This window comes from Nocardiopsis quinghaiensis, from assembly GCF_008638365.1.
In the GTDB taxonomy this organism is placed as follows: Bacteria; Actinomycetota; Actinomycetes; order Streptosporangiales; family Streptosporangiaceae; genus Nocardiopsis; species Nocardiopsis quinghaiensis.
The window spans coordinates 1-115,343 of record NZ_VWVU01000016.1 but is presented as its reverse complement, the minus strand read 5'-3'; the positions used below and the strand labels follow the sequence as shown (position 1 = coordinate 115,343).

The 115,343-nt window shown below is 72.2% G+C and carries 95 protein-coding genes, 1 pseudogene and 1 riboswitch (1 of these 97 running past the window's edge); of the genes and pseudogenes, 28 read left to right on the top strand and 68 right to left on the bottom strand.

The features are described 5' to 3' along the window. Positions 1–832, bottom strand: partial view of a helix-turn-helix transcriptional regulator gene (locus tag FYX01_RS18710; RefSeq protein ID WP_150243148.1) — the start only. It extends 1,223 nt beyond the left edge of the window; only the first 832 of its 2,055 coding nucleotides appear in the window; the start codon lies at positions 830–832; the stop codon falls past the left edge of the window. 96 nt (positions 833–928) lie between these two features. On the opposite strand from FYX01_RS18710, the gene FYX01_RS18705 reads away from it, so the two are divergent. Then, a complete protein-coding gene (locus tag FYX01_RS18705; protein ID WP_150243146.1) occupies positions 929–2,017 on the top strand; it encodes a DUF3866 family protein in 1,089 nt (362 codons plus the stop codon). A gap of 61 nt (positions 2,018–2,078) precedes the next feature. Here the strand turns inward: FYX01_RS18705 and FYX01_RS18700 are convergent, their stop codons facing one another. From FYX01_RS18700 to FYX01_RS18675, 6 genes are all read right to left on the bottom strand, one after another. After that, positions 2,079–3,185, bottom strand: coding sequence for a methionyl-tRNA formyltransferase (locus tag FYX01_RS18700; RefSeq protein WP_150243143.1), 1,107 nt, complete (start codon positions 3,183–3,185; stop codon positions 2,079–2,081). Positions 3,186–3,421: 236 nt separating this feature from the next. Beyond that, complete coding sequence (locus FYX01_RS18695; RefSeq protein ID WP_150243141.1) at positions 3,422–4,543, bottom strand: FKBP-type peptidyl-prolyl cis-trans isomerase; 1,122 nt, start codon at positions 4,541–4,543, stop codon at positions 3,422–3,424. A 208-nt stretch (positions 4,544–4,751) separates the two neighbouring features. Next, positions 4,752–6,110, bottom strand: a complete 1,359-nt coding sequence (gene pafA, locus FYX01_RS18690; protein ID WP_150243139.1) for a Pup--protein ligase — start codon at positions 6,108–6,110, stop codon at positions 4,752–4,754. A gap of 112 nt (positions 6,111–6,222) precedes the next feature. Then, on the bottom strand, positions 6,223–6,999 hold the full coding sequence (prcA, locus tag FYX01_RS18685; RefSeq protein ID WP_150243136.1) for a proteasome subunit alpha: 777 nt from the start codon (positions 6,997–6,999) through the stop codon (positions 6,223–6,225). A 53-nt stretch (positions 7,000–7,052) separates the two neighbouring features. Continuing rightward, a complete protein-coding gene (prcB, locus tag FYX01_RS18680; RefSeq protein ID WP_150243134.1) occupies positions 7,053–7,895 on the bottom strand; it encodes a proteasome subunit beta in 843 nt (280 codons plus the stop codon). Between the two features lie 167 nt (positions 7,896–8,062). After that, complete coding sequence (locus tag FYX01_RS18675; RefSeq protein ID WP_150243132.1) at positions 8,063–8,266, bottom strand: ubiquitin-like protein Pup; 204 nt, start codon at positions 8,264–8,266, stop codon at positions 8,063–8,065. Between the two features lie 1,031 nt (positions 8,267–9,297). On the opposite strand from FYX01_RS18675, the gene FYX01_RS18670 reads away from it, so the two are divergent. After that, positions 9,298–10,452 carry a S1 family peptidase gene (locus tag FYX01_RS18670; protein ID WP_150243130.1) on the top strand — a complete coding sequence of 385 codons (1,155 nt, stop codon included), beginning with the start codon at positions 9,298–9,300 and terminating at the stop codon, positions 10,450–10,452. A 153-nt stretch (positions 10,453–10,605) separates the two neighbouring features. Here the strand turns inward: FYX01_RS18670 and dop are convergent, their stop codons facing one another. The 5 genes from dop to FYX01_RS18645 form a co-directional block, all read right to left on the bottom strand. Next, on the bottom strand, positions 10,606–12,123 hold the full coding sequence (dop, locus tag FYX01_RS18665) for a depupylase/deamidase Dop (protein WP_150243128.1): 1,518 nt from the start codon (positions 12,121–12,123) through the stop codon (positions 10,606–10,608). Positions 12,124–12,340: 217 nt separating this feature from the next. Then, the gene (locus tag FYX01_RS18660; protein ID WP_150243126.1) at positions 12,341–13,648 is read right to left on the bottom strand and encodes a hypothetical protein; all 1,308 of its coding nucleotides are present in this window, start codon (positions 13,646–13,648) and stop codon (positions 12,341–12,343) included. Beyond that, positions 13,638–15,650 (bottom strand): hypothetical protein, encoded by a 2,013-nt coding sequence (locus FYX01_RS18655; protein ID WP_150243124.1) that lies wholly within the window; start codon positions 15,648–15,650, stop codon positions 13,638–13,640. Before FYX01_RS18655 ends, FYX01_RS18660 begins: the two co-directional genes overlap by 11 nt. 287 nt (positions 15,651–15,937) lie before the next feature. Next, the gene (gene arc / locus FYX01_RS18650) at positions 15,938–17,707 is read right to left on the bottom strand and encodes a proteasome ATPase (RefSeq protein ID WP_150243122.1); all 1,770 of its coding nucleotides are present in this window, start codon (positions 17,705–17,707) and stop codon (positions 15,938–15,940) included. Positions 17,708–18,036: 329 nt separating this feature from the next. Then, positions 18,037–19,071 carry a tRNA (adenine-N1)-methyltransferase gene (locus tag FYX01_RS18645; protein WP_150243214.1) on the bottom strand — a complete coding sequence of 345 codons (1,035 nt, stop codon included), beginning with the start codon at positions 19,069–19,071 and terminating at the stop codon, positions 18,037–18,039. A 236-nt stretch (positions 19,072–19,307) separates the two neighbouring features. Here FYX01_RS18645 and ppgK point away from each other — a divergent pair, with 236 nt between their 5' ends. Next, positions 19,308–20,072 carry a polyphosphate--glucose phosphotransferase gene (gene ppgK / locus FYX01_RS18640; RefSeq protein ID WP_150243120.1) on the top strand — a complete coding sequence of 255 codons (765 nt, stop codon included), beginning with the start codon at positions 19,308–19,310 and terminating at the stop codon, positions 20,070–20,072. Positions 20,073–20,111: 39 nt separating this feature from the next. Here ppgK and FYX01_RS18635 read toward each other — a convergent pair whose 3' ends face one another. Further along, positions 20,112–20,522 carry a DUF2000 domain-containing protein gene (locus tag FYX01_RS18635; RefSeq protein ID WP_150243118.1) on the bottom strand — a complete coding sequence of 137 codons (411 nt, stop codon included), beginning with the start codon at positions 20,520–20,522 and terminating at the stop codon, positions 20,112–20,114. Positions 20,523–20,596: 74 nt separating this feature from the next. Here FYX01_RS18635 and FYX01_RS18630 point away from each other — a divergent pair, with 74 nt between their 5' ends. Further along, complete coding sequence (locus FYX01_RS18630; protein WP_223830534.1) at positions 20,597–21,421, top strand: AraC family transcriptional regulator; 825 nt, start codon at positions 20,597–20,599, stop codon at positions 21,419–21,421. A 174-nt stretch (positions 21,422–21,595) separates the two neighbouring features. Here the strand turns inward: FYX01_RS18630 and FYX01_RS18625 are convergent, their stop codons facing one another. Beyond that, a complete protein-coding gene (locus FYX01_RS18625; protein ID WP_150243116.1) occupies positions 21,596–21,964 on the bottom strand; it encodes a hypothetical protein in 369 nt (122 codons plus the stop codon). Between the two features lie 202 nt (positions 21,965–22,166). On the opposite strand from FYX01_RS18625, the gene FYX01_RS18620 reads away from it, so the two are divergent. Next, complete coding sequence (locus FYX01_RS18620) at positions 22,167–23,450, top strand: helix-turn-helix domain-containing protein (RefSeq protein WP_150243211.1); 1,284 nt, start codon at positions 22,167–22,169, stop codon at positions 23,448–23,450. 32 nt (positions 23,451–23,482) lie between these two features. Further along, complete coding sequence (locus FYX01_RS18615) at positions 23,483–23,956, top strand: DNA-processing protein DprA (protein ID WP_150243114.1); 474 nt, start codon at positions 23,483–23,485, stop codon at positions 23,954–23,956. A 55-nt stretch (positions 23,957–24,011) separates the two neighbouring features. Here the strand turns inward: FYX01_RS18615 and FYX01_RS18610 are convergent, their stop codons facing one another. Further along, positions 24,012–25,076 (bottom strand): site-2 protease family protein, encoded by a 1,065-nt coding sequence (locus FYX01_RS18610; protein ID WP_150243209.1) that lies wholly within the window; start codon positions 25,074–25,076, stop codon positions 24,012–24,014. Positions 25,077–25,345: 269 nt separating this feature from the next. On the opposite strand from FYX01_RS18610, the gene FYX01_RS18605 reads away from it, so the two are divergent. From FYX01_RS18605 to FYX01_RS18590, 4 genes are all read left to right on the top strand, one after another. Further along, the gene (locus FYX01_RS18605) at positions 25,346–26,191 is read left to right on the top strand and encodes a RecB family exonuclease (protein ID WP_150243112.1); all 846 of its coding nucleotides are present in this window, start codon (positions 25,346–25,348) and stop codon (positions 26,189–26,191) included. Positions 26,192–26,223: 32 nt separating this feature from the next. Then, positions 26,224–26,928, top strand: coding sequence for a response regulator (locus FYX01_RS18600; RefSeq protein WP_150243110.1), 705 nt, complete (start codon positions 26,224–26,226; stop codon positions 26,926–26,928). Between the two features lie 272 nt (positions 26,929–27,200). Continuing rightward, a complete protein-coding gene (locus FYX01_RS18595) occupies positions 27,201–28,649 on the top strand; it encodes a threonine/serine exporter family protein (protein ID WP_223830533.1) in 1,449 nt (482 codons plus the stop codon). 181 nt (positions 28,650–28,830) lie between these two features. After that, complete coding sequence (locus FYX01_RS18590) at positions 28,831–29,019, top strand: DUF5999 family protein (RefSeq protein WP_077689836.1); 189 nt, start codon at positions 28,831–28,833, stop codon at positions 29,017–29,019. An 84-nt stretch (positions 29,020–29,103) separates the two neighbouring features. On the opposite strand, the gene FYX01_RS18585 is transcribed toward FYX01_RS18590, so the two are convergent. The 10 genes from FYX01_RS18585 to FYX01_RS18540 form a co-directional block, all read right to left on the bottom strand. Further along, positions 29,104–30,375 carry a tetratricopeptide repeat protein gene (locus FYX01_RS18585; RefSeq protein WP_150243108.1) on the bottom strand — a complete coding sequence of 424 codons (1,272 nt, stop codon included), beginning with the start codon at positions 30,373–30,375 and terminating at the stop codon, positions 29,104–29,106. A gap of 282 nt (positions 30,376–30,657) precedes the next feature. After that, a complete protein-coding gene (gene gcvP, locus FYX01_RS18580; RefSeq protein WP_150243106.1) occupies positions 30,658–33,552 on the bottom strand; it encodes an aminomethyl-transferring glycine dehydrogenase in 2,895 nt (964 codons plus the stop codon). Between the two features lie 98 nt (positions 33,553–33,650). Beyond that, positions 33,651–33,741: riboswitch (glycine riboswitch) on the bottom strand. 206 nt (positions 33,742–33,947) lie between these two features. Further along, entirely contained in the window at positions 33,948–34,436 is a 489-nt protein-coding gene (locus FYX01_RS18575; protein ID WP_150243206.1) for a MerR family transcriptional regulator, read from the bottom strand. A gap of 473 nt (positions 34,437–34,909) precedes the next feature. Further along, positions 34,910–35,383, bottom strand: coding sequence for a bifunctional nuclease family protein (locus tag FYX01_RS18570; RefSeq protein WP_150243104.1), 474 nt, complete (start codon positions 35,381–35,383; stop codon positions 34,910–34,912). Between the two features lie 173 nt (positions 35,384–35,556). After that, positions 35,557–36,099, bottom strand: coding sequence for an FHA domain-containing protein (locus FYX01_RS18565; protein WP_150243102.1), 543 nt, complete (start codon positions 36,097–36,099; stop codon positions 35,557–35,559). Between the two features lie 626 nt (positions 36,100–36,725). Then, entirely contained in the window at positions 36,726–39,227 is a 2,502-nt protein-coding gene (locus tag FYX01_RS18560) for a mannose-1-phosphate guanyltransferase (RefSeq protein ID WP_150243204.1), read from the bottom strand. Positions 39,228–39,428: 201 nt separating this feature from the next. Further along, positions 39,429–40,184: a cardiolipin synthase ClsA gene (locus FYX01_RS18555; RefSeq protein ID WP_150243202.1), complete on the bottom strand. Its 756-nt coding sequence runs from the start codon at positions 40,182–40,184 to the stop codon at positions 39,429–39,431. Between the two features lie 319 nt (positions 40,185–40,503). After that, entirely contained in the window at positions 40,504–41,433 is a 930-nt protein-coding gene (locus FYX01_RS18550) for an ArsA family ATPase (RefSeq protein WP_150243100.1), read from the bottom strand. Beyond that, positions 41,430–41,741 carry a cory-CC-star protein gene (locus tag FYX01_RS18545; RefSeq protein WP_190394384.1) on the bottom strand — a complete coding sequence of 104 codons (312 nt, stop codon included), beginning with the start codon at positions 41,739–41,741 and terminating at the stop codon, positions 41,430–41,432. The genes FYX01_RS18550 and FYX01_RS18545 overlap by 4 nt, the downstream gene beginning before the upstream one ends. Positions 41,742–41,754: 13 nt before the next feature. Continuing rightward, positions 41,755–43,548, bottom strand: a complete 1,794-nt coding sequence (locus FYX01_RS18540; protein ID WP_150243098.1) for a carbon starvation CstA family protein — start codon at positions 43,546–43,548, stop codon at positions 41,755–41,757. 147 nt (positions 43,549–43,695) lie between these two features. On the opposite strand from FYX01_RS18540, the gene FYX01_RS18535 reads away from it, so the two are divergent. After that, entirely contained in the window at positions 43,696–44,487 is a 792-nt protein-coding gene (locus tag FYX01_RS18535) for a hypothetical protein (protein WP_223830532.1), read from the top strand. A gap of 86 nt (positions 44,488–44,573) precedes the next feature. Here FYX01_RS18535 and FYX01_RS18530 read toward each other — a convergent pair whose 3' ends face one another. The 5 genes from FYX01_RS18530 to FYX01_RS18510 all read right to left on the bottom strand — a co-directional run bounded on the left by FYX01_RS18530 (position 44,574) and on the right by FYX01_RS18510 (position 51,088). Further along, positions 44,574–45,974, bottom strand: a complete 1,401-nt coding sequence (locus FYX01_RS18530; RefSeq protein ID WP_150243095.1) for a flavin monoamine oxidase family protein — start codon at positions 45,972–45,974, stop codon at positions 44,574–44,576. A 451-nt stretch (positions 45,975–46,425) separates the two neighbouring features. After that, positions 46,426–47,265, bottom strand: a complete 840-nt coding sequence (locus FYX01_RS18525) for a PRC and DUF2382 domain-containing protein (protein ID WP_150243093.1) — start codon at positions 47,263–47,265, stop codon at positions 46,426–46,428. Positions 47,266–47,601: 336 nt separating this feature from the next. After that, positions 47,602–49,260, bottom strand: coding sequence for an RICIN domain-containing protein (locus FYX01_RS18520; RefSeq protein WP_150243091.1), 1,659 nt, complete (start codon positions 49,258–49,260; stop codon positions 47,602–47,604). Between the two features lie 353 nt (positions 49,261–49,613). Continuing rightward, complete coding sequence (locus tag FYX01_RS18515; protein ID WP_150243089.1) at positions 49,614–50,333, bottom strand: DUF4386 domain-containing protein; 720 nt, start codon at positions 50,331–50,333, stop codon at positions 49,614–49,616. Then, a complete protein-coding gene (locus tag FYX01_RS18510) occupies positions 50,330–51,088 on the bottom strand; it encodes an NAD(P)-dependent oxidoreductase (protein WP_150243088.1) in 759 nt (252 codons plus the stop codon). Before FYX01_RS18510 ends, FYX01_RS18515 begins: the two co-directional genes overlap by 4 nt. A gap of 157 nt (positions 51,089–51,245) precedes the next feature. Here FYX01_RS18510 and FYX01_RS18505 point away from each other — a divergent pair, with 157 nt between their 5' ends. Beyond that, positions 51,246–51,938 (top strand): TetR/AcrR family transcriptional regulator, encoded by a 693-nt coding sequence (locus tag FYX01_RS18505; RefSeq protein WP_190394383.1) that lies wholly within the window; start codon positions 51,246–51,248, stop codon positions 51,936–51,938. Positions 51,939–51,942: 4 nt separating this feature from the next. On the opposite strand, the gene FYX01_RS27075 is transcribed toward FYX01_RS18505, so the two are convergent. The 20 genes from FYX01_RS27075 to FYX01_RS18410 all read right to left on the bottom strand — a co-directional run bounded on the left by FYX01_RS27075 (position 51,943) and on the right by FYX01_RS18410 (position 74,220). Further along, positions 51,943–52,074 carry an SRPBCC family protein gene (locus FYX01_RS27075; protein ID WP_263363768.1) on the bottom strand — a complete coding sequence of 44 codons (132 nt, stop codon included), beginning with the start codon at positions 52,072–52,074 and terminating at the stop codon, positions 51,943–51,945. A gap of 102 nt (positions 52,075–52,176) precedes the next feature. Continuing rightward, positions 52,177–53,001 carry a class I SAM-dependent methyltransferase gene (locus FYX01_RS18495; RefSeq protein ID WP_150243086.1) on the bottom strand — a complete coding sequence of 275 codons (825 nt, stop codon included), beginning with the start codon at positions 52,999–53,001 and terminating at the stop codon, positions 52,177–52,179. Between the two features lie 29 nt (positions 53,002–53,030). Then, the gene (locus FYX01_RS18490; protein WP_150243084.1) at positions 53,031–54,656 is read right to left on the bottom strand and encodes a class I adenylate-forming enzyme family protein; all 1,626 of its coding nucleotides are present in this window, start codon (positions 54,654–54,656) and stop codon (positions 53,031–53,033) included. Beyond that, positions 54,653–56,455 carry a CoA transferase gene (locus FYX01_RS18485; RefSeq protein ID WP_223830531.1) on the bottom strand — a complete coding sequence of 601 codons (1,803 nt, stop codon included), beginning with the start codon at positions 56,453–56,455 and terminating at the stop codon, positions 54,653–54,655. The genes FYX01_RS18490 and FYX01_RS18485 overlap by 4 nt, the downstream gene beginning before the upstream one ends. Beyond that, on the bottom strand, positions 56,446–58,071 hold the full coding sequence (locus FYX01_RS18480) for a class I adenylate-forming enzyme family protein (RefSeq protein WP_150243082.1): 1,626 nt from the start codon (positions 58,069–58,071) through the stop codon (positions 56,446–56,448). The genes FYX01_RS18485 and FYX01_RS18480 overlap by 10 nt, the downstream gene beginning before the upstream one ends. After that, positions 58,068–59,432 carry a protoporphyrinogen/coproporphyrinogen oxidase gene (locus FYX01_RS18475; RefSeq protein WP_150243080.1) on the bottom strand — a complete coding sequence of 455 codons (1,365 nt, stop codon included), beginning with the start codon at positions 59,430–59,432 and terminating at the stop codon, positions 58,068–58,070. The genes FYX01_RS18480 and FYX01_RS18475 overlap by 4 nt, the downstream gene beginning before the upstream one ends. After that, the gene (locus FYX01_RS18470; RefSeq protein ID WP_150243078.1) at positions 59,429–60,442 is read right to left on the bottom strand and encodes a UbiA family prenyltransferase; all 1,014 of its coding nucleotides are present in this window, start codon (positions 60,440–60,442) and stop codon (positions 59,429–59,431) included. The genes FYX01_RS18475 and FYX01_RS18470 overlap by 4 nt, the downstream gene beginning before the upstream one ends. After that, entirely contained in the window at positions 60,439–61,593 is a 1,155-nt protein-coding gene (locus FYX01_RS18465; RefSeq protein WP_150243076.1) for a DegT/DnrJ/EryC1/StrS family aminotransferase, read from the bottom strand. Before FYX01_RS18465 ends, FYX01_RS18470 begins: the two co-directional genes overlap by 4 nt. Continuing rightward, a complete protein-coding gene (locus FYX01_RS18460; protein WP_150243074.1) occupies positions 61,590–62,795 on the bottom strand; it encodes a DegT/DnrJ/EryC1/StrS family aminotransferase in 1,206 nt (401 codons plus the stop codon). The genes FYX01_RS18465 and FYX01_RS18460 overlap by 4 nt, the downstream gene beginning before the upstream one ends. A 212-nt stretch (positions 62,796–63,007) precedes the next feature. Beyond that, positions 63,008–63,535 (bottom strand): EF-hand domain-containing protein, encoded by a 528-nt coding sequence (locus FYX01_RS18455; RefSeq protein WP_150243072.1) that lies wholly within the window; start codon positions 63,533–63,535, stop codon positions 63,008–63,010. 182 nt (positions 63,536–63,717) lie between these two features. Next, the gene (locus tag FYX01_RS18450; RefSeq protein WP_150243070.1) at positions 63,718–64,188 is read right to left on the bottom strand and encodes a DUF6917 domain-containing protein; all 471 of its coding nucleotides are present in this window, start codon (positions 64,186–64,188) and stop codon (positions 63,718–63,720) included. Next, on the bottom strand, positions 64,185–65,207 hold the full coding sequence (locus tag FYX01_RS27070; protein ID WP_150243068.1) for a Gfo/Idh/MocA family protein: 1,023 nt from the start codon (positions 65,205–65,207) through the stop codon (positions 64,185–64,187). The genes FYX01_RS18450 and FYX01_RS27070 overlap by 4 nt, the downstream gene beginning before the upstream one ends. Further along, on the bottom strand, positions 65,204–66,343 hold the full coding sequence (locus FYX01_RS18440) for an Ldh family oxidoreductase (RefSeq protein WP_150243065.1): 1,140 nt from the start codon (positions 66,341–66,343) through the stop codon (positions 65,204–65,206). Before FYX01_RS18440 ends, FYX01_RS27070 begins: the two co-directional genes overlap by 4 nt. Next, positions 66,340–67,623 (bottom strand): M20/M25/M40 family metallo-hydrolase, encoded by a 1,284-nt coding sequence (locus FYX01_RS18435; RefSeq protein WP_150243064.1) that lies wholly within the window; start codon positions 67,621–67,623, stop codon positions 66,340–66,342. Before FYX01_RS18435 ends, FYX01_RS18440 begins: the two co-directional genes overlap by 4 nt. Further along, complete coding sequence (locus FYX01_RS18430; protein WP_150243062.1) at positions 67,620–68,525, bottom strand: sugar phosphate isomerase/epimerase family protein; 906 nt, start codon at positions 68,523–68,525, stop codon at positions 67,620–67,622. Before FYX01_RS18430 ends, FYX01_RS18435 begins: the two co-directional genes overlap by 4 nt. Next, entirely contained in the window at positions 68,509–69,522 is a 1,014-nt protein-coding gene (locus tag FYX01_RS18425; RefSeq protein WP_150243060.1) for a Gfo/Idh/MocA family oxidoreductase, read from the bottom strand. The genes FYX01_RS18430 and FYX01_RS18425 overlap by 17 nt, the downstream gene beginning before the upstream one ends. A gap of 244 nt (positions 69,523–69,766) precedes the next feature. Further along, positions 69,767–70,084, bottom strand: coding sequence for a hypothetical protein (locus tag FYX01_RS18420; protein WP_150243058.1), 318 nt, complete (start codon positions 70,082–70,084; stop codon positions 69,767–69,769). A gap of 505 nt (positions 70,085–70,589) precedes the next feature. Beyond that, positions 70,590–71,387, bottom strand: a complete 798-nt coding sequence (gene thyX / locus FYX01_RS18415) for an FAD-dependent thymidylate synthase (RefSeq protein ID WP_150243056.1) — start codon at positions 71,385–71,387, stop codon at positions 70,590–70,592. 268 nt (positions 71,388–71,655) lie between these two features. Next, positions 71,656–71,796 (bottom strand): GPGG-motif small membrane protein, encoded by a 141-nt coding sequence (locus FYX01_RS26260; protein WP_170293681.1) that lies wholly within the window; start codon positions 71,794–71,796, stop codon positions 71,656–71,658. 186 nt (positions 71,797–71,982) lie between these two features. Continuing rightward, the gene (locus FYX01_RS18410; protein ID WP_150243054.1) at positions 71,983–74,220 is read right to left on the bottom strand and encodes an anthranilate synthase component I; all 2,238 of its coding nucleotides are present in this window, start codon (positions 74,218–74,220) and stop codon (positions 71,983–71,985) included. A 410-nt stretch (positions 74,221–74,630) separates the two neighbouring features. Between FYX01_RS18410 and FYX01_RS18405 the strand changes: the two genes are divergently transcribed. Then, positions 74,631–76,937, top strand: a complete 2,307-nt coding sequence (locus FYX01_RS18405) for a HelD family protein (protein ID WP_150243052.1) — start codon at positions 74,631–74,633, stop codon at positions 76,935–76,937. Positions 76,938–77,001: 64 nt separating this feature from the next. Here FYX01_RS18405 and FYX01_RS18400 read toward each other — a convergent pair whose 3' ends face one another. From FYX01_RS18400 to FYX01_RS18375, 7 genes are all read right to left on the bottom strand, one after another. After that, positions 77,002–79,317: a hypothetical protein gene (locus tag FYX01_RS18400; RefSeq protein WP_150243050.1), complete on the bottom strand. Its 2,316-nt coding sequence runs from the start codon at positions 79,315–79,317 to the stop codon at positions 77,002–77,004. A 190-nt stretch (positions 79,318–79,507) separates the two neighbouring features. Further along, the gene (locus FYX01_RS26255) at positions 79,508–79,672 is read right to left on the bottom strand and encodes a hypothetical protein (RefSeq protein ID WP_190394382.1); all 165 of its coding nucleotides are present in this window, start codon (positions 79,670–79,672) and stop codon (positions 79,508–79,510) included. A 339-nt stretch (positions 79,673–80,011) separates the two neighbouring features. After that, positions 80,012–80,989 (bottom strand): aldo/keto reductase, encoded by a 978-nt coding sequence (locus tag FYX01_RS18395; RefSeq protein WP_150243047.1) that lies wholly within the window; start codon positions 80,987–80,989, stop codon positions 80,012–80,014. Next, the gene (locus tag FYX01_RS18390; protein ID WP_150243043.1) at positions 80,989–81,390 is read right to left on the bottom strand and encodes a MerR family transcriptional regulator; all 402 of its coding nucleotides are present in this window, start codon (positions 81,388–81,390) and stop codon (positions 80,989–80,991) included. Before FYX01_RS18390 ends, FYX01_RS18395 begins: the two co-directional genes overlap by 1 nt. 58 nt (positions 81,391–81,448) lie before the next feature. After that, entirely contained in the window at positions 81,449–82,126 is a 678-nt protein-coding gene (locus tag FYX01_RS18385; protein ID WP_150243041.1) for a TetR/AcrR family transcriptional regulator, read from the bottom strand. 41 nt (positions 82,127–82,167) lie between these two features. Further along, complete coding sequence (locus tag FYX01_RS18380) at positions 82,168–82,956, bottom strand: hypothetical protein (protein WP_150243039.1); 789 nt, start codon at positions 82,954–82,956, stop codon at positions 82,168–82,170. 177 nt (positions 82,957–83,133) lie between these two features. Then, positions 83,134–83,844: a hypothetical protein gene (locus FYX01_RS18375; protein ID WP_223830529.1), complete on the bottom strand. Its 711-nt coding sequence runs from the start codon at positions 83,842–83,844 to the stop codon at positions 83,134–83,136. 418 nt (positions 83,845–84,262) lie between these two features. On the opposite strand from FYX01_RS18375, the gene FYX01_RS18370 reads away from it, so the two are divergent. Next, positions 84,263–86,092: a SpoIIE family protein phosphatase gene (locus FYX01_RS18370; protein ID WP_150243037.1), complete on the top strand. Its 1,830-nt coding sequence runs from the start codon at positions 84,263–84,265 to the stop codon at positions 86,090–86,092. A gap of 48 nt (positions 86,093–86,140) precedes the next feature. Here FYX01_RS18370 and FYX01_RS18365 read toward each other — a convergent pair whose 3' ends face one another. Further along, entirely contained in the window at positions 86,141–87,370 is a 1,230-nt protein-coding gene (locus tag FYX01_RS18365) for an acyl-CoA dehydrogenase family protein (RefSeq protein ID WP_150243036.1), read from the bottom strand. A 152-nt stretch (positions 87,371–87,522) separates the two neighbouring features. Further along, on the bottom strand, positions 87,523–88,962 hold the full coding sequence (locus FYX01_RS18360; RefSeq protein WP_150243034.1) for an XRE family transcriptional regulator: 1,440 nt from the start codon (positions 88,960–88,962) through the stop codon (positions 87,523–87,525). 219 nt (positions 88,963–89,181) lie between these two features. Here FYX01_RS18360 and aceA point away from each other — a divergent pair, with 219 nt between their 5' ends. The 4 genes from aceA (at position 89,182) to FYX01_RS18340 (ending at position 92,287) form a co-directional block, all read left to right on the top strand. Further along, positions 89,182–90,480: an isocitrate lyase gene (aceA, locus tag FYX01_RS18355; protein ID WP_150243032.1), complete on the top strand. Its 1,299-nt coding sequence runs from the start codon at positions 89,182–89,184 to the stop codon at positions 90,478–90,480. Positions 90,481–90,765: 285 nt separating this feature from the next. Then, entirely contained in the window at positions 90,766–90,954 is a 189-nt protein-coding gene (locus tag FYX01_RS18350) for a DNA primase (RefSeq protein ID WP_150243030.1), read from the top strand. Between the two features lie 178 nt (positions 90,955–91,132). Then, positions 91,133–91,345 (top strand): hypothetical protein, encoded by a 213-nt coding sequence (locus tag FYX01_RS18345; RefSeq protein WP_223830528.1) that lies wholly within the window; start codon positions 91,133–91,135, stop codon positions 91,343–91,345. A gap of 120 nt (positions 91,346–91,465) precedes the next feature. Continuing rightward, entirely contained in the window at positions 91,466–92,287 is an 822-nt protein-coding gene (locus tag FYX01_RS18340) for a CPBP family intramembrane glutamic endopeptidase (RefSeq protein ID WP_150243028.1), read from the top strand. Here the strand turns inward: FYX01_RS18340 and FYX01_RS18335 are convergent. Continuing rightward, positions 92,256–93,536, bottom strand: coding sequence for an MFS transporter (locus FYX01_RS18335; RefSeq protein ID WP_190394381.1), 1,281 nt, complete (start codon positions 93,534–93,536; stop codon positions 92,256–92,258). The genes FYX01_RS18340 and FYX01_RS18335 overlap by 32 nt on opposite strands. 168 nt (positions 93,537–93,704) lie before the next feature. Between FYX01_RS18335 and FYX01_RS18330 the strand changes: the two genes are divergently transcribed. Then, a complete protein-coding gene (locus tag FYX01_RS18330; RefSeq protein ID WP_150243026.1) occupies positions 93,705–94,406 on the top strand; it encodes a FadR/GntR family transcriptional regulator in 702 nt (233 codons plus the stop codon). 47 nt (positions 94,407–94,453) lie between these two features. Here FYX01_RS18330 and FYX01_RS18325 read toward each other — a convergent pair whose 3' ends face one another. Together FYX01_RS18325 and FYX01_RS18320 are read right to left on the bottom strand one after the other, a co-directional pair. After that, complete coding sequence (locus FYX01_RS18325) at positions 94,454–95,215, bottom strand: RraA family protein (RefSeq protein ID WP_150243024.1); 762 nt, start codon at positions 95,213–95,215, stop codon at positions 94,454–94,456. Positions 95,216–95,468: 253 nt separating this feature from the next. Then, positions 95,469–96,374, bottom strand: a complete 906-nt coding sequence (locus tag FYX01_RS18320; protein ID WP_150243022.1) for an Lrp/AsnC family transcriptional regulator — start codon at positions 96,372–96,374, stop codon at positions 95,469–95,471. Between the two features lie 488 nt (positions 96,375–96,862). On the opposite strand from FYX01_RS18320, the gene FYX01_RS18315 reads away from it, so the two are divergent. The 3 genes from FYX01_RS18315 to FYX01_RS18305 all read left to right on the top strand — a co-directional run bounded on the left by FYX01_RS18315 (position 96,863) and on the right by FYX01_RS18305 (position 100,284). Continuing rightward, positions 96,863–98,407, top strand: coding sequence for an LCP family protein (locus FYX01_RS18315; protein ID WP_150243020.1), 1,545 nt, complete (start codon positions 96,863–96,865; stop codon positions 98,405–98,407). A gap of 127 nt (positions 98,408–98,534) precedes the next feature. Beyond that, complete coding sequence (locus FYX01_RS18310; RefSeq protein WP_150243018.1) at positions 98,535–99,299, top strand: cell wall anchor protein; 765 nt, start codon at positions 98,535–98,537, stop codon at positions 99,297–99,299. A 196-nt stretch (positions 99,300–99,495) separates the two neighbouring features. Further along, on the top strand, positions 99,496–100,284 hold the full coding sequence (locus FYX01_RS18305; RefSeq protein WP_150243016.1) for a VldE C-terminal domain-containing protein: 789 nt from the start codon (positions 99,496–99,498) through the stop codon (positions 100,282–100,284). A gap of 149 nt (positions 100,285–100,433) precedes the next feature. Here the strand turns inward: FYX01_RS18305 and FYX01_RS18300 are convergent, their stop codons facing one another. Continuing rightward, complete coding sequence (locus FYX01_RS18300) at positions 100,434–100,643, bottom strand: dodecin (protein WP_150243014.1); 210 nt, start codon at positions 100,641–100,643, stop codon at positions 100,434–100,436. Between the two features lie 560 nt (positions 100,644–101,203). Here FYX01_RS18300 and FYX01_RS18295 point away from each other — a divergent pair. Next, positions 101,204–101,416 carry a hypothetical protein gene (locus FYX01_RS18295; protein WP_150243012.1) on the top strand — a complete coding sequence of 71 codons (213 nt, stop codon included), beginning with the start codon at positions 101,204–101,206 and terminating at the stop codon, positions 101,414–101,416. A gap of 243 nt (positions 101,417–101,659) precedes the next feature. Here FYX01_RS18295 and mobA read toward each other — a convergent pair whose 3' ends face one another. From mobA to moaA, 4 genes and pseudogenes are all read right to left on the bottom strand, one after another. Further along, positions 101,660–102,334: a molybdenum cofactor guanylyltransferase gene (gene mobA / locus FYX01_RS18290; RefSeq protein WP_150243010.1), complete on the bottom strand. Its 675-nt coding sequence runs from the start codon at positions 102,332–102,334 to the stop codon at positions 101,660–101,662. Positions 102,335–102,351: 17 nt separating this feature from the next. Next, positions 102,352–102,789, bottom strand: coding sequence for a hypothetical protein (locus FYX01_RS18285; protein WP_150243008.1), 438 nt, complete (start codon positions 102,787–102,789; stop codon positions 102,352–102,354). Positions 102,790–102,834: 45 nt separating this feature from the next. Continuing rightward, positions 102,835–103,391, bottom strand: a pseudogene (locus tag FYX01_RS18280) (RtcB family protein). A 305-nt stretch (positions 103,392–103,696) separates the two neighbouring features. Next, complete coding sequence (gene moaA / locus FYX01_RS18275) at positions 103,697–104,704, bottom strand: GTP 3',8-cyclase MoaA (protein ID WP_150243186.1); 1,008 nt, start codon at positions 104,702–104,704, stop codon at positions 103,697–103,699. 371 nt (positions 104,705–105,075) lie between these two features. On the opposite strand from moaA, the gene FYX01_RS18270 reads away from it, so the two are divergent. Then, a complete protein-coding gene (locus tag FYX01_RS18270; RefSeq protein ID WP_150243006.1) occupies positions 105,076–105,912 on the top strand; it encodes an alpha/beta hydrolase in 837 nt (278 codons plus the stop codon). 72 nt (positions 105,913–105,984) lie between these two features. On the opposite strand, the gene yczR is transcribed toward FYX01_RS18270, so the two are convergent. Next, positions 105,985–107,439 (bottom strand): MocR-like transcription factor YczR, encoded by a 1,455-nt coding sequence (yczR, locus tag FYX01_RS18265; protein WP_150243004.1) that lies wholly within the window; start codon positions 107,437–107,439, stop codon positions 105,985–105,987. Between the two features lie 210 nt (positions 107,440–107,649). On the opposite strand from yczR, the gene yczE reads away from it, so the two are divergent. The 4 genes from yczE (at position 107,650) to FYX01_RS18245 (ending at position 115,167) form a co-directional block, all read left to right on the top strand. Continuing rightward, on the top strand, positions 107,650–108,342 hold the full coding sequence (yczE, locus tag FYX01_RS18260) for a membrane protein YczE (RefSeq protein WP_150243001.1): 693 nt from the start codon (positions 107,650–107,652) through the stop codon (positions 108,340–108,342). 550 nt (positions 108,343–108,892) lie between these two features. Beyond that, entirely contained in the window at positions 108,893–110,698 is a 1,806-nt protein-coding gene (locus tag FYX01_RS18255) for a glycoside hydrolase family 15 protein (protein ID WP_223830537.1), read from the top strand. Positions 110,699–111,131: 433 nt separating this feature from the next. Continuing rightward, positions 111,132–111,803, top strand: coding sequence for a uracil-DNA glycosylase (locus FYX01_RS18250; RefSeq protein WP_150243000.1), 672 nt, complete (start codon positions 111,132–111,134; stop codon positions 111,801–111,803). A gap of 127 nt (positions 111,804–111,930) precedes the next feature. Beyond that, positions 111,931–115,167, top strand: coding sequence for an NACHT domain-containing protein (locus tag FYX01_RS18245; RefSeq protein WP_150242998.1), 3,237 nt, complete (start codon positions 111,931–111,933; stop codon positions 115,165–115,167). Positions 115,168–115,343: the final 176 nt, after the last annotated feature.

Genomic DNA, 115,343 nt, shown 5'->3' with positions numbered 1-115,343 from the left:
TGTCCCAGCCGACGCCGGAGCCGTCGCGCTCGCCGGGGACCACGCGCAGGGCGCTGCGGCGCAGGGCGTGCGCGGAGTCGGTGCGCACCCGCAGGACGGCGGTGCGCTCGGGCTCGGCCCTCTGCCCCGCGACCACCGAGCGCAGGTCGACGCCCTCGGGGATGACGATGTCGGGACCGTCGCGCAGGACGGTCACCTCACCGCGGACACGGCCCAGGCGAAAGACCCGCCGGGCGCCACGCAGGCGGTCGTGGCCGACCACGTACCAGTGGCCGCGCAGGTTGACGATGCCCCAGGGCTCGATCTCACGGGTCTCGGTCTCGGTCTGACCGGGTTTGCGGTAGCCGAAGGAGATGGGGCGCCGGTCGCGGACGGCCTGCCAGACGGGACCGAAGGAGGGCTCGTCGGTGCGCATGGCCGGGGTGAGGCCGGGGGCGGCCTCACTGTCGACGGGGACCCCCGCGGAACGGAGCTTGAACAGGGCGTTGGCGGCGGCCTCGCCGAGGGAGGCGTGCCGCCACGCGCGGGCGGCCAGGCCCAGGACGAGGGCCTCGTCGGGCAGGAGTTCGATCTCGGGTAGCTCGTAGTCGGAGCGGGAGATGCGGTAGCCCTCCTCGCCGCTGATGGCGTCGCCGGTGCCGACCTGGACGGGGATACCGCTGTCGCGCAGTTCGCGCTTGTCACGCTCGAACATGCGCTTGAACGCCGACTCGGTCTCCGCCTCGGCGTAACCGTGCACCGTCTGCCTGATCTCCTGCGCGGTCAGGTGACGGCGCGTGGACAACAGACAGATGACCAGGTTCAGCTGTCGTTCCGTCTTCCTGCGCGACATCGCCCGCACCCTTCTCGACCGTGGTGGATGTACCGGGCGGAGCGCGATGGCGCGTCGTCCCGCGGCCGGTTCAGCAACGACGGTACCGTGCCAGGCATGATCCGGTGGCGTCGCGGCGAAGTCCGTCAGATCCTCCCCTCGTGGCCGGGGGTCGTCCTGTGCGTGGTGGCGGTGGAGTCCGCCGACGACGGGGCCGGCGGGACGGCGACGTGCCGCGCGCTGGCCTACACCGACCTGGTGGGCTCCCCCGAGGTGGGCGACACCGTACTGCTCAACACCGGAGCCCTGGACCTGGGACTGGGCACGGGGGGATACGCGCTGGTCGTGGCCGTGCCGGACCGGCTGCCCGCGGACCGGGAGGAGCCCGGACACCTGGTCAAGGCCCGGTACACGCCGCTGCAGGCGACCGTCCTGGGCGCCGACGAGCAGGAGTCCCCGTACCACGGGGTGCTGCGCTCGGCCGAGGGCGTGGACGGCATGCCGGTGGTGGTGGCCGACCTTCACTCGGCGCTGCCCGCCGTGGTGGCGGGGGTGCGCGCGGGGCGGCCCGGGGCGCGGATCGTCAACGTGATGCTCGACGGCGGCGCGCTGCCCGCGGCGTTCTCGCGGCTGGTGGACACTCTGCGCGGGGAGGGACTGCTGGCGGGGTGCGTGACCACGGGCCAGTCCTTCGGCGGTGACCTCGAGGCGGTGACCGTGCACTCGGGGCTGCTGGCGGCCCGGCACGTGATGGGCGCGGACGTGGCGGTGGTGTGCCAGGGGCCGGGGAACCTGGGCACCGGGACCCCGTGGGGCTTCTCGGGGGTCTCGTGCGGCGAGGCGGTGAACGCGGCGGCGGTGCTGGGCGGACGCCCGGTGGCGTCGCTGCGGGTGAGCGAGGCCGACGCGCGCGAACGGCACCGCGGGGTGTCGCACCACAGTCTGACGGCCTACGGGCGGGTGGCGCTGGCCCGGGCGCAGGTGGTGGTGCCGCTGCTGCCGGGGGTGCTCGGTGAGCGTGTGCGCGCCCAGGCCGGCGCGCTGGGCGACCGGCACGAGCTGGTGGACGTGGGCGTCGACGGACTGGAGGAGGCGGTGCGTGCGCTGCCGGTGAAGGTGTCGACGATGGGCCGGGGGCTGGAGGAGGACCGCGCGGCCTTCCTGAGCGCCGCGGCCGCGGGCCGCCACGCGGCCGGTCTGCTCTGACGTCCTCCCCGTCCCCACCGGAGTGGGACGCGGGGCGCCGGGCGGGGCCGCGGATCCTGTGTCAGCGCTGGTCCGCCGGTCTGGGGTCGCCCGTCATGGCACCGGACGCGGGACCCGGATCGGCCGCCTCCGTGGGCTCCGAGGCGCTTCTGGCCGCGGGCACCGCGTGGCCGGTCGGCTCCTGCTGCGTCTGACCGGGGACGGGCGACCGGCGGGTGGCCGCCAGCATGTGCGGGGAGGGCGCGTCGAAGAAGGTGCCCGGCCGGAACATGGCCAGCGACGTCGGCTCCGCCCGCACCCCCTCGTCCACCCTCAGCACCTCGGGCACGAACACCGTCCCGTCCCCGCAGGTGATCCCCCACTCGCGCCCGTTTCCGGTCGCCACCACCTGGCCGGGCGCCCCTCCGGAGGACCGGTCGGCCAACCGTCCCGCGCACAGTGTGATCCGTGCTCCGCCGAACACCACGAACGCCCCCGGGTAGGGGTCGGCGAGCGCGCGCACCATCCGGTCCACGTCGCCTCCGGAGGCGGTGAGGTCGATCTGGCCGTCGCTGGGGCGTCGGCGCGGCCACACCGACGTGTGGCCGGTCTGCGGACGTCGGGGCGCGCTGCCCTCCAGGAGACCGTCCAGGTGCCGTACGAGCAGCTCCGACTTCAGTCGGCCGACACGCTCGTACAGGCCGGTGGCGGTGGCGTCGGGCTCCACGTCGAACCAGGCCTGGTCGACGATGTCGCCGCCCGTCTCGCCTTCCAGGTGGAAGAGGGTGACGGCGCTGGAGCGCATGCCCCGCAGGATGGTCCACGGGATGGGCGCCCTGCCGCGCCCGACGGGCAGCGGGGAGGGGTGCAGGCCGACCCCGCCCAGCGGCAGGGAGGACGGGACGTGGTCGGGGACCGGCTGGGACCAGCTCGCGACGACCAGCAGGTCGATGCCGTGGTCCGAGAGGGCTTCGCCCACCTCGTCGGAGCCGAGGTCGGCCGCACGCAGGTGCGGCAGCCCGTGCCGGCGCGTGACGGTCTCGTAGTCGAGGTAGCCGGAAAGGTGCGCGAGTTCGGCCGGGTAGGACACCACCAGACTCGGCGGACGCCCCTGTGCGCAGAGCTCCTCCAGCGCCGGAGCACCGAGGCTCAGTCCGGACACGTAGCAGTAGCGCCGCCGGTCTGACATCAGCTCCTCCTCACCCGTCCGCCGGTGTCTCGACTCTACGCACCGCCCGAAGAGGGGCCACGGAAGGCGTAAAGGTGTGTCTGCGGCCGAAGGACGTCCGTTGAGGGTGGCGGAGGGCGACGGGCGGGAGTGTCTGCGGCCGAAGGACGTCCGTTGAGGGTGGCGGAGGGCGCGCGAGCCCCCGCGGGTTCGTCATCCCGCAGGGGCTCGCGCGCGTTCAGGGGCGTGGGAGCGGGCTACTCCCCGTCGCCGCCGTCCTCCTCGGACGCGTCGGCCTGCTCCTCGGCGGAGCCCTCGCCCTCGGCGCTCTCTGAGCCCTCGCCCTCGGCGCCCTCGGCGGGCGGCGGGTTGTCGTAGGCGCCCAGGACGTCGATGACGAAGACCAGTGTCCCGGCGGGGGCGCCCATGGCCTCCTCCTCGGTCTCGCCGTAGGCCATGGAACCGGGTACGACCAGCAGCAGGCGGCTGCCGACCGGCTGGCCGACCATGCCCTCGTCCCAGCCCTCGATGACCGCGCCCGCGCCGATCGTGGTGTCGAACGGGTCACCGCCGCGGCTCCACGTGGAGTCGAACACCTCGTGGTCGCCGTCCTCGTCGGCCTCCCAGCGCACACCGGTGTACTGGACGATGACCTGCTGGCCCTCCTCCACCTCGTCGCCGTTGCCCTCGATGAGCGGGACGACCTCCAACTCCTCGGGCGGGTCGGTGTCGGGGACATCGATGGTGGGCTCGCTGTGGCCCTCCTGCGTCACCTCGGGCAGACCGTCACCGCCGTTGGTGGTCTGCTCCCCGGACACGACCGAACCCTTGTTGTAGCGGTTCATCAGGTCGATGACCAGGACACTTGCGCCCTCCGGAGCGGGCTGGCCGGATGCCTCGGCCTGCTGCCTCTCCTCCTCGGTCAGCGGCGGGAAGACGTACACCGCCCGGCTGCCGACGGGCTGGTTGACCAGCACGTCGCCGATCTGCTCGGGCATCTGCTCCATGCGGATCAGGTCGGGAGCGCCGGTCTCGTAGCTGGACTGGCCCTCCACGGCCTCGCCCTCACCGGGGCCGGTCCACTGGTACTGGGCGACGTTGGCGATCAGGAGGTCGTCGACGCGCACCAGTTCGCCCTCGCCCGAACCCTCGCTGACGATGCCTGAGAGCTCCTCCTCCGGCGGCTCCGCATCGGGGAAGGTGATTTCCGGTTCCTCACCGACCGGACCGGTGACGGTGGGGATCCGCGAGTCGAGCTGTTCCTCTCCCATACGCAAGAAGGCGGGAGTACGCCACTCCTCGGGGATGTTTGCGCAGCTGGAGACCGCCAAGGTGATGGCGGTCAGCGGCACCGCGAGGGCGGCAGCACGTCGGTGCATGGGTCACAACCTCTGATTTCCGGCTCAGGACAGGCTCACACTACCGAAAAGAAGGGCCGTAACCACCCCCAGGAACGTCACGAACACCGTAACCCCGTCACAGGCGGCTTTTTCGACCACACGGTGAGTCCCCGGGCGTGCTCCGCGGACGCACGTCCCGCCGCACGGCGGACGGCGCCCGCGGAGCACGCTCCGGCCTCCGGGAGGCTCACATCCCGGCGATGAGCTTCTCCACCCTCTCGTCCACCGACTTGAAGGGGTCCTTGCACAGCACGGTGCGCTGCGCCTGGTCGTTGAGCTTCAGGTGCACCCAGTCCACCGTGAAGTCGCGGCGCTGCTCCTGGGCGCGGCGGATGAACTCGCCACGCAGGCGGGCCCGCGTGGTCTGTGGTGGCACCGACTTGGCCTCGAAGATCTTCAGGTCGCCGACCACCCGGTCCATCTGGCCGCGGTTCTGCATCAGGTAGAACAGCCCGCGGTCGCGGTGGATGTCGTGGTAGGTCAGGTCGAGCTGGGCCACCCTCGGCGAGGACAGGGACAGGTCGTGCTTGTCCCGGTAACGCTCCAGCAGCAGGTACTTGGCGACCCAGTCGATCTCCCGGGAGACGGTTTCCAGGTTCTGGGTCTCGACCGCCTCCAGAGTGCGCTGCCACAGGTCCAGGACACGCTTACCGGTGGCGTCGGTACCGTGCCGGTCGACGTAGCTCTGCACCTTGTCCAGGTACTCGCGCTGAATCTCCAGCGCGCTGGCCTCGCGGCCGTTGGCCAGGCGTACCTTGCGGCGGCCGGTCATGTCGTGGCTGACCTCGCGGATGGCCCTGATGGGGTTCTCCAGCGTGTAGTCGCGCATGACCACACCGGCCTCGATCATCCGCAGCACCAGGTCGGTGGAGCCCAGCTTGAGCAGGGAGGTGGTCTCGCTCATGTTGGAGTCGCCGACGATGACGTGCAGGCGGCGGAAGCGCTCGGCGTCGGCGTGCGGTTCGTCGCGGGTGTTGATGATGGGGCGCGAACGCGTGGTGGCCGAGGAGACGCCCTCCCAGATGTGCTCGGCTCGCTGGCTGACACAGAACAGGGCACCGCGGGGGGTCTGCAGGACCTTTCCGGCGCCGCAGACGATCTGCCGGGTGACCAGGAAGGGGATGAGCACGTCGGCCAGGCGGCCGAACTCGCCGTGCCGTCCGACGAGGTAGTTCTCGTGGCAGCCGTAGGAGTTGCCCGCCGAGTCGGTGTTGTTCTTGAACAGGTAGATGTCCCCGGCGATGCCCTCCTCGTGCAGGCGCTGCTCGGCGTCGACCTGCAGCCCCTCCAGGATGCGCTCACCGGCCTTGTCGTGGGCCACCAGGTCCACGAGGTTGTCGCACTCGGGGGTGGCGTACTCGGGGTGGCTGCCCACGTCCAGGTACAGACGGGCACCGTTGCGCAGGAACACGTTGCTGCTGCGCCCCCAGGAGACCACCCTGCGGAAGAGATAGCGGGCGACCTCGTCGGGGGACAGGCGGCGCTGCCCCCGGAAGGTACACGTGACCCCGTACTCGTTCTCCAGCCCGAAGATCCGTCGTTCCACGCGGCCTCACCAACTTCCCGTCACCGGGTGCGGACGACGGGGCCTCGCCGTCCGCACCCGCCCGTCCGGTGCGGCGCCTCGGGTGCGCCGCACCGGGATCATCGTTTCCAGGTCACTCGTCGGCCTCGTCCGCGGTGGCCGTGCCGGAGGCCTCACCTTCGGAGGCCTCACCTCCGGAGGCGGTGCGTCCGTTGGCCTTGCCCTCCTCGATGAGTCTGGTCAGGCGTCGCCCGTGGATACGGCGGAACTTGCGGTGCTGCCTGGCCCGCTCCAGGATGGCGACCTCCAGGTTGGAGGCCTCCAGTTCACGCTCCTCGCCGTTCTCCCGGGCCAGTGCGTGGGTGGCCGCGTTGAGGGCGGCGCTGAGGGAGGCCTCGGCGGCGAAGCGGTCCTTGAGCACGTTCGACACGTGCTCGGAGGAGCCGCCCACGGCCACGAAGCCCTGCTCGTCCACGATGGAGCCGTCGAAGGTGATGCGGTAGATCTCGTCCTCGTCGGAGGTGTCGCCGACCTCGGCGACGACGATCTCCACCTCCCAGGGTTTGAGGCTCTCGCTGAAGACGGTGCCCAGGGTCTGGGCGTAGATGTTGGCGAGCTGGCGCCCGCTGACGTCACGGCGGTCGTACTGGTACCCGCGCACGTCGGCGAAGCGCACACCCATCAGGCGTAGGTTCTCGAACTCGGGATAGCGCCCCACGGCGGCGAAGCCGATGCGGTCGTAGAGCTCGCTGATCTTGTGCAGGGTGCGGGACATGTTGTCCGCCACCATGAGGATCCCGCCCTCGTACTGCAGGACGACGGCGCTGCGGCCGCGCGCGATGCCCTTGCGCGCGTAGTCCGCCTTGTCCTTCATCTGCTGTTCGGGGGCGACGTAGAACGGCATCGACACCGCGGATCGTTTCCTTACCTAGTCGGGGATGTCTGGTGTGGGGACGAGGCCGCTCAGTCCAACGAGACCGTGGGACCGTCGGGGTTGACCGCGCGCCCCTCGACCACCTCGGTCGCCAGGCGCGCGACCTCTTCGGTGGACAGGCGGCGGTGGCCGTCCTCGGTGATGACGTCGACAAGGGGGAAGATCTGGCGGTGCAGGTCGGGGCCTCCGGTGGCCGAATCGTCGTCGGCGGCGTCGTAGAGGGACTCCAGGGCGACCTTGGTGGCGCCGGTCTGGTCGAGGTCCTCACGGTAGAGCTTCTTGATCGAGCCCTTGGCGAAGACCGACCCGGACCCGATGGAGTGGTAGCGGTGCTCCTCGTAGCGGCCGCCGACGGCGTCGTAGCTGAACACCCGGCCCAACTCGGTGTTCTCGTCGTAGCCGACCAGGAGCGGGACGACGACGAAGCCCTGCATGGCCATGCCCAGGTTGCCGCGGACCATCTGGGAGAGTTTGTTCGCCTTACCTTCCAGGGAGAGCGAGCGCCCCTCCATCTTCTCGTAGTGTTCCAGCTCCACCTGGTAGAGGCGGGCCAGTTCGATGCCGATCCCGGCCGAGCCGGCGATGGCGACCGCGGAGAACTCGTCGGTGCGGAACACCTTCTCCATGTCGCGGTTGGCGATGACGTTGCCCTGTGTGGCCCGGCGGTCGCCGGCCACCAGCACGCCCCCGGGGAAGGTCAGGGCGACGATGGTCGTGGCGTCGGGAGTAAGGTGCTCGGTCCCGCCGCCCGGGGGCAGCTTGTGTCCGGGCAGCATCTCGGGGCTGACCGAACTGAGAAACTCGGTGAAGGACGAGGTCCCCGCACTCATGAAAGCGGCAGGCAACCGTCCGCCCTCGAACCCTTCGAACACGCGACTCCCTCCACTCGCGTCCCACCCCTGTGTTGGGGGCGGGTGGGACGCCTCTGTTCTTGTTGACGGTGGCCGGACCGTGTTCCGGCCGTTGGGACTGACCCTAGTCCTGCGTGCGGCGGGGCCGGCCGCGCTGGAATGCGCTGTCAGCGAACCGCCGCCGGGGGCTACTGGCCGCCCTTCTGGACGAACTGCCGGACGAAGTCCTCGGCGTTGTTCTCAAGCACGTCGTCGATCTCGTCGAGGATGTCGTCGACGTCCTCGTCCAGCTGTTCCTTGTCCTCCTGGACGTCGGTCGAGGCCTCGGTCTCCTCGACCTCCTCGTCGCGGCGCGAGGTGTGCTTCTGACCCCCGGTGTCCTTCGTCGCCATGGCTTCCTACCTCCCCTTCCGAATCCCCGTTCGGGGCTCTTGCCCTTATCTTGGCCCAACACCGGGCGCCTCAACCCCCTTCCCGAGGCCCGATACCCGCTAGTTACCTTGGATCGGCCCGTGTGCCCGCGCACGTGCTCGTACGTGTGTCGGTCGCGCCTCGGGCGTGTCACCGGAGCCGTGCGGAAGGAACCGCGGCGATGACCGTTCCGCCGCTCCCGCCCCGACCGCCCACCCCCGACCGCCCACTCGGCGAGGCACCGGCCCGCCCCCTTCGGAACCGGCCCCGCGCCCTCCGTTCCGTCACGGACGGCACCCGGTGTCGGCGACCGTGTCCGGTCTTATCGGTCCGGTCGTATTGCGCCCCTTGCGTTACCCACGGGCTCGCGGACGGAAAACAACACCGGTCAAAAGCACCGAGGCCGGACAGGTCATCACCACAGGTCACACGGTGCAATAGGACCTGCTGTCCCCCGGCCCTTCCACTCCTTGTGCGCATTGACCGCGCCCGCACGCCGACATCGACGGCGGTGAGGCTTGCCGCATGGGCGGTGGACGCCGGTGCGACCGGATCCGGCCAGGCGCTCGCCCTCACGTACGCATCCCGAACCGGTCATCCTCCTTTCCCCACGGGACCTGTGACCTCTGGAGTTACGCCCATGTAACCGGGCGATCACCGATGGCACCCGGTACCGGTGTCCGCATCCGGCCACAGAACACCCCTTGCGCACAGGGCGCCGTTTCAATCGGTGAGCATCCGAATGCAAGGATCACAAGGTCGCACGAGCGGCGACTACGCGTAGCCATCACCAAACAAGGGGTCATAGGATCATCCCTTGCCCTCTTGAATGGATCTACACCAAGAGGGTCTTTTCACCACCAAAGTGTGCACTTATGGTTAGGGATCGTTTACCGGATGTCTCGGTGAACTTCGGGAGTCGAACCAACTTCGACCCTCGAAAGGGGCTTTCCGTACCTACAGGAATGGAAGTCCCGATTCCCCTGTCAATCCCCTGGAGAGTTAGGGAACCATGCGACCCTCCCCCGTTATCTCCGCCGTCGGCACAGGAGCACTGGCCTTCGGCTTGGCACTGGCCATGGCTCCGGGAGCCCTCGCGGCGACCGGACCCGTCCCCCAGGCCCCCGTGGCCGACGACAGCGCCTCCAGCATGGCGGCTGCACTCGAGCGAGACCTCGACCTGTCCCCGTTCGAGGCCGAGTCTCTCCTCGAGGCGCAGGAAACCGCCATCGACACCGACGCCGAGGCCACCGAGGCCGCGGGAGACGCCTACGGCGGCTCCCTGTTCGACACCGACACCCAGGAGCTCACCGTCCTGGTGACCGACGACTCGGCCGTCGAGGCGGTCGAGGCCACCGGCGCCGAGGCCACCGTGGTCTCCCACGGCGCCGAGGGCCTGACCGAGGTCGTCGAGGACCTCAACGAGGCCAAGGCCCAGGAGGGCGTCCTCGGCTGGTACCCGGACGTGGCCAGTGACACCGTCGTGGTCGAGGTGCTGAAGGGCTCCGACGCCGACGTCGACGCCCTGCTCGCCGACGCCGGTGTGGACGCCTCCGCCATCCAGGTGGAGGAAGCCAGCGAGACCCCGCAGACCTACGCCGACATCGTCGGCGGCCTGGCCTACTACATGGGCGGCCGCTGCTCCGTCGGCTTCCCGGCGACCAACAGCTCCGGCCAGCCCGGTTTCGTCACCGCCGGCCACTGCGGCACCGTCGGTACCGGCGTCACCATCGGCAACGGCACCGGCACCTTCGAGCGGTCGATCTTCCCCGGCAACGACGCCGCCTTCGTCCGCGGTACCTCCAACTTCACCCTGCACAACCTGGTCTCCCGCTACAACTCCGGCGGCTACCAGTCGGTGACCGGCACCAGCCAGGCCCCGGTCGGCTCCGCGGTGTGCCGCTCCGGCTCCACCACCGGCTGGCACTGTGGCACCATCCAGGCCCGCAACCAGACCGTCTCCTACCCGCAGGGCACCGTCCGCTCGCTCACCCGCACCAACGTGTGCGCCGAGCCCGGTGACTCCGGCGGCTCGTTCATCTCCGGTTCGCAGGCGCAGGGCGTCACCTCCGGTGGCTCCGGCAACTGCCGCAGCGGCGGCACGACCTACTACCAGGAGGTCATGCCGATGGTGAACTCCTGGGGCGTCAACATCCGCACCAGCTGACCCCGTCCCCTGATCCGTCCCCCGTCCGCGCGCAGGCGCGGGCGGGGGACGCCCATGTGCGAGGCGCGTGGCGGTGGAAGGAGCACCAGGAGGCGGACCCGGCCCCGCGCGCCGCCGGTGCCTGCGGCGCGCGGGAGCCGGGTACGCCCGGGGTCAGCGCCCGCCGGTGAGTACCGAGACCAGGTCGACGGCCGTGTCGGAGGCGTCCAGCAGGTCCCCCACGTGCTCCCTGGTCCCCCGGAACGGATCCAGGGTGGGCACCCGCTGCAGGGAGTCGTAGCCCGGCAGGTCGAAGATCACCGAGTCCCAGGAGGCCGCGGCCACCTCGTCGGCGTACTTGGCCAGGCAGCGTCCCCGGAAGTAGGCCCGGGTGTCCTCCGGCGGCTCGGTGACCGCGCGTGTCACATCCGGGTCCTCCAGCAGGCGCCGCATCCGCCCGCGCGCCGCCAGACGGTTGTAGATCCCCTTGTCGGCCCGCACGTCCGAGTACTGCAGGTCCACCAGCTGCAGACGCGGGTGCGACCACTCCAGGTCGTCGCGGGAGCGGTAGCTCTCCAGCATCTTGAGCTTGGCGACCCAGTCCAGCTCGGTGGCCAGACTCATCGGATCGCTGCCCAACCGGTCGAGCACCGACTCCCAGCGGTCCAGGACGTCGGCGGTGTCGGCGTCCACGTCGGTACCGAAGCGGTCCTCCACGTACTTGCGGGCCTGGTCCAGGTACTCGCGCTGCAGCTCCAGCGCGGTCATCCGCCGCCCGTCGCGCAGCCGCACCCGGTGCGTGAGGCCCGGGTCGTGTGAGACCGCCCGCAGGTCGGCCACCGGGGTCTCCAGGGACAGGTCCACGCTCAGGAAGCCGTCCTCGATCATCGACAGCACCAGCGCGGTCGTCCCCAGCTTGAGATAGGTGGAGATCTCACTCATGTTGGCGTCACCGACGATGACGTGCAGCCGCCGGTAGCGGTCGGGGTCGGCGTGCGGCTCGTCCCGTGTGTTGATGATGGGACGCTTCAGGGTGGTCTCCAGCCCCACCTCGACCTCGAAGAAGTCGGCGCGCTGGGAGATCTGGAACCCGGCTCCCTGCCCGTCGGAGCCGATACCGACCTTGCCCGAACCCGTCACCACCTGCCGGGAGACGAAGAACGGGATCAGGTGCCGGACGATGTCGCCGAAGGGCGTCGACCGGTTCATCAGGTAGTTCTCGTGGCAGCCGTAGGAGGCGCCCTTGTTGTCGGTGTTGTTCTTGTACAGCTGGATGGGTTCGATCCCCGGCGTGGCGGCCGCCCGGGCCGCGGCATCGGCCATCACCCGTTCCCCCGCCTTGTCCCACAGCACCGCGTCACGCGGGTTGGTGACCTCCGGCGCCGAGTACTCGGGGTGGGCGTGGTCCACGTACAGCCGGGCGCCGTTGGTGAGGATGACGTTGGCCAGGCCCAGATCCTCGTCGGTGAGCTGGGTGGGGTCGGCCACCTCACGCGCCAGGTCGAAGCCGCGCGCGTCGCGCAGCGGGTTCTCCTCCTCGAAGTCCCAACGGGCACGCCGTGCCCGAGCCGCCGAAGCGGCCAGATAGGCGTTGACCACCTGGGTGGAGGTGACCATCGCGTTGGCCCCGGGGTTGCCTGGCACGGAGATCCCGTACTCGGTCTCGATACCCATAATCCGCCGCACACTCATGGTGAGAGGTTATCCACCGGGGCCCGGTCTTGAACGCCTACTCGCCAATTGTGGCTCAAGTGCCGTGTTCCCGGGCGTTTCGCAACAGGCGGCACACCACTGTCATCGCAGGTCAGAACGCCATCGCACGATTCCGGGCCCGCCGGCGGGCCCGGAATCTTCCCGTCGGACCGACCGGTGGATCCTCGCGCCCCGGGGCCGGCGCCGGGCCCCGCCGCTACCGCGGACCGACCTCGTGGTCGCCGCGCAGGATCCGGTCGACCAGGTCTTCCCGGAGCGTCCCGTAGCCGGTGGCCGCCCACACGCTCTCGGCCGCGGGCACCTCGTAGTAGGGGACCTCGCGACCGCGGTGGTGCGCGGGCAGGACGACGGGACGCCGCCGGTCGCGGACGGCCCCGGCGCACGGTGCGCACAGCGGTACCGTGACGTCACCGCGCCCGCCGAACTCGCGCCACCGCGTCATCCTGGTACCGGTCCCGTGGAGCGGGTTCGCGTAGCAGTGCGAGCGCACGGGTGTGGAGCGCCGACGACCGGCGGGGCGGATGGCCCGGTCCACGTGGTCCTCCGCCGCGTCCAACAGCACCAGCACCCCGACGATGTCGACCAGCGCCCCCTCCGCGGGGAGCACGTCGTAGACCTGACGTGCCGCCGCGTGCGCGTCGAGGGCCTGGTGGAGCGCCTCGACCGCGCCGGGGTCGTCGGCGACCGGCACGGCACCGCTCACCCGTTCGCCGACCTCCACCAGTTCCCTCCCGGCCTTGGCGGCCAGCTCGTCCCTGCGGGCCTGGTTCGCGTTGTCGAAGGCGGCGTGCTGGGGCAGCGACGGGAGCCTGCGGGGCCTGCGCCAGCGGAACAGGGCCACGCCCAGCCCGAGCAGGGCGAGTCCGGCCAGGATCCAGGGCAGCACCGTGAACAGCACGTACGTGCCCGGCCCGAGCGAGTGGTACCAGTCGAGCGCCCCCGGGTCCCGCTGCTCGTCGGCGGCGGTGTAGGCCCCCTCGGGATCGTCGGACAGCGCGACGTCCACCGCCCTCTCCACACGCTCCGCGACCGGGGCGTCGTCACCCATCCCCATGGAGACCGCCTGGGAGGCGTAGAAGGCGCGGCTCACCTGGGTCGTGCTCCCCGTGGAGAAGTCGTGCCCGGACAGCCTCTCCCCGTCCAGGACCAGGTAGTGCCCCTCGCCGCCGATCCTGTCGTGCACGGCCGCCGCCATGAGGTCCGCCTGGCCGTTCCAGTCCCCGCCCTCGATCAGCGGGACGGCCAGCACACGCAGCGGCACGCCGGAGTCGGTGATCCGCCGTCCCGTCTCCTGGGCGAGCTCCTCGGGGAAGGCACTCGCGTAGGAGGGGTCGACGTGCACCGGCGACTCCTCGAGTCCGGCGACGACCCGTTCCGTCGCGCTCATCTCCTCCTGGACCGGGTCGGCCCGGCCCACCGCCGGCGCGGCGGGCACGAGGGCGACGGCCAGAAGCGCCACCACCACGGCCGGCCAGGAGCGGACGGATCGGTGCTCAGCGAACACGGGACTCCCCCATCAGGTCTTCGGCGTCGAGTCGGCCCTTGTCCCCGTATCCGGTCACGACCCACCGCCGGGCCAGTTCCAGGTGCGGCCGGCGTCCGCCCGAGGGAACGGCGACCCTGAGCGTGCGGCGCTCACGCTTCCGCTCCGACAGCAGGGCGCAGGAGGCGCACACGGGCTGCCCGTGACGGGGGCCGTGCAGGGCCGACGGGCCGTGCAGGGGATTCACCATACAGACCGGGGCATCGGCCCCGGCCGCGGTGCCGGGATCGGAGCCGAGCCGGCGCACCGCACGGTCCGCCAACACCACGACCCCGACCAGGTCGAGTTCGTCCGGTTCCCCGCCCAGGACGGCCATGGCCGCGTCGGTCTCACGCAGGGTCCTGTCCAGGCCGGCGTGATCGGCCGGAGCCTTCTGGACCGCCTTGGCCGCGCGGCGGACCGCCCGGTCCGCACGTGGCCGCAGGAAGCGTCCGGGCACGGTGTTCATACGCGTCACGGCGCCGGACGCGGACCACACCAGCGCGAGGGCCACCAGAGCGGAGAGGGGGCCGACCGCGAACAGCGCCTTGCCGAAGTCCCCGGAGACGAACCCGGACAGCCGCGAGGGACCGGGGGCCGGTTCGGCGCTGTCATCGATCCCGCTCGGCACCGGCGGCTCCTTCCCCGGAGCGGCCGACACCTTCTCCAGTTCGTCCAGCAGCTCGTCCAGCGCCTGTGCGGCCGTGTACTCGAACCGGGTCCCGGTCACGTCCGTCAGGGGGTCCCACCCGGCCTCCTCGGGGAAGGCCGCTCCGAACAGGGCCGCCTTCACCTCGGGGTCGGTTCCGGCCGAGTCGTCCACGACGACGAAGACGCCGTCCTCGTCCATGACGTGGTGGAGCGCGTGCGCGAGGACCTCCGGGTCGCCGCCGGACTCGTCGTACCGGCTCATGGGAAGCACCACGGTGTAGACCGGCGGCTCGGCACCGGCCACGCGTTCGGCGATCCCGGACAGCGCCTCCGCGCTCTCCCCCGCCAGGGGGTCCACGTACAGGGGCCCGTCCCGCAGCTCCGCGGCGACCCGGTCGACCCGGACCGTGGAGGCGACGTAGGGGGCGACGGAGGGCGGGGACGGCCCCACCTGCCGTTCCTCCTCGGGCAGGGTCGCGGTGTTGAAGTGGATCAGGGACGCGGCCACGGTGGCGGCCCCCGCGACGAGGACCAGGGTCCCGCCCACCATCAGGGCCCGGTCCCCGGGCGGCCTTCCGGTGAGTCCCACCGCGGTGGCCCGACCGCGCCTCCTGGAGCGGACCACCGTGAGGACCAGCCACACCGTCACCGTCAGACCGGCGGCGGCCGCGGTGGCCTCGCCCAGTACGGCCGGGCCGCTGGTGGTGTTCAACCCCAGCTCGTCGAGGCGGTGCTTCACCCACCAGCCGACCGGAACGGCCGCGTACCACCGCGGCGCGGCCCGCCCGGCGAGGTCGGGGGCGGTCAGCGTGTCCACGAAGGTGTCGGCCATCGTGTCCAGCGGCGTGTGGTAGGTGAACGCGTTCTCCCAGGAGAGCGCCCTGTCCGCCTCGTCCACGGGCAGGTCCACCTGACGGGCCATCGCCTGCACCCGGGACTCCCCCGGCTTCAGGAGGACGTACAGGCCGGGTTCACCCACACGGTCCTGCAGGGCGGAGAGGAAGGGACGGCCCCAGGACGCGTACTCCGGGACGGCACTGGCCACGACGTAGTACGGGACGTCCAGCCGGCCGAACGAGTCGCTCAGGCTCCGCTCCAGCTCCGCCACGTCGTAGTCGCCCGCGAGCGAGTCGTGAACGACGACCGCCTCACCCTCGGGCCGCTGCTCCAGGAGGCCGGCGAAGTGCTCGGCGTCGCTCACCCCGCCTCCGGGAGAGTCCTCGGGACCGGCGTGGACGGGGGAGGCGGAGAGCACCACGAGAGCGGCCGACAGCGCGACCGCAAAGGACGACAGCACACGGCGAACAGCGGTCACGGGGGACGGAGGACGCATTCCCACAACCTACTTCAGCCCTTCTCCCGGCTGACCTGCGGGTGTGCCGTCGACGCGGGCGGAGGTCGGGGTGGTCCTCGGCACCGCCGTCCACGGCCTCGCGGTGGCCATGGCGGTGAGCTCGGAGCCAGGCGGTTTCCCCGGCCCGCTCCTGAACCCCTCCCGCTGGGACACCACCGTCGTGGCCACTCCCGCAGAAGGGGTCCGGGCCAGGGGCGGAAGCGTTGGCTGCCGGAACGGGAGGGGGCCGACCGGCGGTGCCGGTCGGCCCCCTCGCGGGTGCGTCGTTACAGGTACTGGCCGGTGTTGGGCACCGTGTCGATGCTCCGCCCGGAGTCCGTACCCTTCTTGCCCGTGACCAGGGTCCGGATGTAGACGATGCGCTCGCCCTTCTTACCGGAGATCCGCGCCCAGTCGTCGGGGTTGGTGGTGTTGGGCAGGTCCTCGTTCTCGCTGAACTCGTCCACGCAGGCCTGCAGCAGGTGCGAGACCCGGAGGCCCTTGGACTGGTGGTCGATGAAGTCCTTGATGGCCATCTTCTTGGCCCGGTCGACGATGTTCTCGATCATCGCGCCGGAGTTGAAGTCCTTGAAGTACAGGACCTCCTTGTCACCGTTGGCGTAGGTGACCTCCAGGAAGCGGTTCTCCTCCCCCTCGGTGTACATCCGCTCCACGACCCGCTGGATCATGGCGTCCACCGTGGCCTTGGCGGAGCCGCCGTGCTCGGCGAGGTCCTCGTCGTGCAGCGGCAGGTCGGGGGTGATGTACTTGCCGAAGATGTCGCGTGCCGCCTCGGCGTCGGGCCGCTCGATCTTGATCTTGACGTCCAGGCGGCCGGGCCGCAGGATCGCCGGGTCGATCATGTCCTCGCGGTTGGAGGCACCGATGACGATGACGTTCTCCAGGCCCTCGACACCGTCGATCTCGCTGAGGAGCTGGGGCACGATCGTGTTCTCCACGTCGGAGGACACACCCGAGCCGCGGGTACGGAAGATCGAGTCCATCTCGTCGAAGAAGACGATGACCGGGGTGCCCTCGGAAGCCTTCTCCCGCGCACGCTGGAAGACCAGGCGGATGTGACGCTCGGTCTCACCCACGTACTTGTTGAGCAGCTCCGGGCCCTTGATGTTGAGGAAGAAGCTCTTGCCGACGTCCCGGCCGGTGCGCTCGGACACCTGCTTGGCCAGTGAGTTGGCGACCGCCTTGGCGATGAGCGTCTTACCGCAGCCGGGAGGACCGTAGAGCAGCACGCCCTTGGGCGGGCGCAGCTGGTGCTCGTAGAACAACTCCTTGTGGAGGTAGGGCAGTTCGACCGCGTCGCGGATCATCTCGATCTGCCCGGTCAGGCCACCGATGTCGGTGTAGGCGATGTCGGGGACCTCTTCGAGGATGAGCTCCTCGACCTCGGACTTGGGGATGCGCTCGTACACGTATCCCGAGCGCGGCTCCAGCAGCAGCGAGTCCCCGGCGCGGATCGGTTCGTCGCGCAGCGGCTCGGCCAGCCGCACGATCCGCTCCTCGTCGTGGTGGGAGATCACCAGGGCGCGCTCGCCGTCCTCAAGGATCTCCTTGAGCATGACGACCTCGCCGACGGTCTCGAAGGACTCCACCTCGACGACGTTGAAGGCCTCGTTGAGCATGACCTCCTGGCCGGGCCGCAAGCGGTCCAGCTCCACCGAGGGACTGACGTTGACCCGCATCTTGCGGCCGTTGGCAAAGATCTCGACGGTCTCGTCCTCGCGCGATCCGAGGTAGACGCCGAAGCCGGAGGGCGGCTGGGCCAGCCGGTCGACCTCCTCCTTGAGCGCCACGATCTGTTCGCGCGCCTCCTTCAAAGTGGAGACGAGCCGTTCGTTCTGACCGTTGGCGGCGGCGAGGTTGGCTTGCGCCTCCCGTAGCCGTTCCTCCAACAGGCGTACATGCCGGGGCGAATCAGCGAGCTTACGCCGGACCACGCTGAGTTCCTTTTCCATGTAGGAGACCTGGGCCGTGAGTTCTGCGACTTCACGGTCCTGGTCGCTCTGACGCTCGTCGTCGCGCTCGGCCACGTCCGCCACCTCCCTATGAGGAACTACATCGGAGCCTACCTACCCCCGCCCGATTCCTAACCTCCCAGGAAGGACGAGTGTCGTAGGCCTCATTCCGGAGTCTTGCGTCATCACAGGTCAGAGTGCTAACGGATGACCCGACGTAATGAGAAAGTAACCTCTGCGTCCGACCCGGGGCAAGCGCCCAGCGGCTGCCGACGTTCTTTTCGGCGCACGTCAGCGGGCTTTTCCGGGTACGCCGGAGCCCGCCCGGGCAGGATCCGCAGGACCGCACGGAGGGTTTCCACGGCGGTGTGCGGTGTGCACGGACGGGCTCAGGAGAAGGGTGGGACGGCCGCCTACTCGTTGTCGGCGGGAGCGGAACCCCCGGGCGCCTCGGGCGCCTCGGGCGCCCCGGGTGTCTCGGGCGCCTCGGGCGCCTTCGCGTCGGTGACCGCGTCCCCGACCTCCCCCGCCGGTATCTGCTCCGACGGCCCGGCGGCCGTACCGCTTCGCTCCCTGTCCCGCGCGGCGGTGAAGTCCTTGCCGTAGGCGCCCTTGGCCGGACGGCGGCGGCGGTCGGGGGCCTCGACACCGTCGGCCAGACGGCGCGCGACCACCAGGAACCCGGTGTGCCCGATCATGCGGTGGTCCGGGCGCACCGCCAGGCCCTCCACGTGCCAGGTGCGCAGCATGGTCTCCCACGAGCGCGGCTCGTAGAAGCGGGTGTCCTCACGCATTTCCTCCACCACGCGCGAGAGCTGGGTGGTGGTGGCGACGTAGCAGCACACCAGACCGCCGGGGATGAGGGCGCGGGCGACCGCGTCCAGGCACTCCCAGGGGGCGAGCATGTCCAGGAAGACGCGGTCGACGTCGGTCTCGTCCAGCTCCTCGACCAGGTCGCCGACCGTGAGCCTCCAGGCCGGGTGCGGGCCGCCGTGGAAGCGCTCCACGTTCTTGCGGGCGATCTCGGCGAAGTCGGCACGGCGCTCGTAGGAGTGCACCATGCCCTGCTCACCGACCGCGCGCAGCAGCCAGTTGGACATGGCGCCGGAGCCCGCCCCGGCCTCCACCACGCGCGCGCCCGGGAAGATGTCGGCCTCCACGAGCACCTGGGCGGCGTCCTTGGGATAGACGATGGTCGCGCCGCGCTTCATCGACAGGGTGTAGTCGATCAACAGGGGGCGCAGCGCCACGTAGGCCGTCCCGGTGTTGGAGCGGACCACGCTGCCATCGGGCTGTCCGATGAGGTCGTCGTGTTCGACCTTGCCCTTGTGCGAGTGGAAGGCGCCGCCTTCGCGCAGTGTGGTCGTGTGCATGCGACCCTTGGGGTCGGTCAACTGCACGGTGTCGCCGTCGGTGAAGGGGCCGCGGCGGCCATGGATACCGGTCAACGTCGCTCTCGTCTTCCACATCGCTGTTGGTTGGCAGGGCAGTCGCCCAGGCTATCGGCCCCCCGGTACCCCGGCGAACGGGCGGACGCGGCACGACGGTGGGACGGCCACGGGCCGGACGCGTCGGTCACGGCCGCGAGGGTCACGTGCGAAGATCCGCGCGTCCGGGCAGTATCAGCCTGCGGGGCCGTGACGACGCCCATCCACCACACGAGGACCACGGGAGACGACGACCCATGTCACAGCTGACCACGGGGCTGGGAATCGATATCGGCGGCAGCGGGATCAAGGGGGCGCCGGTCGACCTGGCCACCGGCGAGTTCCTCAAGGAGCGCAAGAAGGTCCTCACACCCGAGCGCTCCGCCCCCACGGCGGTGGCCGAGATCGTGCACGAGATCTCCGAGCACTTCCCCGAGACGGCGGGGGCGCCCGTGGGCATCACCTTCCCCGGCGTGGTGCAGCAGGGCGTGGTGCGTACCTCCGCCAACCTGGACAAGGACTGGATCGGCGTCGACGCGCGGGCGCTGTTCCGCGAGGCCACCGGCCATCCGGTCCGCGTCCTCAACGACGCCGACGCCGCGGCCGTGGCGGAGACCCGGCACGGGGCCGCCGCGGGGGTGTCGGGGGTGGTGCTCATGACGACCCTGGGCACGGGGATCGGCTCCGCCCTGGTGGTGGACGGGCTCCTGGTACCCAACACCGAGTTCGGGCACCTGGAGATCGACGGCCACGACGCGGAGACGCGGGCCTCGTCCGCGACCAAGGACGAGGAGGGGCTGTCCTACCGCGAGTGGGCGACCGAGCGGCTGCACCGCTACTACCGGGTGGTGGAGGACCTGCTGTGGCCGGACCTGATCGTGGTCGGCGGCGGGGTGAGCCGCGACGCGGACAAGTTCCTCCCCCTCCTGGACATCCGGACCCCCGTCGTGGCCGCGTCGCTGCGCAACACCGCGGGGATCGTCGGCGCCGCCCTGGCCGCCGCCGAGACGGAGACCGTCTGAGGGACCGCGTACGGTCCGGACGGCGCCGACCGGCCGGGGTCAGGGATGCAGGCGCAGTCCCCTGAACACCTTGTCGACGTCCCCCCTGGGGCCGTGCACGGCCACACCCACCAGGTTCAGGTCCTCCGCGGCCACGGCGAGCACGGCGGCGCGGTTGTCGTCGTCGTTGCCGGTCTTGAACAGCTCCTCTGTGTAGAGCGCGGCGGGCAGGTTCCTGGAGCGGGCGCGGTCGAGCGTGCGGGCCAGGGTCCGCGACTCGGCGGCGTGGACGAGGACGGGTTCGCGGAACATCGGCGGATAGGTGTTGCCGGACGCGTCCTCGTAGGGCTTGCCCATGGCCTCGGGTCGGGAGTGGGCGACGCCGCTGCTGAGGAAGGCGATGACGTTGAGCTTCTGCCACGCGGCCAGGTCCTCGCGCACGGCCACGGCGATCTTGGTGTCGAAACGCATGTGCCGATGGTGGCGGAGCCGGGACCCGCGGTCTTGAACGCTGGTGCGCGCCGGCGGTGCCGGACAATGGGGGCGTGACACAGGACTGGGCCAGGTACTGGAGGTCGCCCGAGCGGCCGCTGGAGGCGATGCACGCGCACTTCGAGCGGCACGCCTACCACCGGCACAGCCACGACGCCTACTCGTTCGGGGTGACGGAGTCGGGGGTACAGGCGTTCAACTGCCGGGGCGGCGCGCACGCGAGCGTGTCCGGAATGGTGCTGGCCTTCAACCCGGAGGACCCGCACGACGGGCACGCCGGTGGCGAACTGGGATTCACCTACCGGATCGTGCACATCGGACCGGAGCTGGTGCGGGAGGTGCTCGCGGACGCCGCCGAGGGGCGGGCCGGGCTGCCGCTGTTCGCCGATCCGGTGGTGCGCGACCCGGCGCTGGCCGGGGCGCTGCGCGGGCTGCACACGGCGCTGTCGCGAGAGGGCTCCGGGCTGGCCGTGGACGAGGCGCTGCGCGGTGCGGTGATGTCGACGGTGTGCCGCGGGGCGACGGGACGTCCGGCGGTGGCGGAGATCTCGGACCCGGACGCGGAGCGCGTGGCGGCGCGGGTGGAGGCCGTGCTGCGTGAGAGGTTTCCTGAGGACGTGGGAGCCGGGGAGTTGGCGTCGGCGGCCGGGCGGAGCCGTTTCGCGGTGTACCGGGCCTTTCGCATGGTGCGGGGGATGGCGCCCAGCGACTACCAGCGGCAGTTGCGGCTGCGGCGGTCCCGTGAGCTGATCGCGGCCGGGGCGTCGCTGGCGGAGGCCTCCGCACGGGCGGGGTTCGCCGACCAGAGCCATCTGACCCGGTGGTTCGGCCGGTACTACGGGATCACCCCGGGGGAGTTCCGCGCGGCGGGCGGTTAGGGCGCGGGTCCCCGGGAGGAGGGAGCGCCGGAAGGCGCCGGGTGGAAGGCGGACGAGGCCGGGCGGCCCCGCACAGAGGGAGACTGGGTTTCGGGGAGGACCCGGGACCCGCCCGCCTTCCGGGCGTGGACGACACTCACGCCCGCGTGAGCGCGGGCCGAGGGCCCGCGCGTGTCAGGTGGCGCCGCCGCCGGACACGGACAGGGCTCCCGCGATCCGCCGTGCGGCGTCCGAGGTCCGGGCGACCGGCGAGAGGGGGACCCCCGCCAGCGACGGAGGCACCCCGTCCTGGAGCGGCCAGCGCATCCACCACCACAGGCCGCCCCGGTGGGGCCGCAGCAGAGCGCGCTGGGGCCGGGCGCTGGGACCGGCGTCGACGGCGCCGAACGCACCGTCCTCCCGGACCTCCACCCCCCGCGAGCGCAGTTCGGCGGCCAGACCGCGCAGAGCGAGACCGGCCAGCTCCCCACGGTCCGCCGCCCCGGCTGGACCGGGGCCACCTCTCAGGTTCGGGTTTCCCGCGGACGGGATCTCAACGGTCACGGGGCGTCCCCTCCCAGGCTCTTCCGGGACCAACGACTCTTGCACTCTGCCGTACCGGGGAGGGGGACGGGCGGGTCTATGCGGATGCCGCATGGCTCGTTCTTTTTCCCACATAGCCACCGAGGACGCCCCGAATCCCTAACCTAAACTCATGCCCCAACCAGACGGCGTTCTCCCACCGGACCTGTGGACGCGGCCTCGCATGGCGAGCGCCCTGGCCACCTGTGACATGGCCTCGGTCATCGAGGGCGTGCGCACCGAGCGCGGATGGTCCCAGGGCGACCTCGCCCGCGCGATCGACTACTCCCAGAGCTGGGTCTCCCGCGTGGTCAACGGCCAACAGTCACTGACCGTCAGCCAGGTGCACGACCTCGCCCGGCGGCTGGGGATCCCGCTGCACCTGCTGCGTTTCGGCGGCGGCCCGCCGCCCCAGGCCGGTCCCGCGGAGAAGGGGGTGGACACCACGAGACGCCGTGACTTCGGACGTGTGGTCGCCGCGAGCGCCCTGCTCACCGCCACCGCCGCCTCCTCGGCCGCCGCGCCGCCGGGAGCCCCGGCCGCGGGCCACCGCTCCGTCAACGAGACGACCGCCCCCGCCCTGCGTTCCATCACCGGGGGCCAGCGCCGCATGGACGCCGGATCCCCCGCCCGCCACCTGTTGCCCGGCGCGGTGGCGCACGTGCATCTGTCCGAGCACATGCTCGCGCAGGCGCACGGGACACCGTTCCACGCGGAGCTGAGTGCCGCCGCCAGCGAGGCCTCGGGGTTCGCCGCCTGGCTGCACGCCGACCGGGGTGACACGGGCTCGGCCCGCACGCACTACCGCACGGCGGTGGTCCGCGCACGCCAGGCGGGCGTACGCCTGCTCGACGTGTACATGCTGGGCTCCCTGGCGGCCTTCGAGACCGACACCGCACAGGACCCCCACCTGGGCCTGGGGCTGGCCCAGGAGGCCGGACGCGTCCTCGGCCCCTCGGCCCACCCCACCGCACGCGCCTGGCTCGCCTGCGTGGAGGCGCTCGCGCACGCCGGGACCGGCGACGGCCCGGCCGCCGTGCGCGCCATCGACCGGGCGGAGAGGGAGGCGGCCCGATCGGCCAACACCGACCCGCCCTGGCCGTGGGTGTTCGCCTTCGACGAGGCCAAGGTCGCCGGTTACCGGGCTCTGGTGGATGTGCGTCTGAGCCGTCCGCACGAGGCCCGCCAGGCCTTCGCCGAGGCGTTCACCCCGAGGGCGGCCAACGCCAAGCAGTCCGCCGTGCTGCAGGTGGAACTGGCCTCGGCGCACGCCGAGGCGGGAGATGTGGACGAGGCGTTCCGCCTGGCCCGGGAGGCGCTGACCACGGGGATGCGGTTCGAGTCGGAGCGGGTCATCGGACGGGTGCGGGCCTTCCGGCGCCGGTACCAGGGATCGCGGCCGCGCTGCGCGGCCGACCTGGACGAGCAGCTCCTGTCACTGGTGACCGGCGTCACCACTTCCGGGTAGAAAAGCCGCGAAGCGACCAAAAGGGAGGTTTCGTGATCCGCATCGGAGTCACCGGCCACCGGGCCCTGGCCCCGGAGGTGGGCAGCACCGTCGCCTCACTGGTCTCCGCGCGCCTGAAGCCGTACGGCTGCGAGATGGTGGGCCTGTCCTGCCTGGCCGACGGCGCCGACGCCGTCTTCGCCGAGGCGGTCCTGGCCGCCGGGGCGCCGCTGGAGGCGGTCGTCCCCGCCGCCGGTTACCGGGAGGCGCTCCCGGAGGAGCACCACCCCGTCTACGACCGCCTGTTGGCCCAGGCCGTCCTCGTCCACGAGTTACCGCACACCGAATCCACACCCGAGGCGCACATGGAGGCCGGAAGGCTGGTCGTGCGGCGCTGCGACCAACTCGTGGCCGTCTGGGACGGCCGACCCGCACGGGGCCCCGGCGGCACCGCCGACGTGGTGGCCTACGCGCGTTCGCTCTCCCGCCCGGTGTCGGTGCTGTGGCCCGAGGGCGCCCGCCGCTGAGGCCCGCCGGCACAACCCCCGCGAGTCCGCGCTGCCCGGCCCCGCGGCAGCGGCCTCAGTCCCGGCCCGACACCGCCGCGTTCACGTCCGTGGCCCGCAGCACCCCGCGCACTCCGCCGTCCTCCGCCACCACCAGGTACTCGGGCAGTGGGCGACTGGTGAGCGCGTTCAGCAGCTCCTCGCCCTCAAGCTCCACCGGCACCAGTGAGTGCTCGGAGACCGCCCGGGCCACACTGGACACCGGGACCCACGCCCGGCGCTCCCCAGCGATCGCCCCGGCCGCCGCCGGATGCACGATCGAGGTCGCCGTGCCGTCGGGGTCGGTCACCACGATCTCCACACCCCCCGCCTCCCGGGCCCGACGCTCGGCCTCGGCGAGCGGAGTGTCGGCCGGCACCGTCACCGCCTTCCGGGCCAGGTCACGGGCCCGCAGACGGGGGATCTGCTCACGCACCCGGGCTGCGCGCAGCGCGCTCGTGGCGCCCGTCCACATGAAGCCGCCCAGGACCAGGCCCCACACCACGGTCCACGGGCTGGGCCCTCCGCCCGCCGACCAGGCCAGCACGAACGGCAGTGCCACGACCACCAGGGCCAGCACCCGGCCGCCCCAGGCCGCGGCCACGCTTCCCAGCAGGGGTTTGCCGGTCATCTTCCACACCCCGGCGCGCAGCAGCCGACCGCCGTCCAGGGGAAGCCCGGGCAGCAGGTTGAACACACCCACCAGCAGGTTGGCGATCCACAGCTGGAACAGCAGCTCACCGACCACGCTGAACGGGTCGGCGAACAGGTACAGGCCGAAGCCGCACGCCGCCAGGAGCAGGGAGAACAGGGGGCCGGCGAAGGCGATCCAGAACTCGCGGCCCGGTGTGGGCGCCTCGCGTTCGATCTCGGAGACCCCGCCCAGCACGTACAGCACGATGCGCCGGACCGGCAGACCGTACATGCGCGCGACCACCGAGTGGGCGAGCTCGTGCACCAGGACCGAGACGTAGAGCAGGACGGCGAAGACGAACGCCAGCAGGTAGGCGGCGGGGCCCAGCGCCAGACGGTCCTGGACGACCCCGCCGTAGACCAGGGTGATCAGTACCGCCACGATCAGCCACGAGGGCGTCACGTACACGGGGATGCCGAAGGGGCGGCCGATCAACAACCCCGGCTTCGCGGAACGGTTGCGGGCTCGGGACGCTGATGGATCACTACCGGTCGTCACGCTCCCAGCCTACGGCCCGTCCGCCCGTCCCGCGGATCCCCCGCGGACCGGGGAGGGCCGTCGCGTGCGCGGCGCTCGCCCGGGAGCCCGTTCACCCCCACACCCCTCACTCCGGTCGGGCCGTCCGGAGTCCTTCCTCGGGGTTCCTTCTTGTCACGGCCCTCTCGTACGCTCACCACATGACCACCGCGTTCCTTCCGTCCGCCCTCTCCCCCTCACGGGCCTCCGACTTCCTGCAGTGCCCCCTGCTGTTCCGCTTCCGCACCATCGACCGGCTCCCCGAGGCGCCCAGCGCCGCGGCCCTGCGCGGGACCCTCGTCCACGCCTGCCTGGAGCGCCTGTACGAGCTGCCCGCCGAGTCACGCACCCCGCGCAACGCCCTGGGCCTCGTCGACCCCCAGTGGAGGAAGCTGCGCGAGAGGAAGCCCGAGCTGGATGAGCTCTTCGCCGACGAGGCCGAGCGCGACACCTGGCTGGAGTCGGCCCGCGCCCTGGTCCAGCGCTACTTCGACCTGGAGAACCCCACCGCCCTGGAGCCCCGCGACCGCGAGATGCGCATGGACGTGTCCCTGCCCACCGGGCTCAAGCTGCGCGGCTACGTCGACCGCCTCGACGTCACCCCCTCCGGCCGGATCCGGATCGTGGACTACAAGACCGGCAAGTCGCCCCATCCCCGCTTCGAGGACAAGGCCCGGTTCCAGATCTTCTTCTACGCGGTGATGATCTGGCGCGACCTCGGCGTCGTTCCCACCCGCCTCCAGCTCGTCTACCTCGGCGGCGACGGCGCCGTGCGCTGGTACGACCCCACCGAGGACGAACTGCGGGCCGCCGAGGCGGAGATCTCCGACATCTGGGCGCGGATCGAGGCGGCCGGACGCGCCGGGGTCTGGGAGCCCAGGAAGAGCAAGCTCTGCGGCTGGTGCGAGCACCAGGCGCTGTGCCCGGAGTTCGGCGGCACCCCGCCGCCCCTGCCCGTCCGCTCCCCCGCCCCGACCCCGGCCCCGGCCCCGGCCCCCGAAGCCTGAGCCCGCCTCCGGGATGAGGCACAATCACCCCTGTGCCCGTCTCAGTACTGTTGGTCGACGACCAGCCCCTCGTCCGCGCCGGTTTCCGCATGATCCTGGAGTCCGCCCCGCACCTGTCGGTGGTGGGTGAGGCCTCCGACGGCCGCGAGGCGGTCCGCGCGGTCCGGGGCCTGCTGCCCGACGTCGTCCTCATGGACGTGCGCATGGCCGGGATGGACGGCATCGAGGCCACCCGGCAGATCGTGTCGTGGGCGCGGTCCCTGGACCACCGGGTACGGGTCCTGGCCCTGACCACCTTCGACCTGGACGAGTACGCGGTCGAGGTGCTGCGCGCGGGCGCCGCCGGGTTCCTGCTCAAGGACGCGCCGCCCTCCGAGCTCATATCGGCCGTCGAGGTGGTCGCGGACGGTTCGGCGGTCGTCTCCCCACCGGTGCTGCGCCGCCTGCTGGACCGCTTCGTCCCGCTCCTGTCCGCCGCCTCACCCGGCGCCGAGGGCGACGAGGACCCGTTGACCGCCCGCGAGCACGAGGTCCTGCGACTGCTCGCGCGCGGGTGGTCCAACGCCGAGATCGCCGCCCACCTGGTCCTGGGCGAGACCACCGTCAAGTCGCACGTGGGCGGCATCCTGGCCAAACTGGGACTGCGCGACAGGGTCCAGGCGGCGGTGTACGCCTACGAACACGGACTGGTCCGTCCGGGACAGCTCGACGAGGACGCCGGGCCGCCCTCCCGATGAGCCACGGGACCGAAGCCCGGGCACCGCACGGGGGCGCCGCGGCCCTCCTCCGCCCCCGGGCAGGGCCTTCCGGGGCCCCGCGTCCGCCCCCACGGCCCCGGCGCGTCGCTGTCGAAGGGCCACACGGCTTGACAGGATGTCCCGGTGATCGAACTCACCGGCCACCGCATCCGTCCCGGGCGAACCAGGCCCCCTCGGGCCGCGTCCCTTCAAGGGTTTGATCAACGCGCCGACCACCGTGGTGTACAGGCGGGGAGGAGACGGAGACAGGGATGCCAAGCAAGCGGGAGCGGCCCGTACCCCCGAGCGAGGACCGCCTGCTCAGCCGGATGCGGGACTGGCGGGCGGCGCACGAACGCGAGCTGACCCCGGAGGGCCTCGACGAGGACGAGGACGTCGACCTCCCGGACGCGCGCGCCATCGACCTGGTGTTGCGCGCCGGCGAGCTGATGCTGGCCAGCGGCGAGGGCACCGAGGCCGTCAGCGAGGCCATGCTGAGCCTCTCGATCGCCTTCGACCTGCCCCGCTCGGAGGTCTCGGTCACCTTCACCACGATCACCCTGTCCATCCACCCCGGCGGCGATCACCACCCGATCACCGGCGAGCGGGTGGTGCGCCGCCGCGCCCTGGACTACTTCCGGGTCAACGAGCTGCACGCCCTGGTACAGGAGTCCGCACTGGGACTGCTGGAGCTGGAGGACGCCGCCGCCCGCCTGAAGCAGATCCGGCGCGCCCGCATGCCCTACCCGAACTGGTTCATCGCGATCGGGTTCGGCCTCATCGCCTCCAGCGCGGGCCTCATGATGGGCGGCGGCTTCATCGTGGCGACCGTGGCGTTCATGGCCACCGTGCTGGGCGACCGCACCGCGGTGTTCCTGGCCAAGCGCGGTGTCGCGGAGTTCTACCAGATGACGGCGGCCGCGATCGTCGCGGCGACCATCGGCGTGGCCCTGCTGTGGGTGAGCAGCACGCTGGACCTGGGACTGCAGGCGGGGGCGATCATCACCGGGAACATCATGGCCCTGCTGCCCGGCCGCCCACTGGTCGCCAGCCTCCAGGACGGGATCAGCGGCACCTACGTGTCCGCGGCGGCCCGTCTGCTGGAGACCTTCTTCATCCTGGGCGCGATCGTCTCGGGTGTGGGCGCGGTCGCCTACACCGCGGCGCGCCTGGGCGTGAGCATCGACCTGGACAGCCTGCCCTCGGCGGGCACCTCCCTGGAGCCGCCGGTCCTGATCGGCGCGGCGGGGATCGCGATGGCGTTCGCGGTCTCGCTCGCGGTGCCGCCCCGGATGCTGCCGACCATCGGCGTGCTCGGCGTGATGATCTGGACGATCTACGCGGGCCTGCGCTCCCTGCTGGACGTGCCACCCGTGGTGGGCACGGTCGTGGGCGCGGTCGCGGTGGGCGTGGTGGGCCACTGGCTGGCGCGGCGCACGCGCAGGCCGGTGCTGCCGTACCTGGTGCCCTCCATCGCCCCGCTGCTGCCGGGAAGCATCCTGTACCGGGGGCTGATCCAGATCACCCAGGGCACCGGAACGGTGGAGACCAACGCCGTGGTGGGCCTGCTCAGCCTGGCGGAGGCGGTCATGGTGGGCCTGGCGCTGGGCGCGGGGGTCAACCTGGGCGGCGAACTGGTGCGGGCCTTCCAGCGCGGCGGCCTGGCGGGCGCCGGGATGCGCAGCCGTCCTGCGGCACGCCGTACTCGCGGCGGGTACTGAGTTCCTTCCGGCCGGAACCGGACGGGAGAGGACCCCCGCTGACCTGGGTGTGTCTCCCCCGGTGGGAGTGAAGGGCGGCGACAGGGCCGTCCGTTCGCCCCGAACCGCAGCAAGCATGTGATGTGAGCCACTACCCTTGGCGTCAGCTCAACGACGAGCGTCTTCGCGAAAGGCCAGTGCCATGTGCAGCCATGAACCTCCCTGCCCGTCCTTCGAGGACACCGACCGTGAGGCGGCCCGGGTCCTCTCCAGTCACCCGGAACAGGGCTGGAGCCTGCTCTGCAACGGTGTCGTCCTCTTCGACGACACCGGTGAGCTGCTCCCCGACGGGGTGTCCGTCGCCCCGCACCGGCCCCGCGTCGCCGCCTGACCGCGCGGGCGGACCACGCCCGGCACCGCGGCCGCGAGACCGCGGCCCCGCCCGGAAGGCCCCCGGCCCCGGGCGGTGGTCCGGTCATCCCCCGTCTTCGGGCCAGCCCTCGGGCAGCACGTCCCGGCCGCCCATCGCCTCGCTCAGCCGGCGCCGGAAGTCGGCGTGCACACCGGGGCCCCACACCAGTTCGCTCGGGGTGCGCAGGGCCTGCTCCATGGCGGTCCGCAGCGTGGCCGGGTGGGCCTCCCCCTCCACCACCGGCACCGCCAGCAGGGCGTGCATCCGGGTGATGACCGCGAACAGCTCTCCCGCCAGGGCGGGTGCGCTCGTCGTCGCCACGGCCTCCTCCAGGTAGGTCTCCCACCACGGGGGCCGGGCCTCACCGTCCCCGTCCTCCGTCGGCGTGGCGAAGCCCCTGCGCAGCCGCTGGCGCACCTCCTCGGCGGTGTCCGCGTTCCGGTCGCCCAGGCCCAGCCGCCAGGCCCTCTCGGCCGCGGCGGGGTCCCCCCGCAGGGCGAGCAGCCCCGCGAGGAGCTCCACCGCGGCGGCCGAGGTACCCGGCTCGGGCACGGGAGCGTTCCGGGCGCCGTCCGTCTGCCCCGCGCGCTCTCCCGAGTCGACGACCGCGCCGACGTCGACGATGGCGTGTTCGAGACGGGCCGCGGCGCGCAGCAGGCGCAGGTCGGGGGCGTCCACGACCGACAGGCCGCGTTCGACGGCCGCCGCGGCGGCGCCGGGCAGTCCCCGTTCCAGTAGGCGCCCGGACAGGTCGCGGGAGGCGTCGACGATCGTGGCGGCGTGCAGTCGGCTGATCGCCTCGGGGTCGGGCGGCAGGGTCAGCGCCGCCTCCCAGTGCTCCTCGGCACCATCGGTGTCATCGCGCTCCTCGGCGGCGCGGGCCAGACCGTAGTGGGCCACGGCGGTGTGGGCCGGGCCGCCGAGGTCGAGCAGGCGGCGCCAGACGCGTTCGGCCTCGGCGGCCTCGCCGTCCTGCTCCAGGGAGAGCGCGAGGTGGTGGGCGGCTCGCGGGGCGTACCGCGAGTCCCCCGTGGCCAGCGCGCGGCGGGCCGCCTCGCGGGCGGCGGGCAGGTCGCCGCGCTGGTCCTCGACCACGGCCAGGCCGAGCAGGGCGCGTGCCTGCACGTGCGGGTGGGGGTTGGCCGCCACGGCCTGCTGGTAGAGCTTGGCGGCGCGTGCGAGGTGACCGTTCTCGGCGAGGTCCTGGGCCTGGTCGCACAGGCCGGAGGCGTCCCGCCCGGGGGGCGCGGCGGACTCCTCCGTGTCCCGGGGGTCGGTGGCCGAAGGCGGATCGGCGGGGCCAGAGCGCGCGGGAGGTCCGGACGTCGTGGTCATGAAATCCGCTTTCCATGGGGGCGTCGGGGCGTGTGGTGGGAACGCGAGCCGTGTTGCGGCAACTCTAACGCGGGTCGCGCCTGGGGGCGGCGGCCCGCGCCTGGGTGTTGGCCGGGTGGCTTTCCCTCTCTTCCTGCCCCTCTTCACCCTTCCTCAACACGAGCACTGCCTTTACGACGTAGATTCTGCATCGGGCGCCATGGAGAGTCCTCCTCCGCCACCGGAAGGGACAAGAAAGGGGCGCCGGTCCGAAGGCCGACGCCCCTCACACCTTCGGCCGCCCTACATCTGGAAGGCCTCCGGCGGCGGGCAGGAGCAGACCAGGTTGCGGTCGCCGTAGGCCTGGTCGATCCGGCCGACCGGCGGCCAGTACTTGTCCGTGCGCAGCGACGCCAGCGGGTACGCCGCCTCGGCACGGGTGTAGCCGTGCCCCCACTCGTCGGCGGTCACCGCCTCGGCCGTGTGCGGTGCGTTGCGCAGCGGGTTGTCCTCGGCGCCCCACTCACCCGAGGCCACCTTGTCGATCTCGCCGCGGATGGCGATCATCGCCTCCACGAACCGGTCCAGCTCGGCCAGGTTCTCGCTCTCGGTCGGCTCCACCATCAGAGTGCCGTTGACCGGGAACGACATCGTCGGCGCGTGGAAGCCGTAGTCCATGAGCCGCTTGGCGACGTCCTCGTTGCTGACACCGCTGGCCTTCTGCAGCGGTCGGATGTCGAGGACGCACTCGTGGGCCACCAGGCCGTCCGCACCGGTGTAGAGGACGGGGAAGTACGGCTCCAGCCGCTTGGCCAGGTAGTTGGCGGACAGCACCGCGATCTCGGTGGCCGAGCGCAGGCCCTCCTCCCCCATCATCCGCATGTAGGCCCAGGAGATGGGCAGGATGCCCGCCGATCCGAACGGGGCCGCGGAGACCGGACCCACTCCCGTGTGCGGCCCCGCTTCGGGCTGGCTCGGGTGGTTGGGCAGGAAACCGGCCAGGTGGGAGCGGACCGCGACCGGGCCCACGCCCGGACCGCCGCCGCCGTGCGGGATGCAGAAGGTCTTGTGCAGGTTCAGGTGGCTGACGTCGGCGCCGAACTCGCCCGGCTTGGCCCAGCCCAGCAGCGCGTTCAGGTTGGCGCCGTCCACGTACACCTGGCCGCCCGCCTCGTGGACCAGGCGGCACACCTCGGTGATGGTGCTCTCGTACACGCCGTGCGTGGACGGATAGGTGACCATGATGGCCGCCAGGTCGTCCGCGTGCTCCGCGGTCTTGGCGCGCAGGTCGTCCATGTCGACGTTGCCGTTGTCGTCGCAGGCCACGACGGCCACGCGCATACCGGCCATGACCGCGCTGGCGGCGTTGGTGCCGTGCGCGGAGCTGGGGATCAGGCACACGTCGCGGTGGGCCTCACCCCGCGAGCGGTGGTGGCCGCGGATGGCCAGCAGGCCGGAGAGCTCGCCCTGGGAGCCGGCGTTGGGCTGCAGGGACACCGCGTCGTAGCCGGTGACCTCGGCCAGCCAGGCCTCCAGGTCGTGGATCAGGGCCACGCTCCCGGCGGCCTGGTCCAGCGGCGCCAGCGGGTGCAGGCCCGCGAACTCCGGCCAGGTGACCGGTTCCATCTCGGTGGTGGAGTTGAGCTTCATGGTGCACGAGCCCAGCGGGATCATCGTGCGGTCCAGTGCCAGGTCGCGGTCGGACAGGCGGCGCATGTAGCGCAGCAGCGAGGTCTCGCTGCGGTGGGTGTTGAACACCGGGTGGGTCAGGTAGTCGACCTCACGCGCCAGCTCGGCGGGCAGGCGGTCGGCGGCCTCGTCCACGCCCGTGCGCCCCCGGGAGGGGCCGCGCTCGGACTCGCCGAAGGCGGCCAGGACCTTCTCCAGGTCGGCCTCGGTGGTGGTCTCGTCCACGCTCACGCCGACCGTGTCCTGGTCGACGGCCAGCAGGTTGTACCCGGATTCCAGGGCGGACCGCATGACGCGGTCCGCACCCGGCACGCGCACGCGCAGGGTGTCGAAGTAGGCGGAGTGCACGACCTCGAAGCCGCGCTCGGTGAGGGCGTCGGCCAGGGCGGCGGTGCGGGCGTGCACCTGGCGGGCGATCGCGCGCAGGCCGTCGGGACCGTGGTAGACGGCGTACATCCCCGCCATGATGGCGAGCAGGACCTGCGCGGTACAGATGTTGCTGGTGGCCTTCTCGCGGCGGATGTGCTGCTCGCGGGTCTGCAGGGCCAGGCGGTAGGCGGGCTTGCCCGCGTTGTCCACCGAGACGCCGACCAGGCGGCCGGGCAACTGGCGACGCAGCTTCTCGCTGACGGCCATGTACCCGGCGTGCGGACCGCCGAAGCCGAGCGGGACGCCGAAGCGCTGGGTGGAGCCGACCGCGATGTCGGCGCCCAGGCCGCCGGGGCCGCGCAGCAGGGTCAGGGCGAGGATGTCGGCGGCCACCACCGCGAGGGCGCCGCGCTCGTGCGCCCGGGCGATGACGGGGCCGGGGTCGCGGACCGCGCCGCTGGAGGCGGGGTACTGCACCAGGACGCCGAAGGCCTCGTCCTCGGGCAGGCCCTGGGACAGGTCGGCGACCACGACCTCGATGCCCAGGGGTTCGGCGCGGGTACGCAGCACCTGCAGGGTCTGGGGGAAGACGTCGGAGTCGACGACGAAGACGTCGGCCTTGCTCCGCGAGGCGCGGCGGGCCAGGGTCATGGCCTCGGCGGCGGCGGTGGCCTCGTCCAGCAGCGAGGCGCTGGAGACGGGCAGGCCGGTCAGGTCCGAGACCATGGTCTGGAAGTTGAGCAGGGCTTCCAGGCGCCCCTGGGAGATCTCGGGCTGGTAGGGCGTGTAGGCCGTGTACCAGGCGGGGTTCTCCATGATGTTGCGCAGGATGACCGGCGGGGTGAAGGTGCCGTAGTAGCCCTGACCGATCAGCGAGGTGCGCGTGTCGTTGCGCGAGGCCAGGTCCCGCAGCTCGGCCAGGGTCTCGGCCTCGCCGATCGCCTCGGGCAGGTTCAGCGGCGCGCTCTTCCCGGGGCCGGTCAGGATGGACTCGGGCACGGCGTCGGCCATGAGTTCGGCGGTGGAGCCGTAGCCGACGGTCTTGAGCATCTCCTGGGTCTCGGCCGGGGTGGGGCCGATGTGGCGGTCGGCGAACACCCGGGCGGGTGTGCCGGGGGTGTGTACGGGCTGGTCTGGCACGGAGACCTCCTGGTGACAAGGCCGAGTCTGGTCGGCGGTGTTCCTCACGGTCTCCCCCTCTGTCACCGGGCACAGCGGTGCCCAGGCTTCAGAGCGGCCTACTCCACGCGATCCATGGTGCCTGAGAGGTTACTGGGGAGTATTGCCCCGTCGGCGCCCCGTTGGCGGGGTCTCTCTCGCGCGGCATCGACAGCCGAATGACAGTCTGTACATGTGTACAAGCAGGGTGGATGTCGGTTTTCATCCCTGTTGTGACTACGACGGTACTCGATGGCCGTGCCGAGCACCGCCTCCGGTCAGGTGTTGCGCCGCGTCGGCGGCGTCGGCCTGTGGGATCCCACGAACGGCCGTCGGGCTCCGCCCACGGGCTCGCGGTGCGCCCGGGAACGGGGCTCTCAGCCGGTACGGCGCTCCCGGCGGCGCCTGGCCAGCTCGTCCACGGGCTGGGGCGCCGCGGCGGGCAGGTCGGCCCGCTCCTCGGAGGGGAGCACGCCCAGCGCCTCCTCCAGCTCGTGCCAGACGTTGGCCAGGGCCAGGCCGAACATGCCCTGTCCGCGCTGCATGAGGTCGACGACCTCCTCGGGCGAGGTGCACTCGTAGACGCTGACGCCGTCGCTCATGAGGGTGATGCGGGCCAGGTCCGGGGCGGGACGGCCGCGCAGGTGGTCGACCGCGGTGCGGATCTGCTGCAGCGATATCCCGGTGTCCAGGAGCCGTTTGGCCACTTTGAGCAGCAGGATGTCCGGGAGGCTGTACAGGGGGGCGTTGTGGGCTCCGGTGCGCACGCTCGGCTCCACCAGGCCGGTCCTGGCCCAGTAGTCGAGCTGGCGGTAGCTGATCCCGGCAGCGGTACACGCCGCGGGGCCCCGATACCCGACGTCCATAGGCAGCGCCACCACGTCCTCTTCGCACAGTAGGCCCTGCTGCCCCGCCAGCCGCAGCGCGAACCGCCTGTCATGGGGATCCCGCTCGCCGCCCGCTACCGCCACGCCGACCTCCGGCTTCTCGTCCCACGGCGGTCTCGACAGGGGATGTCCACTCAGGGAACGGGTGCGCCGTGGGTTCCACTGGACTGACGGTAGGACGGCCGACCGGCAGCGTCAACGACACCACGCGGCGCGTCGCCAAGTGCGCGCGGGCCGGCGGCGTGGAGTCGTCCGGCGGCGCCCTGTACGCCGGTCGGGGTTTCGGCTCGGACCACCACGGCCATTTCCCTGCTCCAATCTATCACCGACACCCGGAACAAAGCCGCAGGTCACAGCATGTCCTTTTCGGCCGCACCGGTGCCGCGCACACGCGCGAACCCGCGCGCGTGCGCGGGTCCCCGGGTCCCATGGGCGGAGCACGCCTCCGGCGTCTACTCCGTACGCCTGCCGAAGTCCTCGGGCGAGATGTTGTCCAGGAACTCCCGGAACGCCTCGACCTGGTCCTCCTGCTCGTCCGGGATCGGCATCCCGGCCTCGGCGATCACGTCCTCGTGCGCGTAGATGGGCGTGCCCGTCCGCAGTGCCAGGGCGATCGAGTCGGAGGGCCGCGCGCTCACCTCCACTCCGTTGCTGAAGACCAGTTCGGCATAGAAGATGCCGTCGTCGAGGCCGGTGATGTTCACCGTCTCGAGTCCGGTGTCCAGGGCGTCGAGCACGTCCCGAAGCAGGTCGTGGGTGAGCGGCCGGGCCGGGGCCACGCCCTGCTGGGCCAGTGCGATCGCGGTCGCCTCCACCCCGCCGATCCAGATCGGCAGGTAGCGGTCCCCCTCGGATTCCTTGAGCAGGACAATCGGCTGGTTCGAGGGCATCTCAACCCGGACGCCGACGACCTCCATGTGCTTCACAGCGTCTCCGTCCCACGAGTCGTCATGCCGGATGGGCGCTCGTCCCTGCTCCTCCTGTGGATCAGGACCCGAGGGCGAAATCGGCACCCTTCGTTACAAAGCTGTCCTGTGGCGGGGGGCCGCAAACCTCATCGGCCCGCCCGCCGCACCCGAGCCCGCGCCCGATGTGCCCGTCAGCGTCGCGGTTTGGTCAGCAGGACCATCCGGAACTTACCGATCTGAATCTCGTCTCCGCCGCCGAGCTGGGCCTCGTCGACCGGCTCGCGGTTGACGTAGGTGCCGTTGAGGCTGCCCACGTCGCGGACACCGAACCCGTCGCCGCGGCGGAAGAACTCCACGTGGCGGCGGGAGACGGTGACGTCGTCAAGGAAGATGTCGCTGTTGGGGTGGCGGCCGGCGGTGGTCACGTCACTGTCCAGCAGGAAGCGGCTCCCGGCGTTGGGGCCGCGCCTGACTACGAGCAGCGCCGTGCCCGGCGGCAGGGCGTCGGGGTTCGTTGGGTCGTCGCCGCCCAGTTCGTCACCGGCCTCCTCGTCCTCCAGTGCCTGTATACCGGAGATGGAGATGGTCGACGTGACGTCTCCGCCGGAGTCCCCGCCAGCGCCGGGCCGGGAGTCCTGCTGTTCGGCCTTGCGGAGGGGAGTCCCACAGTGGGAGCAGAAACGGGCATCATCCGCAACGGCGTGACCGCACTGCGTGCAGTAAACGCTCGACATAGGTCGGCTCGGCCTCCTACCGCACGGGGCGGTGCTTGATTCGGCTGGTCGATGGCACGTACCGGGCACCGTACGGGCACCTGGCCCGCACACCGTCCGGAACGCGGCGAGACGTCCGCTGTCGCGCCAGCGGTGCGCCTCACACGGTCGGTCGCTAGGTCTCATCCCCCATGTTGTACTCCTTGTCACCCCCGGTGAAGGGTGTCCGCCGTTGCCGGGATACCCGGCCCCGTGGGCGACGCGGCGCTCCGGGGAACACTCGACTTTAAACCATATCCCTGTCCAGGAAGGTTCTCGCTCCTCCTCGGCCTGCCGTGGGCGCTCCGCCGCGACCGCGCCGGACGGCGGTGGGTCCGCTGTCCGGAGCACCGCCTCACGCCGATGGCCGACCCCCGTCGGAGAAGGACACCTGCCCTGGTGCTGATGCCCCGTCGGCGGGTTTGGTTCTGCGCGGATCACCGCGGATTCGCGTCGGCTTCGCCGGACCGCCACGACCTGCCCGTACTCCAGCTTAGCCAGCGGAGCCGCTCCGGGTGGGGTTCGCGGAAAAGCACGCCGCACCGGTGGAGCGGCGCCCGCCGCGTGGGCGAGGGCGAGGGACCGCCCGCGCCCACGCGGCCCGGCTCTCAGCCCTCGGCGCGCTCCACGACGGCCGACCACTCGTCCAGAAGACGGTGCGCGGTGTCGGGGTTGGGACCTTCGGCCCAAAGATGGGTCACGGCCTCCGCGGTGTCGGGGAGGACCAGGGCCCAGCTGCCGTCGGACTCGATCACCCGGACGCCGTCGGTGGTGTCGAGTTCGCGGCCGCCAGCCGCCTCCACGACGGACCGCATCACGCTCCCCTTGATCGCCCACGGGGTGGGCACGGAACGGCGCAGCAGGTGCGCCTGAGGGATCGTACGGTCGATCTGGCTGAGCGAGCGGCGGGTGCGGGCCACCAGCGACAGCAACCGCACGAAGGCGGCGATGGCGTCACTGGTGGGGCTGAACCGCGGCACGACGAAACCGCCGCGGCCGTCGCCCGCGAAGATGATGTCGTCCTCGGCCTGGACCGCCTTGGTCAGCTCGTCGGTGGCCGTGGCCGTCCAGTGCACCTTGACCCCGTGCGAGGCGGCCACCGTCTCGGCGACCCGCGTGGTGGTCACCGGCAGTGCCACCGTCCCACCGCCGTACTCGGCGCAGACCAGCTCCAGGACGACCAGCAGGGCGCGTCCGTTCTCGACCAGCTCACCGTTCTCGTCCACGATGGACAGCCGCTCGGCCACCGGGTCGAACCGCACCCCGAAGTCGGCGCCGGAATTGGCGACCAGCTCACCCAGCCGCGCCAGGTCACGGTTCTGCTTGGCGACGCTGTCGGTGGGCGAGGACTCGTCCAGCCGGTTGTTGACCGTGAGGACGTCCACCCCGATCCGGCCCAGCAGGGAGGGCAGGATCAGCGAGCCGCTGCCGCCGGCGCAGTCCACCACGACCTTGAGCTCGGCCTCGGCGACACCGGAGGTGTCCACCCTGCGCAGTAGTTCGTGGGAGTAGCTCTCCACGTTGCGGGACGGGAAGGTCAGCTCGCCGATCTCGCCGGGGAAGGCCCGGCGGTACTCGGCGCGGGAGAAGACCCTGTCGAGCTTGCGCTGGGCGGCGGGCGACAGGTCGGCGCCCTCACCGTCCAGGAACAGGATGTCCACCGACTCCGGGTCGCCCGGGGTGGTGCGCACGGTGATGCCGCCGCTGACACCGCTCTGGGAGGTGTGGAAGCGGGCCACCGGCAGCGGCACTACCTCCAGGTCGCGCACCTCTATGGCGGCGGCGGTGAGCGCGCTGATGACGGCGCGCTTGAGCGTGCGGGCCGCGCGCGAGACGTCACGCGAGGTGGTGACGATCGCGCCCTTCTTGAGGGTGGTGGCGTAGGCGTTGGCCAGGCGCACCGCCAGCTCCGGCGTGATCTCGACGTTGATCAGGCCCGAGACGCCCCGGGGACCGAACAACGAGCGCTGCCCGCGCGACTCCCAGATGACGTTGGTGCTGACCACCGCCCCGGCCTCGATGGTCTTGAAGGGGTAGACCTTGACGTCGTTGTGGACGTAGGCCTCGGACTCGATGACGCAGTCCTCGCCCACGACCGCGCCCTCCTCGATCCGGGCCGCGGCCATGACGTCGGTGTTCTTGCCGATGACGGCGCCGCGCAGGTTGGCGCCGCGGCCGATGAACACGTTGTCGTGCAGGACGGTGCGGTGGGCGAAGGCCTCCGAGCGCACCACGGCGTTGCTGCCGACCACGGTGAACTCGCGCAGCTCGGCGCCCGCCTCGACCTTGGCGTAGTCACCGACGTAGAGCGGACCCTTGAGCACGGCGGCGGGATCGACCTCGGCGCCCTCGCCGATCCACACACCCGGGGAGACCTCGAAGCCGTCGATGTCCACGTCGACCTTGCCCGAGAGCACGTCGGCCTGGGCGCTGAGGTAGCTCCCGTGGGTGCCCACGTCCTCCCAGTAGCCGTCGGCGATGTAGCCGTAGAGGGGCTCGCCCTCCTCCAGGAGCTCGGGGAAGACGTCGCCGGACCAGTCGACGACCTCGCCCTCGGCGACCCGCTCCAGCACCTCCGGCTCCATGATGTAGATGCCGGTGTTGACGGTGTCGGAGAAGACCTGGCCCCAGGTGGGTTTCTCCAGGAAGCGCTGAACGCGCCCCTGCTCGTCGACGATGATGATGCCGAACTCCAGCGGGTTCTGCACCCGCTTGAGACCGATGGTGACCTTGGCCCCGCGCTCGCGGTGGAAGCGGACCATGTCGGTCAGGTCGATGTCGGTGAGCGCGTCGCCGGAGATGACGATGAAGGGCTCGCCGCGCAGGTGCTCCTCGGCGTTCTTGACACTGCCCGCGGTACCGAGCGGAACCTCCTCGGCGACGTAGTGGAGCTTCATCCCCAGTTCCTCGCCGTCACCGAAGTAGTTGCGGATGAGGGTGGCCAGGAACTGGACGGTGACCACGGTCTCGGTGAAGCCGTGCTTGCGCAGCAGGCGCAGGACGTGCTCCATGATGGGTTTGTTGACCACCGGGAGGAGCGGTTTGGGCTGGTTGGCCGTCATGGGACGCAGACGGGTGCCCTCGCCGCCCGCCATCACGACGGCCTTCATGGGGGGCGTGGTGCCCTCCGGGACGGTGTCTTCGGTCTGGCTCATCGCCGATACCTCCGTACGGCCGTACCGCCGGGAAAGGCGACGGAAGGATGGTGCGCGGCGCGCGCGCCGTCGCGCGCGGTGGGACATGTTCTCATGACGGAGACGACACTCCCTTTCGATCCGACAGGACTCGTGGTGAGCCGGTCCGTCGGTGGATCAGGGGCCGGTCCGTCCCTGATCCGGACGGCTCGGCCGGTCCGAGCCGTCGGTCACCGCACCGGAGTCACCGTCAGCGGTCGCCGGTGTGGCTGGATCGGGTCGGTCCGTGGCGTGCCCGCGTACGGAGTCGCTGTCCCCGGCGGCCGGGAGGCCGCCGGCGTGATCAGCGCGTTCGTCGCGGCGGGTCTGAGCGATCAGGCCCAGCCCCTGTACGGCGTAGAGCAGTCCGGCCCACCAGTACAGAGCCGTTCCCCAGAGCGCGAAGGCCCAACCTATAATCCTTGCCACATCTGTGACTATCGAGGCGTATCCTGCGATGAACAGCAGGGGGAACGAGTACAGCAGGCACAGTGTGGCGACCTTCCCGGCGAAGTTGACCGGGAGGGGTCCGTAACCGAAGTGGCGCAGGATCGGCAGCGCGCCCAGGATGAGGGCGTCGCGCAGGACGAGGATGGCCATCAGCCACCAGGGCACGATGCCGCGGACGACCAGGCCGAGCAGTGCGGCGAAGATGTAGAGCCGGTCGGCCAGCGGGTCGAGTACGGTGCCCAGCCGCGAGGTCTGGTTCCATGCCCGGGCGATCTTGCCGTCGAGCCAGTCGCTGAGACCGGCCGCGGCCAGGACGAACAACGCCCACCAGTCGGCGTGGAGCACCAGGATGAGCCACAGGAACAGCGGCACGCCCAACAGCCGGAGCATGCTCAGTAGGTTGGGAACCGTCCAGACGCGGTCACTGACCGTCGGGCTGACCACATCGCCCCCCGCCGTGAGTCTGCCATCTTCCGCGGATCGCCCCATGGCACCAACGATAACGGGCGGGAGGGTCGTTTCCCGCCGTCATGGGGTCCACCGGCCCTGGCGTGGCCGGAGGACGGCCTCGGGCCGGTCGTGTCCCCACGTTCTCGTGGCCCCTTCCGGCGGCCCCCTCCTACCACTGTCCAACGCGGGATACCCGGACGCGGTTCCCGGCTCCCACGGGCTGTCCACCATGATATCGGTGCGCGGGAAGGGGCCCGGCTCCTCGGCGGGAGCACCGGGGTGCTCCGGTCGCGAACCGCCTCGGCGGGGTGTCTCAGCGGGGCGCGAGGAGGGTGGCCAGGCGGCGCAGGCGGGCCGGACCGGTGGGCTCGGCGTCCTGGAGCGGGATCTCCACCGTTCCCAGAGCCGCGAAGCGCTCACGGGTGGCGGCCAGGGCCTCGGCCGTGTCGGGCCCGGCCGCGGCCTCCGGTGGGATCTGGTTGACGACCACGGGGGCGAGCCGGAACCCGGCGTCGGTGAGCTGCTCGACGGCCCGGGCGGTCTCGGCGAGCACCATCCGCCGGGGCAGGGTCACCAGGCGCACCACGGCGTCCCGGCGCAGGCGCTCGGAGGCGCGCTCCAGGCGGTGGCGTCGGGCGTGCAGGCGCTCGGTGAGGGGGTCGGCCTCCTCCGTCGGGTCGCCGACGACGTCGGCGAAGGCCTCGGCGCGGCGGGCCCGCTCGCGCTGGCGGGTCAGCCCCACCACCCAGGGGGTCAGGAGCGTGGGCAGGTTGAGCAGGCGCAGCAGGTGTCCGGTGGGGGCGCTGTCCACGACCAGGGCGTCCCACCGTCGCCCCACCTCCTCCATACGGTCCACGAGCAGGTCGGCCAGCGCGGACTCGGCCATGCCGGGGCTGGCCCCCGCCTGCTCCAGGTGGCGGCGCACGGCGGGCAGGACCTCGCGGGGGACGGCCTTGCGCGCGTCCTCGGCGACCTGGGCGATACGTCGGCGCACGGCGGCGCCGGCGTCGGGTTCGGCGGCCCACAGGTTCGGGGCGACCTGGACGGGCTCGTCCTTGAGCGGGGTCTCCAGGGCGTCGCCCAGCGAGTGGGCGGGGTCGGTGGAGATGAGCAGGACCCGGCGTCCGGCGTCGGCCAGGGCCAGGGCGTGGGCGGCGGCCAGGGTGGTCTTGCCGACCCCGCCCTTGCCGCCGACGAAGGTGATCGGTGCGGCGGCGGGGGCGCCGGCGGCCGGCTCGGTCAACAGCAGCCTCCCGGTGCTCCGAAGTCCTCACGGCCCATCCGCTGGTGCCACTCGTGCAGGTCGGCGACCATGTACGGGATGAGGTCGAGGGTCTCGTAGGCGACGGGGTTGTCCACCCCCAGGGTCTCCAGCATGAGCAGGGCCCGCAGGGTGTCCTGCTGGGTGCGGGCCTCGCGCTTGCGCGCGTGCCCCCAACGCGCGTCGAAGACCGCCTGGTGGAAGTCCTCGAAGCGGTGCCAGGCGGTGACGGCGCGCCGCCAGGCCCGCCCCAGGGAGGCGGGCCCGGCGGCCTCTCGGTGTTCACGCATCAGGGGTCGCGGACTACTTGTCCTCGGCCCCCTCAGCGGCCGTCCCGACGGGGGCCTCCGGCTCGTCGGGCGCCGACCGGCGGGCCGCGAAGGCCTTGCGCAGGGCCAGCACGGCCTCCACCGTCATCCAGATGGCCAGAACGAAGATGGCCGCGTCCAGCGGCGCCAGCACGAAGGCCTGCATGGCGTCGCCCGACCGCAGGAAGCCCAGCAGCTGGGTGATGAGCGCCCAGGAGGTCATGGCGACGAGGAAGACCAGCGGGATCAGCACCGCGATCGGGTTGCGTCCGCGCTTGGTCACCCAGACCGCGATCACCGCGAGCGCCAGGCCGGCGGTGAGCTGGTTGGTGGTGCCGAAGAGCTGCCACAGCGTCCCGGCCGCGAAGTTGCCGGGCACCAGCGCCAGCACCAGGGGCACACCCACCGCGATCAGGGTGGCGACGGTGATGTTGCGGGACAGGAAGAGGCACGCACGGTGCACGAGTCCGCCCTCGGACGCCCTGTCCGCCGCGATGGTGCTGATCTCCTGGACCGTGTAGCGCTGCAGGCGCACCGCGGTGTCCAGGCTGGTGGCGGCGAAGCTGACCACGACGACGGTGGCGAAGACCACGCCGATGCTCTCGGGGATGCCGATGTTGGCGGCGAACCCGGCCACACCCTGGACGAACATGCCCGCGGGGCTGGCCCCGGCGGCGGTCCAGTCGGCGTACAGGTCGGTCCAGGCGCCTCCCTGGTTGGCGGAGAAGACCATGACGCCCGCGGTGCAGGCCAGGATGGAGCAGACCGCGAGCGTGCCCTCCCCCAGGGAGCTCAGGTAGCCCACGTACCGGGCGTCGGTCTCCTTGTCCAGCTGCTTGGAGGTGGTCCCCGACGCCACCAGGCTGTGGAAGCCGGACACGGCGCCGCAGGCGATGGTGATGAACAGCAGCGGGAAGATCGAGGGTGAGCCCTCGGGCAGGTCGCCGCGGAAGGCCGGGGCCTCGATGGTGTTCATGCCCACGACGACGCCGACCATGATGATGATCAGGCCCAGCACCATCTGCTGCTGGTTGATGTAGTCACGCGGCTGCAGCAGCATCCACACGGGCAGGCGCGAGGTGAAGAAGGTGTAGGTGAAGATCAGCACCAGCCACACCAGGGCGGGCTCCACGCCCAGCGCCCCGGCGACCGGGTCGACGGTGACGGGCAGCAGCTGCCCCAGCGGGATGCAGGCGTACACGATCGCCAGGGAGACCAGCGAGGGCACCAGGGCCGCCGTGCGGCGGCGGTAGATGAGCTGGCCCACGCCGATCGCCAGCGGGATCGTGACCAGGGTGGGCAGTACGGCCTCGGGGTTGTCGATGAACAGGCCGGCGATGATGACCGCGAACACCGCGTTGACCATCGTCACCAGGAAGAAGATGATCAGCAGGAACAGGATCCTCGCCCGGGCGCTGATCACGTCGCTGGCCAGCGCGCCGATGCTCTTGCCCTTGTGCCGGACGGAGACCACGATCGAGCCGAAGTCGTGGGCGCCGGAGGCGAAGATCGTTCCCAGCACGACCCACAGCAGCGCCGGTCCCCAGCCCCAGAAGACCGCGATGGCCGGGCCGACGATCGGCGCGGCCCCGGCCACCGAGATGAAGTGGTGCGCGAAGACGATGTGCTTGTTGGTCGGGACGTAGTCCACGCCGTCCTTGTAGGAGTGCGCGGGCGTCACGAAGGCCGGGTCCAACGCGTAGACACGTTTGGCCAGGTAGGCCGAGTAGAAGCGGTAGCCGAGCGCGAACAGCGCCAGGGCTCCGAGGAGGACGGCTACGGCAGGCATGGGGATTCCTTCACTGTGCGCACCTCGTGGGGGGGTGTGTGAGCGTCTGGTTGGGGATGACCACGGCTGCTCGGGTGCTGTGTGCCGGCGGTTCGAGTACAGTCCCGAGAAATTAACATGAGATGCGCATCACGGAAAAGGACGCATGTGAACGATTTGGCCACAGCATGGCGCGGCTCCTCAACAGGTGAGCTGTGCTGGCTGACCGCCGACGGGCCCGCCGCCGTCCCGGTCGTGCCCCTGTTCGTGGACCAGCCCTGCGTCGCCCTGCCCCTGGCCCACCTTCCCGAGATCGACTCGCTGCCCGGCCGCGCCGCCTTCTGCGTGAGCTCCCCGACGGGTCCGGAGGGGCCGAGCCTGGTCGCCACCGGCACGATCAGCGTGACCCTGGACCCCCGGGGCACGGAGTTCGGCGGCGACCTGGTGGAGCAGGAGGTGCTCAAGCACCCGCCGAGCCGGCTGCGGGTGGGCAGTCTGATGGCCCGCAAGGAGAACTGGTGGTGGATGGCACGCGCCCTCGTGCGGCTGACCAGGATCGACGACGTCCGCGAGCTTCCCGCCCGCACCCGCGCCGAGGACGCCGTCCTGGTGCGCGAACGCGACTCGGACGTGCGCGTGGACGTGGTGACCGCCAAGGACTGGTCCGCGGGCCCGGGCCAGGACGTGGAACTGTGGCCGCGCGACGGCGGCGACCTGGCCGGACGGGGTGAGCGGGCGCTGGTGATGGGCCACCACGCCAGCCCCGACCTCGAACGCTGGGAGCGGTGGGTCCGCGACGGGACGCTGTCCGGGCAGAGCCTGCGGGTCACCGGCGCCGACGGCGGCCCCGACCCGGACCCGCGCCCGTACCGCCTGCTGGAGCGGCTGCGCAACCACCGGGAGGTGGAGCGCGCCTGCCGTGCGGGCGTGGCGGCGGTGGAGCGCCGCCTGAGGTGCTGACCACCTGGCGGGACCGGCCGTGCCCGGGCCGCGCCCTCCGGGAGGCCCCGTTCCGCCCGTTCCGGTGGCCGCGAGGTGTGCCCGGATCAGAGGTCCAGGATGTGGTCGGCCTCCCTGCGTCCCGACAGCAGGGCACCGTGCACGGTGGCCGTGTGCTCGATCTCGGTGGCCTCTCCCCCGAAGAAGACCCTCTCGCCGATCGGTGCGCCCAGTGCCATCCGGTCGTCGTCGCCCGAGCCCACGGCCGTGAAGGAGAAGCTCCCCCGGGAGAACGGATCGTCCATCCAGTGCGTGACGAGGTGGCCGACCGGGTCGGGTGCCTTGCGGAACATGCTGCGCAGTGAGGCCATCGCGTGTCCGACCACGTCGGCGTCGTCCTTGTCCGCCAGGAACCGGGCCGCGTTGCCGCCGTTGCGGCTGACCAGGATCGGCGCGCCCAGGACTCGCTGGCCCGAGTACCAGTGGAACCACGTCCCCTCCTCGGTGCCCAGGTGGACGAGCACCTCGGCGTCGCCCCAGAACACGTCGTCGAAGAGCAGGAACAGCTTCTCCAGGCGGCCGTTGCCCAGGCGCTCCACCGCCTGGAGCTTGTCGTCGGGCAGCGGCGGGTCGAAGTCGACCCGCCCGGCCTTGAGTACGCCCAGCGGCAGGGTCACCAGGACCCGGTCGGCGGTAAGCACCTCCTCTCCGCGCTGGGTGTCCACGCGCACGCTGACACCGTCGTCGTCATGGGAGACGCCGAGCACCACGTGCTCCAGGCGCACGTCCAGTCCCCGCGCCAGGTGGTCGGTGACCTGGCTCATGCCCTCGGGGAAGACGACGTCGTCGCCGCTGAACTCGTGCAGGGCCGCCACCGTGGAGAAGGCGATCTCCTCGGCGTCGGCTCCGTGGTCGGCCTCGACCATGCGGTGCACGATCTCGTTGGCGTCGCGGGCCCGGGCACGTACCAGGTTGGCGTCGTAGAGGGCCTGCTTGACGCCCTCCTCCAGCGACTCCTGCGGACCGGCGCCGACCTTGTCCCAGTACATGTGCTCGTTGAGGAGGTGGACGTCCTCCATGTTGCGGCGGTGGCGGTCGAAGAGCAGCCGCCGCCCCTTGGGGTCGTAGGCGGTCTCGGTGGAGCGGTTGAACACGACCGTGCGGATGTCGGCCTCACGGACCAGCCGTGCGAGGGGGTTGTTCTCCTCGCCGCGCATCCAGGAGGCGCCCGCGTCCACCGTGGCCGCGCCCTCCCACTCACGGATCGAGTGGATGCGCCCGCCCAGGCGGTCGCGGCCCTCCACGACGGTGACGCGCTCCCCCTCGTCGGCGAGCCGGTCGGCGGCGGCCAGTCCGGCCATGCCCGCGCCCACCACGATGGTGTGCCCGCGCCCGGACCCGGCCTCGCGTCCGCGCGGCCGGGCCGTGTGCTCCCCGCTCGGCCCGTCACCGCTCTGCCCGTCACCTCCGTCGATGCTCTCCTCGCTGAGCTCCCCCGGGTCAGTCATACTTCCCCCTCCGTGTCGGTGACCGACAGTGCGAGCCTAAGCGCCTGGGGTGCCCGGCCCCCGCAGGGACACCCGCCGACCAGCGGAGTCGGACACGGCCCGGGGCGTGTCCGACGGGCGGACCGGCCCCGCAGGCCTCCGGGGGGCGCATACGGGGAAGGCGTTTCCACAGCGACCGGGCCCCATGCGGTGCGGCCGGTCCGGACGGGTCAGGGGGTACCTGCCACGAAGGCCGTGGTGGTCAGGGGGAATCGATGGCACGGCGCCCGGGAGCAGCGGCGCGAAGCCCGGGGCCGAGTGCCAGGACGGCTTCTCCCAGCGCACCGGGTCGGTCACGCGGCAGTCCCCGCTCCACGAGCTCAGGGTCCGGGCCACCCCGAGCGTCCCGTTCGCCGGCCGTCTCCGCGCGACCCCTGTCAGGCCGCACGGAGACGGCCTGACAGGCGGACCGTCAACCGGTCGTGGGCGGCTCCCCCTCGTCGTCCTCCAGCTCGACCCGCTCGCGGCGGCGCTCGCCCCTGACGTGCTCGTCATGGGTGACGCCACGCTTGCGGACGTGGACCTCCTCGACGGGGACCTGCTCCTTGGAGACGACCGGCCGCTCCTCGTAGAGCGTGAAGCTCTCCTCGCTCTCGCTCATCTCCCCCTCCCCGCGCGCCGCGGAGGGGTCGTCGACCGGCTGCCGCTCGACCTGCAGCTCCTCGTGGTGCAGCGGCACCGTCTCCTCGAACGGCTCGGTCTCCACGTACTTGTGCAGCCGGGCGTGTCCGGACTCGCGCCGCTCCACGCCGATGTCCACGCGCTCCTCCGAACGCGTCACCGACACGTCGTCGGTGTCGCCCGACCTCGCGGTGGCGCTCTCGTCGGCCATGGAGGCTTCCGCGGGCGCACCCGAGGGAGCGGCCGTCCGCGGACCGGGGCCCTGTCCGGCGGTGTGGCGCCCCTCCTGCTCCGCGGCCAGGGACTGGACCGGAGGACCGCCGTGCTCGGCGTAGTACTCGCGGACGGTCTGCTCCTCCTCAGGGGAGATGTGCCGGTCCGCTTCCACCTGCGGCGCGTCCTTGACGGTGGACTTGTCGTAGGGGATCCGGATGTCCTCCTCCACGGGCTGGGAGCCCTGGAGCGGAACGAGGGTCTCGTGCCTGCCGAACAGACCGGTGTGCACCGACACCCAGCTCGGCTGGTCGGTGTTGTCGTCCAGGTAGACCTGGTTGATCTTGCCGACGTTGTGACCCTCCTGATCGAGGACGTTGTGCCCGATCAGGTCTGCGGGTGTGCGATCGCGTGCCACGATGTCCCCCAATGGTTGCGTGGTCGACGGGGGCGCCGGAGCGCCCCCAACGCTGTCCGCACACTCCCTACCCGCCATGACCTGGGGAGACTAACTCTCCGGACCAGCCGCTAACCGGACGTGGGCGAGTCTTGTCCGGGATTTTTCCGGAGGACTCCGCCATTGGTCTCCGCCTTGTGCGGCCCTGACCGGGCAAGGGGTTCGCTCCACGGCACCGCCCCCCGGGTCGGCCGGGGGAACGCGGCGGGCCGGGGAGCGGGGCCCCTCCGCCGCGGCGCGGCGGCGAACCGGTACCGGGCCCGGTGGTGGGACCGGGCCCGGCGTCGTCGCGGTGGATCAGCAGGTGTTGTCGCTGCTGTTGCGCCAGGTGATGCCGCTGACCACGGTGTTGACCGCGCACGGGCTCTCGTTGAGCGCCGTGTCCACCAGCGTCAGGTTGCGGAACGCGATGTCGGAGGTGTTGGCGAACTCCGAGCGGGCCGCGATCCGGATGTCGCCGGGACCCGCGATCGTGCCGCCCTGCTCGGCGATCGTGACGTTGTGGCAGTTCTCGACCAGGACCGCGTTGCTGCCGGTGTCGGCGATGTCGACCCGTTCGATCACCGCGCCGCCGCTCTCGGAGACGCAGAAGATCCCCCGGCCGCCGCCACGGGCACGGACCTCACCGACCCGGATGTTGGTCGGGTGACCGCCGTTGAGCCGTCCGTTGCGGTTGGCCATGCGGAAGGCCGCGTAACCCGTGCCGGTTCCGGCGTCCACGGCGTCGACCAGGCCGACCGTGGCGTTGACGGTGTCGTTGAGCAGCAGGCCCGAGTAACCGGTGTCGCGCGCGGTCACGGTGCCGATGGTCAGCCCGTCCACCCCGTAGGTCTCCACACCGTGGTTGTCCGTGCCCGAGACGTGGACGTCGTCGATGCGGATGTCGCGCGCCTCGCGGACCGCGTCGTTGTCGCGGCTGTCGATGCGCATGCCCAGTCCGCTGGACAGGTTCAGATCGATCTGCCCGAAGTGGACGTTCTGCGAGGTCCGCACGTAGACACCGAAGTACGGGGATCCGGTGACCGACAGGCGCGGAACGGAGACGTCCTGGGCGTGCCTGATGCGTACGGCCGCGTTGCTGCCGGTCGCCGAGCCGGTCACGTTGATCGTGCCGCACACCTCCAGCGAGGTGTGGCTGGGCAGGTCGAGCGAGGCGTTGCCCGGCATGGAACCGGAGCCGCGCACCACCACGCGCTCCTGCGAGGTGCGGCCGGAGCTGAGGCTGTCCACCGCCGCGCGCATGGCGGAGAGCATGTCGCCGCCGGTGTAGACGGTGCCGCCGCCGTTGCGGGCGGTCCAGGTGGAGCCGTTGAGCACGGCCTCGGCGTGGTGGGAGCCGCTGCCGCAGTCGCCGGAGGAGCTGTCGCCGTCCACGCGGACCAGGTCCCAGACCTGGTTGGCGCCGCCGAGGGAGTCGTACTGGGACAGGCGGTCACCGGCGGTGGTGCTCCACTCCCAGACCTCCAGGGCCTTGCCGCTGAGGCGGTTGACCAGCTGGACACCGCTGCCCGTGTCGACCGGGCGCCACTGCTGGTTGGCGGAGCCGTGGTCGGTGTACTGGCGGATCTCGGCGCCGTTGTCGGTGGAGTGCTCCCAGACGTCGATGGCCTTGCCGCTGTTGCGGTTGACGATGCGGTAGTAGCCGTCACCGGCGGAGACGAAGCGGAACTGCTGCCAGGGCTGGTCGGTGCGGTCCCACTGGATGATCTGGGCGCCGTCCTCGGTGGAGGCGCCCTCGACGTCGGCGACCAGGCCGCTGTGCTGGTTGCGCAGGACGTAGTGGGCGCCGGTGTCGATGTCGGCGGCCTGGGCGGAGGTGGTGGCGACCGCGGAGAGGCCGCCCGTGCAGAGCACGACGGTCAGGGCCGCGTACAGGAACCGGCGCAGGCGGGAGAGGGGTCTGCGGGTGGGCGACGGCGCGGTCGGGGCCGCGCCACGGAAGGCGGGGGGGTTCATGGGCACTACTGCTCCTCTGTGCGAACTCCGGACGACGGTGTCCGGAAGGAGTGGGGGTTAGGGAGCGCTCCCAAGACACAGGAAGGTAACACGGAAAGCGCTTTACCGGTAGCGGCGTGACTACGGAAAGGAAGAAGCGGGCCCCGGCGCGGACCGTGGATCCCGTCACGGCGCGTCGAACGGCGGAGAGGCGCACGCGGCGTGTGCGGCCGTGAGGGGTTCCCGTCACCGCTCCCACACGCGGGGACACCAGGCTGGAAAACCGCTTTCCCCGCCGGAGGCGCGGGGAGCGGCGGACACGGGCACCGCCTGGTTCGGTCGCGGACGCCCCGCCCTCCTGCGGCACCCGCGGGTCAGACCTGGGGCGAGACCCGTGCCGGGACCGGCCTCACCCCCCGGAGCACCAGCCACAGGGCCAGGAGCAGTTCCGAGAACCCCAGCACCGCGAGCACCGGGGACAGGCTCGCGTGGAGCGCGGGCCAGGCGAAGAGCAGCAGGCCGTCCACCACGTAGGCCAGACCGCCCAGGCCCACCAGGACACCCAGGACCGCGGGAACCCGCCCCGAGCGCAGGAGCAGCGGGCCGAGGAGCGCGAGGTGGATCCCGAAGAACACCAGCGCCGCACCGAACCCGTGGGAGAACGCGTCGAGGTGGAAGGAGGCGAGGGCGTGCACCTGCTCCGGCCCGAGGGCCGACAGGTGGTCCGCGCCCTCCAGCAGGAGCATGGCCTGCGCGTACTGCAGCAGGAACGCGCTGACGACGGCCGTGTAGACCAGCCGGAAGCTCGCGGCCAGCAGCGCCCAGGTGCGGCTCACGGGCCGGAGCAGCACGTAGAACAGCACCGCGACCGGCACGTCGCACAGGAAGGCGACGAGGTAGCCGAGGAAGCCGAGCCGGAACAGATCCGGCGACGCCTGGATCCGCTGTGCCGTGGCGAGCGCGTCGCCCGGGACCACCAGGTTCGCGCGGACGGCCACCTCGGCGAACATCGCGCTCACGGCCATGACCAGCAGCAGGGCACCGGTGGCGCGGGCCAGGCGCGGGGCTGCCGCGTCGGAGGCGGGCACCGTCACCGCGACCCCTCCCGCCTCTGGTGTCCCGACGGCCGGGCGTGCGCGCGCGCCGAGGGCGTGCGGCGGCCCACGATCGCCGGAGCCTCGTGGACCAGTGCGTCGTCGGTGACCGCCTCCACCATGAACAGCGCGAAGTCGGTCCGCCGCGTGGTGTTGCTGGCCAGGACCGGGTCGCCGACGTGCCGGCTCCACACCGGCAGTCCCTCGCTCTCCCCCTCCTCCAGGTCGCTGCCGCGCACGACCGTCCACCGGGCGTCGCTGTCGAAGATCCGGCGGCACGCCTCCACCTGGTCGTCGATGTCGGCGGCGCGGACCAGCCGCATCAGCACGGTCATGACCCTGAGGGCGGCGCCGAACCAGCGCGAGTACACGTCCCTGCCGTCGCGGGTGATGTGCCAGCCGCAGGAGAACACCAGCCGCGCTCCCTCGGGCGCCAGGTCGAGCACCGCCTGGGCCGTTCCGGACGAGTAGCCGTGGACTCCCCACGGGACCAGGACCGTGAGCACCGCGTCGCACCCGGCGACCGCGCGCCCGATGACCTCCCGGTCGTCCGTCGGCCCCGGGACCACGGTGACGCGGTCCCCGAACCCCGCCAGCTTGCCGACGCTCTTCTCCCGGCACACGCCCACGACCTCGTAGCCGCGGTCCAGGGCGTGCTGGACCATGTACCGCCCGAGCTTGCCCGAGGCCCCGACGACGCAGACCCTCGCCGGGGGCGCGCCCCCGGCTTCTTCCCGTTCCCGTCGCGTGTCCATACGCGTCCCTCCGCTCGTCCGGCGGGCGCCCCGGAGGAACCGGTACGGCCGCGGGTCTCTTCCCTTACACCTGTAAGGCTGCTTGTGGAGGCTATCCTTACACCTGTAAGGCCGTCAAGGACGGGCGGCGAGGCATCGACGTAGTCGGAGACCACAGGTGGCATCGACCCCCAGACGGCAGCGCACGCCCCGTTCGTCCCTGAGCAGGGAACGTGTCTTCGAAGGCGCCGTGCGCGTGGCCGACGAGCGCGGAGTGGCCTCGGTGAGCATGCGCAAGGTCGCCGAGCATCTGGGGGTCGAGGCGATGTCGCTGTACCACCACGTGGCCAACAAGGACGAGATCCTGGACGGGATCGTCGACCTGGTCTTCGCCGAGATCGACCTGCCCCGGGACGCGGCCGACTGGAGGAGCGCCATGCGTCGGCGCGCGTCCTCCGCCCGCTCGGTGCTCTCCCGACACACCTGGGCGCTGGGCCTGATGGATTCGCGGCGCGCCCCCGGACCGGCGACGCTGCGGCACCACGACTGGGTGATCGGGTGCCTGCGCGGGGCGGGGTTCTCGATCGCGATGGCCGCCCAGGCGTTCTCGACCCTGGACAGCTACGTCTACGGGTTCGTCCTCCAGGAGTCGAGCCTGCCCTTCGACACGCCCGAGGAACTGGAGGACGTGGCGGGCACGATCCGCCAGCAGTTCCCGGCCGACCGGTACCCGCACCTGACCGAGATGATCACCGACCACGCCCTGCGCCCGGACTACGCCTACGCGAACGAGTTCGCGTCCGGCCTGGACCTGATCCTCGACGGCCTGGAGAGGATCCTCGACGGGCCGGGCGGTCCCTCCGGAGCGTGACCGTTCAGCCGGTCATGCCCTCCGGCGGCAACCAGGCCGCGAGGGCGTCCGGGTCGGTCATCGCCGCGTAGACCGCCGACGCGGGCGCCCGGACGGTCCTGCTTCCCTGGTCCTTGCGCGGTTCGGTCCGGCCCACGGTCCCCACCTCTTCACGAAAGCACCCTGTGCCCCGCACCTAGCGGGCACCACCGACGAACGGCGGGCATCCCACGGGCCCTCCCGTCCGGGCCTCGGGACCTCAGGTCGGACGGCGGCCCTGGACCGAGTAGACCGCGCAGGAGCAGGCCCGGAAGGACGGATCGGCCAGCAGGGCGCGCACGTCGGCGAGCTCGCGGTCGGTCATCCCCTCGCGCAGGAACGCCTCACGCAGGTGGCGGGTGTGGTGCGCGACCAGGTGCGCCCCCGGCGAGTCGGCGTCCCACAGCTCCAGCCGGGGCCGGGGGTCGACGCCCACCAGACCCGCGCGGCGCATCGCCTCGGCGGCGTTGCGCCCCCAGGCCGGGTCGGCCCCGGCGTGGATCATCAGCCTGGTCTTGGCCTCCTGGAACTCCTCGTAGAGCTTCTGGGACGCGGCGTCGGGCATGAGCAGCCCCGGACCGTAGGTGATGTCGAACTCGTCGAGCTGGAGTACCCCGCCGGGTTTGAGCGCGCGCACCAGGCGGTCCAGGACCGCGATGCGCTCCGGAAGGTGCAGCAGCACCAGACGGGAGTGGATGAGGTCGAAGGCCGCTTCGGGTAGCGGGTCGCGGACGATGTCGTGCCGGGCGACCTCCAGCCCCGGGGTGTCCGGGATCCGCTCGGGTTTGACGTCGGTGGCCAGCACGCTCCCGGTCGGGGCGACCCGACGGGCCAGCCAGAGCGCGACGCTGCCGCCCCCGGCGCCCACCTCCAGGCAGTTCCACCCCGGCCCGACCCCGGTCTGCTCCAGGCGTTCGGTGGTCATCGGGTCGTAGGCGGCCGCCAGGAAGCGGTGCTGGTCGAGGGCGTGCTCGCTGTGGTTGTCGAAGAGGTAGTGCGAGGTCTCGGCCCCGCTCGCGGACGCCTCGGCGGCTGTGTCGGTCACCGGGTCCTCCTTCGGTTCGGTGTCGTCGGTCAGTGGTGCGCGCCGACGGCCTCGGCCGCGACGCGGGTCAGGGTGGCCGTGCACACCTTCCCGGTCGGGCCGAGCGGCAGTTCGGGCAGGACGACCACGTGTTCGGGCAGTGCGCGGCTGTCCAGGCCGCGCTCGTCGCGCAGGAAGGCGATCAGCTCCCGCTGGGTGGGTGCCGCGGACCCCGCCGATGGGGACACGCAGGCGCACATGCGCTCGCCCAGGTCGGGGTCGGGCACGGGCACGCAGTGGGCCTCCGCGAGGAGCGGGTGGGCGCCGAGTTCGCGCTCCACCTCGGCGGGGAAGATGTTGACCCCGCCCCGGATCACCGTCCGGCGCAGGCGGTCCACCACCCGGAGCGCGCCGTCGGGGTCCAGCCGGCCCAGGTCACCGGTGCGCACCCACCCGCCCGGGGCCCGCCGTTCGGCGTCCAGGCCGGGGGCGGCGACGTGGCACAGCGGTGTCATCGGGCCCAGGGCCCAGATCTCGCCGGTCTCCCCTGCGGGGACCGGGCGGCCCTCGGGATCACGGATGCTCACCCGGGCCACGTCGGGCGCGGGGTACCCGGCCATACCCGGCTGCCAGGCCCGCGGACGGCGCCCGGTGTGGCAGTTGACCCCGTCGGTGGAGCCGTAGACGTTGACCACCGGTCGGCCGAAACGCGCCGCGCAGGCGTCGTGGACCTCCCGGTGCAGCGGCGCCCCGCTGGCCACCACCACGCGCAGGGACGAGGTGTCCGCCCGCTCGGGCAGCGCGGCCACGCGCCGCAGCATCGTGGGCACCCCGATCAGGTGGGTGGGGCGGTGCCGCTCGATCGCTCGCAGCGCGGCGACCGGGTCGAAGCGGGGCAGCACCACCAGGGTGCCGCCGTGCCGGGCCAGGGTCACCGGCACCCCGCAGGACCCGAAGGACGACGCCAGCGAGACCAGGACCAGACTGCGCATCGGCCCGGAACCCGCGTGCAGAGCCGCCACGTAGTTGCCCCGGCCGCCCGCCATGGCGTTGTGCGTGTAGGCGACCATCGAGGGCTCGCCCTCCGATCCGGAGGAGACCAGAACGCGGGCCGGGGACTCCGGGTCGGGGCGCGCGGGACGCCAGTCCCGGACCGCCTCGGGATCGGGCTGGTCCAGGCTGCGCGCCCCGAGGCGGGCCGGGCCGAACGTCCACACCTGGCTCAGATGCGGCAGGTCCATCCGGCGGACCTCCTCCGCCCTCCCCGGAACGGTGATGAGCGCGGAGGCCCGGGAGCGGTCCAGGAGGCTGCGTACGTCGGCCGGGGACCGCCCGTCGGGGACGGGCAGCGAGACCGCTCCGACGGCCGCGACGGCGAGTTCGGCCACGGCCGCGTCGCGTCCGTTGGGCAGCAGGACGCCGACGACGTCCCGCTCTCCCCCGCCCCCGGCGGTCAGCGCGGCGGCGGCGCTGTGCACCGCGGCGTCCAACCCGGCGTAGTCGAGCGTGCCGCGGTCGTCGATGACGGCCGTCCGGTCGGGATGGGCCCGCACGTGTTCGCGGAACAGGGTGTACAGGTCCCTGTCCGGGCACCAGCCGCGGGCGGTCCACTCCGCGCGCAGGTCCGGCGGGACGAGGTCGGTCAGCACCAGTCCGTTGGACGAGGTCCACATCATCGCGCCTCCTCCAGGCCCGCCCCGGGGACCGCCGGTGCGCCGACCGGCCGCGCCGTGGCGGGGGCGAAGCTCCACGGGGCCCGGAAGCAGGACGCTCCGCCGACCGTGTCGAAGGCCCCCGTGAACTCCGGCGCGGCGGCCATCGCCGCCAGGTCCTCGACCGGAGCGGGTCCGCCCCGGTCCCCGGGCGCGGTTCCGCGTCCGGCGGAGCGCAGCAGCCGGGCCGCGTCCGACAGCGCGGTCCGGGCCCGTGCCCCGGCGCCGGTGCGGGCGCCGGCCAGCAGCGCGGCCACCGCACCCTCGGCCGCGATGATGCCGCCGAGCACGTCGGTCAGGGTCAGCAGGGACGGTGCGGGCTCCTCCCCGGGGCCGGTCAGGAGGTCGGCCACCCCGCCGTGCGCCTGGACCAGGTAGTCGGTGGCCAGCGCGCCGGGTTCGGGGGGCTCCCCGCCCCACCCGTCGGCGTGCACGTGGACCAGGGCCGGGGCACGGTCGGCGAGGTCGTCGGGGCCCAGACCGAACCTCTCGGCGCGGCCGGGCGGCCAGTTGTACAGCAGGACGTCGGCCGTGGCCGCCAGGTCCCGTGCGGTCCGGCGCCCGGTGGCGGTCCTGAGGTCGGCCTCGACCGCGTCCTTGCCCCGGTTCAGGGCGAGGAACCGTGCTGAGCACTCCCCCGCCATCGGCGGCACCCCGCGCATCGGGTCGCCGCCCGGTGGCTCGACGCGCACCACCTCGGCGCCGAGCATGGCGAGCAGCAGTCCGGCGAGCGGACCCTGGATCCGGTTGGTGGCCTCCACCACCCGCAGCCCGGACAGGGGCGCGGTGGCGCCGGGGTCCAGCGGCGCCGGTCCGGGGACCGGTGCTCCGGTGCCGTCCTGCGTGTACAGCCGCCACTCCGACGCCGGAGCGGGCTCCTCCGCGGCCTCGGCGGTGCGGACCGGGGAGATGCTCATCCCCGCCCGGAACGCGGCGGAGCGCACCCGGTCGAAGTCCATGGCGGAGACCGCGGCGGGCAGTTCCGGCGGCAGCGGACACACCGCGGTGGCGAAGCGGCTCTGGAAGGGCGGCCATCCGGCGGCGGTCGCGTCCGGGGCGGTCCCCAGGTCGGTCCAGAAGCGCAGCCAGACCTCGGCGTCCAGGGTCTCGATCTCGAAGCGCGCCCCGTCGGCGGAGCGGAACGGCGGAACGGGCGCTTCGCCGGCTCTCCTCCGACCGCTCGGCGACGCGGCTCCGCCCGCCGACGCCCCTCCGCCGGCGGGCGGAGCGGATCCGGCACCGGGCGCGGTGACCGCGGCGACGTGGGGACCCGCGGCGAGCAGTGCGGCCTGGGCCGCGGAGACCGACGCCGACAGGGCCGGTCCGCCGCGCGCCAGGGCCAGCGCGGAGGCCGCCACCGCCTGCGCGGCCAGCACCCCCGCGCACACCGACGCGTAGTCCACACCGAGGAACCGGGGTTGCCCGCGGGCCCTGCCGTGCAGGTGGGCGAGCCCGCAGGCGGCCTGGACGTCGCGCTCCCCCGCCAGGGGCGCCGCGACCGGACCGGACCAGCCGATCGCGCAGCCGGCCGGTACCGGCGGCCTCGTGCGGACGCCCTCTCCGCCGGAGACACCGACCAGGCCGATCCACCCCGCCGGAGCGTCCGGGGGCGGCTCCCCCTCCAGCCGGAGGACGGCGCAGCCGAGCGCCTCCAGGCGCGCCGACGCCACCCGCAGAGCGACCGAGTCCCCCATCGTGCGGGCGGCGGCTCCGGCCAGCGGGAGCGGGACCGCCGCGTCCGCCGACCGCGGCGTCACGTCCACCGTCCCGTCCCGCAGGTGTCGGGGCGCAGGCCCAAGCGGTCGCGCAGCACGGTCCGGCGGACCTTGCCGGTGCCGGTACGCGGCAACTCGTCCCAGGTCCTCACCACGGGGTCGGCGAGTTCGGGCAGGTCGGCGACGGCGTCGCGCCACGCGTCGGTGTCGAGTCGGCCGTCCCCGGTGACCACCACCGGCACCGGAGGACCGTTCGGGACGCTCAGGAGGACGCACTCCAGCACCTCGGACAGGCGGTCGTCCACGACGTCCTCCACCTCCAGGCAGCTGCCCTCGCGCAGAACGTCCACCTCGCGGTCCACCAGCCGCACCCCGCCGGTGCGGGTGATGACCCCGACATCGCCGGTGTTCCACCACTCGCCCACCAGCTTGGACCGCCACCGGCCCTCCTCGCCGACGTAGCCCAGGCACAGGGCCCCGGTACGGCAGAACAGCAGACCTGGCGCACCGGACGGGACGGGACGCATGGTGTGCGGGTCGACCGCGCGCAGCCGGGTGCGGGTGGGCACCGGGTGGCCCAGGTCGCGGGTGGTCGGATGGCGCTCCCGTTCCCGGGCCAGCGCCCGCCGGGTGAGGAAACGGAAGGTCAGCGGCCCGGTCTCGCTCTGGCCCCAGCCCTGCATCCACACGGGACGCCTGTGCCCGGTGGTGCCGAGGAAGGTGCGCACGGTCGGCGGGTGCACGGCGTCGAAGGTGCTGATGTAGAGCCGCACCCGGTCGAACGGGTGGTCCTCCCGCTCCGCCCGGTGCTGCCAGCGCACGAAGGTGGCGGGATGGGCCTCCAGGGTGGTGGGGCGGTGCCGGTGCAGCAGCGGACCGGCCTCGGCCCAGTCGTCGCTGGTGACGGCCGACAGGGCGGCCGGGAACAGCCACAGCACGCTCGCGGTCCAGGCGAGCGCGCGGCCGTGCGCGAAGGAGAACGCCCCGGTCACCGTGTCGTCGGGGCGGCTGCCCAACAGGGGCCAGCGGTGCGACTCGAATCCGGCCAGGCGGCGCATGATCGTGCGGGTGGAGTGTGTGACCAGCTTCGGCACCCCGGTGGTGCCGGAGGTGTGCATGATCGCCAGGGGCGCGTCCAGGTGCGGCCTGCGGGGCGGTGGTGCGTCGATGCCGCGCACCTCGTCCAGGCACAGGATGTGCCCGGCCGGGCCCCCGAGCCCGGCCGGGCCGTCGACGACCAGGGTGCGGGCGGCGTGCACGGCGGGGTCGGCCCCCGCGTCCCGGGCCGCCGCCAGCAGCGCCGTGTCGGTGACCAGCAGTGCCGGCTCCAGCCGTTTGAGCAGGACCTCCAGCGACCCCGGCTCCAGGTGCGCCGACAGCGAGGCGGGCACCGCGCCCAGCCGGGCCACGGCACAGCTCAACAGCACGTAGTCCCAGTGGTTGCGCTTGGCGATCGCGACGCGGTCGCCGGGCCGGACACCGGCCGCGGCGAACCAGCCCGCGGCCTCGCGCACCAGTTCGGCCGCCCCGGGCACGTCCCGTTCGGTGCCCAGGTGGGGGGCGATGTCCAGGGGTCTGCCCAGGTGCACGGCGGTGGTGGCTCCGCGCCCGGCCAGGTCGTCGAAGAGGGTGCCCAGGTGGATGGGTTTGGTGAACGGCGTCATCGGTCCTCCCGGGAGGTCGGAACGGGGATCGCGGCCGTCGAGTCGAGGAGGGACAGGACCCTTCCTGCGGCCGTCATGGCGGAGGAGACCGCTCCCTCACTGCACGGGCGCAGCGCGATCCAGTCCCCGGCGTAGTCCACGGCCGAGGGAGGGCGGGCGACGAAGGCGGCGCGTGCCTCCAGCGCGCGCGGGCCCGCCGCGGGCAGCCCGTGGCGGAAGCGGTGCACACGGACCGAGTCGACGTGGTCCGACAGGCCGGGGACGAGGCGTTCGGCGCGCGCGGTGAGCCGCTCCGCCACCTCCTCGTCGGGGGCGTCGAGGAGCTCGGAGGCTCCCCGCGGCGAGGCGACCAGCGAGACCAGGCCCCGACCGGCCGGTACCCGCCCCGGGTGCTTGTTGTGGTCGGCGGTGACCACGTTGAGCAGCGGGTCCTCCGCGGCGGGCACCAGAGTGGCGAATCCGCCGCGCGCCCCGGCCGGTGCCATGGGGCGGCCCAGCACCAGGGAGACCCGGAGCATGGGCGCGTACTCGCACGCGTCGAGGTAGGCGCGCTCGGCCCGGGGCGCGCCGGGGTGCAGCCGCGCCGCGACCGGGGCGGGTACCGCCAGCACGGCCGCGCGTGCGGTGACCGGGCCCGCCGGGGAGTCCAGTCTGACCCCGTCGGGGCCCTCGGCCACGCCGGTCACCGGGTGTCCCGTGGCGACGTCGAGCCGGTCGGCCAGGGCGCGCGCGAGGGTGTCCATACCGTCGCGGTAGGTGCGCCACCGCGCGGTGCTGCCCGCGGAGGCCAGGTGCGCGGCGAAGGGGGCGGCGGCCGTCCGCTCCGGGTCCCAGCCGAAGAACCCGGCGGCCAGCGGGCCGATCAGCCGCTCGCGCAGCTCCGGATGGTAGGGGCGCATCAGGTCGGCGAGGGTGCGCGCGCCCAGCGTGGAGCGCTCGGGGTGTTCGGGGTCGGGCGCGGCACCCGCGAGCCGGACCTGCAGGCGCAGCAGGTCGATCCGTGCGCGCGGGGACAGCCCGGCCCCGGTGAGCAGTCCCAGAGGGCGGCCCGTGTGCGGCCGGGCCCGGCCGCCGCGCCACGTCGCCAGGGCTCCGCGGACCCGGGGCACCGCGCCCCGGTCGGTGTCCAGGCCGAGGGCGCGGATCAGCCGCCAGGTGGCCGGGTAGGCGGAGGCCGGGGGCAGCATCTCCGCGCCGGTGTCGATCAGGAAGCCGTGTTCGCGCAGGGTGCGCATCCGGCCGCCCACGGCGTCGGCGGCCTCCAGGACCCGTACCGAGTACCCCGCCCGGGCCAGTGTGTGGGCCGTGGCCAGCCCGGCGGGGCCGGCGCCGACCACGGCGACGTCGGGTGCCGCGCTCATACGGCGCCTCCCAGAAGCGCTGGGACGAACAGGTTCGCGGCGATCAGCAGGGCCACGGTGACCCGGTGGGTGTGGATGGCCATGCGCCGGGCGCGCAGGATGTCGCCGTGCACGAAGCCGATCACCAGCTGGGTCACCCGCATCACGAAGACGGGGACGAGCACGACGGGGAACCACCACGGGGCGATCCCGGCCAGGGTCGAGACGGAGATGAGCAGGCTCTCGGCCGCGGTCGCCGCGATGATGAAGGCGGTGTTGAGGTGCCGGGGCACCAGTGCGGCGACGGTGATCCGCCCGGCGGAGCGGTCGCCGCCGGCGTCGTTGGTGTTGGAGTACAGGCCGAACAGCATCGGGCCGAAGCCGAAGAGCAGTGCCTGGACCACGACGAAGCCGTTCAGCCCACCGGTGAGCAGCCCGTAGGGCACCAGCACCCAGCCCACGCCCAGGCCGATGAGGAAGATCTCCTGGAAGCCCCGGTAGCTGATCCTGAGCCCCCAGGAGTACTGGACCGAGGCGACGACGCACAGGGCGGCCAGCGCGACCGCCCACGCGGGCCGGTGCGGGGCGGCCAGGACGACGAGGGTCCACAGCACGGTGCTCACCCCGGTCGCCGCCCAGGCGAAGCGCAGGGCCTGCGGTTCGGTGAGCGTCCCGGCGACGAGGGGTTTGCGGGCCAGCCGGCGGCGGGCCGCGTCCGATCCGTAGTTGGCCGCGTCGCTGCCGTCCCGGTACCCGGTGACGTCGTCGAAGGCGACCATCGCGGCCACCACGGCAACCTCGGCGAGCAGGATGAGCAGGAGCAGCCCCAGCGTGCCCGGTTGCCAGCGCAGCGCAGGCGCCAGCACGGCCAGCACCAGCGGCAGGCCGATGTAGTAGTCGACGATGTCGAGTTTGGCCAGGCGCGCGTAGGCGGCCAGGGTGCCGCGCGCGGACGCGGGCGGATGCGCCTGCGCGACCGCGGGCGCGGCGGGTGCCTCGGTGGCGGGTGACTCCGCGGTGTGGTCGGTCATCGGGTCGTCCTCCTCGTCCGGTGGGCGAACGCGCACACGGTGTCGGCGACGTACTCCGCCCGGGTGTCGCCCAGGTGCGGGTAGAGCGGCAGGGAGAGGTTGCGCCGGGCCGCCGACTCCGCGTTGGGCCAGCGCTCTCCGGGCGGGGCGTACGGGGCGAAGGCGGGCTGCGCGGGCAGGGTCCGCGGGTAGTACACGTGGGTCTGGATCCCGTGGGCGGCCAGGTGTGCGCGTAGCTCGTCGCGTCGCTCGGTCAGGAGCGTGTAGACGTAGTGGCAGCGCCCGTCCCCGCCGACGGGCGGCGCCGTGATCCCGGCTTCGGCCAGTGGCGCGAACCGGGTGGAGTAGTACGCCGAGATCTCGGCCCGGCGTGCCAACCGGGCCTCCAGCCCGTCCAGCCGGTGCAGCTGGAAGAGGGCCATCACCTCGTCGAAGCGGCTGTTGTAGCCGACGCGGTGGTGGAGGAAGCGGTGTTCGCCGTCCTGGCCGTGGTTGCGCAGCATCCGCGCCCGCGTGGCGAGTGCGGCGTCGCCGGTGACCACCGCACCGCCCTCACCGGGCATGCCGAAGGTCTTGACCTGGACGAACGAGTAGACGCCCGCGTCGCCCCACAGCCCCGCGGGGCGGCCCTGGAGCGTCCCGCCCTGGGCCAGGGCGGAGTCCTCGACCAGGCGCAGCCCGTACTGGCGGGTCAGTTCCCGGTACCGGGGCATGTCCGCCATCACCGAGAACACGTGCGCGGGCATGAGCGCCCGGGTACGTCCGGTGACGGCCGCCTCCGCCGCGGCCGGGTCCATGGTCAGCGCGACCGGGTCGATGTCGGCGAAGACCGGGCGCGCGCCGCACCCGATGACGGTGCTCGCCAGCGGCGCGCAGCCGAAGGCCGGTACCACCACCTGGTCGCCGGGCCCCACGTCCATGGCGGCCAGGACCAGCGTGAGCGCCGAGGTCCCGCTGGAGCAGGCGACGACGTCGGCCGCGGTCAGCCGGTCACGCAGCGCGTGCTCGAACCGGGCGGTGTGCTCGCCGAGGATGAACTTCTGTGCGGCGCCCGTCCCGATCCCGTGGACGGCCTCCAGCAGGGCGTCACGGTCGTCCTCGAACAGGTCGGGGGGAAAGAAGGGGATGTCCCGCGTGGCCGTCGTGCTCATCCGCGCCTCCCCGCGTAGAAGTCCTCGATCCCGTCGCAGACGCGGTCCACCTGCGCGTCGGTCAGGTCGGGGTGGAGCGGGAGCGCGACCGCCGCGTCGCACGCGGCCTCGGCGCGCGGGAAGTCGCCCGGTACGTGTCCCAGGTGCGCGAAGCACGGTTGCAGGTGCAGCGGGACCGGGTAGTACGTCTCGGTCCCGATGCCGGCCGCGGCCAGGTGGGCCACCAGGTCGTCGCGTTCCTCGGCCTCGACGAGATGGACGTAGACGACCCGCCCGCCGCCCGGGTGCGGCGCGACGTCGCCGGGCACGGCGCGTATCCCCGCGACGTCCCGCAGACGGGAGTCGTAGCGCGCGGACAGCTCCGCGCGGCGGGCGATACCGGCGTCGAGCCGGGCGAGCTTGGCCAGTAGCACGGCGGCCTGGAGGTCGTCCATCTTGCTGTTGCAGCCCGGGACGACCGTGGGGTTGGCGATACCGGGGAAGTCGTCCAGCGTCCGTCCGGAACGGCCGTGGTGGCGCAGCTCCCGCGCCGTCTCGGCCAGGAGCGCGTCGTCGGTGAGCAGTGCTCCCGCGTCGCCGATCGCGCCGAGTGTCTTGGCGGGGAAGAACGACAGCACCCCTCCGGCTCCGAGCAGCCCGGCGTGCACACCGCGCAGCCGCATGCCGATCGCCTCGGCGCTGTCCTCCAGCACGGTCAACCCGTGCCTCCGGGCGACCTCGTGTACGCCGACCATGTCGGCCAGCCGGTCGAACAGGTGCACCGGCATGACCATCCGGGTGCGGGGTGTGGCCACCGCGTCCGCCGAGCGCGGGTCGATGCCGTATCCCCGCTCCTCGATGTCGGCGAAGACGGGGACGCCCCCGGCGAGCACCACCGCGCTGGCCGTGGCGACGAAGGAGTAGGCGGGGACGATCACCTCCTCGCCGGGACGCAGCCCGGCGGCGCGCAGCAGCAGTACCAGTGCGTCGGTTCCGGAATTGACGCCGACCACGTGTCGTGCGCCGGTCCAGCGGGCCAGTGCACGCTCGAATTCGGCGACCATCGCACCGTGCGAGAACTTTCCCCGGTCCATGACGCGCAGACAGTTCTCACGAATGTCTGGCCACAGTTCCCGGAAGGTCTCGGACTGGTCGAAGAAGGGGACGGGAAAACGTGTTCTCCCCGTGGGCGGGGCCTCGGGTGGCGAAAGCGTTCTCTTCACTTTTCCGTTTCCGTACCGCGGAGGGGGCGAGGGGACCGGGGACGGACCTAGGTCGTGTTTTTTGAACCATTCCGGGCTCGCGTCCGCCAGGCTGCCTCTCGCTACGCCTCTGCGCTCGTGAAGCACGACCAGGCTGAACTTCGCACATCGTCTTGCGAGAGATTGCCTGGGACGGCCGCTCGCTGACCCGAAAGCCTTCTAAAAAACACTCCCTAGCCGCCGAGGAGGGGGATGTCGTTCTTGCCGAGGTGGTAGTCGCGGACCGCCGCGACCAGCTCGGCGGTGGACAGACGGCCGCTGCCGTCGGTGTCCAGCTCGGAGAAGGCCCGGGCGGCCTCGGCGCCGTCGATGCCGATGGCGTCGAACCACTTCTCCATCTCGCTCGGGCTGATCTCACCGCTGTTGTCGACGTCCAGCACGTCGACGATCGCCTGGATGGTCGGCTGGACGATCTCGGCGAACCCGGCGTCGCCCCTGCTGATGATCTTCTGCTCGGCGACCGTGACGAACTGCTCCTTGGTCATCCGCTGGCTGCCCGCGGCCGTGGCCAGCTGGTCGAACATGCCCAGGTACGCCTCCTTGAGCGCGTTGCCCTTGGCGGTGCCCTCGGCCCCCAGACGCGAGATGATGTCGCTCGCCTCACTCTCGAAGTCCGAGCGCTCGATCACCCCGTTACCGTTGTTGTCCCAGAGACGGAAGCGCTCCTCGAGGCGGCTGTTGGCCTTGGTGGCGGTCGTCATTGAATTTCCCTCACATTCAACACGGAAAAACAGGCGTACGATGCTGCATCCCAACATGGGAAAGGATCTTCGACCGAGCCCAGTCGAACTCCCCCCACTTCCAAACATTACCTCCGAACCACCCCACACAAAAGGGGGTCAGAACAATAAGATCGGCATCTCCGATAATTTATATCGGACATTTATGAGCAAATACCGGATTCTTCTGGAACCGATTCGGAGAAAGCGGCCCCCGCCGCGGCGTCCGGAGTGCCCTGGCGGAACACCAGTGCCTCCCCCGCGGCCAGCCCCAGGTCCCGCCCGGTCGGCACCGGCTCGGCCTGGATCAACACGTTGTAGTGGTTGGGCATGTGGCAGCCGTCGAAGCCGAGCACCACCCCCACCCGACGGGAGCCGATCCACACCTCGTCGCCCCGGTCCACCACCCCCGCGGCGGTGATCTCGGCGAACCCGAGGAAGCCGACCCTGTCGATCCGGGCCCCCGCCGCCGTCTCGGTGTGGTCGGTGGCGACCAGCTCGTGCACCTCTCCCGCGCGGACGCACCGGCTCGCGTGGGGGATGAGCCGCATGCCCCGCTCGGCCCGGCGGTGCACCAGGACCTTCACCAGCGTCGCGGTGACCTCGCGTTTGGGGCCGTCCTCGTACGGGTTCATCCCACTCCCTCCTGTGTCCGCTTCCCCTCGGTGGCCGCCAACCGGTAGGCGTCACCGACCAGCCGCAGCGCGGACGGTCCGCCCGGGTCCTCGACCAGACCGTCGCGCACCCGCCGCTCGAACTCGGTGAGCACTCCGACGTACTCGTGCCACAGGGACCCCTTGAAACCGGGATGGCCCGCCAGCATGTCCGTCCTCAGGACCGCGCCATCGGCGGTGCGCACCTCGACGTCCTTGCGCTCGCCGGGATGCGACCAGTCGAGCAGCACCCTGACGCGGGCCCCGCCCCCGACGGCCGCCCCACGGCCGCGGCTCCCTCCTCCTCGCCGCCCGTCGGGAATCCCCGACGGGCGGCCTCCGACCGCGGTCCCCCCGGCCCGCAGTCCGACCTCGGCCCACCGGTCGGTGCCCGCGGCGTCCCGGTCCACACGCGCCGCCACCACCTCGGCCGGACCGACCAGCGACTCGACCAGGTCGAACGCGTTGGGCCCGTTGTCGGCGACGCATCCCCCTCCGCACCGCTCCGGATCCAGGTACCAGGTGTCGGTTCCGGCGTGCTCCTCGATCCGCTCCAGGTAGCGCACGGTCATCTCCACCACCCGCCGGCCGGCCAGGTCCTCACGCAGCCGCGCGACCCCGGAGTTGTACCGGCGGTGGAAGGCGGTGAACAGCGGGGCGCCCCGCTCCCGGGCGAGCGCGGCGAGCGGCTCCGCCTGGGCCGCGTCCAGTGCCAGCGGCTTCTCCACGCACACGGCCGCGCCCCACCCGAGGGCGTCGGCGCAGATCCGGGCGTGCGCGTCGTTGGGCGCGGTGACCACCACCGCGTCCGGAGCGACCTCGTCCAGCATCCGCGCGTGGTCGGTGTGGCCCGGTACGCCGGTCGGGCGTGCGGCCAGCACGGCCGGGTTCCGGTCGCACACCGCGACCAGCTCCAGTCCGGGTACGGTGCGCAGCGCGGCGAGGTAGAAGCGGGAGATCACACCGAGGCCGACCAGCCCGACCCGCAGCGGCGGCCTCATCGCGGGACTCCCTGGACGGGCGGGATCCCCAGCCCGGTCCGCTCGGCCAGCGCGGCCAGCTCCGTGTACAGCGACGCCTCCAGCGGCACGCCCCCGCGCCGCCGCTCCCCCGCCCGGTGGTACTCGTGCCAGCCGGGGTAGCGCACCGGCTCGGCCGGATCGGTCGGCGGGCACGCCAGCAGCGCGCCGAACAGTCCCTCCGCGTCCGCGCCGGCCCCCTCCCGCAGGGCGTCGGGCGCGACGGCGGCGACGAGGAAGCCGATGTCGTCGTCGCGACCGCTCGGCCCGCCGTCGCCCGTGAGGGCGTCGGGATGCGGTCCCAGCCCGGCGCCGGGCACCAGCGCGGCCAGCACCTCCACCATCAGTCCCAGTCCGAACCCCTTGTACCGGCCCTCCCTGCCGCCCAGCCACATCAGGTGCGCCCGTCCGGCGTCGAAGGCGTCCGGGTCGGTGACGGGTGCGCCCAGGTCGTCGCACAGAAGCCCCTCGGGCAGGACCTGTCCCCCGCGGGCCGCCTGGCGGATCCGACCGGTGGGCGCGGCCGTGGTGCTCATGTCGAGCAGGAACGGGGGATGCTGGCCGGCCGGGGCCGCGACGCTGAGCGGGTTGGTGCCCAGCATCGCCACCGCGCCGCCGGGCGGCCGGGCGATGCGCTGGCGTCCGCAGTTGCTGGCCACCAGGCCCACCATGCCGCGTTCGGCCGCGCGCAGCGCGTGGTAACCGGCGCATCCCAGGTGGGTGGCGCCGCGCACGGACACCAGACCGATGCCGTGGCGTTCCGCGCGCTCGGTGGCCCGGTCCATGGCCTCGCTCGCCGCCCACAGGCCCAGCGCCCGGCGGGCGTCCAGAAGTACGGCGGCGCCCAGGTCGGTGACGGTGCGGGGTTCGGCGGCGGGGTCGGCCCTGCCCTCGTCGAGCAGTGGCAGGTAGAGCCGTGTCAGGTTGGCCAGGCCGTGCGAGCGCGGTCCGGCGAGGTCGCCGTGGCACAGCGCCCGCGCCGCCTCCTCCGCCCGGTGCGGCGCGAGGCCGCGGTGGGCGAACACCCCGGCGGCGAAGGTGATCAGGTCGTCGTGGTCCACCCGCACGGACCCCTGGTCCGGCGGGGCCTGTGGCGGGATGTGGGAGGTGGTGCTCACGGTCGTCCGTTCGTCTGGGCGGTGAAGGCTGTCAGGAGGCGGGCCACCGCGTCGGCGAACCCGTCGAGCTCGGCGGCGGCGGCGAACTCGCCGTCGGCGTGCGCGTTGTTGGCGGCCAGGTCCCCGGGACCCAGCACCACGGTGCACGCCCCGGCGACTCCGGACATCCAGATGGCGTCACAGGTGAAGGCCGGCTCGCCGGAGGGCCACGGGTCGATCCCGGCGCGGCTCATCAGGGCCCGCCCCCAGGGATCGCGGTCGTCCAGCACGGGCAGGCCGCGCTTGTGCCACTCCAGGCGGGTCAGGGCCCGCGCGTCCGCGGCGGTCCGGTCGAACAGCGCGGTCCCGGCGAAGGCCTCCGCGAACGCGTCGAGGCCCTCGTCGAGCGCCTCGGTCAGCGCGGACTCCAGCACGCGTCCCGCACCGGCCCGGGCGTAGGAGAGGTTGAGCAGCAGCGAGCCGGTGCCGTAGACCCTGTTGTGCAGGGTGCCGGTGTGCAGCCCCGCCACGCACACGGCTCCCGACACGGCGTGCGTGTCGAGCGCGCGCCCCAGGTGCTGGGCCAGGAAGCCCAGCAGCACGGCGGCGTTGTGCCCGGTGTGCGGACGGTCGTCCACCGCGTCGTCCCCGTGGACCGACACCCGTGCGGTCATCGCCGCCGTGCTGCGCGGGAGGAACCGCATCCGTGTGGGCTCGCAGAACACGTTGAGCCGGCCGGTGTGGCCGCGCTCGACCAGCGGGCGGGTGCCCAGCACCCCCATGGCGCCGCCCTCCTCCCCGGCCACGGCCTGGACGATCACCGCGACGTCGCGGCCCAGGGCGGAAGACCGCTCGCGCGCGGCACGCACCCCGGCCAGCAGCGCCACCGCCGGGCCCTTGGCGTCGATGGCTCCGCGCCCGTGGAAGCGCTCACCGTCGAAGCCGACCGGGAGCCGCCCGGCGACCGTGTCCAGGTGCACGTTGAACATCACGGTGCGCTCCGCGGGCAGCTCGGGGCCCAGCCGCAGCACCAGGCTGGGCTGGCAGTCGAGGAAGGCGGGGTCGGACAGGGCCTCGCGCACGGGAGCCGGAACGTCGGGGCGGTCCATGTCGGCGGGGTCGGCCGGGGCGTGGCGCACCACGCGAAAGCCGGTTTCGAGCGCGGCGCGGGCGTAGACGCGCTGGGCCTCGCGCAGACGCGGCCGGGGCCCGTCCGGTCCGGTCTCCAGCGGTCCCGCGGTGGGCAGCTCCAGCAGCCGCAGCAGCAGGGCGCGGTCATCGGAGGAGAGGGTCGCGTTCACCGGGCCCCCTCCGTGCTCCGGGGCGCGGGCACCGCGCCCCACTGCCGGACCATGAGCCGTTCCAGTTCGTGCCCGTAGGCGACGAAGGCGGCGCGGTCCCCGCGGCCGGGGTCGCCTCCCGAGGCCCGCAGGTGCGGGCGCAGGTGCAGGTGGGGCTCGATGGACAGCGCTCCGGTGTAGCCGTGTTCGGCCAGCAGCTCCAGGCATGCGGCCACCCCGGCCTCCCCGGTGCCGGGGAGCACGTAGCCGACCTCGCCTCCGGGACCGGTCACCGCGTCCTTGACGTGGACGTGCGCCACGTGTGCGACGAGCGCGCGCAGCATCTCGGGGGCACGGTACCCGTGGGCGACGCCGTTGCCGGTGTCGAACAGCAGCCGCAGCGCCGGGCTGTCCACCTCGGCCAGCAGCTCCAGCGCCCGCTCCGCGCTCTCACCCGCCCAGCCCGCGCAGTTCTCGTGCACCAGCACCAGCCCGGTGTCCTCGGCCCGCCGGGCCAACTCGCGCAGGCGCGCGCGGACCCGGCGTCCCCACCCGGGTTCGGCCAGCCCGCCCGAGGGATGGGACATGATCCTGACCAACCGGGTTCCCAGCACGGCGCAGCGCCTCGCCAGGACCTCCAGTTCGGCCAGGTCGAGGGCGAAGTCCCCGGTGGCGGGCCGGGACCAGTCACCGATGCGCGAGGCGACGGCGACCACGTCGGTTCCGGTGTCCCGGATCCCGCGCGCGGCACGGGCGAAGGCCCGCTCGTCCACCTCGGCGATGGGAACCGCGTCGATGGTGCGCAGCTCCAGGCGGTTCCAGCCGAGCTCGGCCAGGGCGGCGAGCTGTCCGTCGAGGCCGGGTGCGGCCTCGTCCCCGATCCCGGCGGGTACCGGGCGGGGCCGCTCAGGCGCCGACGACACTGTCCACCCCCTGTCCCCGGGTACCGGAGGCGCACAGTTTCTTGGCCTCGGTGAGCAGCCGGACCGCCTCGATCTGGGTCGCGAGCGTCCCGGGCGCGCAGCGGGACCCGGCGTAGCGGATGTAGGCGGCCCGGATGAAGGCGGGGAGCGCGTCGTCGTCGAAGACCGAGCGGATGGGCTCCCACCCCTGCGCGTCCACCCGCAGCTGGGCCGTGTGGTCGGCCGCGCTGCACGGATAGTGGCCGGTCAGCAGGGCTCTGTCGAACTCCAGCACGATGCGGCGCTCGCGCACGGGAGAGGTCAGGTCCGAGTCGATCTGGCTGAGCACTCCCGAGTGGTGCCTCAGGCCGAGCCGGGCGCGGCCCAGCCGGGGCAGCCGTGTCCGGTCGGTCACCATGTCCTCCAGGGAGGCCGAGGCGATGTCCGCTCCCCCGGCGAGGGTGATCACCACGGCCAGCGCGTGCGGCACCTCCACGTCGAAGGCGGTGGGGTGGCCCGGCGCGTCGACGGTGCGGGTGAAACGGGGCTTGTTCTGCAGCACCGTGACGGCGCGCAGATCCCCGAAGGCCCTGCCCCGCAGGACCGCGAGCAGCCGTCGGGTGAGCGCGCTGTCCAGCCACTGGGTGGTGACGGTGATGTCCAGGCCCCAGCGCCGCCGGATCCGGGCGACGGAGGCCAGTCCCACCAGGTCCAGGGCCAGCGGCTTCTCCACGATGACCATGCGGTAGCCGAGCTCCGCCAGGTGCTCCAGCAGGCCGGAACGCAGGTGCGGCGGTGTGCACAGGTGGACCACGGTGCTCCGCGGCGGCGCGTGGCGCACCGCCTCCTCCGGGGAGTCGACCATGAGCACCCCCTCGGCCGACGTCCGGAACGGGTCGAACCCCACCACCGGGCCCGGGGCGAACAGGGTGGGTTCCCTGGCCCGGGCCTTGGCGAGCGACGGCAGGTGCAGTCCTTCTCCCGATCTGCCAAGACCGACGACGAAGGTGTGCAGCATAACGGACGGGCACCTTTCCGTTTCTTTTCCTCGCGATGCGCGGAGCACCACCGCATAGGTGTTCTCCGCCCTCGATCACCGCGGCGAAAGCGCCGGGCGACCGGGTGGACCTCCGATGCGGAGAACCCGGGAACGGTCGCTCCCCCCACCCGTGAACGTGTGGGGAGAAGGGGACCGCCACGGCGGTCTCCGTCCGCCGAGCGGTCCCACGGGCACCGTCCGCCCACCGCGGGGCCGGGTCGGTTCAGGACACCGAGAAGCTGAACATCCCGCTGGGCGGAGCGTGCCAGCCGTGGTCCGGAGCGACCACGAACCCGGGACTCAGGCAGGTGATGCCGGCGTGCATGCTCACGTCGGAGTCGGTGAGGTTGACCAGTACGTGGGCGGTGGCCGGAAGCTGGTGGCAGGCCCCCGACGGGGGGTCCGGGTAACGCTCCAGCGCCTCGAACTCGGTCGTGAACACCACGACCTCTCCCGTGGCGGCGTGGGCCGGAACAGCTCCCAGAACGGTCCCGCCCACCGTGAAGGCGAACACCGCGGCGGCGGACACCAGAACCCTCATTATTCCTGCCTCCCTTTGTCCTTCGAAACCTCTTAGGAGAAAACTCGAACCGCACGAATCACCGGTGCGGTGGGGCATCCTGGGCCATCCTCCCCCCTCCCCCACCGAAAGGGCCAGCCCCAGAACAAAGCGGCAGCGAATTTCGGACCGCCACTACAAGTCGCAAAACAGAATAAATCACAGAGTAAGGAAAATACTGAAAACAATATCTTTACAGAGGATCATGATCATCTTCACCTGTAGGACCTGGTATCGCCCGGAAGGTACCCGTTTCCGGGACAGCGTGGCCTCGGGCGTGTGGGGTCACAGGTGCTGTCACTACCTACTGTTACAGGTGATGTCACGAAAGGCTGACACACCTGTTCCCACTGGGCATCATGTTGCTCGGGCCGGGTCCGCCGGACCGGTACCCGCCACGCGCCTCAGGATGAGAAAAGACACTCATTCCTGCATGCACAAAAAAGCCCGCCCCCAGGGGGACGGGCGGCGGGCACGGCCGCTGCGGTCAGACCTTGCGCCACTTCGGGACCCAGGCGCCGTCCTGCACCTCGTAGTCGCCGAAGAGCGCCGGGGCCTCCTCCCGGAGGGCCTCGCCGATGCGGTGGAACAGCAGGCGGATCTCCTCCTCGGCGCCGGGCGCGGTACGCGCCTCCAGGGTGTGGCGCAGGGTGCGCACGTTGGCGGTCCACACCAGGCCGGTCGCCACGCCCTCGGGGGCGAAGCGGCGCATGAACGAGGTCTTGTGCTTCTTCTCGGCGAACTTCACGCCCTCGTCGTCCAGGCCGAAGTGGTCGGCCATCCAGAGCTGGAACTCCTCCATCTGCTGGAGCATCGCGGTGGCGCGCTCCATCAGCTCCGGGTCCTCCTCGGCCCAGTCGGGGAACCAGAACGGCAGGTCGCTCAGGCGCACGAAGCGCAGGGACTCCTGGGAGACGGCCACACCCGGGCGGTGCCGGATGAGCTCGTGGGTCAGTACGCGGGACACGTTGTGCAGGACGAAGCTGAAGCTGATGTGTTCCAGGACCGAGCCGTGCAGACTGGCCAGGAGGTTGCCGAGATAGGCGTCCTGGTCCTTGCGCACCCGGGTGACGTTGGGGTTCAGACCCGGCTCCCAGGAGCGGTAGCACAGACGCCCGGCGAACTCGGCGAGGTTCTGCGGGTCGTTGAGGTGGGCGTCGAGCTCACCGCGGTCGAACCTCTCCAGCCACGCCTCTCCACCGACCTCCTTGAGGTAGTCGGTGATGGCGTCGTAGTCCACCTGCGGACGCGCCACCAGACGGACCTGCGGCTCGACCCTCTTCACAGCATGCCTCCCGTTCGTGATCCCCGCTCCCCGAACGCACGCCGAACAGCCGTGACCAGGGGTTCCGGGGCACGGGAGCGTGATGGGGGCGGGGGCTGACCAGCCTCACACGAGGGTACACGGGGCCGGCTCCGGTCAGCCTGGGGGCCGAGCAGGGGATGAGGGCCGGGCCCCCGCCGGATCACTCCGGTCGGGGGCCCGGTCCGCGTTCGGTGTCGTCCGTCGCGTTTTCCGCCTGTGATGTCACCGGTGGAGAAGGGCTCACAGGCTAGAAACCGTAGAAGTAGCCAGGAGCGATGAAGAGTCCGACGACAATGGCGATGATGCCCCAGAGCATCTGCCCTCGCAGCACTCCGAGGACGCCGGCGACGATGAGGATGATTCCGAGGATCGTAAGCAAAATACCCATATACAACCACTGTCCCGTAACGGATTGATCAAACTTTTCGGTGGGCCGTCTTTGCGGAAAGAAGTCCCACCGCAGGTGAGAGGCCGTGTACGGGGCACCGGAACAGTCCGCGAGGCACGGGCGCGGGGTCCGCGCGTGGGAAGCACCGCGCGCGGACCCCTCCTCCGAGGGGCGGGCCGACCCGTCTCAGCCGCGGGCCAGGCGCAGGGCCCGTGCCACGACGCCCTCGCCGACGGCGGCGGTGAGGATCGACTCGGGGTGGAACTGGACCGCGTACCACCGCGCGGCCGGGTCCTCGACCGCCATCACGACGGGCTCCTCGCCCGCCTCGCCGTCCAGGACGGCGGTGACCCCGAAGCGCTTCACCAGGTCGGGGACGGTGTAGGTGGAGTGGTAGCGGGCCGCCGGGAAGACGTCGCCGCCGCCCAACCCGGCGAGGAGTTCGCCGCCGGCCACCCGGACACGGCCGGGCTTGCCGTGCACCGGCTCGTCCAGGGTGCGCAGCTCTCCCCCGGCGTGCTCTACCATTCCCTGCAGCCCCAGGCACACCCCGAACACCGGCAGGCGGCGGGCGGCGAGCTCGTCCAACAGGGCCGACATCCCGAAGTCCGCGGGCAGGCCGGGGCCGGGTGAGAGGACCACCAGGTCGGGGGCGAGCCGGTCGAGCAGGGAGGCGTCGAACCCGTAGCGGACGGTGGTCACCTCGGCCCCGTGGCGGCGTACGTAGTCGGCGAGGGTGTTGACGAAGGAGTCCTCGTGGTCCACCAGCAGCACCCTCATGCCCTGGCCGGGGAGTTCCGCGGCCGGGGCGGCCTCGTCGGCGGGGACCGCGTCGGCCTCCTCCGACTCTCCGATCCGCTCTCCCAGGGCGAGGGTCTCCAGCAGGGCGCGCGCCTTGAGGAAGGTCTCCTTCTCCTCGGCCTCGGGGTCGGAGTCGTAGAGCAGGGTGGCACCCGCCCGTACGGCGGCCACTCCGTCACGGATGTGAGCGGTGCGCAGGGTGAGGCCGGTGTTCATGGAACCGTCGAAGTTCAGGACACCGACGGCACCGCCGTACCAGCGGCGGGGGCTGGTCTCGTTCTGCTCGATGAACCGCATCGCCCAGGTCTTGGGCGCGCCCGTGACGGTCACCGCCCACATGTGGGTGAGGAAGGCGTCCAGTGCGTCGAACTCGCGGCGCAGGGTGCCCTCGATGTGGTCGACGGTGTGGATCAGGCGCGAGTACATCTCGATCTGGCGGCGTCCGATCACCCGGACGCTGCCCGGCTCGCACACGCGGGACTTGTCGTTGCGGTCCACGTCGGTGCACATGGTCAGCTCGGACTTCTCCTTGACCGAGGAGAGCAGCTCCTGGATGTTCTCGGCGTCGCCCAGGGCGTCCTCGCCGCGTCGGATGGTGCCCGAGATCGGGCAGGTCTCGACTCTCTGCCCGGTGCCGGGCTCGCCGCTGACCCGGACGAACATCTCCGGTGAGGCGCCGACCAGGTACTCGCCCTCGCCGAGGTTGAAGAAGAACTCGTAGGGGGCGGGGTTGCGGTCGCGCAGCAGCTCGTAGAAGCGGGCGGGCGAGGAGCAGCGGGCGTAGGTACGGTGTCCGGGCACGACCTCGAACAGGTCGCCGCGGCGGAACTTCTCCTTGGCCCTGGCCACGACGCGCGCGTAGGAGCCGGGCTCGGGCCCCTCGGGCACCTCGGTGGCGACCACGGGCGGGGTGAGCCCGGTCTCGCGCGGCAGGCCGCGGGTGGTGGCCTCGGCGCGGTCCCCGTCGGCGGCGACGGTGAAGTCGTAGGTGTAGCGCACGCACGTCTCACGCTTGCGGTCGCGGACGATGACGGCGTCGGGCAGGTGCAGGACCAGGTCGCGGTCGTCGGGATCGCGGTCGATGTGCTGCTCGATGGGCTCGAACTGGAAGGCGAGGTCGTAGCCGAAGGCGCCGTACAGGCCCAGGTTGGTGTCCTCGGGGCTGTGCAGGGCGGCCAGGACGGCGCGCAGGGCGGTGAAGACGCTGGGGCGGCGGCTGCGCTCCTCCTCCGTGAAGAACGTTCCGGGGTCGGGCTCGGGGACGGTGACGGCGACGCGGCCGTGTCCGAGGTCGGCCATGGTGCTGCCGGGGTCGGGGACTCCGACGGAGTACAGGGCCTCGGCCAGGACGGGCAGCAGGACGCGGCCGCGGTCGTTGAGGGCGGTGGCGGTGACGGCGCGCCCGCGCGTGGTGATCTCCAGGCAGGGGTCGACGTAGCCCAGGTGCCAGCGGTCGTAGCGGCCCGGATACTCCATGCCGGAGGAGAGGACACCGCCGCGTCGGTACTCGACCGAGCGGACGAGTTCGGTGAGGACCTCGGGGTCACAGGGGGTCGCGCTGCGGTGGACGGTCACGCCGCCCTGGGTGCGGTACGTGGTGGTCTGTGCGTCGCTGGGGTTCACGGCCGGTCCTTTGGCACTGTGGTCGGTCGGGGTGGGTCACACCGTCCGGGGCCGTGAAAACAGGAAACGACCGCCGGTCCGGGGCGGTCGCCGCATGGGTATGCGCACTCGGAGCACCGCCTAGGGGCGGCGCCACCACTGGGCCTGGGTGGTCGTGTGTCGCATACGCATGAGTGTAGCGGGTGCGACGGGCTCTGGGGAGGGAAGCACCGCATAGTGTTCCCCCGAACACGCACCCGCTCCGCGGGAGGGCCGGGTCCCCGGGCAGGATGACGGCGCCGAACCACCGCACGGCCCGCGGAGAGTCCGGGGCGTTCGCGCGGGGGCACGATGCCGTGTTAGGCTGCAGAGCTCACTGTCGCTTTTCGGACTAATCACAAAAAACCCAGCATGCGGAGCATAGCAAGCAGATGGATTTCTGTCAAGTGGACGCCGAAGAGGCGTCGTCAGCCGCCCTGGCTGTGGAACAGACCCGGGTCAGCGCGATGTACGAGCGCCTGGACGCCCTGCGCGCGCACACCGCCGACCAGCTCGCCACCGCCCACATGCAGGAGCGCGGAGGTTTCGCGGCCCTCGTGGAACGCGAGACGCGTTCCTACGAGCAGGCCCGCCGCCAGGCCCAGCTCGGGTCGGTCGAGGAAGGGCTGTGCTTCGGCCGGATCGACCTGGTCCCGGAGGAGGGGAACGCCTCCGGGGAGGGACCCGAGACCCGCTACGTGGGCCGGATCGGACTGCGCGACGCCGAGTACGGGACCATCCTCGTGGACTGGCGGGCTCCGGCCGCCCGCCCCTTCTACGCCGCCACCCCCGGTGACCCGCACGGGATCACCCGCCGCCGCCACCTGCGGGTACGCCGCCGCAGGGTGGTCGGGCTCGACGACGATGTGTTCGACCCCGGCGGTCTGACCGACACCGACCGCCGGCAGCTGGTCGGCGAGGCGGCGCTGCTCGCGTCGCTGCACCAGGGACGGACCGGGCGCATGGGCGACATCGTCGCCACCATCCAGACCGAGCAGGACCGGGTCATCCGTGCCCGGATGGCCGGGGTCCTGGTGGTCCAGGGCGGTCCCGGCACCGGCAAGACCGTCGCGGCCCTGCACCGGGCCGCCTATCTTCTCTACACCCACCGCAACGTGCTGGAGCGGCGCGGGGTGCTGGTGGTGGGCCCCAACCCGGCGTTCCTGCGCTATGTCAGCGACGTGCTGCCCGCTCTCGGGGAGACCGACGTGGTCATGCGCACGGTCGGGGAGCTGTTCCCGGGGGTGACGGCCTCCGCGCACGATCCGCACGCCACCGCCGCGGTGAAGAGCTCGCTGGGAATGGTCGACCTGCTGCACGCGGCCGTGGCCGACCGCCAGCGCACGCCCGAGGAGGCCCTCGGCGGTGAGGACCTGCTCGTGGAGACCGACGCTGGCGTACTCACCGTGTCCGGCGCGCTGTGCGAGCACGTGCTGCGGACCGCGCGGGGTCTGCGCCTGTCGCACAACATCGCACGCAAGTACGTGGTGAACACCCTGCTCGGGGAGCTGGCGCGGTCCGAGTCGACACTCCTGGGCCGTCCCGTGGCCGAGGAGGACCTGTCCTTCTCGGGTGAGCGGCTCTGGCACGAGGAGCCTGTGCGGGAGGCGCTGGACGGTCTGTGGCCGTACCTGACTCCGCGGCGGCTGCTGCGCGAGCTGTTCGCCGACCCCGCGGCGCTGGAGCGGGTCGGGGCCCGGGCCGGAATCGGTGCCGAGGCGTGTGCGGCCCTGGCCCGCTCCCCCGAGTCGCCGTGGACCGTGGAGGACGTTCCGCTGCTGGACGAGGCCGCCGAGCTGCTGGGGCACGACGACAGTGCCGAGCGTGCGCGGGAGCGCCGTGCCGAGGCCGAGCGGGACGAGGAGGAGCGGTACGCGCAGGGAGTGCTGGAGTTCACCGGGCTGTTCGAGGACCAGATGATGGACGCCGCCGGTCTGGCGGCCCGGCACCGCGACACCGGGCCCGCGCGCACCACCGCCGACCGGGCGGGCTCGGACCGGGAGTGGACCTACGGGCACGTGATCGTGGACGAGGCCCAGGAGCTGTCGCCGATGGCGTGGCGCACGGTGATGCGCCGGGTGCCGACGCGGTCGTTGACCGTGGTGGGCGACGTGGCCCAGACCGGCAGTGCGTCGGGGACGCGGTCGTGGTTGACCGCGCTGGATCCGTACGCACGGGGCAAGGTGCACGTGGAGCGGCTGCGGGTGAACTACCGGACCCCGGCGCCGATCATGGCGGTGGCCGCCGACGTCTTGCGCGAGGCGGCACCGGACGAGGAGGTGCCCGAATCGGTGCGCGGGGAGGGTGACCCGCCGCGCGCGGTGCGGCTGTCGTCGCTGGAGGGGGAGCTGTCCGCGCTGGTCGACGGGGAGGTCCGGACGATCGGCGCGGGCAGGGTCGCGGTGGTCACCGCCGACCGGCACGTGGACACGGTGGCGGCGGCGCTGCCCACGGCCGCCCGTCCGGGGGCGGGCGGTTCGGGTACGGGCCGGGACGCCCTGGAGGAGACGGTGGTGGTCCTGACCGCGACCGAGGCCAAGGGGCTGGAGTTCGACTCGGTGGTGGTCGTGGAGCCGGACGCGCTGCTGGCGCAGCCGCGCGGCGCCAACGACCTGTACGTGGCGGTCACGCGCGCCACGCGCCGGCTGACGGTCGCGCACACCGGGGAGCTGCCGGACGTACTGGGCCGCCTGGCCTGAGGGCGGGCTCGGGACGCGCGGAGTGCGTCGCCGGCCACCGCCCGGCGTCCGGTGGGCCGCGGGATCAGAAGGGCCACCAGGAGGCGCCGGTGATCCTGCTCCCCAGCAACCCGAGCAGGTCCGTGGTGCCCAGGCCGAGGCGGGCGCCCGCCTCCAGGCCGGTGGCGAGGACGGCGACCAGGAGGATCAGCACCAGGGCTGGGGAGGGCCGGCGGCGGGGGCGGGGCGCCTCGGGAGCGTCACCGTCCTCGCCCGGTCCCTCCAGCCAGGGGCGGTCCAGCCGGGCGACCTCGCGTCGCAACTCCTGCACCTCCGCGTGGTAGTGGTCGCGTTCCTCACGAACGCGCTGGAGTTCGGCGCGTTCGGCTCTGACGGCGGCGCGGGCGTCGATGACGTCGACGCGCGCGCCCTCCGGTCCGTGCCTGGAGTGCCAGCGCTCCAGCCGGGACAGGGGCAGGTCGACGTACTGGGTGGGCCAGTTGCCGTCGGAGCCGTCATCCCCGAGGAGCTCACCGGGCCCGGGTTCGGTCTCGGCCGCGTAGTCGCGCGTCGCCTCCGTCGCGGTGTCGGTTCCGCCCGCACCGCCCGGCCCGGTTCCGGGGCCCACCGGCAGGGGCGGTGCGTCGGCGGGCGTCCGCTCCTCGGGGCCGTCCGTGAGGTCGGGGCCCCGCGGCGGTTCGGGAGCCTCGTGCGGACGGTCCGGCGGCGCCGGGGCCGTGGAGGATGCCGCGACGGTCCACTCATCCTGGGACCGGGGCGGTTCCTGGGGTTCAAGGGACTCCGGGGGTGGCTCCGGGGTCCTGTCCAGGCTGGCTGGTCCACCCGTTCCGAAGGTGTCCTGGGACGGCACGGGAGGGACTTCCGCGTCCTGCGGCTCCGGCGCCTCCTCCTGGAGCTCCGGAGCCTCCTCCCGGAGGTCCGCCGGGGCGTCCGGGACGATGTGCGGTTTGCGGGGTTCCCGCGCCCCCCAGGGCTCGGGGGCCTCGAAGATCCGGGGAGGTCCGGAGGGGTCCAGGCCCGGTCCGGGCACGTCCTCCGGGCCCCCGGGGTCCGGATCCTCCGGAAGGGGCTCGGGTTCGGGGACGGCCTCGGGCCAGAGCGCCTCGTCGTCCTCGTACGGCGATCCGTACGTCGCGGATCCCCCGCCCCCGGGCCGCTCCGTCGAGCCGGACGCCCTCTCCTCGGCGATCCCCTTCAGCGAGCGCTGGCCGCCGGGCACGTGCGCGGCGGCACCGGCCGCGGACACGGGCGGGGGCCCGGCGTCCTCCGCTCCGGTGCGGCCCGGGAAGAGGCGGGGTCCGGAGGGCGGCCGCGGCCCCGTCTCCTCCTCCCCGGGCTCCTCCGCCTCGGGCAGGTCGGAAAGGGGCGCCCCGGCGGGGGGATCCTCTTCGTCGGGCAGCCGTTCGGGGGTGGGGACACCGTCGGCGGAGCGGGGCCGGGGGTCGAGCCAGTCGCGGATCAGGGCGCGGCGGTCGGCGAAGGTCGGGGCGCCGGGCACCCCGCGCTCCCTCAGGTGCTCGGTGAGCGCGTCCCCGCCCTCCTCCCGCAGGACGGTCACGAGTCCCTCGGCGACCTTCCGGTAGTCGGAGGCGGGAGGGGTGAGGAAGGGCGCGGGGGTGCCCGGGACCGGTGGGCCGAAGGCCAGGTGCTGTCCCCCGGCGGTGCCCAGCACCGGATCGTAGGTGGAGAACGACCAGCTCCACCCGGCCGCCGGGATGGCGCGGGGCGGGGTGAGCACGTCGTGCAGCACCCGGTGCACGCCCCACAGGAAACGCAGCTGCACCGCCTGCCACAGGTCGGCGCGCTCGGGGGCCAGGGCGATGTGGATCGGCAGGTCGGGGCGGTACAGGGCGGCGGCCACGGCGCCGACCAGGACCGGCTCGTCCTCGACGGTGGTCTCGGCCGCGCGCCTGTCGCGGGTGCGCACGGCCCCGGGTGCCGCGGTGCGCTCCCAGGGCTCGGGCACGGGCAGGGTGTCCATGGTCGCCCAGCCGGGCACCGGTGGCCGGCGCTCTGCGGGACGGGTGTTGGGGTTCTCGTGCAGGGACAGCACGCGCGGCAGGGCGAGGCCGTACGCCGGTCCCACGATGGCCCAGGCGTGTGCGGACCGGACGTCGCCGGGCCACCGGTAGACCAGGGCGGCCTGCCCGTCGGGGTAGGCGCGGGCCCAGAGGGTCTCGGGGTAGTCGGCGGGATCGCTGTCGGGCAGCGCGGACCGGTAGTCGGCGGTGAGCGCGGGGACGAGGCGGTCACGCCAGGAGCGCAGCACGGGCTGCTCGGACTCGGGGAGGGAGGAGGCGGCCGGTCCGGGGCCGACACGGCCGAGGAGGGTGGGCTCGGCCCAGGCGAAGTGGATCTGGTGGTACGTGCTCTCCGGCAAGTCGCCCCTCCCACGGGTTCGCGGACCGAGGCGGCGCGGCCGCTCCGCCGCCACTAGGAAGGTATCCGGTCAAAGCATCGTAAAACCGTGTGTTCTTACATATGGAGGGTGTTGTGCGTGGTTTGTCCGAAACCCACCGCCCCGGCCGGACGCGCCCGCTGTTCCCGGCCGGGCGCCGACGGCCGTACCGCTACACGCCGCGCCGGACGGTCCTCACGCCGAACACGACCGCGCAGACCACGAGCACGGCCCCCAGGAGCTGGAGGCCCGGCGAGTCGTCGGCCTCCCCGTGCACGACGCCGACGACACCGATCGCGACGGTGAGGACCGCGGCGACGACGAGGAGGTACTTCATGGGGGTTCCCTTCCAGGGGCCGGGCCCGCCGCCGGTCGTGCCGGCGAGCGAGTCAACGCGGTCGGTGCGTTCGGTGCGCGGTACGCCGTGGTGGTTCGTCCCCCGATCCCTCGAACAGGTCACCGGACCGCCACTCGACATCCGCGAACGCCTATCGATCATCGTCTGTAATCTATCGAATTTCAATAGATCCAGCGGCTCCGGCTGGGCCGTCCCGCCGTTCGGCCGTGCCGCCCGCGCGCTGGGGAGCGTTCCGGCGCGGGCCCGTCCTACCTACCCGGCCCGCGTGGCGGGGAGCGCGTTCCCCCGCCACGCGAGCGGATCCGGCCCGTCCACGCGCTATCCGGCCCCGTCCAGGCGCTGCCACTGCTCCTTGTCGAGCACCAGGTCGGTGGCCTCGATCGCCTCGTTCAACTGCTCCAGGGAACTCACCCCCACCAGCGGCACCACGCTCGGGTCGCTGTCCATCAGCCAGGAGAGCACGACCTGGTTGCGGGTGGCCCCGGTCTCCCGGGCGACCTCGTCCAGGACGGCCAGGCGGGCGGGAGTGCCCGGGTGGTCGTAGGCCTCGTCCAGTTCGGCGGCCTTCTCCGGGCGGGTGTAGGCACCCCACAGCAGAGGGGTGTAGGCCACCAGCGTGTGTTCCCGGCCCTCGGCGGCCTCGGACCGGACGAAGTCGAGCAGCTCGGGGGTGACGTGCATGTGCCCCATGGACCGCAGCGGCACGTCGAACCGGGGCTGCAGGTAGCTGTACCGGTACTGCAGCACACGGGGACGCGGCCAGCCCCGGGCCTCGGTGACGGCGCGGGCCCGCTCCAGGTTCCACGTGCGGTGGTTGCTCAGGCCCACGTGCTCGACGGCGCCCTCGCCGACGAGCCCGGCGAAGGCGTCCAGGGTCTCGGACAGCGGGGTCTCGCGGTCCTCCTGGTGGGCGTAGAGCACGTCCAGGCGGTCCACGCCCAGACGCCGGCGGCTGCGCTCCGCGGCCGTCGCCACGGCCTCGGCGGACAGGCCCTCCTTGGTCTCCAGGCCGGTGCCGGGCACGGTGGGCTGCGCGCCGAGCTTGGTGGCGATCACGACCTCGTCGGTGATCCCCCGCTCGCGGCGCCACCGGCCCAGGAAGGTCTCGCTCTCGTGTCCCTCGAAGCCCTCCACCCAGAACTGGTAGCAGTCGGCGGTGTCCACGAAGGTGCCCCCGGCCTCCACGAAGCGGTCGAGTATGGCGGCGGAGGTGGCGTCGTCGGTCTCGCTGCCGAACTTCATCGCGCCCAGGCACAGGGCGCTGACCCGGCGGTCGCCGATGGTGGTGTAACGCATCAGGAGGTCTCCTCGACCGTCTCGGGGGTTCGTCGCTCGGCGAACACGCCCAGGTAGTAGTCGATCTTGTGCTGGATCACGGTCTGGCACTGGCGCATCTCGGCGATGCGCTCGTCCAGCCGGCGCTGGTGGCCCTGGAGCACGTCCAGGCGTGAGGGGATGGTGTGCTCGCCCTCGCGGACGAGTTCGGCGAAGTCGCGCAGCCGTGCGATGGGCATGTCGGTGTCGCGCAGGCACCGGATCATGTTGAGCAGTTCGACGTCGTCGGCGCGGTAGCGGCGGTGCCCGCTGGGAGCGCGGTCCACCCGGCGGAGCAGACCCGCCTTCTCGTAGTAGCGCAAGGTGTCCAGAGTGAGACCGAAGCGCTCGGCGACCTCACCCGGGGTGTAGTAGTCCCTCATGAGAAGAAGCATGGGACCTGGAGCGCACTCCAGGTCAAGTGGGGCGGAGGAAAAGCCCTCAGCCGCCGCTGCCGCGGATGGCGCCGACCACCGCGTCGGTGAGGTCGTCGATGATCTCCTCCTCGCCGACCTCGGGGTGCTCCAGCCACCACTCCCCCGCCGCCTGCACCATGCCCACGACGGCGTGCGCGACGATCTGGGAGCGCGGGCGGTCGCCGATGCGCAGTTCCGCGACGAGCTGGTCAGCGAGCTCCTCGCCCAGGCGGCGGACCATCATGCCCAGGTCGCTGCGGGTGCGCGAGTCCTCGGAGGTGGCCCGGTCCATGAGGAACCGGTAGAGGTTGAGGTTCTGGGAGATCATCGACAGGTAGGCGCCGACCGTGGCCCGGGCGCGCACCTCGAACCCGGTGTGCTGGTGCAGCTCCTCCCGGATGCGCTCGATGAGCGGGTCCACGTGGCGCCGGGCCAGCGCCCGGTACAGGCCGCCCTTGTCGCCGAAGTGCCGGTACAGGATCGGCTTGCTGATCCCGGCCTCGGCCGCGATGGCCAGCATCGACGCGTCCGGGCCGTCACGCTGGATCACCCTGTCGGCGGCGTCCAGGATGGCGCGGCGCCGCTCGGGGTCGCGCCCGCGTCCGCCCCGTCCCCCGCGCGTGGGGGGAACCCCCGGCACAGGCGTGCCGGGGGTGTCGCTGCTGTCGGTCAGAGCGGTCTGCCGCGTGCGTTCGAAGGCCACAAGGGATCACCGTAGCGGTTCGGCGCCGCGGGGGCGGCGGATCAGGTCCGGAGCGCGATCCAGGTGGCCCCGGCCAGGGCCAGGAGACGGCCCTCGGCGTCGTAGAGGGCGCTGCCGGTGCGGATCTTGCGGCCCTCGACCGACTCCAGGTGGCCCATCACCACGTGGGTGTCCCCGATCCGGGGCGCCCGGTCGACGCGGACGGTGATCCTGCCGAGGAGGGCGGGGCGGCCGACCACGTCGCTGGACCAGCCGCCGGGGCAGTCCAGGGCGGCCCACACCTGGGCGAGGCCGACGGTGCCGGAGCCCTCGTCCAGGGCGGGGTGCGGGGTCCAGGTGCAGGCGACGGTGTTGCCCACCGAGTCGGGGCCGGCGCCCGGGCGCACGGATCCGGCGAACAGGCGCAGGCCGTCGCCCTCGGCGCGTTCGGGGCCGCAGCTGTAGCAGCGCGGGAAGGGGTGGGCGGTCAGGCCCGGATAGCGGCTCTCGGCCTCCTCGGCCTCGGGCACCCCGACCGGGCCGCCGGGGACGCCAGGGTTCCCAGGAGTGTCCGGGAGTTCGGTGACCGTCGCCTCGGCGACCAGCCGGGCGCCTTCCTCGGCGGCGGGATCGGTCAGGTTGAGCGCGCCGCCGGGCCCGTCCTCCACCGTCAGCGTGTGGTCCAGGGGCGGTGGAACGCGCAGGGTGACCTGGACGGCGGGCCCGCCGACCGCGGTGAGCCGTGCGGCGAGCAGGCCCGCGGTGTAGCCGCCGTTGCCCGAGCCGTCGGGGCCGTTGTAGCCGGTGGGGATGGTGATGGTGGGGGCTCCGTTGCCCATGGTGGCGTTCATGCCGCCAGGGTAGAGGTCGGATGTTCGGATCGGCGAGGGCGGTTGCCGGACCTGTCCGGCGCTCCGCCGTTCAGGACCGGACGGCAGGTGCTCCGGCGCCTCCGACCAGGCACGGGACGCGGTGCGGTCACCCTCGTGCCCGCCGGCCTCCTCGGCTCCACGGCCGCGGCGACCGGGTCAACCAGCGTTCGAAGGTTCTCCGGTACCGGTGTCACGGGTGTCGTCGTCCGGGTCCTCGGGGCTGAGGAAGAAGGCGCCCAGCGCACCGGCCAGCGAGGCGAACACGACCACCGAGTAGACGGCCAGGGCCACCTCCAGGCTCTGGGCGAACGCGTCGTCGGCGGTCAGCGGCTCCCCCGCCACGGTCGCCAGGGCGGCGTCGTGCAGGGCACTCGCGTAGTCATCGTAGGAACCCAGGATGTACAGGAGCTGGCTGGAGCCCAGGACCACGATCGCGGTGACCACCGCCAGCCAGGTGATGCGGCCCGACAGCAGGCGCGAGGCCGACCGCGATCCCCGGATCGCCGCCGAGAGCACCCCGCCGACCCGCGCCGTGCGCAACAGGGTGAGGGCCCGGGCGAAACGCAGGAAGGGCAGGGCGAGGAAGAGGACCTGCCACCAGTTGCGCCTCCAGAAGAGGCGCTGGTCGCGCGCGACGTAGGCGCGCAGCGCGAACTCGGCCACGAAGAGCAGCCACAGCAGCCAGGACAGCCAGGACAGCGCGGTGACCACCGAGGGCTCCGTCGCCAGGGCCTGGCCGAGGACGACGAGGACGAAGAGCAGGCCGAGCGCGCCCATCGGCTTGTCCAGCCAGCGGGCCAGGGCCTCCGCGGCCTCCACGCCGCGCCGCGCCTCCAGCGGAGGCCGCGGTCCGGTAGATGTGCTCATGGATGACCACTACCCGTGACCCGTGGCCGGTCACCGGGCCCCGTGGTGCGCGGCGGTTCCGCCGACCGCGTTTCCGAGCCACGCCGCCTGGCGGTGTGACATGCCGCTGACGGCGTAATACGTTCTTTGTCCCGTCGGAGAGGCCACACTGTACTGCGTTGGTCACGGTCGTGCCCGGGGACGGTGTGCGCGGGCCGTGTGCGTGGGTCTTCGAGCAGATCCGGCGGGACCACCGACCGGGCCCGGCGCTTCGGGACGGGCGCTCGCACGGCGGTACCGGACCTCGTGGAACACGGCAGTCACGGTGCCGGCGCCTTCCGGTGCCGGCGAAGCGGAGGAAGCCGCCGCAGAGACCGACCGCCGCGCCCGCGTTTCACGGTCCGGCGGCCACGTCGACGGAAGGACCGGGGGTGGGGCGATGAGCGACACCGACTGGCCGCTGGAGACCGGCTTGTTGCGCGCGGTGTTCGACAGCCTGGGTGCGGGGATGTTCGTCACCGACGCCGAGGGCCGGCTCACCGCCTCCAATCCCTTCGCGCAGCGGATCCTCGACCGGTCCCAGGAGCAGATGCTGGGCCTCGACCTCCATGGTCTGCTGCACCGCGACGCGGACGGGAACGAGGTTCCACGGGAGGAGTGCCCCGCCCTGGCCGTGCTCGGGAGCGGTCAGCCGGCCGAGGGAAGCGACGAGTTCTACCTGCGGGGGGACGGCACGCTTGTCCCCGTCATCTGGGCGGCCACCCCGCTCCAGCACGGAGGGGACCTGGACGGCCTGGTCATCGTCTTCCACGACTTCAAGCGGCACCGCGACGCCGTCGAACAGACCGCGGCGCACCTGGCGGCCCTGGAGGAGTTGACCGGCAGGCTGAGTATGGTGGCGGAGGTCTCCGGACTCCTCGTCTCCACCCTGGACACCTCCGAGATGCTGGACAAACTGGTCCGACTGCTGGTGCCGGAACTGGGTGACTGGGCGGTGGTCGACCTGATCCCGGCCGGGCGGACGGAGGAGCTCCAGCGCATCGCCGTACACGCCCTCGGCGACCGCGGTACGGCCGAGTCTCTGAAGGGTCCGCTGCCGCCACCGCCGCGCACCTCCCGTACGGCACTGGCGCGCGCCCTGTACAGCGTCCAGCCCCTCATGCTCGACGCACGGGCCCTGGCCCGCGAATCGGACGAGCCGCTCGCCCGGGCGCACCGGCAGCTGTTCGACCGCCTGGGCGGGCACTCCGCCGTGGTGGTGCCGCTGTACACCCGCAGACAGGTCCTCGGTGCGTTGACCGTGGCCCGGACCGGGCAGCGGTCCGCCTACACCGACGCCGAGTTCCTCGTACTGAGCGACATCGCACAGCGTGCCGGACTGGTGATGGAGAGCATCCAGCTCTTCGAGCGGCAACGCGGCTTCGCCGAAACCATGCAGCGCCAGCTCCTGACCCCCCTGCCGCAGGTCGACCACCTCGAGCTCGCCGCCCGCTACCAGCCCGCGCAGCAGAGCGCGGAGGTCGGCGGGGACTGGTACGACGCGTTCCTCCTCGCCGACGGTGTGATGACCCTGGTCATCGGTGACGTGGTCGGCCACGACCTCCAGGCCGCCGCGCACATGGCCGAGGTCCGCAACATGCTGCGCGCCCTGGCCTGGGACCGGCAGGAGCCTCCCAGCCTCATCATGCGGCGGCTGGACGAGGCCATGACCAACACCAGCGACGCCCCCATGGCCACCGCCGTCCTCGCCCGCCTTGAGGGCCCCGAGGGCGGTCCCTGGCACCTGCACTGGGTCAACGCCGGACATCCCCCGCCGCTGCTCGTCACCGCCGACGGCCACACCCGCTACCTGGAGGGCGGCCACGGTCCCCTCCTCGGTATGAGCGCCACCCTGCACATGGGCCTGGACTGGCCCGACGCCCGCGAGGAGATCCCCGCGCGGTCCACCCTGCTGCTGTACACCGACGGCCTCATCGAGAGCCGCGACCGGCCCATCGACACGGGCATGGCCAGCCTGCGCCGCCACGCCGCCGCCCTGGCACACCATGACCTGGAGGACTTCCTCGACGAGCTCCTCGCCCGTATCAAACCCAGCGGCGACGACGTCGCCCTGCTCGCCCTGCGCCTTCCGCCAGCGGGCGCGGGCGCCGACGGCGACACGCGGCCGTCCCCGCAGCAGCACGCGCACAGCCCCGCCGCCGTCGGCCGGGGGGCTCCCGGCTCGCGCGTCGAGAACACCCCGGTCGGGGACACCTCCGAAGAGGCGTAGGCCCCGCGGCGGCACCCGCCCCGGCGGAGACGCGGGAGCCGGTGGCGGTCAGCGCACCGGCAGCCCGGTGACGGCCCGGCCGATGATGAGCCTCTGGATCTCGCTGGCGCCCTCGAAGATCGTGAAGATCGTCGCGTCGCGGTGCCAGCGCTCCACCGGGTACTCCCTCGTGTACCCGTTGCCCCCGAGGATGCGCACGGCGTTCTGGGTGACGAACGTGGCGGTCTCGCTGGCGTAGAGCTTACTCATGGAGCCTTCGGCGTTGTCGAAGTCCTTGCCGTTGCGGGCCATCCACGCGGCGCGCCACACCAGCAGGCGGGCGGCGTCGATGCGGGTGGCCATGTCGGCCAGGGTGAAGGCCACGCCCTGGTTGTCCCCGATCGGGCGACCGAACTGCTCGCGCTGGACGGAGTAGTCGCGGGCGTACTCGTAGGCGGCGCGGGCACAGCCGACCGCCATCGCCCCGACGCTCGGACGGGAGGCCTCGAAGGTCCTCATCGCGGCCTGGCCCTTGGAGCGCTTGCCCTCGCGGACGCGGGCGAGGCGCTCGTCGAGCTTCTCCTTGCCGCCCAGCAGGCAGGCCCCGGGGACCCGCACGTCGTCCAGGACGACCTCGGCGGTGTGCGAGGCGCGGATCCCGTGCTTGGCGAACTTCTGCCCCTGGCTGAGTCCGGGAGTGCCCGGCGGCACGATGAACGTGGCCTGTCCACGGGAGCCGAACCCGGGCTCCACGGAGGCGACGACCACGTGGACGTCGGCGATGCCGCCGTTGGTGGCCCAGGTCTTGGTGCCGTTGAGCACCCACTCGTCCCTGGCCTCGTCGTAGACGGCGCGGGTGCGGATCGCCGAGACGTCGCTGCCCGCGTCGGGCTCGGAGGAGCAGAACGCGCCGAGCTTGACGTCGTCGGCGGTGCCGAACATCTGCGGCACCCACTCGAAGAGCTGTTCCTGGGTCCCGTTGGAGGCCACGGCCACGGCCGCCAGCCCGGTCCCGGTGATGGACAGGGCGATGCCCGGGTCGCCCCAGTACAGCTCCTCGAAGGCGACGGGGATACCGACGCCGCTGGGCTCCAGCCACTGGTTGGCGAAGAAGTCGAGGGAGTACAGACCGATCTTGGCGGCCTCCTGGATGATCGGCCAAGGGGTCTCCTCCCGCTCGTCCCACTCGGCGGCAGCGGGGCGGATGACGTCGGCGGCGAACCCGTGGGCCCAGTCCCGGACATCGCGGACGTCCTCGCTCAGTTCCAGGCTGAAGGCGGGCGCGGCGGCCTCACTCATACGTTTACATCCTTTGTCGGGCCCCTCCGGGGGGAGAGGGAACTGCCAGCGTGTGTTACCAACGGTAACACTTGGGGTCTCCCGCCACAACGTCGCGTTTCCACACGGAGGGCCGGGGTGCGCGCACCCCGGCCCCTCGCGGTTCGTCCGGCTCAGTCGAGGGCGTGCTTCTCCAGGAAGGTGTAGACGTCGTGCTCGTCCACACCCGGGAAGGTGCCCGAGGGAAGCGCCGAGAGCACGTGCGAGTGCGCCCGGGCCGACGGCCACACGTTGCCCTCCCAGCGGGCGGCCAGATCCGCGGGCGGACGCACGCAGCACTCTCCGCCCGGGCAGTTGGACTTGGTGCGGTTGGTGGTCTCGCGCCCCCGGAACCAGCGCGACTCCTTGTAGGGCACGCCCAGGGTGATGGCGAAGTTGCGCTCGCGGCTGGGGTCCACGTGGGCCACGCACCAGTGGGTGCCGTTGGGCTTGTCCGTGTACTGGTAGTAGATCGAGTAGCGGTCCGGCGAGGCGAAGACCTGGCGCCCCGACCACTGGCGGCACATGCGCTGACCCTCGATGGCCCCGGTCTCGTCGGTGGGAAAGACCAGGCCGTCGTTCTCGTAGGCCTTGTAGATGATGCCGGTCTCGTCGTTGCGGATGAAGTGGCAGACCAGGTCCAGGTGGCGGTTGGCCAGGTTGGTGAAACGGTGCGCGGCCATCTCGTAGGAGACCGAGTACACGTCGCGCAGGTCCTCCACCGACAGGTCGCGCTCCTGCTTGGCCTCCTGCAGGTAGCGCACCGCGGTGGACTCGGGGATCAGGACGGCGGCGGCGAAGTAGTTGGCCTCCACCCGCTGGCGCAGGAAGTCGCCGAAGTCTCGCGGCTGGTTGTGGCCCAGCGCCACGTGGCCCAGGGTCTGCAGGAGGATCGTGCGCGGGCTGTGCATGCCCAGCGTGGTCTCGCGCTTGAGGTAGATACGCCGGTTGACGTGGTCGGTGAGGGAGCGCACCGAGCGGGGCAGGTCCTGCACGTACCTGAGGGAGAACCCGTGGTGGGTGGCGATGGCGAGGATCTGCCCCTGGGACAGCGCCCCCGCGGTGTAGTTGACGGCGTTGAGGGTCTCGGCCGCCGCCTTCTCGATGTCCTCGAAGTAGTTGCCGCGCTCGCGCATCTGGCGTCGCAGGTCGGCGTTGGCCCGGCGGGCCTCCTCGGGGGTGGCCGCGGGCTTGGCGCTGCGTCGCTTGAGCTCGCCGTACAGGCCCACGATGTGTTCGAGCACGTCGTTGGGGACGCGCTTGCCCACTCTCAGGTGGGGCAGGTCCAGCTTCTGGTAGAGGGCGTCGCGCTGGGCCTCCTCCACGGAGATCTCCAGCTGCGCGCGCCGGCTCGGGGGCTGCTTGGACAGCAGCTCCTCGACCGAGACGCTGAGGGCCGAGGCCAGGGACGTGAGCAGGGAGAGCTTGGGCTCACGCTTGCCGTTCTCCAGCAGGGAGAGCTGGGAGGGGGCCCTGCCCACGCGTTCTCCCAGGTCAGAGAGGGTAAGGCCGCGTGCGCGCCGCAGATGCCGGAGCCGCTGGCCAAAGGTGACGAGATCTAGGTCACCTGTCAAAGACGGTATTTCTTCAGTACCAAAGTACGCCATGGCTTCATGGTACGGAAAGAATCAACGATCTTCACTAGATTTTGAGTGGAAAAGCCTTGGTTCTTGCCCAAGAATCGTAGTTACCGGCGGGGAACTTACCGCACAGGGCTCACCCCCTGGCTCTGGGCAGGACCTCTCTCGACCGGTGTGAACACCTTGGGGACTACACGTAAGGCGGGAACGAACATGGGCACCAGCGCTCGACGACAGGAAGCCAGCGCCGAACTCCAGCGCGACTGGGAGACCAACCCCCGGTGGGCCGGTATCGAGCGCACCTACTCCGCCGACGACGTGGTCAGGCTCCGCGGCTCGGTCACCGAGGAGCACACCCTGGCCCGTCGCGGCGCCGAGCGGCTGTGGGACCTGCTCCACACCGAGGACTACGTCAACAGCCTCGGCGCTCTCACCGGCAACCAGGCGGTCCAGCAGGTCCGCGCCGGCCTGAAGGCCATCTACCTCTCCGGTTGGCAGGTCGCAGCCGACGCCAACCTCTCCGGCAACACCTACCCGGACCAGAGCCTGTACCCGGCCAACTCGGTTCCGTCCGTGGTCCGCCGCATCAACAACGCGCTCATGCGCGCCGACCAGATCACCTGGGCCGAGGGCGACGACAGCGCTCCCGACTGGCTCGCCCCGATCGTCGCGGACGCCGAGGCCGGGTTCGGCGGCGTCCTCAACGCCTACGAGCTGATGCGGGGCATGATCGCCGCGGGCGCGGCCGGCGTGCACTGGGAGGACCAGCTGGCCTCCGAGAAGAAGTGCGGCCACCTGGGCGGCAAGGTCCTCATCCCCACCAGCCAGCACGTCAAGACCCTGAGCGCCGCCCGCCTGGCCGCGGACGTCGCCGGTGTCCCGTCCCTGGTCATCGCGCGGACCGACGCCCAGGCCGCGACCCTGATCACCAGCGACGTGGACGAGCGCGACCAGCCCTACATCACGGGCGAGCGCACCGCGGAGGGCTTCTACCGCTTCCGCAACGGCGTCGACGCCTGCGTGGCCCGCGGCCTGGCCTACGCCCCGCACTCCGACCTGCTCTGGATGGAGACCGGGACCCCCGACCTGGATGTCGCCCGCGACTTCGCCGAGCGCATCAAGGCCGAGTACCCGGACCAGATGCTGGCCTACAACTGCTCGCCGTCCTTCAACTGGAAGCGCCACCTGGACGACGCGACCATCGCGAAGTTCCAGCGCGAGCTGGGCCACATGGGCTACAAGTTCCAGTTCATCACCCTGGCGGGCTTCCACTCGCTCAACCACTCGATGTTCGACCTGGCCAAGGGCTACGCCCAGAACGGGATGACCTCGTACGTCGAGCTGCAGGAGGCCGAGTTCGCGTCCGAGGCCGCCGGCTACACCGCCACCCGCCACCAGCGCGAGGTCGGCACCGGCTACTTCGACGCCATCAGCACGACCATCTCCCCTGAGGGCAGCACCACGGCTCTCACCGGCTCCACCGAGGAAGACCAGTTCTCAGCGGCTCACTGACACTGGTCTTCGTTCCCAGGAGGCCGTTCCTCCCCGCTTTCGTGGCTGGGGCGGGGCGGGGCGGCCTCCGCCCCCTAGCCGTCGGCCATGCGCGTTCCGTGTCATACGCGCATGGCCGGCGGCTTCTCGCGTGCCGGAACCGGGAGGCGGGACGTGCCCCCACGGAGGGGCACGCCGCACGGGGGTCCGCCCCCGAGGAGGCACGGCCCCTGGCCACCGGACGGGGCGGGACCTAGGCTTGCGCCGCGCGGACCCGCGCACCCCCGAAGAACCGGAGGCATCCCCATGAGACTCCTCGAACCGCTCCCCTCCACCCTGGCCATGCTGCGTCGCGTGCTCGCCGTGGGCGCACTGGCCGCGTTCATGGCCCTGGGCACCTCCGCCTGCGAGGAGGTCATGCCGGAGATGGACACCGAACAGGGCGAGGACGAGGGCGGCGAGGACGAGGACGAGGGCGACGAGGACGACGACTGAGTTCCTGACACCGGGCGGGTCACCCCCGTGTACTCCTGGCAACGGAGGCGCGTCACGTCTAACGTGGTCCGCACATGGGTCACAGAAGAATAACGCCCGGCTCGCGCCGCTTCGAGGGGCGCGTGCTTCTCCGGACACGTGCCGCGAGACGGTCCGCGGCGCGGACCGGGGACGGCCCATGGCACCCGTCCACGAACCGATGGAGCCAGCAGTGAGGCTTGAGGGCATCAGCCAGAAGACCGTGACCACCATCCGCCGCGTACTCGCGGGCGGAGCGATCGCCGCCGTCGCGGTGTTCGGGAGCGCCGCCTGCGAGGACGAGGTGGACAACGGCGAGAGTGAGGCGCCGGCCGTGGAGGAACCGGGCGTGGAGGGCCTGGACGACGAATAGCGGCCCTCGCGTTCGGGCACGGCGCGCCGGGGCGGCGGTCGGACCCCTCGCCCCGGCGTGCCCCCGGCCCCGTGGTTCCCCGGTCACGCGCCCCGCCGGACAGCGCGTACATTGCATGGCGTGACCGACAAGATCCGCTCCCCGCGTGCCGAGCAGCCCGAGGAACCGTCTCCCGCCCCCACCGTCCCCGTCGACCGGCGCCTGCTGCGCTGGGAGATCCTGTGCGTGCTCGCCCTGTCCCTGGGCGCCGCGGCGGTCTCGGCGACCATCTCCTTCCTCGGCGTGCTCACCGCGTCCGAGGCCCTGTCCGAGCAGACCGCCAGCCTGGTGCGCCCCCGCGCGGCGGAGGAGCGCCCCTGGCTGGACCTGTCCTGGCAGCTGTACGCGGTGGCCTTCGCCCTGGTACCGGTCCTGCTGGTGGCCTACCTCATGCGCCGTTCGGGGGAGTCCTCGCGCACGCTGGGCTTCGACATGCGCCGCCCCGGCTTCGACCTGGGCGGCGGCGCCGCCCTCGCCGCGGCCATCGGCGCGGGCGGCCTGGCCGTGTACGTGGTGTCCTGGCGGCTGGGGCTGACGGTCACCATCGCGCCCAGCGCTCTGGCCGGCAACTGGTGGGACGTTCCCGTCCTGGTTCTCCAGGCGGCCAAGAACGGCGTCCTCGAAGAGGTGATCGTGGTCGGCTACCTCCTGCACCGGCTGGGGCAGCTGGGGTGGACACCGTGGAAGGCGGTGCTGGCCAGCTCGGTGCTGCGCGCCTTCTACCACCTCTACCAGGGCGTCGGGATGTTCTTCGGCAACCTGGTGATGGGCCTGGTCTTCGGCTGGTTCTACCTGCGCTACGGACGCGTGATGCCCCTGGTGGTGGCGCACACGGTCATCGACGTCGTGGCCTTCGTCGGCTCGGTGTACCTCATCGGCCGCCTCGACTGGCTCCCGGTGTGAGGCCGCGCGTGGCGAGGACGTCCTCCAGGTAGCGGGGGCGGCCCAGCAGCATGCCCACGGCCAGGTTGACCACGACCAGGAAGACCACCAGGAGCAGCGGCGCGTGCCAGCCCCCGCTGCCCTCGTGCAGCAGCCCGAACAGGAAGGGCCCCGCGCCGCCCATGAGGTAGCCCAGGCTCTGGCTGGAGGCCGACAGCGCCGCCGTCCCGGCGCCGGTGCGGGTGCGCAGCGCGAAGGAGGTCAGGGCGAAGACGAAGGTGCCCATGCCGATGCCCACGAGTGTGGTCCAGACCCACACGCCCGACAGCGGAGCGGTCCACAGCCCGGCCAGTCCCGCCATGTAGGCGACGGCGAACACGGCGACGAAGGGGCGCTGGTCGTCCAGACGGGTCAGCAGCGTGGGCAGCAGCAGGGACATGGGGATGCCCAGGAGGGTCAGGTAGGACAGCGCCAGGCCCGCGGTCTGGGCGTCCATGCCCTGGTCTCGGAGCATCTGCGCGTACCAGCCGAACATGATGTAGGCGATCGAGGACTGGGTGCCGAAGTAGAGCACGGACTGCCAGCCCAGGCCTGTGGACAGCACCTGGCGAAAGCCCAGCGCCTGGGCGGGGTCGCCGCGTCCGGGCCCGTGGCGCAGGACCAGCAGCCAGGGCACGGCGGCCGCGACGCCGAAGAGGGCGTAGGCGCCCAGGGCCGCGCGCCACTCACCGGTGGACTGCTCCAGGGGCACGGTGGCCGCGGCGGCGATGGTGGTGCCCAGGGCCAGGGCGGTGGTGTACACGGTGGTCATCAGGCCCACGCGCTCGGGAAAGTGCTGCTTGACCAGGGCGGGCAGGATGACGTTGCCGACGGCGCCGCCGGACAGCGCCACGGCGCTCAGGGCCAGGAACGCCCACGGCTCGGGGGCCACGGCCCGGGCGGCGAGGCCGACGGTGACCGCGGTCAGCGCGCAGACGAGCAGGTGGTGCTCGCCGAGGCGCCGGGCCAGGAGGGGGGTGAGACCGCCGAAGAGCGCGAAGCACAGTACGGGCAGGGTGGTGAGGAGCCCGGCGCCGACCGCGGTCATGCCCAGCCCCGCGGTGACCTCGTCGAGCACGGGGCCGACGCTGGTGATGGCGGTGCGCAGGTTCAGTGCGGCCAGGGCGATCCCCGCGGCGATCAGCAGCAGGACCGCTCGCGGGGGCCGTGCGGTTCCGCCCGCGGAGGGGCCGCTCGCCACGGGGGCGTGGGGCGCTGGTCCGACGCTCATGGAGGCGACTCACAGAGATTCATAGGATGACCCGATGTACTTCATGAGGATAACGCATTGCCGCTCGAGGCCAATTCCTGGCCGTAACTGGTCTAAGCTCCGGGCTTAACCGTTCCGTACCTGTGCGCTGGCCCTGTTATCCGGCGACCCGCCCTAGGAGGTAAACGCGTGCCCCTCGCCTCGACACGCCGGACCGGTCTCGTCGACCAGGTCATCAGTCAGCTCAGAGCCCAGATCGACTCGGGGGAATGGGGTGTCGGCGACCGCATCCCCACCGAGTCGGAGCTCTCCGACCAGCTTGAGGTGGGACGCAACACCGTCCGCGAGGCCGTTCGCGCCCTCGCCCACGCGGGGCTGCTGGAGATCCGCCAGGGGGCGGGCACCTTCGTCCGCGCCTCCAGCGAACTCGGCGGCGCCCTGCGTCGCCGCCTGGAGCGCTCCCGGCTGAGGGAGAACCTGGAGGTGCGCCGCGCGCTGGAGGTGGAGGCGGCCCGGCTGGCCGCGCTGCGCCACAGCGAGGAGGACATGGCCGACATCGACCGCGCCATGGCCCTGCGCGAGGCCGCCTGGCGCGAACGCGACATGGGCGCGTTCGTGGAGTCGGACTTCACCTTCCACCGGGCGGTCGTCAACGCCACCCACAACACGCTGCTCATCGACCTGTACGACGACATCGCGCAGGTGGTGTACGCGAGTATCGCCCACACGGCCTACGAGCAGAGCGACGAGGCGACCGACCAGCCCTCCTCGTCCACCGAGGGAGTGGACCACTCGAAGCTGACCGAGGCGATCCGGGGCGCCGACGCGACCGGGGCCGCCCGTGAGGCGACCTGCTACATCGACGAACTGCTCTCGCTCACCGAGGGCTGAGCGGCCCCGTCGCGCCGGGGTGCGGGGGCACCGCTCCGGACGGGCGTTCAGTCGCCCCGGTAGGCGTCGCCCACGGCGGAGCGCGGCGAGACCCTCGGCCGTGCCTCGGGGCGGCCCTCGGCGCCGCGCACGGACGCGTCACGCAGTGCGCCGAGCGTCCGCGAGCGCCCCGTCCCGCCGCGGCGGGAGCGCTCGCCCCCGCCCTCCCAGCCTGCGACCCGCGAGGGGTCCAGGCCGAGCAGCTCCAGGGTGCTCTCCCCCGCGTACACGGCGTCGATGATCTCCCGCTCCCGGGAGACGCTGTCCAGGGTCTCGGTGATGATGGAGCCCACCTGTCCCCGCGGCAGGCACACCACTCCGTCGTCGTCGGCGACGATCCAGTCGCCCCGGCGCACGGGCAGGGGGGCGGGACCGCCCGCCGTCATGCTGATCTGGCGCCCGACCGAGCCGCCCGCCTCGTGCCCGGCCTCGCGGACGGCGACCCCCGCGCCGAACACGGGCAGCTCACAGCGGACGATGGCGGCGATGTCGCGTACGCAGCCGTCCAGGACGATCCCCCTGACCCCACGGGTACTGGCGGCCACGGCGAGGAGTTCGTCGACGTAGCCGTACTCGGCCTCGCCCGCGACGTCGACCACGAGGGCGGAGCCGGGAGGGGCCTGGGCCACCGCGACGTGGATGGCGAGGTTGTCCCCCGGCGTGCAGCGGACCGGGAAGGCGGTCGCCGCGAAGGCGGCCCCCGGCCAGACGGAGAACAGGTGCGTACCGAACGGCCGACCGCCGCACCGTGCCAGCGCCACCGTGCCCACAGCCGTCAAGGTATCCGCAAGCGCCACGTCAGCCTCCCATTACACCCGCGCCGGTGCGGCCGGTTCGGACCGGCCCCTTCCTATACTCACGGGTAACTTAAGCGTGACGCAAGCCATGCGAAGCGGAAACACGTAAAAATGCTACCGCTGGTTACAGATTCGGCCGAAGAACACGGGAGCGTCCGTCCCGGGTGCCGCGGGCCCTTCCCGGGCCCGCGGGGCCGGTCTCCGGCCACGGCGCGGTCGGACGCGGTCAGTCGACCCGCTCCAGGGGGCGCTCTCCCCCTCGCCGTTCCTTGCGCACGGACAGGTGGTCCCAGCACTCCGCGTAGCCCACCCCCGGTGTCGAGCGCACCGAATCCAGGGCCTCCACCAGCTGGCACCGGTCGGGCGCGGTGAGGACGCCGATGATGTCGTAGCGGCCGAAACCGCTGGCCAGGAAGGAGATCCCGGGCATGTTCGCCAGTGCCGCGCCCAACGCCTCGGCGTCGCCCCGGCAGCGCAGGCCGAAGCCCAGCCGCTCGTTGGCCCCCACCGCCGCGGGCTCCACCAGCGCGGTCACGTGCACCACACCGGAGTTGAGCAGCCGCACCACCCGGGAGCGCGCGGCGGCCTGCGACAGGCCCACCTGGCGTGCCAGGTCCGCGTAGGAGGCCCGCCCGTCCTTGAGCAGCTGGCGGACCAGGCGCCAGTCCAGGGCGTCCAGCTCGATGTCGTGCAGTTCCCGCACACTGCTGTGGGCGTCCTTGAACACCGCGTTGGCGCGGAAGACCTCCGCGCCGTCCACGCCCGGCAGCGAGCGCAGCTCGGACAGCTCCTTGGACAGGGCGGCGTCGTCGGCCACCCGCACCTGAGCGACGGCGGGGAAGCGCCCGGCCGCCTGCGCGGCGAAGGTCACGGCCTCGCGTTCGCCCAGCGCGTCCAGCAGAGACCCCACGGGTCCGCTGACGTGGAACGACACGTGGCCGAGCACCTCCATTCCCACGACTCCGGCGTGCAGGACCCCGACGATCCTGATCGCCCCTGACCGCACGAGCTGGCGCACTCTCGCACGCACCGCCGTCCTCGACAGGCCGACTCCGTCGGCCAGTGCCTGGAACGTCGCTCTGCCGTCCCCCTGCAGCGCACGCATGAGCGCGGCGTCAACCGCATCGAGCACGATGGCTTGCCTTTCATTCCCATGACGCCGTCCTTCCCCCCGGACGACGCCCCCTCCTGCGGCCAGATCATCCCAGCTGCGGCGCCCGTGCACTACTGATCACGAAAGAAATCGGCTGATTCACCCCTTTGACTGCTCCGAAAACTTCGCCCAATGCCCCATCAACCACCTCAGTGCCACATAACAGACTTGTATAGAAGATCCATCATCACTGAGTAGTCGTCTCCACAACTCTCGCAAAGCGCCACACTGATCTGGCGGGCCCTCCAACACCCCAGGGAATCCCCCCATGCCCAGAGGCCACACGGGCGGCCCGCTCGACGCGTCCGAGCACACGCATGCCACCCGGCAGGGAACCGAACGACCCCTCCCAAGCGTGTACATAACAGGGGTTTCGGACACTTCCGGCCCCAGGTACCGCTCGGTGACCGCGGCGGGGACGACGGAGACAACGGGGCGGCAGTCCCGCGGCTGGAGAGGAACCACCGGTGGCAGCGGAGGACGATCAGCGGGACGGGGCGCCCGCGCGCCCCAGTACGGGCGGGGCGCTGCTGTGGACTGCGGCGTCGGCCCCCCTCCCGGGCCTGGCACACCTGCGGATGCGGCGCAGGACCGCGGGAACGGTGATCCTCGGCCTGTACCTGTCCGTGCTCCTGGGCCTGGTCGTGTGGGGCTGGCGGCTGGGCGCCGGCGAGACGGGGGCCATGACCATGGTGGCCACCATGGCGCTGCAGAACCGGTGGTTGCTGAGCGCCATGGGCGCGGTGTTCGTCGTGGCGGTGCTGTGGCTGACGGTCATCGTGCACTCCTGGGTGATCACCAGGCCCGTCGGCGCCTCCCTGGGCTCGCGGGTGCTCGGCGCCGCCGTGGTCCTGCTGCTGTGCCTGTCCGTCGCGGCGCCCTCCGCGCTGGCCCTGCACGGCGGCTACACCGCCTACCAGACGCTCAACAACGTGTTCCACGCCGAGGAGGACCCCCTCCAGCCGCCGCACGACGAGACCGACCCGTGGAACGGCCAGGAACGGGTCAACGTGCTGCTGCTCGGCTCGGACTCGGCGGACAACCGCTACGGCGTGCGCACCGACAGCATGATGATCGCCAGCATGGACACCCGCACCGGTGACACCGTGCTGGTGGGCCTGCCGCGCAACCTGGAGAACGTCCGGTTCCCCGAGGACAGCGCCCTGGCCGAGCGCTACCCCGAGCCGTACGGCTTCGACCTGCTGCTCAACGAGGTGTACCAGACGGTCGCCGAGGAACCCGAGGCACTCGCGCTCAGGCCGGCCGCGGCCGATCCCTCCGCCGACACCCTCAAGAAGGTGATCGGGTACAACGTCGGTCTGGAGATCGGCTACTACGCGATGGTCGACATGATGGGCTTCCGCGACCTGATCGACGCCATCGGCGGCGTGGAGGTACTCATCGAGGAACCGATCCCCTACGGCGTGCACGGCGGGGTGCTGGAGCCGGGTCTGCGCCACCTCAACGGCCACGACGCCCTCTGGTACGGCCGCTCCCGGACCAACAGCGACGACTACGGCCGGATGGGCCGCCAGGGCTGCCTGCTCAAGTACGTCGCCGAGCAGGTCGAGCCGACGACCGTCCTGACCAGCTACCGCAGACTGGCGGGCGCCACCGAGCGCACGCTGAGCACCGACATCCCCCAGGCCAAGGTCCCCGCGTTCATCGAACTGGCCGACATGGTCACCGACGGGGGCGGGATGAGCACACTCCAGCTGTCGCCGCCCCAGGTCAACACCGCCAACCCGGACTGGGAGACGGTCAAGGACCTGGTCGCCGAGGCCATCGCCGGGGAGGAGGCCGGTGACGGCGCTCCGACGGACGACGCCTCCGGCTCCCCGTCCGAGGACGCGTCCGACGAGCCGACCGAGCCGGCCGGGGCCGGGGAGGAGTCCGAGGACGACGGTCTCACCGAGTGGCAGGAGTACACCGGCCTGGACGAGGAGGAGCCCGCGGAACCGGGCCGCCAGGTGGGCGAGGAGCCCACCGCCCTGGAGGCCCTGTGCCCCTGACCCCGCGCTGACCCGGGTCCCGGGCCCGGCTGCCCTGGAGCGGTCCACGCGAAACCCCCTCTGACCGGTGTCGGTCAGAGGGGTTCGGTCTGTTGCGGCCTCCCCACGGCCGTGTGACCCTGACGCCGTGACCCCCGCGCAGATCTGGACCCTCGTCGCGTTGGGCGCCTTCCACGGCCTGCACCCGGGCATGGGCTGGCTGCTGGCCGTGACCCGCGGCCTGCAGGAGGGCGGCCGGGCCGAGGTGCTGCGCTCCTTGCCCGCCATCGCCGTCGGACACGCCGTCAGTGTCGGAGTGGCGGCCGTGGCCATCACCGCCACCGGCTCGGCCACCGCCTCGGTGCTCTTCCCGGTTGCGGGAGGCATGGTGATCGTACTCGTGGGGCTGGTGATGCTGCTGTCGCGGAAGCACTTCCACTGGCGCGAGGTGCGGCTGCCGCTGTGGCAGCTGACCGCGTGGTCGTTCCTGATGTCGTCGGCGCACGGCGCGGGCCTGATGCTGATGCCCGTGCTGTCGGGGCGGCTCACGCACACGCACTCCGGCGGGCACGGAGCGCACGGCGCCGTGGACCGGTCGGCGGAGGAGCCGGAGGAGGACCGCGGAGTCGTGGGCGCCGGGGCCGGAGGCGCCGGCGGAACCGAGGCGGCCGCGGCTCCGGAGGGCGCCGTGGCGGCCGCGGAGACGTGGAACCTGTGGGACGCGACACTGGTCGGCCTGGCCGCCACCGGGGTGCACACGGTGGCGATGCTGGCCGCGGCGGGGGTCGCCGCGCTGATCGCCCACGACTTCCTGGGTGTGCACGCGCTGCGCTGGCGCGGGGTCACCATGGACCGGATCTGGGCGCTGACGCTGGTCCTCGGCGGCCTGTTCGTCCTGTGGTCGGTCCGTTAGGACTGCTCTGTGACCGATTCGGCAGTCAGCGCGTTATCCCTGGTCAACGGCATGGAGGACGGCGACCGACCCCTCGGCATGGGAAATATGCCCGTAGTGTCTGAAATCTGGTTAATTCTGTAGGAGTTAACCACTCTGAAGCCCGCGCCGGCAGTCGACGAGCGCCGCCCGGCACGAACGTGGAGGAGCAAGGGGCATGACACACAGATCCGTGCGGTCCGAACGCCGGTGGTACAGGCTGATCACCACTGTGGCCGCCGTGGTCGTGCTGGGCGTCGTCGCCGTCGTGGGGGTCCGCTGGTTGGCCCACCACACCGACGTCCTTCCCCTGTCGACCCCCTGGGGCCCCGACTGCGCGGTGTGGGTGGACGGGGAGCAGGTCCGGCTGGACCGGGACCAGGCCCAGCGGGCCACCACCGCGGCCGCCGTCTCCGTGCAGGGCGACAGCGCCCCGATCGCGGCGCCCGACACCAGCGACGTCCCAGACTCCGTGACGACCCTCCTGGAGGAGGGGCCCGAGGAGGACGCCGGCCCCTCGCTGACCTGTCGGTCCACCAAGGACCCCGAGCTGAGGGTGCAGGAGGACCTGGAGCCCTCCGGCCTGACCGCGCGCGCCCAGCACCTCAAGGACGGCATGGAAGAGCACTTCTCCGGCCTGAGCCTGGGTGGCTACCATCCGGGCGGCTACGACACCGGGCACGGCGAGGACTCCGCGCACTACGAGGGCCGTGCGATCGACGTCTTCTACCGGCCGGTCAACGAGGAGAACCGCCGCGAGGGCTGGGTGATGGCGCACTGGCTGATCGCGCACGCCCCGGACTACGAGATAGACGTGATCATCTTCGACGACAAGATCTGGAGCACGTACTATCCGTCGCTGGGATGGCGCCACTACGAGGCCGACCCGGACAACGAGATCCTGAGGCACCTGGACCACGTACACGTGGACGTGCAACGCGGCGCGGAGACCTCCGACGGGGGTTAGGGCGTGTGCGGCGGCCACGCCCCGGGCCGGTACCGCCGCCGGCCGGTGTGGCGGCGGCAGCGCGGCGATGAGGACGTCCGAGGGGGCGGGAGCGGTCGCGGCGACGGCCGGGCCTGCGCCGCGACCGCCGTCCCCGGCCCGCTGTCCCCTCACTCGTCCAGGCGGAACCCCACCTTGAGGCCCACCTGGAAGTGCGCGACGTCGCCCTCCTCGATGTGCCCCCGGATCTCGGTGACCTGGAACCAGTCGAGTTCGCGCAGCGTGGCCGAGGCGCGGTCGATGCCGTTACGGATGGCCTGGTCGATCCCCTGCGGCGAGGTGCCGACGATCTCCGTGACGCGGTAGGTGTTGTGGGACATGTGGGACCCCCTGCGTAGTCGTTTACACGGTCGCGCACGGCGCGACCCCCCGCCTCCTGCTCTCCCCGTAATCCCACACGGCCACACGGGAGCGCCCTCCTTGCGCCCGTCCGAGGGCCGGGGAACGGGGCCGGGAACTTTACTGTGTGCCGAGAGCGACCAAGGAGACGGATGGGGCTCCCTTGACCCAAGAAAGCCGTGGTGACCACCGGAACAAAGAGGCACATGTTATGTGCGAAATGCCAGGTGAATCCCGATATGTGACCTAAGGCCCAGCATCAGCGGGACTCTCCCGAGACAACGTTGTAACTGACTCTTGACGTACACCGGGGGGCATCGGTGTACATTGGTTTCTAGCGCTTCGGTCCCCCGTCGAAGCGCGGGTGCGATGTTTCGAGCCCCCGTCGAAACATCGCCTGCGACGCCGGGTGGTTTGCCCCCGTAACCACCCGGCGTCGCCTTGTGTCCAGTCCGGGCCGCCTTCCGGCCGCCTGGCGGAGAACACCGACTCGTGCCCGTGGCTTTACCATGGAGACCGTTTCTTCGACTGGGGGTCAGCATTGGGTCAACCGACCGATCGACCGCGCTGCTCGCGGCGCGACTGCCGTGCCGAGGCGACGTGGGCACTGGTGTGGAACAACCCCAAGCTGCACACTCCCGACCGGCGCAAGGTGTGGGTGGCCTGCGACGAGCACCGGGAGTACCTGTCCAACTTCCTGGGCATGCGCGGGTTCCTGCGCGAGACCACGCCCATGGACGAGTTCGAGGGCTGACGGGGGCCGAGGAACCGTCCCGGCCCCGGGTCGGGACGGCCGGGGCCGGGAGCCTCCCCTTTCGTCCCCGCCCCCGCCGGGGCTTCCGCTCCACGGCCGTCCGCCAGGCCTCCACGCGCACCGCCTCGTGGCCGGGGTCGCCCGCGTGGGAGAGCGGTTCCCGGCCGGGGCTCGGCCCAGCCGGTCTCATGGCCCGCGCCCCCTCCACGGTGCGCGGGCCCACCCCCGTGCCCGGGGCCCGCGTCAGCTGCTCGGGGGCTCCAGCAGGCGGCGGGCGCGGGCGAGGTCGTCGGGGGTGTCGCAGTCTGCCACGGCCAGGTCGTCGGTCAGCGGCACCGCCCGGGGCCGGAGGGGGCCGAGCAGGCGGTACAGGGACCGGCCCCGGTAGTCGGCGAGGGCGGTGCGGACGGCGTCGGTGCGCCACACCCCGGTGAGCCACTGCTCGTGTCCGGTGGAGTCCACGAACACCGCGCCCGCGTCTCCCTCGTCCGGTGCGTCGGTGAGGGCTGCCAGGTGGCCGGTGTCCAGGTGGGGCAGATCGGCCGCGAGCAGCGCGAACCAGGGGGCCCGCGCGTGCGCCAGTCCGGCGCGCAGGGCGGGCACCGGGCCCGCGCCGGGCGGGTCCTCGCGGACGTAGAGGGCGCGTGGGCTCTCCCTCGGTGGGCCGACCACGATGATCCGGCCCCCGCCGGTGCCCTCCCCGGCCTCCCCACGGCTCTCCGCGGTGTCCCCCGCGCCGGCGGGCGTCGCGGTCCCGGTGCCGTGGGTACGGGCCGCGTCGGCGTTGTGGGCTCGGACCGTGTCGGTGACCCGCTCCAGCAGTGTCCGTCCGGCCACGGCCAGCCCCGGTTTGTCGGCGCCGCCCATGCGGCGGCCCGCTCCCCCGGCCAGCACGACCGCGTCCAGTGGCGCGCTCACCCCGTGGACCATGGCGCTCACCCCTCCGTCTCGGCCAGTCCGTCGACCACGTCGTCCAGGACGAACCCGCGGTCCCCCATCGACATCATTCGCAGCTCCTTGAGCGCGGGCACGGTGTCCACGCTGGTGCCCCGCGGCCCCTGGACCGTGCACACCCGCATGCAGTGCTGGGTGGGCTCGCGCCAGAAGTCGCGTTCGTCGATGGGCGCGATGCGGTACACCGTGGCCGGGTACTGGACCGGTCTGCTCGGCGAGTACCACTGCTGGGTGCGCGCCAGCACGAACCCCGTCAGGAGTGAGTCGAACACCCCGCCGAAGACGAGGTCCGTCAGGGCCTCGCGGTCGCCCTCCCGCTGGCACTCCTCGCAGCCGTCCAGCTCGGCCCGCAACAGCCATCGCGCCCGTGCGTGGCTCACTTCGGGGTTCTTGAGCTTGCTCGGGTGTCGGTGTCCCATGGGAAGAAGGTTACGCAGATCGGCGGAGACCGCCGACCCGCCGTGTCAGCCCTTGACGCACACCACCTGGCGCAGGCGGGCGACCACCTCGACCAGGTCGGTCTGGGCCTCGATCACCGACTCCAGGTCCTTGTAGGCGGCCGGGATCTCGTCCACGACGCCCGGGTCCTTGCGGCACTCCACTCCCCTGGTCTGTTCGGCCAGGTCGGCCGCGGTGAAGGTCCTGCGGGCCTTGTTCCGGCTCATCCTGCGCCCCGCCCCGTGCGAGGCGGAGTTGAACGAGGCGGGGTTGCCCAGCCCGCGCACGATGTAGGTCCCGCTCGCCATGCTGCCCGGGATGATCCCGAGCTCACCCTCCCCGCGTGGATGGCGCCCTTGCGGGTGACGAGCACGTCCACGCCGTCGTAGGTCTCCTCGGCCACGTAGCTGTGGTGGCAGGAGATCCACTGCCCGTGGTGCACGTCCGGCATGACGGCCAAGCCGTGCACCCACGGCACGCGGGTGACGTTGCGCAGCTGTTCCATCGCCGCGGTCTCGACCTCGTCGGGGTCGGCCCACATGCGGATGGGAACGCGTTCCTTGGGAACCTCGGTGCAGGGCATCTCCGGCCACCTCCCTTTCCGGACCAGGCCCGCGTGCGGTTCGCGAGGGCACGTACGCGGTCGCGCCTCCGAGGCTTCGGGCCAGAGTGAAGCGGGGCGTGCAACGTGTCTTGTGGGATACCCGGGATCGCGTGGAGCGCACAACGGGAAGGCGCGGCGCGGTGAGGCGCACGTGGCGGTGCGCACGGCGGTGCGGCCCGTGGTCCGCCGCGGGCGGACGGGCCGCCGCCCACGCGGGCCCGCGGCGGGCGGGAACGCGGGGGCCCGGCGCACCGGGACGGGACGGGCCGAGGGACGGAGCGGGGTCAGCCGCCGATCGCGGACATGGGTCGGGACGGTTGCAGGAAGCTGGGGTCGTTGATGCCGTGTCCGGGCAGCTTGGTGGCCACGGCGGCGGTCCAGCTCTGGGCGATCTCCTCGTCGGTGGCGTCGCCCCGCAGCAGGGCACGCAGGTCGGACTCCTCCCGGGCGAACAGGCAGTTGCGCACCTGCCCGTCTGCGGTGAGGCGGACCCGGTCGCAGTTCCCGCAGAAGGGCCGGGTGACCGAGCCGATGACACCGACGGTCGCCTGCTCCCCGTTGGGGAAGCGGGCGCCGCGCACGTGGAAGAGCTCGGCGGGCGCGCTGCCGCGCGTCCCGGCGTCGGCGGCGTCCAGGGTGAAGTCGTTCTCAAGGCCGGCGAGGATCTCCTCGGCGGTGATCATGGTGTCGCGCCGCCAGCCGTGCTGGGCGTCCAGCGGCATCTGCTCGATGAAGCGCAGCTCGTAGCCCCGCTCGATACAGAAGTGCAGGAGGTCGGCGGCCTCGGCGTCGTTGACGCCGCGCATCAGGACGGCGTTGACCTTGACGGGGGTGAGTCCGGCGCTGGCCGCTCCAGCCATACCGTCGAGGACGTCGTCGAGTCGGCGGCGCCGCGCCAGGGTCTCGAACACGTCCGGTCGGAGGGTGTCGAGGGAGACGTTGACGCGGTCGAGACCGGCCTCGGCCAGGGCGGGGGCCATCCGGGCCAGCCCGATGCCGTTGGTGGTCAGGGCGGTCTGGGGTCGGGGCCGCAGCTCGGTCGTCCCGGCGATGAGGCCGGGCAGGCCGCGGCGGAGCAGGGGTTCACCTCCGGTGAAACGCACCTCGGTGATGCCGAGGCGGGTCACACCGACACGGACCAGGCGGAGGAGTTCGTCGTCGGTGAGCAGTTCCGGCTTGGGCAGCCACTCCAGCCCTTCCGGGGGCATGCAGTAGGTACACCTGAGGTTGCAGCGGTCGGTGAGCGAGACCCGCAGGTCAGTCGCCACTCGCCCATAGGAGTCGGCCAGCACGGGCGTCACCCTCTCCAGTCCGAGTTACCGGGCAGTTCGTGCACAGAGGCATCTGCCCGGGAGATGCCCATAGATAAGCGTAGAAGATCCCCTTTTAACGATGTGTATTCACGAACACACCATATGACGCAATTCGTTGTTCAACACGAGAAGTTGTCGGCACCTGAGGCGATCGCACACACATACGGACGCGATCGTTACTCCCCCGATGCACGGCGGTCCCGCCGCGCCGTCCCGACCGCGTCAGGCTTGTACGAATGTCCAACACCGCCCTCGTGCATACCGCCCCCGCCCCACCGTAGGGTTCCGGGGACGGTCGCGGACGGTCCCGATCGTCGCAGACGAAGCCGCGGGCAAGGAGGCGGAACACGGTGATCACCACACGCGAGTGGGCTCTGGCGGGCGGACCCGACGGTTCGGGGAGGCTGGCGGCACGGGCGTGGGCCCCGACCGGGGGCGAGCCGACCTGGCTGGCGGTGCTGGTCCACGGCTACGGCGAGCACCTGGGACGGTACCAGCAGGTGGCCGAGGACCTGGTCGCGGCGGGCGCGGTGGTCTACGGCGCCGACCACCGGGGGCACGGGCGCTCCTCCGGCGAGCGGGTGCTGGTCGAGGACTACGCGGACGTGGTCGAGGACGTGCACCGGGTCGTCACCCAGGCGCGCACGGCCTACCGGACGCTGCCGCTGGTGCTCATCGGCCACTCCATGGGCGGACTGATCGCCTCCCGCTACGCCCAGACCCGCCCCGAGGAGCTCCGGGCACTGGTGCTCTCCGGACCCGTGCTGGGCCGGTGGGCCGCCCTGGAGCAGCTCGCCGCCGCCGAGGAGATCCCCGACGTCCCCATCGACCCCTCCACGCTCTCGCGCGACCCCGCCGTGGGCGAGGCGTACGTGGACGACGAACTGGTCTGGCACGGTCCCTTCAAGCGCGTCACCGTGAACTCCATGCTCACCGAGATGGAGCGGGGCCTGGCCTCCGGAAGTGTGGGCGCGCTGCCGCTGCTGTGGGTGCACGGGTCCGAGGACCGGCTGGTGCCCCTGGAGGGCACGAAGGTGGGCGTCACCTCGCTCATGGGCGAGGACTTCACCGCACGGGTCTTCCCCGGCGCCCGGCACGAGGTGTTCAACGAGACCAACCGGGACGAGGTGCTCGGCGAGGTGGTCCGCTTCGCGCGGCGGTTCGCCCTCCCGGACGGTACGTCCTAGGGAACGGGCACCGGCCGTGCGCGAACGGCGAGCCGGTGGCGGGGCTCCCCCGCCTCCCCGCCCGCCGCGCCCTCAGACGTACAGCCGTCCCCGGGGCTGGACCGGGTGGGCCAGGGTCTCGGTGTAGGCGGCGGCCAGGCGCTCCACGGCGTCGGCGAGCACGTCCGGCGGCTGGGTGTAGGACAGGCGCAGGTAGCGCTCCAGGGTGCCGTCGGCTCCGAACACCGGCCCGGCCGCCGGGTGCACCCCGTGCCGGACGGCGGCCGTGCTCAGCACGCTGGCCATGGGCTGGGGCAGCGTCGTCCACAGCACCAGCCCGCCTCCGGGAACGCTGGGCCGCCAGTCGGGCAGCCGTTCCCGCAGCGCGTACAGCAGCGCGTCGCGGTTGCGGCGCAGCTGGCGGCTGCGCTCGGCGCGGATGCGCATCACGTCGGCGAGCAGGTGGGTGGCGGTGAGCTGGTCCAGCACCGACCCGGCCAGGTCGAAACGCTGGCGCGCGGCCATCAGACGGGTCACCATCGGCGGCGTGGCGCGGATCCACCCCACCCGTAGTCCGCCCCACAGCAGCTTGGCCACCGAGCCCACCGTCAGTACCCGGCCGTCGGTGTCGTAGGCGGCCACCGGCGTGGGCAGGTCGCCGGAGTCGATGGCCAGTTCCGTGACCGACTCGTCGATGACCAGGTGGCTCTCCGACCGGCGCGCCTCGCGCACCAGGACGCGGCGCTCCTCGTCGTCCATCAGGGCGCCGGTGGGGTTCTGGAAGTCGGGGATGAGGTAGGCCAGTCCGGGCTTCCACCGGCGGAACGCGTCGACGAGGTACTCCATGTCCCAGCCCTGCGGCGTCACCCCGACGGTGCGTACCCGGGCCCCGCCCCGGCGGACGGCGTCCAGCGCGTGCGGGTAGGTGGGCGACTCCACCAGCACCTCGTCGCCGGGCTGCACGAGCAGGTCCAGGGCCAGCGCGATGCCCTGCTGCGCGCCGTTGGTGACGAAGATCTGCTCGGGGGTGGTGGGCAGTCCGCGCTCCACGTAGCGACGGGCGATGGCGTGCCGCAGCTCGGGCAGGCCGTAGGGGTGGTACCCCAGTCCGCCCACATGCGCGGCGAGCTGCTCGGCGGCCCGGAGCGCGGCGGCGCGCAGCCCCTCCACGGCCGGGGGTGCGGCCACGCCCAGGTCGATGTGCTCGGCGGCGGGGGCGAACGGCGAGGGCTCATCGGTACCGGAGTCGGGCAGGACGGTCCAGCTGCCCGCGCCCTGCCGGCTCTCCAGGAACCGGTTCTCGCGCAGCCAGGCGTAGGCGGCGGTGACGGTGTTGCGGCTGACCCCGAGCGCGGTGGCCAGATCGCGTTCGGCGGGCATCCGGGTGTTGCTGGGGACCCGTCCGTCCATGACCAGTCCGCTGACGGCGTGGGCGATGGCCAGGTAGTAGGGGCGCTCCACGGGCGCCTCGCCGATGAGGCGGGCCAGGAGGCGTCCGTTGATCCGCCCGGAGCGCTCCGCGGCGCGGTGACCGCTCTGCCTCGCCATGCCGTCTCCCGTCACCGCGTCGCGAACCAGGCCACTTGCCCGTGATTGGCACTTCATTCCCAGCGCCACATCCGCCACGATACTCAGGTGGCTCCCCCGCCGGGCCCCGGTGGCTCCGTGCCCCGGCCCCGCGTTCCCGGACCGCGCCTCCCGGCCCCGCGTCTCCCGTGCGGATCTTCGTCCGATGATCCCAGGTGCGAAAGGAACCCCATGACCGCACAGCCCCGTTCCGCCCGCGGCGCGGCCTCCGACCTGCTGGGCCGGGTGCTGATCACCCCGGTCCTGCCCCGCCCCCGGGTGCGCCGCCTGGTCCGGTTGTACACGGGCCTGGTCCTCTACGGCCTGAGCGGCGCCCTGCTCGTCCACGCCGGGCTGGGCGCGATGCCCTGGGACGTGCTGCACCAGGGCCTGGCCCGGCAGACCGGGCTGTCCATCGGCACGTGGAGCGTGCTGGTCGGCGCGATGCTGATGCTTCTGTGGATCCCCCTGCGCCAGAAGCCGGGTCTTGGCACGCTGAGCAACGTGGTCGTGGTGGGTATGACGGTGGACCTGTTCCTGTGGCTACTGCCCGCGACCGAGGTGTTGGCGGTGCGAGTGGCGTTGCTGGGACTCGGGGTGGTGGTGTGCGCGGTCGCGACCGGGTGCTACATCGGCGCCCAACTGGGCCCGGGCCCCCGGGACGGGCTGATGACCGGCCTGGCCGCGCGAGGATGGTCGGTACGCCTGGCGCGGACCGCGATCGAGGTGGGCGTTGTGGCCACCGGCTTCCTCCTGGGTGGAACGGTGGGTGTGGGGACCCTGGTGTTCGCGGTGGCGATCGGCCCGCTGGCCCAGCTCTTCCTGCCCCTGATGCGCATGCCCGACCGGGCTCCCGAGGCCACCGGGCTCCCGGACGCCCGGTGACCGCCGGCGGGCCGGTGCGCCGGTACGGCCTCCTCCCGCCCCACCGCCCCGCCGTGTGCCCTGTTCTTCGGGATCGCCTGCCCCGCCCGGGTTTCCGGTCGTCTGGCCACCGTACTCTCGATGGCCGGAAGCTGGCCTGTGACCGAATATTGATCACCGCGTCGTAACTTCTGGCCTGACAATCTCCCCCATTTCCCCACATTTCTCCCTGCACATTCCTATGCACGTGCAAGTGCGGTGGCGCGCCCCCTCCGGAGAGGGGAGGATGGGGACCGCGGTGAACGGAAAGGACCGTGTTCGGGCCGGTTCGCGGGCACCGGCCTTTTCGCCTGCCCTCACCTGGGCACATAACCGGGTGGAAGGCAAGCGGCGGCTGGTGCGGAGGCATAACGTGGCCCGAGCGGCGCCCCTTCCCGACCACGGGTCCGCTCCCGGTGGCGGGCTGGGTGGGAGAACCCCGGCGGAGCACGCGCACAGGCGTGCGCGCGTGGGGCCGCGAGAACGCGGTGCCATCCCACGAGGCGCCAACCGCAGGAACCAGGACGACGTGATGGGGGTGAGCCGCGTGCCCGGCTGGATTGAGGACTACGCAATGATCGGCGACATGCAGACCGCCGCGCTGGTCGGGCGTGACGGCTCCATCGACTGGGCGTGCCTTCCCGACTTCGACTCCTCCGCCTGTTTCGCCGCGATGCTGGGCGACGACCAGAACGGCAGCTGGATCCTGCGGCCCGCCGAGGGCGACCCCCGTGCCACCCGCCGCCGCTACCGGGGCGACACGCTCATCCTGGAGTCGGAGTGGGACACCGAGAACGGTTCCGTCCGGATCATCGACTTCATGCCGCCGCGCGGCGGTGCCCCGCACATCGTCCGCATCGTCGAGGGGCTGGCGGGTTCGGTGTGCATGGAGACCACCATGCGCATCCGCTTCGACTACGGCCACGTCGTTCCGTGGGTGCACCGCGCCGGTACCGAGCTGGTGGCCATCGCGGGCCCCGACTCCGTCTGGCTGAGCAGTCCCATCCCCCTGCAGGGCCACAACTTCACCCACGACGCCACCTTCACCGTCACCGCCGGACAGCGTGTTCCGTTCGTGATGACCTGGCACCCCTCCCAGGTGGAGGAGTCCGACCACCTGGACGCCGAGAAAGCGCTCTCCCGCACCGAGCGGTTCTGGGAGAAGTGGGTGAACCAGTGCACCTACGAGGGCCCCTACCGCGAGGCGGTCATCCGCTCCCTCATCGTGCTCAAGGCCCTCACCTACCGTCCCACCGGCGGAATCGTCGCCTCGCCCACCACCTCCCTGCCCGAGCACCTCGGCGGGGTGCGCAACTGGGACTACCGCTACTGCTGGCTGCGCGACGCCACCATCACCCTGGAGGCGTTGATCCGCTCCGGGTACAAGGACGAGGCGCTGGCCTGGCGCGAGTGGCTGGTGCGCGCGGTCGCGGGCGAACCCCAACTCATGCAGATCATGTACGGCATCCGCGGCGAGCGCAGGCTCACCGAGTGGGAGGCCGACTGGCTGCCGGGCTACGAGGCCTCCCATCCGGTCCGGATCGGCAACGCCGCCGTGGGCCAGTACCAGCTGGACGTCTACGGCGAGGTCATGGACGTGCTGCACCTGGCCCGCCGCCACAACATCCGCGGCGGCGACTACCTGTGGGGGCTGCAGCGCTCCCTGGTCAACTACCTGGAGTGGTGCTGGGACGAACCGGACGAGGGCCTGTGGGAGGTGCGCGGTCCGCGCCAGCACTTCGTGCACTCCAAGGTGATGGCCTGGGTGGCCGCCGACCGGGCGGTGCGCAGTATCGAGGAGTTCGGCAAGGAGGGTCCCATCGAGCGGTGGAGGTCCCTGCGCGACACCATCCACGCCGAGGTGTGCGAGTACGGCTACGACCCCCAGCGCAACACCTTCACGCAGTACTACGGCAGCAAGGAGCTGGACGCCGCGCTGCTGCTCATCCCCGAGGTGGGTTTCCTTCCCTACGACGACCCGCGTGTGGTCGGCACCATCGAGGCGATCCGCAAGGACCTGATGGTGGACGGGTTCGTGCTGCGCTACCGCACCGACCTGGACGACTCCGCGGACAAACTGCCCGGTGACGAGGGCGCCTTCCTGGCGTGCAGCTTCTGGATGGCCAACGCGCTGCTGTCCATCGGCCGCCAGGACGAGGCCCGCGACCTGTTCGACCGGCTGCTGTCGCTGCGCAACGACGTGGGTCTGCTGGCCGAGGAGTGGGACCCGCGCGAGAACCGCCAGGTCGGCAACTTCCCCCAGGCCTTCAGCCACGTGCCGCTGGTGACCACCGCACTGAACCTGAGCACCCACCAGGGAGGCTGGCGCGCCGAGTAGGGCGCCGCACCCCGCCCGGCCGACCCCACACGGCCCTCGTCCCCGGCACGTCCTCCCCCACCGGCGCCGTCCCCCGCCGACACCGTCCTCCCACCAGAGCAGGAGCGCGCCCCCGCGGCTCGACCGGTCGCGGGGGCGCCGCCACCTGGCCGCCTACCTGGGGGCACTCGGTCCGGCCCGCCGCTCACGCCCTGCTCGCCCGCCACACGCGGGTGCACGGCGCGCAGAGCGCCGGGACGGAGCGCGTCCGCGCCCACCCTCGCCAGCGGCAGGACCGCGTCCGCGGCCAGCGGGGCCGTGCACGCGGACGGGTCGGACGCCCGGCTCCGGGCCCCGGGGGGGGAACGCACGGTCCGGGAACGGCCCGGAGGCCCGGAGGCCCGGAGGCCCGAAGCGGCCGTGGACGTCGCTCCGTGGCGCTAGTGTTCTGGCCATGCCCAAGGACCTGAAAGAAATCATGGAAGCTGGCTGGGCCGAGGCTCTGGAGCCGGTCGCACCGCAGATCGCCGCGATGGGCGAGTTCCTCCGGCAGGAGGTCGCGGAGGGCCGCACCTACCTGCCCGCGGGGGAGAACGTCCTGCGCGCCTTCCAGCAGCCCTTCGCCGACGTGCGCGTGCTCATCGTGGGCCAGGACCCCTACCCGACCCCGGGCAACGCGGTGGGCCTGAGCTTCTCGGTCGCCCCGGACGTGCGCCTGCCCGCGAGCCTGCGCAACATCTACAAGGAGATGGTCGACGACCTGGGGGTGCCCATGCCCTCCAACGGCGACCTGACCCCGTGGACCCACCAGGGCGTGCTGCTGCTCAACAGGGTGCTCACGGTGGAGCCGGGCAAGGCCGGATCGCACCGGGGCAAGGGCTGGGAGGCCGTCACCGAGCAGGCCATCCGCGCGCTCGCCGAGCGCGACAAGCCGCTGGTGGGGATCCTGTGGGGGCGCGACGCCCGCAACCTGCGGCCCATGATGCCGGGTGTGCCGTGCGTGGAGTCCGCGCACCCGAGCCCGCTCTCGGCCAAGAACGGGTTCTTCGGCTCCAGGCCCTTCAGCCGCGCCAACGAGCTGCTGAAGGAGCAGAACTCCGAACTGGTGGACTGGGAGCTGCCCTAGCCGGTCCGCGCACCCGGACCCGACACGTTCCACAACCCCCGAGACCCTTGTGAACTGCGGACTCGGTGCCACCTCCGGCGCCGGGTCCGACCGCGTTTCCACCCCCTCGAAACCGGAGAGGCCCCCGATGGCGAAACGGCTCACCTACGCGGAAGCCCTGAAGATCCTCGGACAGAACGACTCGGAGGTGATGGGTCTCGCCGAAAGGCTCACGGACGGCGGCCTGGGACTGATGGGGGTCCCCGACCTCTTCGGAGCCCGAGGAGCGCTGGTGAGCGGGGGCCGCCGGGCCGTCGAGGGGATCCGGGACAAGATCAGCGGTGAGAGCCGCCTGTCCCGGACCGAGAAGATCGAGGCCGCGCACCAGATCCTCGTGGTCGTCGCCTTCTTCGAGGCGGTGGAGGAGGCCCTGGCCGCGCTGGACGCGCCCTTCGCCCTGAAGGACCTGGAGTTCACCAAGGAGGAGCAGACCGGGCTGATGCAGCGCGTCCTGGCGCACGGCGGCTCCGCACCGGCCATGTCCCTGGGACCGGGCTGGGCTCCCCGTTTCTTCTCGGACTTCCTGTTCCGGGACTTCGCCGAAGCCCTGACGGGGCTCGCGGTGGCCGAACGGCACGGCATCACCTCGGGCGACCACTCCCTCCTCAGGAAGATGGGGGACGTCGTCCCCGAGTACGCCGCCCGGCGGTACCGGGAGTCCTACCGCCAGCTCTCCGCCGACATCCCCGAGTTCGGGATGTGGGTGCACCTCGCCGAGCACGAGAACACGCGCGCGGCCGTCGGAACGGGGCTCGGGGAGCTGCGGCGGTACCTGGAGGAGGTCGGTTCCCACCGCGAGGTGGACACCCGGCGACGGGAGCTGTCCGCCGGTTACCAGGCGGTCCTGCGCCAACCCGTGCTGCGTTCGGAGGACCTTCCGCCGGGGCTCTCCCTGCCCACGTTGGAGGAGGCCTACGTCGCCCCCCGGGGCCGTGCCGCCTACGCGGTGCACAGCGGTACCCCCTCCGCCGAGGAGTGGTGGGACCGGCTGCCCGTGGTCGAGGACCTCCAGCCGGTGATCGCCGCCCACCTCGTCCACCCGCTCGCCACGGAGATCCCCACGGTCATCCTGGGCCACCCCGGGGCGGGCAAGTCCAAGTTCACCGAGATGCTGGCGGCCCGCCTGCCCGCGTCGGACTTCCTCCCGATCCGGGTGGAGCTGCGCTCGGTCCAGCCGAACGCCCCCATCCACGTGCAGATCGAGGAGGGACTCGCCGCGACGCTCCACACACGGGTCTCCTGGCGCGAACTCGCGGAGTCGGCGGACGGGGCACTGCCCGTCGTCATCCTGGACGGCTTCGACGAACTCCTCCAGGCCACCGGCGTGGACCGCTCCGACTACCTGGAACGGATCCAGGAGTTCCAGCACCAGCAGGAGGCGTTGGGCCAACCCGTGACAGTCATCGTCACCAGCCGCACCGTGGTGGCGGACCGGGCCCGCTTCCCCGACGGCTCCATGGTGATGCGGCTGGAACCCTTCAACGAGGAGCAGATGGGGAAGGCGCTGGGCGTGTGGAACCGGGTGAACGCCCGGTCCCTGACCCACGAGGGGCGTTGGCCGCCCACGATGAAGGAGCTCCTCCCCTACCGGGAACTGGCCGAGCAGCCGCTGCTGCTGATGATGCTGCTGATCTACGACGCGGCGGAGGAGCCCCTGCTCCGGACCGAGAGGACCCTCTCCCACGGCGAGCTGTACGAGAGCCTCCTGGGAAAGTTCGCCCGCAGGGAGGTGGACAAGCACCGGCCCCATCTCAACGACGGGGACCTGGGCGACGCGGTCGAGGACGAACTCCGCCGTCTGGAGGTCGCCGCCCTGGCGATGTTCACCCGCCGCAGGCAGAGCGTGAACGCCAATGAGCTGGACCGGGACCTGGCGGTCCTCATGCCCGACGCGGCGGTGCGCGCCGAGGACGCCGACCTGCACGGTCGGATCGCCCCGGCCCACCAGGTCCTGGGCAGGTTCTTCTTCGTCCACGAGGCCCGCGCGAAGGTCTCCGGAGGGGACGCGAGCGTCTTCGAGTTCCTGCACGCCACCTTCGGCGAGTACCTCGTGGCGCGGGCCGTGGCCGCCGCACTGGAGGAGCTGGACGCGTCCCGGGCGAGCTCGTCCCGGCGCAGGGGACGCGCCGCGCGGATCGACGACGGGGAGCTGTACGCTCTGTCCTCCTTCGCCGCCTACGCGGGACGCGAGAAGGTCGTGGACTTCCTCGCCGAACTCCTGGAGCGCCGGTTCACCGAGGAGCCGGAGGCCCGCGATGACTATGCGCGGCTGCTCGTGGAGCTGTTCCAGGAGGCGCCCTTCCCGGCCTCCAACCGCTCCTACACCGCCTACGAGCCCGTGCGGCTGCCACTGACCCGACGCGAGGCCAACTACACCAGCAACCTCATGATCCTGCTGTGTCTCGTGCGCGAGGATCCGGTCGACATCCGGAAGCTGTTCCCCGACTCCCCCGACCCCCTCCAGGACTGGCAGCACACGGCCGCGCTGTGGCGGACCCTGCCGGGAACCGAGTGGTTCAGCATCGTGGCGACCCTGCGTGTGCGCCACCTGAACGGCTGGCACGCGGGCGGGGTCGCCACCGTCGTGGATCTGGACGACGCCTCACCGGTCAGCGTCGGGGAGAGCATGGGGTTCGAGCTGCGGATGAACGTGGACGCCGAACCGTCCGTGCTCGACCCCTACGAGATCACGGTGCCGCACGACACGACCACCTCCCGTCTGCTGCGGTCGACGGCGATGCGGGTCAACGGCACGGCCGCGCGCTTCCTGCTCGGTCTGCTGCCCTATCTGCGTCACGTCTCCGATGACCTGGCGACCTGGTACTCGGAGTCGGGCACCGAAGGCGAAACGGCCTGGTTCGACCTGCACGAGGTGCTGCGGCTGCGCCTGACACCGGTGACCGAGAGCCCCCACGAGCGGCTGAAGGCCTACAGGCGGTTGTTCGCCAGCAGTCGGACCCTGGGACGTCTGGAACACCTGGCGCTCAGGCAGGCCGTGGAGGACCTCGGCATGTCCTCACCCGAGAACGGATTCGCCAAGGATGTACGGACTCTGCTGGAGTACTACCTCTCCCGGGTGACGGAGGTGGTGACCGGCCCCCAGCTCAGCCTCCCGGTGGTCGCGCCGACGCTTCTCCGTCTGGAGGGCTTCGTCGGCCAGGAGAGCCTCTCGCGCGTCCTCGGGCTGGCGCGCGGGGACGCCCTCCCCGAACTCCGAGCGCAGGCCACCGACACCGTCGTCCCCGTTCCCCTGTCCCGGGACCGCGACCAGGCGGGTGTGGGGAACCACTACGACAGCGCGGGCCCGGGCCACGGGCTTTCGTAGCGGCGCCGGCCCCCACCGGATGATCTTGCCCCCAGCGGCAATCTCGGCGGGGTGGTTTCTAGTGTTTGTTGCAACGTTCCTGGTCAGGGGAGAGGGTTGTGGCAGGGAAGCGACTGAATCGAGATGAGCGGGTCCAGATCCAGACGCTGTGGTCTGAGGGCTACACCTACGAGCAG

Excerpts from the sequence above, each read along its gene's own strand:
- FYX01_RS18595 (WP_223830533.1), top strand. The coding sequence starts at position 27,201 with ATGCCAAGCAAGCGGGAGCGGCCCGTACCCCCGAGCGAGGACCGCCTG.
- dop (WP_150243128.1), bottom strand. The coding sequence starts at position 12,123 with ATGAGTGTGCGGCGGATTATGGGTATCGAGACCGAGTACGGGATCTCC.
- FYX01_RS18420 (WP_150243058.1), bottom strand. The coding sequence starts at position 70,084 with ATGAGGGTTCTGGTGTCCGCCGCCGCGGTGTTCGCCTTCACGGTGGGC.
- FYX01_RS18565 (WP_150243102.1), bottom strand. The coding sequence starts at position 36,099 with ATGTCGAGCGTTTACTGCACGCAGTGCGGTCACGCCGTTGCGGATGAT.
- FYX01_RS18510 (WP_150243088.1), bottom strand. The coding sequence starts at position 51,088 with ATGGACACGCGACGGGAACGGGAAGAAGCCGGGGGCGCGCCCCCGGCG.
- FYX01_RS26260 (WP_170293681.1), bottom strand. The coding sequence starts at position 71,796 with ATGGGTATTTTGCTTACGATCCTCGGAATCATCCTCATCGTCGCCGGC.
- FYX01_RS18700 (WP_150243143.1), bottom strand. The coding sequence starts at position 3,185 with ATGTCAGACCGGCGGCGCTACTGCTACGTGTCCGGACTGAGCCTCGGT.
- FYX01_RS18465 (WP_150243076.1), bottom strand. The coding sequence starts at position 61,593 with ATGAGCACGACGGCCACGCGGGACATCCCCTTCTTTCCCCCCGACCTG.
- FYX01_RS18540 (WP_150243098.1), bottom strand. The coding sequence starts at position 43,548 with ATGCCTGCCGTAGCCGTCCTCCTCGGAGCCCTGGCGCTGTTCGCGCTC.
- FYX01_RS18345 (WP_223830528.1), top strand. The coding sequence starts at position 91,133 with ATGGCACCCGTCCACGAACCGATGGAGCCAGCAGTGAGGCTTGAGGGC.
- FYX01_RS27070 (WP_150243068.1), bottom strand. The coding sequence starts at position 65,207 with ATGAGGCCGCCGCTGCGGGTCGGGCTGGTCGGCCTCGGTGTGATCTCC.
- FYX01_RS18475 (WP_150243080.1), bottom strand. The coding sequence starts at position 59,432 with ATGAGCGCGGCACCCGACGTCGCCGTGGTCGGCGCCGGCCCCGCCGGG.
- FYX01_RS18365 (WP_150243036.1), bottom strand. The coding sequence starts at position 87,370 with ATGAGTGAGGCCGCCGCGCCCGCCTTCAGCCTGGAACTGAGCGAGGAC.
- FYX01_RS18635 (WP_150243118.1), bottom strand. The coding sequence starts at position 20,522 with ATGCGTTTCGACACCAAGATCGCCGTGGCCGTGCGCGAGGACCTGGCC.
- FYX01_RS18250 (WP_150243000.1), top strand. The coding sequence starts at position 111,132 with ATGCCCAAGGACCTGAAAGAAATCATGGAAGCTGGCTGGGCCGAGGCT.
- FYX01_RS18655 (WP_150243124.1), bottom strand. The coding sequence starts at position 15,650 with ATGCGTCCTCCGTCCCCCGTGACCGCTGTTCGCCGTGTGCTGTCGTCC.
- FYX01_RS18560 (WP_150243204.1), bottom strand. The coding sequence starts at position 39,227 with ATGAAGGCCGTCGTGATGGCGGGCGGCGAGGGCACCCGTCTGCGTCCC.
- FYX01_RS18705 (WP_150243146.1), top strand. The coding sequence starts at position 929 with ATGATCCGGTGGCGTCGCGGCGAAGTCCGTCAGATCCTCCCCTCGTGG.
- FYX01_RS26255 (WP_190394382.1), bottom strand. The coding sequence starts at position 79,672 with ATGAAGTACCTCCTCGTCGTCGCCGCGGTCCTCACCGTCGCGATCGGT.
- FYX01_RS18530 (WP_150243095.1), bottom strand. The coding sequence starts at position 45,974 with ATGACTGACCCGGGGGAGCTCAGCGAGGAGAGCATCGACGGAGGTGAC.
- FYX01_RS18585 (WP_150243108.1), bottom strand. The coding sequence starts at position 30,375 with ATGACCACGACGTCCGGACCTCCCGCGCGCTCTGGCCCCGCCGATCCG.
- FYX01_RS18605 (WP_150243112.1), top strand. The coding sequence starts at position 25,346 with ATGACCACCGCGTTCCTTCCGTCCGCCCTCTCCCCCTCACGGGCCTCC.
- aceA (WP_150243032.1), top strand. The coding sequence starts at position 89,182 with ATGGGCACCAGCGCTCGACGACAGGAAGCCAGCGCCGAACTCCAGCGC.
- FYX01_RS18490 (WP_150243084.1), bottom strand. The coding sequence starts at position 54,656 with ATGATGTGGACCTCGTCCAACGGACTGGTGCTGACCGACCTCGTCCCG.
- FYX01_RS18405 (WP_150243052.1), top strand. The coding sequence starts at position 74,631 with ATGGATTTCTGTCAAGTGGACGCCGAAGAGGCGTCGTCAGCCGCCCTG.
- FYX01_RS18575 (WP_150243206.1), bottom strand. The coding sequence starts at position 34,436 with ATGGACGTCGGGTATCGGGGCCCCGCGGCGTGTACCGCTGCCGGGATC.
- FYX01_RS18675 (WP_150243132.1), bottom strand. The coding sequence starts at position 8,266 with ATGGCGACGAAGGACACCGGGGGTCAGAAGCACACCTCGCGCCGCGAC.
- FYX01_RS18695 (WP_150243141.1), bottom strand. The coding sequence starts at position 4,543 with ATGCACCGACGTGCTGCCGCCCTCGCGGTGCCGCTGACCGCCATCACC.
- FYX01_RS18590 (WP_077689836.1), top strand. The coding sequence starts at position 28,831 with ATGTGCAGCCATGAACCTCCCTGCCCGTCCTTCGAGGACACCGACCGT.
- ppgK (WP_150243120.1), top strand. The coding sequence starts at position 19,308 with ATGTCACAGCTGACCACGGGGCTGGGAATCGATATCGGCGGCAGCGGG.
- yczE (WP_150243001.1), top strand. The coding sequence starts at position 107,650 with ATGACCGCACAGCCCCGTTCCGCCCGCGGCGCGGCCTCCGACCTGCTG.
- FYX01_RS18620 (WP_150243211.1), top strand. The coding sequence starts at position 22,167 with ATGGCGAGCGCCCTGGCCACCTGTGACATGGCCTCGGTCATCGAGGGC.
- FYX01_RS18670 (WP_150243130.1), top strand. The coding sequence starts at position 9,298 with ATGCGACCCTCCCCCGTTATCTCCGCCGTCGGCACAGGAGCACTGGCC.
- FYX01_RS18255 (WP_223830537.1), top strand. The coding sequence starts at position 108,893 with ATGGGGGTGAGCCGCGTGCCCGGCTGGATTGAGGACTACGCAATGATC.
- FYX01_RS18520 (WP_150243091.1), bottom strand. The coding sequence starts at position 49,260 with ATGAACCCCCCCGCCTTCCGTGGCGCGGCCCCGACCGCGCCGTCGCCC.
- FYX01_RS18305 (WP_150243016.1), top strand. The coding sequence starts at position 99,496 with ATGACACACAGATCCGTGCGGTCCGAACGCCGGTGGTACAGGCTGATC.
- FYX01_RS18545 (WP_190394384.1), bottom strand. The coding sequence starts at position 41,741 with ATGCGTGAACACCGAGAGGCCGCCGGGCCCGCCTCCCTGGGGCGGGCC.
- FYX01_RS18375 (WP_223830529.1), bottom strand. The coding sequence starts at position 83,844 with ATGAGCACATCTACCGGACCGCGGCCTCCGCTGGAGGCGCGGCGCGGC.
- FYX01_RS18370 (WP_150243037.1), top strand. The coding sequence starts at position 84,263 with ATGAGCGACACCGACTGGCCGCTGGAGACCGGCTTGTTGCGCGCGGTG.
- FYX01_RS18470 (WP_150243078.1), bottom strand. The coding sequence starts at position 60,442 with ATGACCGACCACACCGCGGAGTCACCCGCCACCGAGGCACCCGCCGCG.
- FYX01_RS18480 (WP_150243082.1), bottom strand. The coding sequence starts at position 58,071 with ATGACGCCGTTCACCAAACCCATCCACCTGGGCACCCTCTTCGACGAC.
- FYX01_RS18390 (WP_150243043.1), bottom strand. The coding sequence starts at position 81,390 with ATGAGGGACTACTACACCCCGGGTGAGGTCGCCGAGCGCTTCGGTCTC.
- FYX01_RS18285 (WP_150243008.1), bottom strand. The coding sequence starts at position 102,789 with ATGGGACACCGACACCCGAGCAAGCTCAAGAACCCCGAAGTGAGCCAC.
- FYX01_RS18380 (WP_150243039.1), bottom strand. The coding sequence starts at position 82,956 with ATGAACGCCACCATGGGCAACGGAGCCCCCACCATCACCATCCCCACC.
- FYX01_RS18455 (WP_150243072.1), bottom strand. The coding sequence starts at position 63,535 with ATGACGACCGCCACCAAGGCCAACAGCCGCCTCGAGGAGCGCTTCCGT.
- FYX01_RS18425 (WP_150243060.1), bottom strand. The coding sequence starts at position 69,522 with ATGCTGCACACCTTCGTCGTCGGTCTTGGCAGATCGGGAGAAGGACTG.
- FYX01_RS18450 (WP_150243070.1), bottom strand. The coding sequence starts at position 64,188 with ATGAACCCGTACGAGGACGGCCCCAAACGCGAGGTCACCGCGACGCTG.
- FYX01_RS18350 (WP_150243030.1), top strand. The coding sequence starts at position 90,766 with ATGAGACTCCTCGAACCGCTCCCCTCCACCCTGGCCATGCTGCGTCGC.
- FYX01_RS18245 (WP_150242998.1), top strand. The coding sequence starts at position 111,931 with ATGGCGAAACGGCTCACCTACGCGGAAGCCCTGAAGATCCTCGGACAG.
- FYX01_RS18335 (WP_190394381.1), bottom strand. The coding sequence starts at position 93,536 with ATGAGCGTCGGACCAGCGCCCCACGCCCCCGTGGCGAGCGGCCCCTCC.
- yczR (WP_150243004.1), bottom strand. The coding sequence starts at position 107,439 with ATGGCGAGGCAGAGCGGTCACCGCGCCGCGGAGCGCTCCGGGCGGATC.
- FYX01_RS18395 (WP_150243047.1), bottom strand. The coding sequence starts at position 80,989 with ATGCGTTACACCACCATCGGCGACCGCCGGGTCAGCGCCCTGTGCCTG.
- FYX01_RS18300 (WP_150243014.1), bottom strand. The coding sequence starts at position 100,643 with ATGTCCCACAACACCTACCGCGTCACGGAGATCGTCGGCACCTCGCCG.